Annotated in this window: 108 protein-coding genes and 3 tRNA genes (1 of these 111 running past the window's edge); 55 read left to right on the plus strand and 56 right to left on the minus strand. The window is 67.1% G+C overall.

Annotated features, from left to right (window positions below; translation table 11 throughout):
• From NUV79_RS06460 to NUV79_RS06480, 5 genes are all read left to right on the plus strand, one after another.
• Window positions 1-135, plus strand: the end of a protein-coding gene (locus tag NUV79_RS06460) for a hypothetical protein (RefSeq protein ID WP_257732242.1). It extends 180 nt beyond the left edge of the window; 135 of the gene's 315 nt are visible here — the last part of the coding sequence; its start codon lies off the left edge, out of view; it ends in the stop codon at window positions 133-135.
• Window positions 132-1,592, plus strand: a complete 1,461-nt coding sequence (locus NUV79_RS06465) for a methyl-accepting chemotaxis protein (protein ID WP_257732243.1) — start codon at window positions 132-134, stop codon at window positions 1,590-1,592. Before NUV79_RS06460 ends, NUV79_RS06465 begins: the two co-directional genes overlap by 4 nt.
• A gap of 43 nt (window positions 1,593-1,635) precedes the next feature.
• A complete protein-coding gene (locus tag NUV79_RS06470) occupies window positions 1,636-2,424 on the plus strand; it encodes an ATP12 family chaperone protein (RefSeq protein WP_257732244.1) in 789 nt (262 codons plus the stop codon).
• Window positions 2,425-2,429: 5 nt separating this feature from the next.
• The gene (locus NUV79_RS06475) at window positions 2,430-2,816 is read left to right on the plus strand and encodes a DUF1801 domain-containing protein (RefSeq protein ID WP_257732245.1); all 387 of its coding nucleotides are present in this window, start codon (window positions 2,430-2,432) and stop codon (window positions 2,814-2,816) included.
• Between the two features lie 98 nt (window positions 2,817-2,914).
• Window positions 2,915-4,444 carry an acyl-CoA carboxylase subunit beta gene (locus NUV79_RS06480; protein WP_257732246.1) on the plus strand — a complete coding sequence of 510 codons (1,530 nt, stop codon included), beginning with the start codon at window positions 2,915-2,917 and terminating at the stop codon, window positions 4,442-4,444.
• Between the two features lie 9 nt (window positions 4,445-4,453).
• On the opposite strand, the gene fabF is transcribed toward NUV79_RS06480, so the two are convergent.
• From fabF to NUV79_RS06510, 6 genes are all read right to left on the minus strand, one after another.
• The gene (gene fabF / locus NUV79_RS06485; RefSeq protein ID WP_257732248.1) at window positions 4,454-5,719 is read right to left on the minus strand and encodes a beta-ketoacyl-ACP synthase II; all 1,266 of its coding nucleotides are present in this window, start codon (window positions 5,717-5,719) and stop codon (window positions 4,454-4,456) included.
• Window positions 5,720-5,728: 9 nt separating this feature from the next.
• A complete protein-coding gene (locus tag NUV79_RS06490) occupies window positions 5,729-6,244 on the minus strand; it encodes a winged helix-turn-helix transcriptional regulator (protein WP_257732249.1) in 516 nt (171 codons plus the stop codon).
• 73 nt (window positions 6,245-6,317) lie between these two features.
• Complete coding sequence (locus NUV79_RS06495; protein ID WP_257732250.1) at window positions 6,318-7,460, minus strand: ABC transporter permease; 1,143 nt, start codon at window positions 7,458-7,460, stop codon at window positions 6,318-6,320.
• Entirely contained in the window at window positions 7,457-8,350 is an 894-nt protein-coding gene (locus NUV79_RS06500) for an ABC transporter ATP-binding protein (protein ID WP_257732347.1), read from the minus strand. Before NUV79_RS06500 ends, NUV79_RS06495 begins: the two co-directional genes overlap by 4 nt.
• 29 nt (window positions 8,351-8,379) lie before the next feature.
• On the minus strand, window positions 8,380-9,339 hold the full coding sequence (locus tag NUV79_RS06505; protein WP_257732251.1) for an HlyD family secretion protein: 960 nt from the start codon (window positions 9,337-9,339) through the stop codon (window positions 8,380-8,382).
• Window positions 9,336-9,998 carry a CerR family C-terminal domain-containing protein gene (locus NUV79_RS06510; protein WP_257732252.1) on the minus strand — a complete coding sequence of 221 codons (663 nt, stop codon included), beginning with the start codon at window positions 9,996-9,998 and terminating at the stop codon, window positions 9,336-9,338. The genes NUV79_RS06505 and NUV79_RS06510 overlap by 4 nt, the downstream gene beginning before the upstream one ends.
• 172 nt (window positions 9,999-10,170) lie before the next feature.
• Between NUV79_RS06510 and NUV79_RS06515 the strand changes: the two genes are divergently transcribed.
• The 4 genes from NUV79_RS06515 to NUV79_RS06530 all read left to right on the plus strand — a co-directional run bounded on the left by NUV79_RS06515 (window position 10,171) and on the right by NUV79_RS06530 (window position 13,666).
• Complete coding sequence (locus tag NUV79_RS06515; RefSeq protein ID WP_257732348.1) at window positions 10,171-11,544, plus strand: MBOAT family O-acyltransferase; 1,374 nt, start codon at window positions 10,171-10,173, stop codon at window positions 11,542-11,544.
• Window positions 11,519-12,541 (plus strand): hypothetical protein, encoded by a 1,023-nt coding sequence (locus tag NUV79_RS06520; protein ID WP_257732253.1) that lies wholly within the window; start codon window positions 11,519-11,521, stop codon window positions 12,539-12,541. Before NUV79_RS06515 ends, NUV79_RS06520 begins: the two co-directional genes overlap by 26 nt.
• A gap of 180 nt (window positions 12,542-12,721) precedes the next feature.
• A complete protein-coding gene (gene dksA / locus NUV79_RS06525) occupies window positions 12,722-13,144 on the plus strand; it encodes an RNA polymerase-binding protein DksA (RefSeq protein ID WP_257732254.1) in 423 nt (140 codons plus the stop codon).
• Window positions 13,145-13,273: 129 nt separating this feature from the next.
• Entirely contained in the window at window positions 13,274-13,666 is a 393-nt protein-coding gene (locus NUV79_RS06530) for a GFA family protein (protein ID WP_257732255.1), read from the plus strand.
• A gap of 18 nt (window positions 13,667-13,684) precedes the next feature.
• Here NUV79_RS06530 and NUV79_RS06535 read toward each other — a convergent pair whose 3' ends face one another.
• The 6 genes from NUV79_RS06535 to flgF all read right to left on the minus strand — a co-directional run bounded on the left by NUV79_RS06535 (window position 13,685) and on the right by flgF (window position 19,128).
• Window positions 13,685-14,917 (minus strand): HlyD family secretion protein, encoded by a 1,233-nt coding sequence (locus NUV79_RS06535; protein ID WP_257732256.1) that lies wholly within the window; start codon window positions 14,915-14,917, stop codon window positions 13,685-13,687.
• Entirely contained in the window at window positions 14,910-15,362 is a 453-nt protein-coding gene (locus NUV79_RS06540) for a hypothetical protein (protein ID WP_257732257.1), read from the minus strand. The genes NUV79_RS06535 and NUV79_RS06540 overlap by 8 nt, the downstream gene beginning before the upstream one ends.
• Before the next feature lie 377 nt (window positions 15,363-15,739).
• The gene (gene flgH, locus NUV79_RS06545) at window positions 15,740-16,492 is read right to left on the minus strand and encodes a flagellar basal body L-ring protein FlgH (RefSeq protein ID WP_257732258.1); all 753 of its coding nucleotides are present in this window, start codon (window positions 16,490-16,492) and stop codon (window positions 15,740-15,742) included.
• Between the two features lie 18 nt (window positions 16,493-16,510).
• Window positions 16,511-17,557 carry a flagellar basal body P-ring formation chaperone FlgA gene (gene flgA / locus NUV79_RS06550; protein ID WP_257732259.1) on the minus strand — a complete coding sequence of 349 codons (1,047 nt, stop codon included), beginning with the start codon at window positions 17,555-17,557 and terminating at the stop codon, window positions 16,511-16,513.
• A gap of 14 nt (window positions 17,558-17,571) precedes the next feature.
• Complete coding sequence (flgG, locus tag NUV79_RS06555) at window positions 17,572-18,363, minus strand: flagellar basal-body rod protein FlgG (protein WP_257732260.1); 792 nt, start codon at window positions 18,361-18,363, stop codon at window positions 17,572-17,574.
• A 21-nt stretch (window positions 18,364-18,384) separates the two neighbouring features.
• The gene (flgF, locus tag NUV79_RS06560; RefSeq protein ID WP_257732261.1) at window positions 18,385-19,128 is read right to left on the minus strand and encodes a flagellar basal-body rod protein FlgF; all 744 of its coding nucleotides are present in this window, start codon (window positions 19,126-19,128) and stop codon (window positions 18,385-18,387) included.
• Between the two features lie 286 nt (window positions 19,129-19,414).
• Here flgF and fliL point away from each other — a divergent pair, with 286 nt between their 5' ends.
• From fliL to NUV79_RS06580, 4 genes are read left to right on the plus strand one after another with little or no spacing between them, the layout of a single operon-like run.
• Entirely contained in the window at window positions 19,415-19,918 is a 504-nt protein-coding gene (gene fliL / locus NUV79_RS06565; protein ID WP_257732262.1) for a flagellar basal body-associated protein FliL, read from the plus strand.
• A gap of 42 nt (window positions 19,919-19,960) precedes the next feature.
• Complete coding sequence (fliM, locus tag NUV79_RS06570) at window positions 19,961-21,088, plus strand: flagellar motor switch protein FliM (RefSeq protein WP_374678913.1); 1,128 nt, start codon at window positions 19,961-19,963, stop codon at window positions 21,086-21,088.
• 9 nt (window positions 21,089-21,097) lie between these two features.
• Complete coding sequence (locus tag NUV79_RS06575) at window positions 21,098-21,553, plus strand: DUF6468 domain-containing protein (RefSeq protein ID WP_257732263.1); 456 nt, start codon at window positions 21,098-21,100, stop codon at window positions 21,551-21,553.
• Entirely contained in the window at window positions 21,550-22,335 is a 786-nt protein-coding gene (locus tag NUV79_RS06580) for a MotE family protein (RefSeq protein WP_257732264.1), read from the plus strand. Before NUV79_RS06575 ends, NUV79_RS06580 begins: the two co-directional genes overlap by 4 nt.
• Before the next feature lie 12 nt (window positions 22,336-22,347).
• Here NUV79_RS06580 and NUV79_RS06585 read toward each other — a convergent pair whose 3' ends face one another.
• Entirely contained in the window at window positions 22,348-22,887 is a 540-nt protein-coding gene (locus tag NUV79_RS06585; RefSeq protein ID WP_257732265.1) for a hypothetical protein, read from the minus strand.
• Between the two features lie 202 nt (window positions 22,888-23,089).
• On the opposite strand from NUV79_RS06585, the gene NUV79_RS06590 reads away from it, so the two are divergent.
• The gene (locus NUV79_RS06590) at window positions 23,090-26,536 is read left to right on the plus strand and encodes a hypothetical protein (protein WP_257732266.1); all 3,447 of its coding nucleotides are present in this window, start codon (window positions 23,090-23,092) and stop codon (window positions 26,534-26,536) included.
• Window positions 26,537-26,641: 105 nt separating this feature from the next.
• On the opposite strand, the gene NUV79_RS06595 is transcribed toward NUV79_RS06590, so the two are convergent.
• The 4 genes from NUV79_RS06595 to NUV79_RS06610 all read right to left on the minus strand — a co-directional run bounded on the left by NUV79_RS06595 (window position 26,642) and on the right by NUV79_RS06610 (window position 29,996).
• Window positions 26,642-26,986: a lipid-A-disaccharide synthase N-terminal domain-containing protein gene (locus tag NUV79_RS06595; RefSeq protein ID WP_257732267.1), complete on the minus strand. Its 345-nt coding sequence runs from the start codon at window positions 26,984-26,986 to the stop codon at window positions 26,642-26,644.
• Window positions 26,986-27,729 (minus strand): glycosyltransferase family 2 protein, encoded by a 744-nt coding sequence (locus NUV79_RS06600; RefSeq protein ID WP_257732268.1) that lies wholly within the window; start codon window positions 27,727-27,729, stop codon window positions 26,986-26,988. Before NUV79_RS06600 ends, NUV79_RS06595 begins: the two co-directional genes overlap by 1 nt.
• A gap of 93 nt (window positions 27,730-27,822) precedes the next feature.
• The gene (locus NUV79_RS06605; protein WP_257732269.1) at window positions 27,823-29,520 is read right to left on the minus strand and encodes an ArnT family glycosyltransferase; all 1,698 of its coding nucleotides are present in this window, start codon (window positions 29,518-29,520) and stop codon (window positions 27,823-27,825) included.
• Window positions 29,521-29,738: 218 nt separating this feature from the next.
• Window positions 29,739-29,996 (minus strand): hypothetical protein, encoded by a 258-nt coding sequence (locus NUV79_RS06610; protein WP_257732270.1) that lies wholly within the window; start codon window positions 29,994-29,996, stop codon window positions 29,739-29,741.
• Window positions 29,997-30,099: 103 nt separating this feature from the next.
• Between NUV79_RS06610 and NUV79_RS06615 the strand changes: the two genes are divergently transcribed.
• The gene (locus NUV79_RS06615; protein ID WP_257732271.1) at window positions 30,100-30,390 is read left to right on the plus strand and encodes a hypothetical protein; all 291 of its coding nucleotides are present in this window, start codon (window positions 30,100-30,102) and stop codon (window positions 30,388-30,390) included.
• Between the two features lie 2 nt (window positions 30,391-30,392).
• Here the strand turns inward: NUV79_RS06615 and NUV79_RS06620 are convergent, their stop codons facing one another.
• Both NUV79_RS06620 and NUV79_RS06625 read right to left on the minus strand, forming a co-directional pair.
• Window positions 30,393-31,403, minus strand: coding sequence for a hypothetical protein (locus NUV79_RS06620; protein ID WP_257732272.1), 1,011 nt, complete (start codon window positions 31,401-31,403; stop codon window positions 30,393-30,395).
• A gap of 43 nt (window positions 31,404-31,446) precedes the next feature.
• Window positions 31,447-32,433, minus strand: coding sequence for an extracellular solute-binding protein (locus NUV79_RS06625; protein ID WP_257732273.1), 987 nt, complete (start codon window positions 32,431-32,433; stop codon window positions 31,447-31,449).
• Window positions 32,434-32,544: 111 nt separating this feature from the next.
• Here NUV79_RS06625 and NUV79_RS06630 point away from each other — a divergent pair, with 111 nt between their 5' ends.
• The gene (locus NUV79_RS06630) at window positions 32,545-33,588 is read left to right on the plus strand and encodes an ABC transporter ATP-binding protein (protein ID WP_257732274.1); all 1,044 of its coding nucleotides are present in this window, start codon (window positions 32,545-32,547) and stop codon (window positions 33,586-33,588) included.
• Window positions 33,585-35,258 (plus strand): ABC transporter permease, encoded by a 1,674-nt coding sequence (locus tag NUV79_RS06635; RefSeq protein ID WP_257732275.1) that lies wholly within the window; start codon window positions 33,585-33,587, stop codon window positions 35,256-35,258. The genes NUV79_RS06630 and NUV79_RS06635 overlap by 4 nt, the downstream gene beginning before the upstream one ends.
• A gap of 414 nt (window positions 35,259-35,672) precedes the next feature.
• Here the strand turns inward: NUV79_RS06635 and NUV79_RS06640 are convergent.
• The 4 genes from NUV79_RS06640 to NUV79_RS06655 form a co-directional block, all read right to left on the minus strand.
• Window positions 35,673-35,749 (minus strand) — tRNA-Arg (locus tag NUV79_RS06640).
• Window positions 35,750-35,780: 31 nt separating this feature from the next.
• Window positions 35,781-36,086 carry an ETC complex I subunit gene (locus NUV79_RS06645; protein WP_257732276.1) on the minus strand — a complete coding sequence of 102 codons (306 nt, stop codon included), beginning with the start codon at window positions 36,084-36,086 and terminating at the stop codon, window positions 35,781-35,783.
• 72 nt (window positions 36,087-36,158) lie between these two features.
• Window positions 36,159-36,235 (minus strand) — tRNA-Pro (locus NUV79_RS06650).
• A 112-nt stretch (window positions 36,236-36,347) separates the two neighbouring features.
• A complete protein-coding gene (locus NUV79_RS06655; protein WP_374678917.1) occupies window positions 36,348-36,830 on the minus strand; it encodes a DUF192 domain-containing protein in 483 nt (160 codons plus the stop codon).
• A 203-nt stretch (window positions 36,831-37,033) separates the two neighbouring features.
• On the opposite strand from NUV79_RS06655, the gene NUV79_RS06660 reads away from it, so the two are divergent.
• Together NUV79_RS06660 and NUV79_RS06665 are read left to right on the plus strand one after the other, a co-directional pair.
• The gene (locus tag NUV79_RS06660; RefSeq protein WP_257732277.1) at window positions 37,034-38,863 is read left to right on the plus strand and encodes a hypothetical protein; all 1,830 of its coding nucleotides are present in this window, start codon (window positions 37,034-37,036) and stop codon (window positions 38,861-38,863) included.
• Window positions 38,853-39,566 (plus strand): CatB-related O-acetyltransferase, encoded by a 714-nt coding sequence (locus tag NUV79_RS06665; protein WP_257732278.1) that lies wholly within the window; start codon window positions 38,853-38,855, stop codon window positions 39,564-39,566. Before NUV79_RS06660 ends, NUV79_RS06665 begins: the two co-directional genes overlap by 11 nt.
• Here NUV79_RS06665 and NUV79_RS06670 read toward each other — a convergent pair.
• Genes NUV79_RS06670 through aspS form a run of 5 tightly spaced genes read right to left on the minus strand, consistent with a single transcriptional unit; the run spans window position 39,538 to window position 43,977 of the window.
• Window positions 39,538-40,590, minus strand: a complete 1,053-nt coding sequence (locus NUV79_RS06670) for an acyltransferase family protein (RefSeq protein ID WP_257732279.1) — start codon at window positions 40,588-40,590, stop codon at window positions 39,538-39,540. The genes NUV79_RS06665 and NUV79_RS06670 overlap by 29 nt on opposite strands.
• Window positions 40,587-41,468 carry a glycosyltransferase family 2 protein gene (locus NUV79_RS06675; RefSeq protein WP_257732280.1) on the minus strand — a complete coding sequence of 294 codons (882 nt, stop codon included), beginning with the start codon at window positions 41,466-41,468 and terminating at the stop codon, window positions 40,587-40,589. The genes NUV79_RS06670 and NUV79_RS06675 overlap by 4 nt, the downstream gene beginning before the upstream one ends.
• Window positions 41,469-41,510: 42 nt before the next feature.
• A complete protein-coding gene (locus NUV79_RS06680; RefSeq protein WP_257732281.1) occupies window positions 41,511-41,819 on the minus strand; it encodes a hypothetical protein in 309 nt (102 codons plus the stop codon).
• A gap of 8 nt (window positions 41,820-41,827) precedes the next feature.
• Window positions 41,828-42,193: a hypothetical protein gene (locus NUV79_RS06685; protein WP_257732282.1), complete on the minus strand. Its 366-nt coding sequence runs from the start codon at window positions 42,191-42,193 to the stop codon at window positions 41,828-41,830.
• Window positions 42,194-42,198: 5 nt separating this feature from the next.
• The gene (gene aspS, locus NUV79_RS06690) at window positions 42,199-43,977 is read right to left on the minus strand and encodes an aspartate--tRNA ligase (RefSeq protein ID WP_257732351.1); all 1,779 of its coding nucleotides are present in this window, start codon (window positions 43,975-43,977) and stop codon (window positions 42,199-42,201) included.
• Window positions 43,978-44,119: 142 nt separating this feature from the next.
• Between aspS and rnd the strand changes: the two genes are divergently transcribed.
• Entirely contained in the window at window positions 44,120-45,259 is a 1,140-nt protein-coding gene (gene rnd, locus NUV79_RS06695) for a ribonuclease D (RefSeq protein ID WP_257732283.1), read from the plus strand.
• Window positions 45,260-45,328: 69 nt separating this feature from the next.
• Here rnd and fliP read toward each other — a convergent pair whose 3' ends face one another.
• Complete coding sequence (gene fliP / locus NUV79_RS06700) at window positions 45,329-46,096, minus strand: flagellar type III secretion system pore protein FliP (RefSeq protein WP_374678919.1); 768 nt, start codon at window positions 46,094-46,096, stop codon at window positions 45,329-45,331.
• A gap of 154 nt (window positions 46,097-46,250) precedes the next feature.
• Complete coding sequence (locus NUV79_RS06705) at window positions 46,251-47,567, minus strand: flagellar biosynthetic protein FliO (RefSeq protein WP_257732284.1); 1,317 nt, start codon at window positions 47,565-47,567, stop codon at window positions 46,251-46,253.
• Window positions 47,568-47,790: 223 nt separating this feature from the next.
• Here NUV79_RS06705 and flgB point away from each other — a divergent pair, with 223 nt between their 5' ends.
• The 12 genes from flgB to NUV79_RS06765 all read left to right on the plus strand — a co-directional run bounded on the left by flgB (window position 47,791) and on the right by NUV79_RS06765 (window position 60,503).
• Window positions 47,791-48,192 carry a flagellar basal body rod protein FlgB gene (gene flgB, locus NUV79_RS06710; protein WP_257732285.1) on the plus strand — a complete coding sequence of 134 codons (402 nt, stop codon included), beginning with the start codon at window positions 47,791-47,793 and terminating at the stop codon, window positions 48,190-48,192.
• Window positions 48,193-48,194: 2 nt separating this feature from the next.
• Window positions 48,195-48,605: a flagellar basal body rod protein FlgC gene (gene flgC / locus NUV79_RS06715; protein ID WP_257732286.1), complete on the plus strand. Its 411-nt coding sequence runs from the start codon at window positions 48,195-48,197 to the stop codon at window positions 48,603-48,605.
• A gap of 32 nt (window positions 48,606-48,637) precedes the next feature.
• Window positions 48,638-48,961 carry a flagellar hook-basal body complex protein FliE gene (gene fliE / locus NUV79_RS06720; protein ID WP_257732287.1) on the plus strand — a complete coding sequence of 108 codons (324 nt, stop codon included), beginning with the start codon at window positions 48,638-48,640 and terminating at the stop codon, window positions 48,959-48,961.
• A gap of 24 nt (window positions 48,962-48,985) precedes the next feature.
• Window positions 48,986-49,252, plus strand: a complete 267-nt coding sequence (fliQ, locus tag NUV79_RS06725; RefSeq protein ID WP_257732288.1) for a flagellar biosynthesis protein FliQ — start codon at window positions 48,986-48,988, stop codon at window positions 49,250-49,252.
• 77 nt (window positions 49,253-49,329) lie between these two features.
• On the plus strand, window positions 49,330-50,085 hold the full coding sequence (gene fliR, locus NUV79_RS06730) for a flagellar biosynthetic protein FliR (RefSeq protein ID WP_257732353.1): 756 nt from the start codon (window positions 49,330-49,332) through the stop codon (window positions 50,083-50,085).
• A 7-nt stretch (window positions 50,086-50,092) separates the two neighbouring features.
• The gene (gene flhB, locus NUV79_RS06735) at window positions 50,093-51,160 is read left to right on the plus strand and encodes a flagellar biosynthesis protein FlhB (RefSeq protein WP_257732289.1); all 1,068 of its coding nucleotides are present in this window, start codon (window positions 50,093-50,095) and stop codon (window positions 51,158-51,160) included.
• Between the two features lie 71 nt (window positions 51,161-51,231).
• Window positions 51,232-53,736 (plus strand): cell cycle histidine kinase CckA, encoded by a 2,505-nt coding sequence (cckA, locus tag NUV79_RS06740; RefSeq protein ID WP_257732290.1) that lies wholly within the window; start codon window positions 51,232-51,234, stop codon window positions 53,734-53,736.
• 371 nt (window positions 53,737-54,107) lie between these two features.
• On the plus strand, window positions 54,108-55,154 hold the full coding sequence (gene recA, locus NUV79_RS06745) for a recombinase RecA (RefSeq protein ID WP_257732354.1): 1,047 nt from the start codon (window positions 54,108-54,110) through the stop codon (window positions 55,152-55,154).
• A 191-nt stretch (window positions 55,155-55,345) separates the two neighbouring features.
• Entirely contained in the window at window positions 55,346-57,988 is a 2,643-nt protein-coding gene (gene alaS / locus NUV79_RS06750) for an alanine--tRNA ligase (RefSeq protein ID WP_257732291.1), read from the plus strand.
• A 7-nt stretch (window positions 57,989-57,995) separates the two neighbouring features.
• Complete coding sequence (locus tag NUV79_RS06755) at window positions 57,996-59,159, plus strand: cyclic nucleotide-gated ion channel (RefSeq protein ID WP_257732292.1); 1,164 nt, start codon at window positions 57,996-57,998, stop codon at window positions 59,157-59,159.
• Between the two features lie 2 nt (window positions 59,160-59,161).
• Window positions 59,162-59,785 (plus strand): hypothetical protein, encoded by a 624-nt coding sequence (locus tag NUV79_RS06760; RefSeq protein WP_257732293.1) that lies wholly within the window; start codon window positions 59,162-59,164, stop codon window positions 59,783-59,785.
• 82 nt (window positions 59,786-59,867) lie between these two features.
• Entirely contained in the window at window positions 59,868-60,503 is a 636-nt protein-coding gene (locus NUV79_RS06765; protein ID WP_257732294.1) for a class I SAM-dependent methyltransferase, read from the plus strand.
• Between the two features lie 80 nt (window positions 60,504-60,583).
• Here NUV79_RS06765 and NUV79_RS06770 read toward each other — a convergent pair whose 3' ends face one another.
• On the minus strand, window positions 60,584-61,798 hold the full coding sequence (locus NUV79_RS06770; RefSeq protein WP_257732295.1) for an NADP-dependent isocitrate dehydrogenase: 1,215 nt from the start codon (window positions 61,796-61,798) through the stop codon (window positions 60,584-60,586).
• A gap of 215 nt (window positions 61,799-62,013) precedes the next feature.
• Between NUV79_RS06770 and NUV79_RS06775 the strand changes: the two genes are divergently transcribed.
• The 3 genes from NUV79_RS06775 to NUV79_RS06785 all read left to right on the plus strand — a co-directional run bounded on the left by NUV79_RS06775 (window position 62,014) and on the right by NUV79_RS06785 (window position 64,279).
• A complete protein-coding gene (locus tag NUV79_RS06775) occupies window positions 62,014-62,829 on the plus strand; it encodes a hypothetical protein (RefSeq protein WP_257732296.1) in 816 nt (271 codons plus the stop codon).
• A 77-nt stretch (window positions 62,830-62,906) separates the two neighbouring features.
• Window positions 62,907-63,644, plus strand: coding sequence for an SDR family NAD(P)-dependent oxidoreductase (locus tag NUV79_RS06780; protein ID WP_257732297.1), 738 nt, complete (start codon window positions 62,907-62,909; stop codon window positions 63,642-63,644).
• Window positions 63,645-63,733: 89 nt separating this feature from the next.
• Window positions 63,734-64,279, plus strand: coding sequence for a 2,4'-dihydroxyacetophenone dioxygenase family protein (locus NUV79_RS06785; RefSeq protein WP_257732298.1), 546 nt, complete (start codon window positions 63,734-63,736; stop codon window positions 64,277-64,279).
• A gap of 19 nt (window positions 64,280-64,298) precedes the next feature.
• Here NUV79_RS06785 and NUV79_RS06790 read toward each other — a convergent pair whose 3' ends face one another.
• The gene (locus NUV79_RS06790; protein ID WP_257732299.1) at window positions 64,299-64,706 is read right to left on the minus strand and encodes a flagellar assembly protein FliX; all 408 of its coding nucleotides are present in this window, start codon (window positions 64,704-64,706) and stop codon (window positions 64,299-64,301) included.
• 276 nt (window positions 64,707-64,982) lie between these two features.
• Between NUV79_RS06790 and NUV79_RS06795 the strand changes: the two genes are divergently transcribed.
• The 8 genes from NUV79_RS06795 to flaF all read left to right on the plus strand — a co-directional run bounded on the left by NUV79_RS06795 (window position 64,983) and on the right by flaF (window position 71,483).
• Window positions 64,983-66,068, plus strand: a complete 1,086-nt coding sequence (locus NUV79_RS06795; protein WP_257732355.1) for a flagellar basal body P-ring protein FlgI — start codon at window positions 64,983-64,985, stop codon at window positions 66,066-66,068.
• A complete protein-coding gene (locus NUV79_RS06800) occupies window positions 66,068-66,424 on the plus strand; it encodes a rod-binding protein (protein WP_257732300.1) in 357 nt (118 codons plus the stop codon). Before NUV79_RS06795 ends, NUV79_RS06800 begins: the two co-directional genes overlap by 1 nt.
• On the plus strand, window positions 66,411-66,899 hold the full coding sequence (locus NUV79_RS06805) for a hypothetical protein (protein ID WP_257732301.1): 489 nt from the start codon (window positions 66,411-66,413) through the stop codon (window positions 66,897-66,899). Before NUV79_RS06800 ends, NUV79_RS06805 begins: the two co-directional genes overlap by 14 nt.
• Before the next feature lie 226 nt (window positions 66,900-67,125).
• Window positions 67,126-67,581: a hypothetical protein gene (locus tag NUV79_RS06810; protein ID WP_257732302.1), complete on the plus strand. Its 456-nt coding sequence runs from the start codon at window positions 67,126-67,128 to the stop codon at window positions 67,579-67,581.
• Window positions 67,582-67,824: 243 nt separating this feature from the next.
• Window positions 67,825-69,162 (plus strand): flagellin N-terminal helical domain-containing protein, encoded by a 1,338-nt coding sequence (locus NUV79_RS06815; RefSeq protein ID WP_257732303.1) that lies wholly within the window; start codon window positions 67,825-67,827, stop codon window positions 69,160-69,162.
• 201 nt (window positions 69,163-69,363) lie between these two features.
• A complete protein-coding gene (locus NUV79_RS06820) occupies window positions 69,364-70,686 on the plus strand; it encodes a flagellin N-terminal helical domain-containing protein (protein ID WP_257732304.1) in 1,323 nt (440 codons plus the stop codon).
• A 49-nt stretch (window positions 70,687-70,735) separates the two neighbouring features.
• Entirely contained in the window at window positions 70,736-71,128 is a 393-nt protein-coding gene (gene flbT, locus NUV79_RS06825) for a flagellar biosynthesis repressor FlbT (protein ID WP_257732305.1), read from the plus strand.
• Window positions 71,112-71,483, plus strand: a complete 372-nt coding sequence (gene flaF / locus NUV79_RS06830) for a flagellar biosynthesis regulator FlaF (protein WP_257732306.1) — start codon at window positions 71,112-71,114, stop codon at window positions 71,481-71,483. The genes flbT and flaF overlap by 17 nt, the downstream gene beginning before the upstream one ends.
• A gap of 90 nt (window positions 71,484-71,573) precedes the next feature.
• Here flaF and NUV79_RS06835 read toward each other — a convergent pair whose 3' ends face one another.
• The 7 genes from NUV79_RS06835 to NUV79_RS06865 form a co-directional block, all read right to left on the minus strand.
• Window positions 71,574-73,091 (minus strand): flagellin, encoded by a 1,518-nt coding sequence (locus NUV79_RS06835; protein WP_257732307.1) that lies wholly within the window; start codon window positions 73,089-73,091, stop codon window positions 71,574-71,576.
• 7 nt (window positions 73,092-73,098) lie between these two features.
• Window positions 73,099-74,970 carry a flagellar hook-associated protein FlgK gene (flgK, locus tag NUV79_RS06840; protein WP_257732308.1) on the minus strand — a complete coding sequence of 624 codons (1,872 nt, stop codon included), beginning with the start codon at window positions 74,968-74,970 and terminating at the stop codon, window positions 73,099-73,101.
• A 59-nt stretch (window positions 74,971-75,029) separates the two neighbouring features.
• Entirely contained in the window at window positions 75,030-76,430 is a 1,401-nt protein-coding gene (locus NUV79_RS06845) for a flagellar hook protein FlgE (protein WP_257732309.1), read from the minus strand.
• A gap of 176 nt (window positions 76,431-76,606) precedes the next feature.
• Window positions 76,607-77,620: a YcjF family protein gene (locus NUV79_RS06850; protein WP_257732310.1), complete on the minus strand. Its 1,014-nt coding sequence runs from the start codon at window positions 77,618-77,620 to the stop codon at window positions 76,607-76,609.
• Between the two features lie 13 nt (window positions 77,621-77,633).
• Window positions 77,634-79,079: a YcjX family GTP-binding protein gene (locus NUV79_RS06855; protein WP_374678925.1), complete on the minus strand. Its 1,446-nt coding sequence runs from the start codon at window positions 79,077-79,079 to the stop codon at window positions 77,634-77,636.
• Between the two features lie 13 nt (window positions 79,080-79,092).
• Window positions 79,093-79,620 (minus strand): SixA phosphatase family protein, encoded by a 528-nt coding sequence (locus NUV79_RS06860; protein WP_257732311.1) that lies wholly within the window; start codon window positions 79,618-79,620, stop codon window positions 79,093-79,095.
• Between the two features lie 9 nt (window positions 79,621-79,629).
• Complete coding sequence (locus NUV79_RS06865) at window positions 79,630-80,328, minus strand: TetR/AcrR family transcriptional regulator (RefSeq protein ID WP_257732312.1); 699 nt, start codon at window positions 80,326-80,328, stop codon at window positions 79,630-79,632.
• 103 nt (window positions 80,329-80,431) lie between these two features.
• Between NUV79_RS06865 and NUV79_RS06870 the strand changes: the two genes are divergently transcribed.
• The gene (locus NUV79_RS06870) at window positions 80,432-81,685 is read left to right on the plus strand and encodes an ABA4-like family protein (RefSeq protein ID WP_257732313.1); all 1,254 of its coding nucleotides are present in this window, start codon (window positions 80,432-80,434) and stop codon (window positions 81,683-81,685) included.
• A 4-nt stretch (window positions 81,686-81,689) separates the two neighbouring features.
• Here NUV79_RS06870 and NUV79_RS06875 read toward each other — a convergent pair whose 3' ends face one another.
• Complete coding sequence (locus tag NUV79_RS06875; protein ID WP_257732314.1) at window positions 81,690-82,535, minus strand: AAA family ATPase; 846 nt, start codon at window positions 82,533-82,535, stop codon at window positions 81,690-81,692.
• Window positions 82,536-82,753: 218 nt separating this feature from the next.
• Between NUV79_RS06875 and NUV79_RS06880 the strand changes: the two genes are divergently transcribed.
• On the plus strand, window positions 82,754-84,547 hold the full coding sequence (locus NUV79_RS06880) for a cation:proton antiporter domain-containing protein (protein WP_257732315.1): 1,794 nt from the start codon (window positions 82,754-82,756) through the stop codon (window positions 84,545-84,547).
• Here NUV79_RS06880 and NUV79_RS06885 read toward each other — a convergent pair.
• Window positions 84,483-85,595 (minus strand): glycosyltransferase family 4 protein, encoded by a 1,113-nt coding sequence (locus tag NUV79_RS06885; RefSeq protein WP_308218168.1) that lies wholly within the window; start codon window positions 85,593-85,595, stop codon window positions 84,483-84,485. The genes NUV79_RS06880 and NUV79_RS06885 overlap by 65 nt on opposite strands.
• The gene (locus tag NUV79_RS06890; RefSeq protein ID WP_257732317.1) at window positions 85,595-86,425 is read right to left on the minus strand and encodes a UDP-2,3-diacylglucosamine diphosphatase; all 831 of its coding nucleotides are present in this window, start codon (window positions 86,423-86,425) and stop codon (window positions 85,595-85,597) included. The genes NUV79_RS06885 and NUV79_RS06890 overlap by 1 nt, the downstream gene beginning before the upstream one ends.
• Before the next feature lie 129 nt (window positions 86,426-86,554).
• On the opposite strand from NUV79_RS06890, the gene NUV79_RS06895 reads away from it, so the two are divergent.
• From NUV79_RS06895 to NUV79_RS06905, 3 genes are all read left to right on the plus strand, one after another.
• Window positions 86,555-87,334, plus strand: coding sequence for an SDR family oxidoreductase (locus NUV79_RS06895; RefSeq protein ID WP_257732318.1), 780 nt, complete (start codon window positions 86,555-86,557; stop codon window positions 87,332-87,334).
• 121 nt (window positions 87,335-87,455) lie between these two features.
• Window positions 87,456-88,379, plus strand: a complete 924-nt coding sequence (locus NUV79_RS06900; RefSeq protein WP_257732319.1) for a DMT family transporter — start codon at window positions 87,456-87,458, stop codon at window positions 88,377-88,379.
• A 99-nt stretch (window positions 88,380-88,478) separates the two neighbouring features.
• On the plus strand, window positions 88,479-89,099 hold the full coding sequence (locus NUV79_RS06905; RefSeq protein WP_257732320.1) for a helix-turn-helix domain-containing protein: 621 nt from the start codon (window positions 88,479-88,481) through the stop codon (window positions 89,097-89,099).
• Here the strand turns inward: NUV79_RS06905 and NUV79_RS06910 are convergent.
• Window positions 89,077-89,691, minus strand: coding sequence for an HAD-IA family hydrolase (locus NUV79_RS06910; RefSeq protein WP_257732321.1), 615 nt, complete (start codon window positions 89,689-89,691; stop codon window positions 89,077-89,079). The genes NUV79_RS06905 and NUV79_RS06910 overlap by 23 nt on opposite strands.
• A 61-nt stretch (window positions 89,692-89,752) precedes the next feature.
• Window positions 89,753-90,658 carry an AraC family transcriptional regulator gene (locus tag NUV79_RS06915; protein ID WP_257732322.1) on the minus strand — a complete coding sequence of 302 codons (906 nt, stop codon included), beginning with the start codon at window positions 90,656-90,658 and terminating at the stop codon, window positions 89,753-89,755.
• Between the two features lie 102 nt (window positions 90,659-90,760).
• Here NUV79_RS06915 and NUV79_RS06920 point away from each other — a divergent pair, with 102 nt between their 5' ends.
• Window positions 90,761-91,504, plus strand: a complete 744-nt coding sequence (locus NUV79_RS06920; protein ID WP_257732323.1) for an SDR family oxidoreductase — start codon at window positions 90,761-90,763, stop codon at window positions 91,502-91,504.
• A 7-nt stretch (window positions 91,505-91,511) separates the two neighbouring features.
• Here NUV79_RS06920 and NUV79_RS06925 read toward each other — a convergent pair whose 3' ends face one another.
• From NUV79_RS06925 to lysM, 6 genes are all read right to left on the minus strand, one after another.
• Window positions 91,512-92,447, minus strand: a complete 936-nt coding sequence (locus NUV79_RS06925) for a c-type cytochrome (RefSeq protein WP_374678940.1) — start codon at window positions 92,445-92,447, stop codon at window positions 91,512-91,514.
• A 189-nt stretch (window positions 92,448-92,636) separates the two neighbouring features.
• Entirely contained in the window at window positions 92,637-93,068 is a 432-nt protein-coding gene (locus NUV79_RS06930; RefSeq protein ID WP_257732325.1) for a c-type cytochrome, read from the minus strand.
• Window positions 93,069-93,199: 131 nt separating this feature from the next.
• Complete coding sequence (locus NUV79_RS06935; protein ID WP_257732326.1) at window positions 93,200-95,509, minus strand: xanthine dehydrogenase family protein molybdopterin-binding subunit; 2,310 nt, start codon at window positions 95,507-95,509, stop codon at window positions 93,200-93,202.
• A gap of 103 nt (window positions 95,510-95,612) precedes the next feature.
• Complete coding sequence (locus tag NUV79_RS06940; protein ID WP_257732327.1) at window positions 95,613-96,572, minus strand: YiiG family protein; 960 nt, start codon at window positions 96,570-96,572, stop codon at window positions 95,613-95,615.
• A 55-nt stretch (window positions 96,573-96,627) separates the two neighbouring features.
• Entirely contained in the window at window positions 96,628-96,945 is a 318-nt protein-coding gene (locus tag NUV79_RS06945) for a rhodanese-like domain-containing protein (RefSeq protein ID WP_257732328.1), read from the minus strand.
• A gap of 146 nt (window positions 96,946-97,091) precedes the next feature.
• Window positions 97,092-97,532, minus strand: a complete 441-nt coding sequence (gene lysM / locus NUV79_RS06950) for a peptidoglycan-binding protein LysM (protein ID WP_257732329.1) — start codon at window positions 97,530-97,532, stop codon at window positions 97,092-97,094.
• A 198-nt stretch (window positions 97,533-97,730) separates the two neighbouring features.
• Here lysM and NUV79_RS06955 point away from each other — a divergent pair, with 198 nt between their 5' ends.
• Together NUV79_RS06955 and NUV79_RS06960 are read left to right on the plus strand one after the other, a co-directional pair.
• The gene (locus NUV79_RS06955; protein ID WP_257732330.1) at window positions 97,731-98,159 is read left to right on the plus strand and encodes a GlcG/HbpS family heme-binding protein; all 429 of its coding nucleotides are present in this window, start codon (window positions 97,731-97,733) and stop codon (window positions 98,157-98,159) included.
• Between the two features lie 157 nt (window positions 98,160-98,316).
• Entirely contained in the window at window positions 98,317-99,378 is a 1,062-nt protein-coding gene (locus NUV79_RS06960; protein ID WP_257732331.1) for an NAD(P)/FAD-dependent oxidoreductase, read from the plus strand.
• 213 nt (window positions 99,379-99,591) lie between these two features.
• On the opposite strand, the gene NUV79_RS06965 is transcribed toward NUV79_RS06960, so the two are convergent.
• Together NUV79_RS06965 and NUV79_RS06970 are read right to left on the minus strand one after the other, a co-directional pair.
• On the minus strand, window positions 99,592-102,087 hold the full coding sequence (locus tag NUV79_RS06965) for a YfhO family protein (protein ID WP_257732332.1): 2,496 nt from the start codon (window positions 102,085-102,087) through the stop codon (window positions 99,592-99,594).
• Between the two features lie 305 nt (window positions 102,088-102,392).
• Complete coding sequence (locus NUV79_RS06970; RefSeq protein WP_257732333.1) at window positions 102,393-103,628, minus strand: urate hydroxylase PuuD; 1,236 nt, start codon at window positions 103,626-103,628, stop codon at window positions 102,393-102,395.
• 217 nt (window positions 103,629-103,845) lie between these two features.
• On the opposite strand from NUV79_RS06970, the gene uraH reads away from it, so the two are divergent.
• The 3 genes from uraH to NUV79_RS06985 all read left to right on the plus strand — a co-directional run bounded on the left by uraH (window position 103,846) and on the right by NUV79_RS06985 (window position 105,859).
• On the plus strand, window positions 103,846-104,199 hold the full coding sequence (uraH, locus tag NUV79_RS06975) for a hydroxyisourate hydrolase (protein ID WP_257732334.1): 354 nt from the start codon (window positions 103,846-103,848) through the stop codon (window positions 104,197-104,199).
• A gap of 6 nt (window positions 104,200-104,205) precedes the next feature.
• Complete coding sequence (puuE, locus tag NUV79_RS06980) at window positions 104,206-105,630, plus strand: allantoinase PuuE (RefSeq protein WP_257732335.1); 1,425 nt, start codon at window positions 104,206-104,208, stop codon at window positions 105,628-105,630.
• Between the two features lie 70 nt (window positions 105,631-105,700).
• Window positions 105,701-105,859 carry a hypothetical protein gene (locus NUV79_RS06985; RefSeq protein WP_257732336.1) on the plus strand — a complete coding sequence of 53 codons (159 nt, stop codon included), beginning with the start codon at window positions 105,701-105,703 and terminating at the stop codon, window positions 105,857-105,859.
• 3 nt (window positions 105,860-105,862) lie between these two features.
• On the opposite strand, the gene NUV79_RS06990 is transcribed toward NUV79_RS06985, so the two are convergent.
• A complete protein-coding gene (locus tag NUV79_RS06990) occupies window positions 105,863-107,266 on the minus strand; it encodes an SNF2-related protein (RefSeq protein WP_257732337.1) in 1,404 nt (467 codons plus the stop codon).
• A gap of 138 nt (window positions 107,267-107,404) precedes the next feature.
• Here NUV79_RS06990 and NUV79_RS06995 point away from each other — a divergent pair, with 138 nt between their 5' ends.
• Window positions 107,405-108,793 carry a M20 family metallopeptidase gene (locus tag NUV79_RS06995; RefSeq protein ID WP_257732338.1) on the plus strand — a complete coding sequence of 463 codons (1,389 nt, stop codon included), beginning with the start codon at window positions 107,405-107,407 and terminating at the stop codon, window positions 108,791-108,793.
• Between the two features lie 6 nt (window positions 108,794-108,799).
• Here the strand turns inward: NUV79_RS06995 and NUV79_RS07000 are convergent, their stop codons facing one another.
• The 3 genes from NUV79_RS07000 to NUV79_RS07010 all read right to left on the minus strand — a co-directional run bounded on the left by NUV79_RS07000 (window position 108,800) and on the right by NUV79_RS07010 (window position 110,820).
• Window positions 108,800-109,057, minus strand: coding sequence for a hypothetical protein (locus NUV79_RS07000; protein WP_257732339.1), 258 nt, complete (start codon window positions 109,055-109,057; stop codon window positions 108,800-108,802).
• A gap of 270 nt (window positions 109,058-109,327) precedes the next feature.
• Window positions 109,328-109,403, minus strand: a tRNA-Lys gene (locus NUV79_RS07005).
• A 139-nt stretch (window positions 109,404-109,542) separates the two neighbouring features.
• Window positions 109,543-110,820, minus strand: a complete 1,278-nt coding sequence (locus tag NUV79_RS07010) for a solute carrier family 23 protein (RefSeq protein WP_374678935.1) — start codon at window positions 110,818-110,820, stop codon at window positions 109,543-109,545.
• Between the last annotated feature and the right edge of the window lie 274 nt (window positions 110,821-111,094).

Consider the following 111,094-nt stretch of genomic DNA (forward strand, 5'->3'; position numbering starts at 1 on the left):
GGCTCCTCGGTCGCCTTCACGATGGGAGCGCGCGACGGCTTCGTCTTGGCGCTCTATGGCGCGGGAGCATGGCTCGTCATAGACGCGGCCTTCGCCAAGCTTTGCACCGGGAGCGCTCCAGGGAGCAGCCGATGAACGACGTCCTGCGCTTTCGCGAGCGCTTTTCCCGCTTCCTGATCGCGATCCTCTGGGCGAACGCCGCCTTTCTGGCGCTCGGGACGCCATCGGGCTCGCCGCTAAGCAGCCCCGCCCTCGTACTCGCAGGCGTCGCGCTGGCCGTACTCGGGACGATGGTCTGGCGCATCGAGCGCACCGGCTGGATCACGCGCCAGATCACGAGCATCGTGACCATGGGCCAGGTCATGATGCTGGTCTATGCCTTCGCCGGGCATCCCTACCAGTCCGACATGCACATGTATTTCTTCGCCATGCTGGCAGTACTCGCCGGTTGGCTGGACTGGCGCATCTTCATTCCCGCGACGCTCGCCATCGTCGTGCATCACCTCGCTCTGAGCCTTTTGTTTCCTGGCGCCGTCTTCCTGAATGGCAATCAGATCGACCGCGTGCTTCTGCATGGCCTGATCGTGGCCGTGCAGTCGGTCGCGCTCAGTTGGGTGGTTTGGTCGCTGCGTCAGTCTCTCGAGGTTTCGGAAGGCGAGCGCTATGCGGCCGACGCCGCCCGCGCCGCGGCGGATGAGGCGCGACAGGATCTGGCCGAGACCATGGAGCGGGGCGCCCTCGTCCGCCGCCAGGTCCTGCACAGCGTCGCCGATGATTTCGAGCGCGAGATCGCCGGTATCGCCCGCGACGTCATCGCCTCCGTGCAATCCCTCCGCACCGCCTCGCAGCAGATGAAGACCGGGGCGCTGGAAGTATCCGAGCGATCCAGCGCGGCATCGCAATCCTCGCGCCAGACCTCCTCAAACGTCGTCGCGGTCACGCAAGGCACGGCGGAGCTGGCGCATTCCTTCGCCGAGGTCGACCGTCAGGTCGCGGAAACCACCCGTGTCGTCGGCGAGACCACCCGGCAGGCTCAGGCCGTGCTCGACACGGTCGGCGAATTGTCGCGCAAGGCCGGCCAGATCGGCGACATCACCGACGCGATCTCGACCATCGCCAAGCACACCAACCTGCTCGCGCTCAACGCCTCGATCGAAGCCGCCCGCCTCGGTCGCTCCGGCGGCGGCTTCACTATCGTCGCGCAGGAGATCAAGTCGCTCGCCAACCAGACCTGGCGCGCGACCGAGGAGATCCAGAGCCAGATCGGCGCTATCCGCGACTCCAGCTCCGACGCGATCGGCGCGATCGATGCCATGAACGCCACCGTCGGCTCGCTCAACCAGATCTCGGGCAATGTCGCGACCGTGGTCGAGCAGCAGAATGCAGCCGCCGCCAATATCGCCCAGATCATCCGGCGCGCCGCCGACGAGACCGTATTCGCCGCCGGCCATATCGACATCGTCAGCCGCATCGCCGCGGAAACCGACGAGGCCGCCAGCCATGTCGCCGAATCCGCCGACAAGCTCTCGCGCCAGTCCGTGCACCTCGATTCGGAGGTCGCCCAGTTCCTCGGCCGGATTCGCGCCGCCTGAACGCAGGTTTCCCTGCCGGGCGCGAATGCGCTATGGCAGCGCCATGTCCACCGACGATTTCCTCGCCCGTTTCGGCTCGCCCGGCGCCAGCCAGCCCGACCCCGTCGCCGCCGCCCAGCAGGCGATGCGCAATCCCCTGCCCGCCCGCTTCTACAAGGAGGCCGGCGTTCTGGAGCGGGACGGCCGCTTCCATGTCGCCCTCGACGGCAAGACGGCACGGACCCCGGCCCGCAAACCGCTCGCGGTGACCTCCCGCCCCGTCGCGGAAGCTCTCGCCGTCGAATGGCAGGCGCAGGCCGAACGCATCGACCCCGCCCGGATGCCGCTGACCCGGCTCGTCAATTCGGCGCTCGACGGCGTCGAGGACCAGCAGGAGGCCGTGCGCGCCGAGATCGTCCGCTATGCTGGCTCCGACGCGCTCTGCTACCGGGCCGGTGAGCCCGAGGCACTTGTCAAGCGGCAGAACCAGGTCTGGCAGCCGATCCTCGGCGCGATCGAGGCGCTGATCGGCGCCCGCTTCCTGCTGGCGGAAGGCATCGTCTTCGCGCAGCAGCCGGAAGAGACGCTCTCGGCCGTCGCCCGCCACGTCGGGAAAATCCCGGCTCCGCTCGCGCTCGCCGGTGCCCATAACGTCATGACGTTGACCGGCTCGGCCATCCTGACGCTGGCGCTGGCGAACGGACGGATCGAGCCCGACGCTGCCTGGGACGCCGCCCATCTCGACGAAGATTACCAGATCGGCATCTGGGGTCAGGACGAAGAAGCGGCCGAGCGGCGCATCATCCGCCGCCGCGAGTTCGACGCGGCCGTGCTGTTGCTGCTGAAAGGCTAGGCGCGATGAAAATGGGACCGGCGGCGACATCTCCCGATGCTTACGTCGAAGCCCTCTCCGGCTGGCAGCGCGCCCTCGTCGAGCAGCTGCGGCGGGATGTCCGCGCCGCCGCCCCGCTCGACGAGCGGATCAAATGGACCCATCTCGTCTATTTCTCGAACGGCCCGCTGCTGTTGATCCGCGCCGAGGAAAAGCGTGTCCTGTTCGGCTTCTGGCGCGGCAAGCGCCTGCGCGAGATCGCGCCACGCCTCAAGGCCGGCGGCAAATACGAACTGGCGACCTGGGAACTGCGCGAGGGCGACAGCATCGACCCCGCGCTGGTGACGAAGCTGGTGCAGGAAGCCGTCCGGTTGAATACCGAGCTCGGCAATCCGGCCGCGCCTTCCGCATGATTGCGGTTCCGGCTTCAGCAAACGTCGCAATGGACTCATGCGCGATGGCCGCTTAAGCCGGCTTTCGAGACGCGATTTCCGGCCGGGAGCCTGCCGCCATGAAGGACATCCTCGAACAGCTCGAAACCCGCCGCGAGGGCGCCCGCAAGGGCGGCGGCGAGCGGCGCATCGAGGCGCAGCACAAGCGCGGCAAGCTCACCGCCCGCGAGCGCATCGAGCTCCTGCTCGACAAGGACTCCTTCGAGGAGTTCGACATGTTCGTGCAGCACCGCGCCGTCGATTTCGGCATGGACAAGGCCGAGAAGATCCCCGGCGACGGCGTCGTCACCGGCTGGGGCACGGTCAATGGCCGCACCGTCTTCGTCTTCTCCAAGGACTTCACCGTCTTCGGCGGCTCGCTCTCCGAGACCCACGCCCAGAAGATCGTCAAGATCCAGGACATGGCGCTGAAGATGCGCGCCCCGATCGTCGGCCTGTTCGATGCCGGCGGCGCCCGCATTCAGGAGGGTGTCGCGGCGCTCGGCGGCTATGGCGAGGTCTTCAAGCGGAATGTTCAGGCTTCGGGCGTCATCCCGCAGATCTCCGTGATCATGGGCCCCTGCGCCGGCGGCGACGTCTATTCGCCGGCGATGACCGATTTCATCTTCATGGTCCGCGACACCTCCTACATGTTCGTGACCGGCCCGGAGGTGGTGAAGACCGTCACCAACGAGACCGTGACCTCCGAGGAGCTCGGCGGCGCCAAGGTCCACACCTCTAAGTCCTCCGTTGCCGACGGCTCCTTCGAGAACGATGTCGAGGCGCTCCTGCAGGTGCGCCGCCTGCTCGACTTCCTGCCGGCGAACAACACGGCCGGCGTGCCGGAATGGCCGAGTTTCGACGTGCCCGACCGCGTCGACATGAGCCTCGACACGCTCGTGCCCGACAACCCGAACAAGCCCTACGACATCAAGGAGCTGATCCTGAAGACGGTCGACGAGGGCGACTTCTTCGAGATCCAGGCGGCCTATGCCGGCAACATCGTCACCGGCTTCGGCCGCATCGAGGGCCGCACCGTCGGCATCGTCGCCAACCAGCCGATGGTGCTGGCCGGCGTGCTCGACTCCGATGCCTCGCGCAAGGCCGCCCGCTTCGTGCGCTATTGCGACGCCTTCGAGATCCCGATCGTCTCGCTGGTCGACGTTCCCGGCTTCCTGCCCGGCACGGCACAGGAATATGGCGGCCTGATCAAGCACGGCGCCAAGCTGCTCTTCGCCTACTCGGAATGCACCGTGCCGCTGGTCACGATCATCACGCGCAAGGCCTTCGGCGGCGCCTATGACGTGATGGCCTCCAAGCATATCGGCGCCGACGTCAACTATGCCTGGCCGACGGCGCAGATCGCGGTGATGGGCGCCAAGGGCGCGGTCGAGATCATCTTCCGCGGCGGCGACGCCGAGACGATCGCGCGCCAGACCAAGGAATACGAGGACCGCTTCATGTCGCCCTTCGTCGCGGCCGAGCGCGGCTATATCGACGAAGTCATCATGCCGCACTCGACGCGCCGCCGCATCGCCCGGGCGCTCGCCATGCTCCGCACCAAGAGCGTCGAACGCCCCTGGCGCAAGCACGACAACATTCCGCTCTGAGCGCGTTGCTTACGACCAGCGCCTGAATACGGCGCTGGCATTCACGCCGCCGAAGCCGAAGCCGTTCGAGATGGCATGCTCCATCGCGAGCGGCCGCGCCGCCTTCGCCACGAGATCGAGCCCGACCGCCGCCTCGTCCGGGTTTTCGAGGTTTAGCGTCGGCGGGGCGATCTGGTCGCGCAGCGCCAGGATCGTGAAGATCGCCTCCAGCCCGCCGGCCGCGCCGAGCAGATGGCCGGTGGCCGATTTCGTCGCGCTGATCGCGATGCCGCCTTCGCTGCCAAACACCGCCTTGATCGCAGCAAGCTCGCCACGGTCGCCGACCGGGGTCGAGGTGGAATGGGCGTTGAGATGCGCGACATCGGCCGGTCGCAACCCCGCCTGCTTCAGCGCAATCTCCATGGCGCGCCGCGCGCCGGAGCCGTCTTCGGGCCCCGACGTGATGTGATAGGCATCGGCGCTGGTGCCGTAGCCGGTGAGTTCCGCCAGGATCGTGGCGCCACGCGCCTGCGCATGTTCCAGCGCCTCGATTACCAGCAGCCCGGCGCCCTCGCCCATGACGAAGCCGTCGCGATCCCGGTCGAAGGGCCGCGAGGCCTTCTCAGGCTCCTCGTTGAAGCCGGTCGAGAGCGCACGCGCCGCAGCGAAGCCGCCAAGCGCGACAAGATCGACGCAGGCCTCGGTGCCGCCGCAGAGCGCGATATCGACCTCGCCCGCCCGGATCATTCGCGCCGCGTCGCCGATCGCCTGCACGCCGGCGGCACAGGCTGTGACCGGCGCGCCGATCGGCCCCTTGAAGCCATGCTCGATCGAGACATGGCCAGCGGCGAGGTTGACGAGGAAGGACGGGATCGTGAAGGGCGAGAGCCGCCGCGCCCCGCGCTGGTCGGTGATCCGCACGGCCTCGGCAATCGCCGGGAAGCCGCCGATGCCCGAAGCGATCACCGTCGCGGTGCGCTCGCGCTCAGCCTCGCTCTGCGGCTGCCAGCCAGCCTGCGCCAGCGCCTCCTTGGCGGCGACCAGCGCGAACTGGATGAAGCGGTCCATCTTGCGCTGGTCCTTCGGCGCAATCACCGCGTCGGGATCGAAGCCGCCCTCGGCATCCTCGGCCTTGGACGGCACGATGCCGGCGACCTTGGCCGGCAAGGCCTCGACGACCGCATCCGGGAGACGGCGCAGGCCAGAGCGCCCCGCAAGCAGGCGTTGCCAGGCGATCTCGGTTCCACAGCCAAGCGGCGAGACCACGCCCATCCCGGTAACGACGATACGGCGCATGGAATACTCCTATGTGCGAGAAGCCGGCGCAGCCGCATCCCGCGCCGCCACGATGGCGAGGCGTTGCAGCATGCCGGGACTGGCCTGCGGGCCAGCGATGACGGTGACGTTATCGGGATTCACGGGCTGCAAGCTCTGCGCATCGGCATAGGCCGGCACGACGGCCCGCCCGCTCTCGCGATCGGCGAGCAGCAGAGCCTGCCCTTCCGGCGCGAGATGGCGGTTACCGAAGGCGACCAGCGCCGCCACCACCGGAAAGAAGTCCCTGCCCCGCTCGGTCAGCACGTACTCGTAGCGCTTGGGCCGCTCGCTATAGAGCCGCCGTTCGAACAGGCCGGCCTCCGTGAGATGCTTCAGCCGCCGCGCCAGCATGTTCGGCGCGATGCCGAGGCTGCGCTGGAACTCGTCGAAGCGGGTGAAGCCCTGCAGCGCATCGCGCAGGATCAGGATGCTCCACCACTCGCCGACGGCCTCGACGGCGCGGGCGCAGGGACATTCGGCGAGCGGGATGAGCCGGGGTTGCATGCGCCCCAGCTAATGCAGTGACTATCATTTTGCAAGTCACTGTAGTGACCCGCATGCCGCGCGGCGGCTCTCCTCAGTCCAGCGTGCTCCGGAACCGCATCAGCGCGAGCCCCGCATAAACCGGCACGAACAGGCTGAGATAGAACACCTCGTCGCCGATATCGCTCAAGCCCGCGCCCTTCAGCATGATCGCGCGGATGATCCGCAGGAAATGCGTCAGCGGAAAGAGTTCGCCCAGGGTCTGCGCCCAGCCCGGCATGCCGGCGAACGGGAACATGAAGCCCGACAACATCAGCGAAGGCAGGAAGAAGAAGAAGGTCAGCTGCATCGCCTGGAGCTGCGTGCGCGCCACCGTCGAGATCGTATAGCCGAGCAGCACCAGCGCCAGCACGAAGATTAAGACACAGGTCAGGAGCAGCCCGAGCCCACCGAGAAAGGGCACGGCGAAGAGCAGCTTCGCCGCCCCCAGCACGATCACCACCTGCACGCCGCCGACCGCGAGATAGGGCAAGACCTTGCCAAGCATGATTTCGCCGGCCGTCGCCGGCATGGCGAGCAGGTTCTCCATCGTGCCGCGCTCGATCTCGCGGGTCAGCGCCATCGCCGTCATCATCACCATGGTCATCTGCAGGATGACGCCGAGCAGGCCGGGCACGATGTTGTACTGGGTGATGTTCTCCGGGTTGTAGCGCCGGTGCACGACGAAGGAGAGGCTGTCGCCGCCGGCACCGGCCGGGTCGGTGACCGGCTCGCGCCCCTGCGCTCGCTGCAAGGCCCGGCTCGCGATCGTACCGAGCGCCGAGACGGCCCCGCTCGCCGCCGCCGGATCGGTCGCATCGGCCTCGACCAGGATGCGCGGCTTGTCAGCCCGCTCGACGCGGGCGCCGAAATCGCTGGGAATCGTGACGAGGAAGGAGATTTCCCCCTTCGCCATCAGGCTTTCCGCCTCGGCCGCGCTCTGCGGCCGTTCGCCGAAGCGATAATAGTTCGAGACCTCCAGTGCCGAGACCACGGCGCGGGTATAGCGATCCTGCCCGAGCGCCAGGATCGCCGCCGGCAGGCCGCGCGGATCGTTGTTGATCGCATAGCCGAAGAGCAGGAGCTGGAGGATCGGCACCGCCAGCATCATCGCGAAGGTGATGCGGTCGCGCCGCATCTGGACGAATTCCTTGGCCAGCATCGCGCCGAGCCGGCGGGGCGAGAACAGGCCGGTCATGCCGCCCGCTCCTGCGCACCGGTCATGAACTTGATGAAGACGTCCTCGAGGCTGGTCTCGCCGGGCTCGACCTTGATCCCGGCCTCGCGCTTGAGCGGTTCAAGCGCCGCCTCAAGCTTGCCCCGGTCGGTGCCGACGACGTGCAGCGTCGCGCCGAAGGGCGCCACCTGCTCAACGCCATCAGCCGCCGAGAGCGCCCGCATCTGCTCGGGCTTCAGCGCGCCATGCACGACATAGGTCACGAGCCCGGAGCCCCGCACGACCTCCTCGACGGTCCCCGTCGCCAGCATCCGGCCATAGGCGATATAGCCGATGCGGTGGCAGCGTTCGGCCTCGTCCATGTAATGGGTCGAGACCAGCACGGTCAGCCCGTCGCCGGCGAGGCGATGGATCTCGTCCCAGAACTCGCGCCGCGCCTTGGGATCGACACCGGCGGTCGGCTCGTCGAGCAGCAGGAGCTTCGGCTGGTGCATGATGCAGGCGGCGAGCGCCAATCGCTGCTTCCAGCCGCCCGAGAGCGTGCCGGCAAGCTGGTCTTTGCGCGAGGTCAGCCCCAGCCCGTCCAGCGTCCGGGCCACCGCCTCCTCGACCGGGGCAAGTTCGTAGAGCCGCGCCACGAAGGTCAGGTTCTCGGCGATGGTCAGGTCTTCGTAGAAGGAGAAGCGCTGGGTCATGTAGCCGACCTGGCGCTTGATCGCCGCGCTCTGGCTGCGGACATCGAGCCCGAGCACCGTCCCCTCCCCGGCATCGGGCTTGAGCAAGCCGCAGATCATCCGGATCGTCGTCGTCTTGCCGGAGCCATTGGGACCGAGGAAGCCGACGATCTCGCCGGTCGCGACCGCGAGATCGACATCGTCGACCACCGTGCGCTTGCCGAAGCGCTTGGTCATGCCCCGCACATCGATGGCGAGCGGCGCGTTCACCGCTGCCCCCGAAGCGTCACATCGACGATCTGGCCGGGCTGCAGGGCCGATTGCGGGCCGCCATCCGGCCGCGCTTCGACCAGATAGACCAGCTTCTGGCGCGTCTGCGCCGAATAGATCACCGGCGGCGTGAATTCCGGCTCCGGCGAGACATAGGTCACCGTCGCGGTCAGCCCAGGCGCGCAGCCGTCGCAGCGGACATCGAGCTTCATCCCGGTGGTTACACCCGAGATCCTCACCTCCGGCACATAGAGCATCAGCTTGGCGGCGCCGTCCGGCAGCATCAGCAGCACCGGTGCGCTCGGCCCCGCGAGTTCGCCGACCCGGCGCAGCACATCGCTGATCCGCCCGGCCGAGGGCGCGACGAGCTGGCGCTGCGACAGCCGCCAGCGCGCCTGCGCCAGGGCGGCCTTGGCCTGCTCGACCGCGTTTTCGCTCGCCTTGATCTCGTCCGGACGCGCTGGCAGGCGCGCAACATCGAGATTGGCGGCGTTCTGCCGGACGCTCGCGGCGGCGACATCGCGCGCCGTTTCCGCCTGGTCGAAATCGGCCTGGGTCGAGACGCCACGCCGCAGCAGATCCTGCCGGCGCTCCAGGGCCCGCTCGGCCTCGCGCTGCTGCGCTTTGGCCGAGGCGAGATTGGCCTCGATCACCGCGATCTCTTCCGGCCGCCTGCCGATGCGCAGATTGTCGAGCTGCGCCTGCGCCTGCACTAAACGCGCCTCGCTTTCCCGAACCGCGTTCTCGGCATCGGTCGTCTCCAGCCCGGCAACGACCTTGCCGGCCTCGACGCGATCGCCCCGACGGATATCGATGTGCTCGATCCGGGCCGTATCGATCGGGCCAAGCCGGACATATTCGCCCTCGACATAGCCGGCGATCCGGACCGCATCGCCGCCGCAGGAGGAGAAGCTTCCGGCGATCAGCCCGAAGGAACAGAGGAAGCCGAGGATCATGACCTGTTCTCCCGCATGGCGGCGATGCTGGCGCGGACATTGGCGCGGATGACGCCGGTGATCGCCTCGCTCTCGGCCGTATCGATCGTGCTCCAGCCCATGCGCCGCATCACGGCCGGCCGGGCGAGCCGGAAGTAGAGCACCTGTCCGATCGTCGCGAAGACCGCGAGCTTCGTCTCCTGAGCCTTCGGCTCCATGCCGGTCGCCGCGGCCCAGAGCCGGCAGAGCTGGCCATGGACCGGGCCGACCAGCCCCTCGTAAAGCGTCTCGAAGGCCGAAGTCGGCTCCATCATCTCGCGCAGGACGAAGCGGGCGATCGTCTCGCTTTCCTGCGCCTGCGTCGCGAAAGCGGTCACACGCCCGACGATGCCGAGCAGCAGCTCGACCGCCATCTCAGGCGCGAGCCCCTCGAGCGGCGGCATGGCGGCAGCGGCACCGAAGACCCGCCGCTTCATCGTCGCGACCACAGCCTCGGCGCAGGCCTGGCGCAGGCCGTCCTTGCCGCCGAAATGATAGGCGATGCCGGCGCTGTTGACGCCTGCGGCCTGCGCGATCTCGCGGATCGAACTCGCCTCGAATCCGTGCCGCCCGAACAGGTCGAGCCCGGCCCGGATCAGCGCCTCGCGCGTTCCGGCATCGTTGTCTGAAATGGCTTTCATGCCATCTCGATAGCATCGACGGCAAATTTAATCAATCGATTGATTGAAATCATGAATCGAGGAGCTCGCCGCCTGCCCTTCCCGTTCCTCTCCCACACCATGCCAGCCGCGACATGACTCGCCGCCGATAATGGTCTAAGGCGGCAGCCATCCTTTGATCCGCCCCCGCCCGATGCTCTTCAACTCCTTCGCCTTCCTGCTCGCCTTCCTGCCGCTCGCGCTCGCCCTTCACTGGGGCGCGGAGCGCTTTGCGCCGAGCCTGCGGCTGCCGGTGCTGGTGGTGCTGTCCTTCGCCTTCTACGGCTATTGGGACTGGCGCTTCCTGCCGCTGCTGGCGCTCTCGATCGGGCTGAACTGGCTGATCGCCGAAGCCTTCCAGAAGACCAAGTCGAGCGCGCTGATCACGCTCGCGATCGTCCTGAATCTCGCCGTGCTCGCGGTGTTCAAGTACTTCAACTTCTTCGCCGATCTCGCTGGAATGATTCCCGGATTGCCAGCGCCGAAATTCGATATCGCGCTGCCGCTCGGCATCTCCTTCTTCACCTTCCACCACATCATGTACCTGACGGATCTCCGGCGCGGGCAGGCGCCGCGCTACGATCTCGTCCGCTACGCGCTCTACATCGCCTTCTTCCCGCAGGTGCTCGCCGGCCCGCTGGTGCGCTGGCGCGAGATCATGCACCAGCTCGACGAGCGGCCCTATCAGCGCCCGGACGCGGCCGAGCGGATCGCGCGCGGCCTGATGCTGTTGACCTTCGGCCTCGCCAAGAAGGTCCTGATCGGCGATCCGCTCGCCGAATATGCCAACCCGGTCTTCGCGGCGGCGGCGGCCGGCAAGGTCATCAGCTTCATGGAAGCCTGGCAGGCGACGCTCGCCTTCACCTTCCAGATCTATTTCGACTTCTCCGGCTATACCGACATGGCGCTGGGCCTTGCCCTGCTCTTCGGCGTCGTGCTGCCGCAGAATTTCGAGGCGCCCTATCGCTCGCTCTCGATCCAGGATTTCTGGCGGCGCTGGCACATGACGCTGTCGCGCTTCCTGCGCGACTACCTCTACATCCCGCTCGGCGGCTCCCGATCCGGCCTGCCGACGCAGGTCTGGGCACTCTTCGCCACCATGGCACTGGGCGGGCTCTGGCACGGCGCCGGCCTCACCTTCGTCGCCTGGGGCGTGGCGCATGGGCTCGCGCTGATCGTCGCCCTGTTCTGGCGCCGCGCCAACCTGCCGATGCCGGCGGCGCTCGGCTGGCTGCTGACCTTCCTGTTCGTCGCTCTGTGCTGGGTGCTGTTCCGGGCCACGAATTTCCAGGCCGCGCTCGCGATCTACAAGGGCCTGTTCGGCTTCGCGCCGATCGGCACCGGCTTCAAATGGCGCGCCCTGCTGCCGGCCGCCGCCTTCGCCATCATCGGCCCCACCGCCTGGAACCTCGTCCACAAATTGCCGCCGGCGCGCTGGCTGGCGATCCTGTGCGGGCTCCTGTTCGTCATCATCCTGCTGAAGATCGGCGAAGACGCCAATTATGAGTTCATCTACTTCCAGTTCTGAGCAGGCCGCTCGGGCGGCGAAGTGGACGGGCTTCACCGGCGCCTTCCTCGGCGCGGCGGTGCTGATCGCGGCCGCCTTCCTCTCCGCCGCCTTCCTGATCGACCCCTACGATTCCGGCCGCTCGCCCCTGAAGCTCAAGGAAGGCGTGCGTCCGCAGGGACCACGCACGGCGCTGGCCAGCCGCGGCCGCGACCAAAGCTTCACCGGCGCCATCTTCGGTAATTCGCATATCCAGCTGATCTCGCCGGAGGAATTGCGCACGAGGACCGGCATCCCCTTCGTCTCGCTGATCGCGCCGGCGACCATGCCGAAGGAGACCTTCGCGACGATCGACTGGTTCCTGCGCCACCACCGCAAGACGCCGCCGAAGGCCATCGTCGTCGGCATCGACAATTACTGGTGCACGGCGAATCCTGCACTGCCCAACGAGAAGCCCTTCCCCTTCTGGCTCATGAGCCGCAGCCTGCCCGATTATGTCGGTGGGCTGATGCGCTTCGACCTGCTGGAGGAGCTGCCCCGCCGCGTCTCCTACCTGACCTCGCACAAGGCCGAGCGCGCCCGCCCGGACGGCTACTGGGACTACGAATCGGGCTACGCCGTGCAGGGTTACGGCACCAATCCCGAGATCATCGCCCGGCTGCAGAAGCCGCTCGAGGCCGGCGGCGGCAATGTCGACGGCCCCTTCCCCGCTGCCACCGGGCTAGAGGAGCTGATGCAGGCCGCTCCGGCCGAAACAGCGCTGATTCTCCTGCGCCCGCCGGTCTATGTCACGGCCCTGCCAAAACCCGGCACCCGCGATGCCGCAGCCGACGCCGCCTGCCGCAAGGCTTTCGCCGATCTGGCGGCCCGGCGCCCCCGCACGGCGCTGATCGACTGGCGGCTCGACAGGCCCGAATTGCGCGATCCCAACCTCTTCTTCGACCATAGTCACTATCGCCAACCGATCGCCCGACTGGTCGAAGCCGACATCGCCGAGGCCATCCGCAAGCTGAATTGACGCGAAGCAGGCCGATTTCATCGAAAATCGACCTGAAATCGCGTGTTTTCACGAAGCCGTTGAAGCCGTGTCGGAAGCGATTGTTCCGCTTGAGACTGATCGCTATAAGGGCGCCAAATCGGCTCCCCTCCCGCGGCACAGCCGATGGGTGCGTGAACCGACAAACTAGAGAGCGCGCCCATGTCGAAGCAGATCATCCTCGAGGCGGACTACAAACCGAGCGATGACGAGCCGTTCATGAACGATCGTCAACGCGAATATTTCCGCGGCAAGCTCCTCGCCTGGAAGGACGAGATCCTGCGGGAAGCCAAGGAAACCCTGGTCACCCTGCAGAGCGAGAGCGAGAATCATCCGGACATCGCCGACCGGGCCTCCTCCGAAACCGATCGCGCCATCGAATTGCGCGCCCGTGACCGGCAGCGCAAGCTGATCGCCAAGATCGACGCCGCCATCGCCCGGATCGACGACGGCTCCTACGGCTATTGCGAGGAGACCGGCGAACCGATCTCGCTCAAGCGCCTTGAAGCCCGCCCGATCGCGACCCTGTCGCTGGAAGCGCAGGAGCGCCACGAGCGCAACGAGCGCGTCTTCCGCGACGATTGAGCGGCGGCTGGCTCTACCGGCTTTTCGAAAGGCCCCGCGTCGACAGGCGCGGGGCCTTTCGCGTCAAGGAACCGCCGCTTCGGCCGCACGTTTCGCTGACAATGGCGGCCGAGCTGGAGGAGACGCGGCATGGACCGTTTCACAGGCGGCTGCCGGTGCGGCGATATCCATGTCGTGGCGTCGGGGCGCCCTTACCGGGTCGGCATCTGCCATTGCCTCGACTGCCGCAAACATCACGGCGCCCTCTTCCACGCCTCGGCGATCTTTCCGCAGGACGCAGTGACGATCGAGGGCGAAGCTCGCGACTATGACGGGCGCTTCTTCTGCCCCCGCTGCGGCTCCACGGTCTTCGGGCGCAGCGGTGACGAGGTCGAGATCAATCTCGGCTCGCTGGACGCGCCGGACCAGCTCGTGCCGACCTACGAGCTCTGGACCATCCGCCGCGAATCCTGGCTACCGCCCTTCCCGCTGAGGAAGCGCTACGAGCGCGACCGCGACTCTACCGGTCGCTCCGAGGACTAGCGTCGGCCCCGCCTGCCGTCAGTGACCACTGAAGACGAGGGTCTTGACCGGCAGGACAAGCGCCTGGATGCGCAGCAGCATGGCATGGACCAGCCCGGTCGCATCGACGGCGTGCAGCGCGATACGGCGCAGCGTGCTGGTTTCCTTCGCGGCGATGATGTCGTGGTTGTTGCTATAGGCGTTGGCGATGCAGCTGCTGCCCGGCGTCACGCCGTCGAGCCCGCCCTGGTAGAGCGGTTCGAGATAGGTGAGGATCGTTCCCGGCCGGATCACCTGCTGGGCGTCGACCAGTTGCTCTCCGCTGCGGATCTGGCCCGCGGCGATGAAATCCTGCACGCCCGTCACCACCATCGGAATGACTTCCCAGGGCTTCGAGATGCAAGTCACCTCGGCCACCATGCCGACCTTGATAACCTGCGCCTCGATCTGGCCGAAGCCGGCCTGCATCCTGCCCCGTCCCGCCTCTTCGGGAATGATGATGCCTGCCGGGCGCATGAAGGGGTTGACGACGTCTCCAGCCCGCAGCGAGAACTGCTCGACATGCCCGGTGAAGCCGGCCCGCACCACGGTCTTGCTCAACTCCACCTCGGCCTGAACCAAAGCTGCCTCGGCGCTCGCACGCTCGGCTGGCAGCAGAGTCACGATCTTCGTCTGGGCGGCTGCCTGCGAGGCCGTTGCCGACGCGACAGCGGCCTCGCGACCAGCGACGATGTTCTCGAGCCGCTCGATCTCACGGGTGGCGACGACGTTCTCATTGCGCTGCCTGAGCTCGCGCTTGGTCTGCAATTCGTCGAGGGCTTGCTGCAGCGCGCTCTTCGCCTCCTGAATCTTGCCGTCAAAAGCGAGGATATCGGCCTTCGCGACAGCCAGCGCCGCGTCAACCTCGGCGATCTTGCGCCTTGCGGCCTCGACGGCAGCTTCCTGGCTCTTGCTGTCGAGGGTGAAGATCGGCGCGCCCTTTTCGATCTTCGCGCTGTAAGCAACATGGACCTGCGCGACGCGGCCATTGATCTCCGGCACGATCGGCACCGTCCGGAAGAAGACCGTGGCGCTGGTCGTGGACGGGTGATTGTAGAAGATCACGGTGATCAGGCCGACCGTCAGCATCACGCAGGTGACGAGCCCCCAGCGCAGCTCGAACCAGACCGAATAGAGCGTGAGCTCGCGGCCGAACCGCTTGCCCTGGCCGTAGCGGCGATAAAGATAATCGGGAAGGAGGGTGAAGAGCGCGCAGACGAGAAGCTCAAGCATGGTTCTTCTCCTCGACGCTGGCGCCCGCATACGGCGCATTCCCGTCCGGCGTGGGGACAGCAGTCTCCGCGTCCGATGCCGCATCCCCGCCCCGGCCCGGCTCGATGCCCGCCATTTTTTCCAGCGAGCCGGCCATCCGGCCGAACATTCCTGGAACGTCAGGCAGGTCGATCAGGGCGAGCAGCAGCCCGGCGACCCAGAAGGCGTGGACATGCGTGAACAGCGCGAGCAACCCGAGAACGGCGACGATCTCGAACTGGATCTTGTGCGTCTTGTGCGCCATCCGCTCGGGCAAGGTGTGCAGGCGCAGGAAAAGCAGCCCGATGCCCAGAACCGCGCCGATGAGGATGATTGCCGCGACCACCATCAGGTAGTCCGTTCCCCCCGGCGCGGTGATGAAGGATGGGAGCGCATGCGGAGCGGCGGGGTGAACGGCTGCCGTCATGACGGTACTCCTGTCGCCGGAGGCATAGTCAGTGCTGCGGCGCCACACCGATCGAATGTCGGCGCGGTAGCAGGTGAGAGCTATGACAGCGGAAGGATCTCCCTAGGTCAACATGTCCAACGTCAATTCCATCTGGAACAGGCGTTGCCGAGGGGCAATCCGCCGTCTGGAGCCCATATCTCAGAGTAAGACGTGCTTTGAGGAACCATGGAAAGCCCCGCGTCGGGAGAACGCGGGGCTTTTTGGCCGCCAGCCTAAAAAGCTTGGGGAGCGTGGCGGGCGGCCGGGATGGTGGCGGCTCGGGAGAGGCCGCCGTCCGTCCGGCGCGGAGACAAGGGGGAGCGTTCCGCGCCGTCCGGGATTCCGGTGAAGGGAGATCAGAAGGGCAGCAGGATATCCATCACCTGCTGGCCGTAGCGCGGCTGCTGGACATCGGTGATCTGGCCGCGGCCGCCATAGGCGATGCGGGCCTGGGCGATCTTGGTCGAATCGATGGTGTTGTCGGACTCGATGTCCTCAGGCCGGATCACGCCGGCGACGATCAGCTCGCGGATCTCGAAATTGACGCGGATCTCCTGCTTGCCCTCGATCACGAGATTGCCGTTAGGCAGGTTCTGGGTGACGACCGCCGCGACATTGGTGGCCAGCGTCTCGGAACGGTTGACCGAGCCCGCGCCCTCGCTGGACGCATCGGAATCCAGCTTCAGGAGCGACGAGGCCTTGGCGCCGTTGGGCAGGTAGGCGTCGAGCTTGTTCTCGAAGCCGAAGGTATTCTCGGCGCCGAAATCCTCGCCGTTCTTGCGGCTGCGCTTGGTCGTGTTGTTCAGCTGGGCCTTGTCGGTGACCTTGACCTTGACGGTGACGAGGTCGCCGACATTGCGGGCGCGCTGGTCCTTGAAGAAGGCGCGCGAGCCGGTGCGCCAGAGCGAATTCGGCGCGTAGGAAGCATGCGCTACCTCCGGCATCGGCATCTGCACCGGCTTGTAGCCCTTGGCGGCGGTCGGGTCCTCGACCGGCGACAACGTCGGCGCCTGACCGACATTGGCGAGGCGGTCACCGATGCCGCAGGCGCCGAGAGAGGCGGTCAGCAGCAGAAGCCCGGAGAGCTTGGCGAAACGGTTGGCGTACATGGCTTTTCCCATGGAACTTTACTGGGCGCTGGCGACGCGGCCGGCGGTCGACGGCTGGACGGAAACCCGTCCGGCACCGGTGACCTTGCCCTGCAGCACGCGCTTGGACTGGGGATTGGTGACGGAGACGACATCGCCCATCGCGCCGGCCTCGTTGGCCCGGCCGCGCAGCGTGATCAGGAGACCCGGCGCCTCGTAGACGATCGTGACGAGATCGCCCTTGCCGACGATCTCCTCGCGCTGGACGTCGCTGCCGCGCAGCGGCACGCCGGCGAGCAGGGCACGGCGCGCGACCTTGTCGATGGCGGCGCGGGCATCGCCGATGATCTCGGAGCCCTGCCCGTCGCGCGGGCGGCGCTCGACGGTGACGTCGTCCTTGCCGAGCGTCTCGCCGCGGGCGATAAGGCGCTTGGGCACCACGACCTCCATGGTCTCGACGAGCTGGCCGGAGATGCGCAGCGGCTTCAGCCGCATCGCCGTGCTGCCGGGCACCGCGAGCCGGGCCTGCAGGCGCCGGGAGCGGGCATCGAAGGAGAGATCGACCACCGCGACGTCGCCGTTGAGCTCGGGCTCGACGGCGACGCTCGGCGCCCCGCCATCGATCGCCAGAGCGAAGATGCGGGCATCGACGCCGAAGCGCTCCTGCAACCCGGCCTTCACCGCGGCTTCGAGGTCCATCGCCGTGACGCGGCGCGCGGCCCGCGTCACCACGACCTGCGCGAAACCCTGGCTCTGGATCTCGCTGGCATCGCGGACGATACCGGCCGAGCGGGCAGCCTCGACGATGCGGGCAACCTGGATGGTACCGGTCTCGCCAAGTGCGGGCGCCCGGAAGGCGGCGGTCGCGGCTGCCTCGCCGGCAAGGCCGGGGATGAGATCGCCGAAGGTGACGAGATCGCGGGCGAGATTGATCTCGGGGCGCAGCTGCAGCTTGGACGGCAGCGCTGCCGCAGTCGGAGCCGTGACGGCCGAGGCCATCCCGACCGGCGCGGGCTGGGCCTGCTGTGGCGAGGCGAAAGCGGCGGTGCCGGAGAGCAGCAGGGCAATCAGGGAGAGGCGGATCATGATGCTCACCCCCCTTAGCCGCGGAACATCTGGGTCGTCGCCGACATCATCTGGTCGGCGGCGGTGATGACCTTGGAGTTCATCTCGTAGGCGCGCTGCGCGGCGATCAGGGAGGAGAGCTCCGTCACCGCCTGGACGTTGCCCTCTTCGAGATAGTTCTGCTGCAGCGTGCCGAAGCCTTCGCCGCCGCCGAAGCCGTCGATCGGCTGACCCGAGGCGGCCGTCTCGACATAGAGGTTGTCGCCGATCGACTCGAGGCCGACCTTGTTGACGAAGCGCACGAGCTGGATCTGGCCGAGCTGCTGCGGCGCGGTCTGCCCGGGCACCATCGCCTCGACGATGCCCTGCGCGTTGATGCTGACGCTGGAGGCATTGTTCGGCACGGTGATGCCGGGCTCGACCTGATAACCGTCGCGGGTGACGATCTGGCCCTGAGAGTCGAGGTCGAAGGAGCCGTCACGGCTATAGGTGGTGCGGCCATCCGGCATGCGAACCCGGAAGAAGCCTTCGCCGCGGATCGCGAGGTCGTAGGGCTTCTCGGTCGGGGTGATGTTGCCCTGGGTCATGACGCGGCCGGTCGAGACCGTCTTGACGCCGGAGCCGATGAAGGTGCCGGCAGGCGCCTGCGTGTTCTGGTCGGAGGTGGCCGAGCCGGCGCGCCGGAAATGTTCGTAGAGCAGATCCTGGAAGTGGATCTGCTGGCGCTTGTAGCCGGTGGTCCGGACGTTCGCGATGTTGTTGGAGATGACCTGGACGTTCATCTCCTGGGCCATCATGCCGGTCGCGGCTGTCTGCATGGCGCGCATGGTGCGTGCTCCCTTCCGCTATCAGGCTTGCTGGTCGGCCAGGCGCGAGATCGCCCGGCTGCGCAGTTCATCGGATTTGTTGATCATGTTGGCGATGCTCTGGTAGGTGCGCTGCACCTCCATCAGGCGGGTCAGTTCGACCACGGCCTTGACGTTGGAGCGCTCGATCGCAGCGGGTTCCAGCCGCGCTTCCGGGCCGGCCGGCTGGGCAGCGACCGTGGACGAGAACAGGTTCGTGCCTTCGTTTGCCAGCGTCGCCGGATCGGCGAAGCGGACCTGGCGCAGCTTGCCGCGCGTGCCCTGGTCGCTGCTCACGGTGCCGTCGGCGGCGATGCGCATGGAATGTTCGCTGGAACCGAAGGCGATCGGCCCGGCCTCGCCCATCACCGGCAGGCCAGTCTGGGTCACGAGCCGGCCCTGCCGGTCGATATTGAGGGAGCCGGCGCGGGTATAGCGCTCGCCGTTCGGTGTCTGCACGACGAGGTAGTTGTCGCCCTTCAGCGCCACGTCGAGCGGGTTGCCCGTCATCTCGATCGTGCCCTGCGACAGGTCGAGCGGCGTGCCCTTGTCGATGACATAGGACAGCGGCCGGTCTGCCGGCTTGAAGGCATCGGCCTTCGCGCCAGGCATGAGGAACTCGTTGAAGCGCGCGCTGCGCGCCTTGAATCCATTGGTGCCGACATTCGCCATGTTGTTGGCGATGACGTCCAGCTCGCGCGCCAGAGCCACCTGACGCGACAGGCCGATGAGAAGCGCGTTCTCCACGGCTAAGGCTCCCGATCATGTCCCGCGGCAACCTCGACGCTCCCCAGCGCAGTCGCCACGGCCCAGTACCGGCAAGCGTCGTGCCAGCATGGTTAATCCAGACAAGATATTGATATTGTTCAATATACATATGAAGGCGCCCCCTGCCGCACCCCGGCACAAGCTGCTGGAGCGGCAAGAAACGCCCGGCAAATTCTGCCGCCCTTAACGACGCGTTAACCGTAATTGGGGAAGGTGGCTCAAGGGGCGGCAGAACGCGGCCCGACGGCCCGGGGCGCGTGACGACATGGCGAAGAAAGCCAAGAAGGAAGAGGAAGGCGCTGCCGGCGAAGAGGCGCCGAAGAGCAAGAAGAAGCTCTTCATCATCATCGGCGGCGTCGTGCTGCTGGCGGCGGCCGGCGGTGGCGGCTGGTTCTTCCTGAAGAAGCCCTCGCCCGAGCAGGTCGCGGCCGCCGAAGCCGCGGCCAAGGCCAAGAACCCCATCGCCTTCCTCGACATGAAGGACATGATGATCAGCATGTCCAGCAGCGGCCAGCAGGACCGCCAGCCGGTCATGAAGATCAAGGTGGTGCTGGAAATCGCCGATGCGAAGGCGGCCGATCAGGTCAAGCCGCTGCTGCCGCGCATCGAGGATGCCTTCCAGGTCTTCATGCGCGAACTGCGCCCCTCCGATCTCGAAGGCTCGGCCGGCATGTACCGTCTGAAGGAAGAGCTGCTGCGCCGCGTCAACCTGACCGTCTATCCGGCCAAGGTTGACGCCGTGCTGTTCAAGGAACTGCTGGTGCAGTGAGCCGGATTCCGGCCCTGACCGCACCGAGATGATGGCGGAACGATGAGCACCGAGCGCGACAAGAACACGCCGAGCGACGAGCCGCTGACCCCGGAAGGGATGGCGGCCGGCTGGGCTACGATGCCCGACATCATCGAGGAGGATGGCGAACAGGAAGGCGGCACCGACCGCCTGATGTCGCAGGAAGAAATCGACACGATGCTCGGTTTCTCCAGCGGCGACGACAGCGCGTCCCGCAACGGCATCCAGGCGATCGTCGATTCCGGCTCGGTCGCCTACGAGCGTCTGCCGATGCTCGAGATCATCTTCGAGCGTCTGGTGCGCCTACTGTCGACGAGCCTGCGCAACTTCTTCACGGACAATGTCGAGGTCACGCTGGAGAGCATCCGCTCGGTCCGCTTCGGCGATTACATCAACTCGATCTCGCAGCCGGCCTTGCTCTCGGTCTTCAAGGCCGAGGAATGGGACAATTTCGGCCTCATCACCATCGAGTCCGCGCTGATCTACTCCGTCCTCGACGCCATGTTCGGCGGCAAGCGCGGCCAGCCGGCGCCACGCATCGACGGCCGCCCCTTTACCTCCATCGAGATCCGGATGGTCCGGCGCGTCATCGAGCTCGTGCTGAGCGATGCCGAGGCCGCCTTCAAGCCGCTCTCGCCGGTGCGCTTCAATGTCGACCGCGTCGAATCCAATCCGCGCTTCGTCTCGATTTCCCGCCCCGCCAATGCCGCGATCCGCGTCGAGCTCAAGTTCGACATGGAAGGCCGCGGCGGCGCGCTGCACCTGCTGCTGCCCTACGCCACGATCGAGCCGATCCGTGAATTGCTGCTCGAAAGCTTCATGGGTGAGAAGCTCGGCCGCGATCCGACCTGGGAGAACCATCTCGCGACAGAGGTCTGGCAGGCCGATGTCGACGTCACCTGCGTGCTGCACGAGACACAACTGCCGCTGAAGCGCGTCATGAAGCTGGAGATCGGCGACACCCTGATGTTCGACGCTCGCCCGGACTCCACCGTCTCGCTGCGTTGCGGCGACTTCATCGTCACCGAGGGCCGGATCGGCCGGGTCGACGACAAGATCGCCGTGCAGGTCGTCAGCCCCTTGCGTCGCTCCAAAACCACCATCGCTGCCTTCGACAGCCTCGCCAGCCATCTCGGCGCCACCGCCTGAAGAGGACATATGACGATCAACCTCATCGCCGACGTGCTTGTTGCCTCGCTTCTCGTCGCCACCATCATCACCTGCTTCATCCTGACCAAGCGCATCGAGCGCCTGAAGGCGGACGAGGCCGGCATGCGCCAGACCGTCGGCGCGCTGATCACCGCGACCGATAACGCCGAGCGCGCCATTGCCGGCCTCAAGTCGACGCTGGGCGATTGCGACCGCACCCTGGAGGAGCGCCTGCGCACCGCCGAGCGTTACGCCGCCGATCTCGCCGCCCAGGTCGAGGCCGGCCAGGCGGTGATGGAGCGTATCGGTCAGATCGTCAGCGCCGCGACCCTGGTCGGCGCCAAGGAAGCCCCGGTCGAGGCCCCTGCCATGCCAGCCCCCGTCTCGCGCCTTGAGAGCGCGGCTCAATCGGCCGCCGCCATCCGCGCGCGCGCCGCCCGTCGCCTCGAGGAACAGGCTGCGTGATCGAACGGCCCCGCCTCCTGCCGGCAGTGATTCTCGGCGCCATGGGTCTCCTGGCGCTGAAGCTGCTTGCCTGGACGGCGGAGCCGATCCCCGGCCACATCCCGGCCTCCCTGCCGCTGATGGCGCAGGCGCCTGCCGGCAAGAACATCGCGCGCGCCGTCTTCGATCCGGAAACGACCGGCTCCGTGCCTGCTCCTGATCCGAAGAAGGAACAGGAGAAGAAGGAGGCCGAGGCCAAGGCCGAAGCCGCCCGCGCCGCCAATCCCAACAACAAGGCCGGCATCATCAACGGCACGGCCCAGCCGGTCTCCCCCGCCGAGAAGGCGATCCTGGAACGCCTCGGCGAGCGGCGCGAGGAGCTGGAAGGCCGGATGCGCGAGCTGGAAATGCGCGAGCGCCTGCTGAACTCCGCCGAGAAGAAGCTCGACGGTCGCGTCGGCGATCTCAAGGCGCTTGAGGAGAAGGCCGGCGGCCAGGGCGCCGCCAAGGTTGCCGTCGAGGAAGCCAAGGCGATCAAGAACCTTGTCATCATGTACGAAGCGATGAAGCCGAAGGACGCTGCGCGCGTCTTCGACCGCCTCGGCCTCGACGTGCTGGTGCCGGTCGTCCAGCAGATGAACCCGCGCAAGATGTCGGAAGTTCTGGCGGCGATGGCGCCCGACCGCGCCGAGAAGCTCACCGTCGCTCTGGCGACCAGTGGACGCGGTGCAACCATCGAGCGCGTGACGAACGAAGCCCCCCTGCCCGGCAACGAACTCCCGGCGATCGCGCCGCAGCGCTGAGCCGGCCGCGCCTCAGCGCGCCTTGATCCGGGCGATTGCGAATTCCAGCTTCGGCACCGTTTCGGCTGGCGGTGCATCGTCAGGGAGATGGCGCGCGACCTTCGCCATGAGCTGGTCGAAGCCGTTGTCATAGGGCGAGAACCGGATGCGGGGGCCGCCGAAGCCGGAAATCCAGTAGTAGCCCGACAGCTCCACTCCAAGATACGACAGCTCGTTCCATGACAGGCGCCGCTCCTGCAGGAACATCGTCCGGCGCTCGACCCGCTCGCCGTTCCAGCGCACGCGCTCGATGATGATGTGAAGCGCCAGTACCAGCGTTACCAGCACGAATAAGGCAGCGATCGGAGCAGGCACCTTGCCTGCCGCTGCGACGAGGGTCCCGACGGCAGACACAACCACACCGCAGACCATGCCCAGCCAGGAAAAGGGTCCCGGCGTCAGATAGCTCCAGTCGCCGCTATGCTGGGCGCGTCGCCGCTGGAAACAAGTGCAGAGCGCGACCATCATCATGAAGGCCGGAACGAAGAGCGCGATCTGGCTCAAGGTCGACATGCGGCCTCATCGGCAACGGATGCAGCCGGAGAAGCCTAGCCGATGCCGCGGATACCGACAAAAGCGACCCGGAATGATGGCAAACAAACCCTGTTCTCCGTCCGCCGGTGCTGGCCTCGGAAGCGTCGCGTTAACACCGCATTATGGTTGACGCGCTAGCGTGCCGAAGGGCCGCTGCGATCTCCGGACGCGGCGAGGTCCAGTGTCGCGTTGGGTCGAGTATCACGGTTTGCGTCTGTCGCGCTCCCTCGCCTTCGGTATCGGGCTGGCCGCTCTTGCGCTCGCCGCCGGCCTGGAGACGCCTGCCCTGGCGGCCGGCGCGAGCCTGCGCGGCGAAGCCATGCCGGCCGGCTTCGGCCGCCTGTCCCTGACCTTCGACGAGCCGATCCAGACCCGCGTCCGCGTCGCCAACGGCGTGCTGATCGTCGCCTTCGGCGGCCAGGTCCAGGTCGATGTCGCGCGCATCGCCCGCGAGTTGCCGAACTACGTCTCCGTCGCCCGCGTCGATCCCGACGGGCGCGGCATGCGCTTCGCGCTGACCCAATCCTACAAGGCCAACCTGATCGAGGCCGGCGACAAGGCCTTCATCGACCTGCTGCCTCAGAACTGGTCCGGCATGATGCCTGGCCCGCCACCGGAAGCCATCGCCGAGCTCACCGAGCGCCTGCGTCTCGCCGAGGCCCGCGCCAAGGAGGCCGCGCGCCAGTCTCCCGCCCCTCCGGCCACGCTCACGATGAACTCGGCCAGCCTGCCGACGCTGGATCGTTTGACCTTCAAGGCGCCTGCCGAGACGAAGCTGACCAGCAACCTGTCGGATGGCACGCTGAAGCTGGTCTTCGACCGGCCGATGAATGTCGAGGCCGGCGCGATCCGCAGCGCCCTGCCGACCGATATCGACCTCACCGGCCTCGATGCCGGCAAGGAAGCGCTGAGCCTGACCCTGTCCCTGCCCAAGGACTGGCAGGTCCGCAGCTTCGACGACGAGACCGGGCTGGTCGTCGACCTGCTGCGCCCGGTGAAGCAGGAAGCGCCATCGCTGGTCGAGCTTACGAAGCCGCCCGCGCCGACGCCCCCTGCCCCGGCCGCCGCACCGCCGGCCGAGCCTGCCGCAAAGCCCGCGGCTGCCGCGTCGCTGGCGCAGCCGGCCACACCGCCGGTCCAGGCCGTGGCTGCCGCGCCAGCCGCTCCCGAAGTACCGCCTGGCCCGGTCGCGATCACCGCGGATGGCAAGCGCCTCGACTTCCGCTTTACCCGTGCCACGGGCGCCGCCGCCTTCCTCGATGGCGGCGTGATGACGCTGGTCTTCGACACCCGCGACACCATCGATCCCGCGAAGCTCGCCGGGGTGATGCCCAAGCTGATCGAGGACAGCTCGGTGACCCGCGAGGGCAAGGTCACCCTCGTGAAACTCAAGCTGGCCGGCCAGCCGCTGGCACGCCTCTTCGACAATGGCCCGGCCTGGTCGCTCGATCTCGGCGAGGATGCGGGGCGTCCCGTCGTCCCGGTCGAGCCTCAGCGCAGCATGGACGAGCGCGGCCAGACCATCGTCGCCGTGCCGCTTCCCGGCCTCACCGGCATCCACTGGCTCGAATCCGGTCCCGCCGGCCTGCCCGTCGCCGTCGCGACCGCGACAGGTCCAACCCGGCTCACGCCCAAGCCCTACCAGTTCGTCGAATTCGGCCTGCTCCCGACCGCGCAGGGCCTGGCCGTCCAGGCGCATGCCGACGACGTCGCCGTGCGGGCCGGCACCGAACAGGTCCGTATCGGCCGCAGCGGCGGGCTCAACGTCTCGCTCGACATCGGCGAACCCGCCCGTAAGGCCGAGGACAAGGCCGAGAAGCAGAAAGTCGCACCGCTGCTCGATGGCGAGGCCTGGGCGGAGCTGCGCGTCGGCAACCCGGGCGAGCGCGCCCGTGCCCTTCTGCTCGATGTCACCGACGCCTCGCGCGGCCGCAAGTCGGAAGCCCGGCTCGCGCTCGCCCGCTTCTATGCCGCCAACGGCCTGATGCCCGAGGCGGCCGGCCCGCTGAACGTGCTGCTCGCCGACGACAGGTCGATGCGCGGCAACCGCGAGGCGCTCTTCCTCAAGGGCGTCATCGCCACCGGGATGCATCGCGACCAGCAGGCGCTGGCGGCCTTCGATGCCGGCCCGATCAAGGACGACGTCGAGACCGGGCTGTGGCGCGCCTTGGTCGAGCAGCGCCTGAACCGCAATGCGCAGGCGCTCGTCGGCTTTCGCCGCGCCGAGGCCGTCATCGACCGGTACCCGGCAGACCTCCAGGGCCTGTTCCGCGAGGCAACGGCGCGCGCCGCACTGGCCCAGCAGGATATCGCCGTGGCCGAACGCCAGATTCAGGCGCTGGCGGACATGCCGCGTGGCAGCTTCGACCAGGAGCATCTCGCCCTGCTGCAGGCCCGGCTCGACGATATCGGCGGGCGTCCGGAAGCAGCGATGAACGGCTACAAGGCGCTCTTCGAGGCCAAGAGCCGTCCGATCGCCGCCGAGGCACAGTTGCGCGCCGTCAAGCTTGCCGATGCCGAGAAGCGCACCGACATCAAGGTCGACGAGGCGATCGCCCGGCTGGAGACGGTCTCCGTCATCTGGCGCGGCGGCCGGCTGGAGATAGAGGCGCTGGCCGAGCTCAGCCGGCTCTATGCCGACCAGCAGCGCTGGCGGGATGCCTTCATGGTCGCGCGCCGGGCCAACGAGAACTTCACCGAGGACCCGCTGACCCACCGCATGCATGACGAGACGGCGCAGCGCTTCGCCGAATTGTTCAGCGGCTCCGGCCTCGGCAAGCTGCCGCGCATCGAGACGCTGGCACTGTTCTACGATTTCAAGGAATTCCTGCCGATCGGCCGGCGCGGCGACGAGATCACCCGCCTGCTCGCCGACCGGTTGGTGGAGCTCGACCTGCTCGACCAGGCGGCCGAGATCCTGAAATACCAGATGGACCGGCGCCTCAGCGGCGCGGCGCGCTCCACGGTCGCGGCGCGGCTTGCCATGATCAACCTGATGAGCGGCAAGCCCGCCGATGCAGTGCGCGCGCTCCACACGACGCGCCTCGTCGAACTGCCGGCCGACGTCAAGCGCGCCCGCCTGTTGCTCGAAGCCAAGGCGCTCTCGGACCTCTCGCGTACCGATCAGGCGCTCGAGATGCTGGAGGCCGAGCGCGGCCCCGAGATCGACCGGCTGCGTGCCGACATCTACTGGACCGGGCGCCGCTGGCGCGAGGCGGGTGAGGCCTATGAACGCCTGCTCGGCGAGAGCTGGCGCGGCGACGGCACGCTCGGCGACAGCGAGCGCGCCGATGTGATGCGCGCCGGCGTCTCCTATGTGATGGGGAGCGAGAACCTGTCGCTCGACCGGCTGCGCAGCAAGTTCGCGCCGAAGATGGCCCGCGGCGCCGATGCCCGCACCTTCGCCTTCATCACCGGGGCGGACCGGACGCGCGCCGCCGACATCCGCGAGATGGCGCGCGCCACCGCGAATGCCGACACGCTCTCGGAGTTCCTGAAGGCCTATCGCGAGCGCTACCCGGCTTATGCGGCGCCGATGCGCAAGCCGCAGGCACCTGCCGCCGACAAGCTGCCTTCGCCCGCCGACGGCGCAGCAGCAGAGCCTGCGGCGCCGCCCTCGCGGAGCTAGAGCATCGGCCCGAAAAACGGAGTGCGGTTTTCGGGCAAAGCCGATGCAAGATCAAAGAGCTAGAGGATCGGACTGAATACGACATTCAGTCCGATCCTCTAGCGCCTAGCCCGGCCCGGAATTCGTGTCCTCTCCGCGCGCCCTGGCGCGCAGGACGAATTGCAGGTTGCGGATATAGACGAAGACGCCGAAGCCCTGGCCGAGGATGAACACCGGATCGCGCCGGTAGAGCGCATACATCAGCAGCAGGGCGCCGCCGCCGATCGAGAACCACCAGAAGGTCATCGGCACGACCGAGCGCCCGGCCTTCTCGCTCGCCAGCCACTGCACCACGAAGCGCATGGTGAAGAGCCCCTGCGCGACGACGCCGAGCAGGACCCACCAATCGATATTGTTGACGAAGACGTCGTGGAAATAATTGCCGATGGTCTGCTGCAGGTCGATGAGCATCACATCGTCTCCGAGACGATCTGGGGCACGCGCTTGCGCCGCCGGATCAGCCACCACACGCCGGCGAGGTCGAGGATACCCACCCAGACCCGGTCGAAGAAGCCGTAATTCGAGACGCCGGTCAGCCGCGGCCGGTCGCGCACGTCGACATGCAGCACCTTGTGGCCCTCGCGCGCCATCAGCGCCGGCATGAAGCGATGCAACGCATCGAAATACGGCAGGGCGAGATAGGCCTCGCGGCGGAAGCATTTCAGCCCGCAGCCGGTATCGCGCGTGTCGTCCTTCAGCACGCGCACGCGGACGCCGTTGGCGATCTTGGACTGCCAGCGCTTGAAGCCGGTATCCTTGCGCCCGACACGCTGCCCCTGCACCATCCCGGCCTGGAGCCCGGCCTTCTGCAGGGCCTCGACCATCTCCGGCAGGAACGCCGGATCGTTCTGGCCGTCGCCATCGAGCGTCGCGACGATCGCCGAGCGGGCATGGCGCACGCCGCTGCGCACCGCCGCGCTCTGGCCGCAGGACTGGACATGGGTGACGACGCGCAGCCACGGCCGCGTCGCGGCGAGTTCGGCCAGCGCGGCGGCCGTGCCGTCGGTCGAGCCGTCATTGACATAGACGACCTCGAACGCGCCGATCGCGGCGCAGGCCTTCTCGATATCGGCGACGAGCGGCGCGATGTTGCCGACCTCGTTGCGCACGGGCACGACGACGCTGAGCAGCGGATGGGAAGAGGTTTCGGTCAAAGGGACATCATCCGGAAAAACGGCCCGCAAACTGCGTCAGCTTAGCCGAGAGGGCAAGGGTTTCGCGCAGAAGGGTTTCAAGCGCAATGGATCTCAGCCGGGCGAGTTGGCGAAGACGGCGATCTCCAGCCTGCGCCCGCCATTCAGGTTGAAGCCGTTGATTGTGGTCACGAGCCGCGGCTTGACGCTCTGGCTCGCCAGCGCGCCCTTGAAATCATCGGCGAAGCGACGCTCGACGAAGGCGACGCGGCAGCCGGGCTGGTTGAGGAAGGCTGCCGCGTCGGCACCGCTCGCTGCCATCGCGAGCTTCGTACCGGTCAGGAAGACCAGGCTAGGCTCGCGATAGCCCAGCGTCAGCACGGCCGGATCGGCGCAGCCGACGGCCCTGACCGTCTCGGCCAGCCGCGGCGACAGCTTCAGCGAGCGCAGGCTCTCGATGGCGAGGGGGTAGACCGCGATGGTCAGGAGCAGGCTCGCCGGCACGCAGCGCCAGAGCGCGCCCTCGAAATCCTGCCTCCGGAAAGCCGCGATGACGCTGATGCCCATGAGCAGGACCAGCGCGAAGAACGGCAGCGCGATCCAGGGCACGGCCCGGTCGAGCGTCCAGTTGCCGAACAGGATCGCGCCCATCAGCGCCAGCGGTACGATCACGACGAGGCAGGCAGTCAGCACCGCGCCGCGCCGGTAGCGGTTGATCCCGCCATTCAGCACGGCGAGCAGCAAGAGCGCAGTGATCGCAGGATAGAGCGGCAGCACGTAATGCGGCAGCTTGGTCGGCACCGCCTCGAACACCAGCCAGGACGGCACGATCCAGGCGATCAGGAACAGGATCTGCGGCTCCTTGCGACGCACCCAGGCGAAGGGCACCGCCATCGCCGCGAAGGCCGCCGCAGGCCAGTAGGTCGCGAAGAAGACGACGAGATAGAGCCCGGGCGGTCCCCAATGCTTCTCCTGCCCCTCGGCGACCTTGCCCAGCATGTCCTGGCCGACGCTGTCGGCGAAGAAGCTGCCGCCGGTCTTGATCATGATCGCCGCGAACCAGGGCAGCGCGACCACGAGGCAGAGCAGGATGCCGGCGCCGAAGCGCAGCGGCTTCAGCCAGCGGAAGGAGCGCTGGCTCGCGCTCAGCACGAGGATGGCAAGGCCCCAGACCATCGGCACGATCGGGCCCTTGATCAGCAGGCCGAGCGCGGTCGCGCCCCAGAACACCAGCCAGTTGCGCCGGTCCGGCACGAAGGCGAGCGAGCGCGTCCAGTCGAGCCAGGTGCGCGCCAGCGCGCCCATGGTCGCAACGGCGCAGGCAGCCAGCAACGCATCGGTCTTGGCGATGCGCGCCTCGACGCCGAGCAACACAGCGGCCGCCATCAACGCGCCGCCAAGCAGGGCGAGCGGCGGAGACAGGAAGGCGAGCAGCGCCCAATAGGTCAGTAGCACGGTCGCGGTCGCGCCGATGAGCGAGGGAATGCGATAGAGCCAGATCTGCGTGCGCGCCTCAGGAACGCCGAGCGCTTCTCCGGCCTTCACCGCCGCGCTCTGCAGCCAGTAGATGCCGACCGGCTTCTTGTGGCGCGCCTCATCCTGAAAGCGGATATCGACGAAATCGCCGGTCTCCAGCATCTGCTTGCTCGCCTGCGCGAAGCGCGGCTCGTCGCGATCGAGCGGCTGGAGCGTGCTGTATCCGGGCAGGAAGGCGGCGAACGACAACAGCAGCAGGAAGATGCAAGCCCGCAGATGGCTGGCCGAGGCCGCTTCCTTGAGGCGGTCGATCGCTGGCGTGAGCGCAAACATCATTCATCCCCGCGGCTGCCGGCCGCAACTATCCGGAATGCCGGCTGCCGCCCGATGGCGGGCCATTCAGGCACGATCAAGGCGGTGCCGCGCGGGGTTTACGCTGCCGGGCGGAGGTCGGCAAGCACCGAAGAGCCATGCAGCCGATGCGGAGAGCTTGGCTACGGTCATGGATTGCGATGTAGCCGAGCGCCCTCAGCTGCCACGAAGTCCGGGCTTCGTCAGTCAATCGACGCCTTGTTGTCGATACGGATCGCCTGGACCATACGCGGCGACAGGGTCATGGCACGCTCTGGCGTCGAGGCCACAGGCTCCGCCGGAACCAACAAGCTGATCGGCAATTCACAGGCCGCCCTGGGACTGATCATGTAGGCGGACCCCAGCACCGGAAGGCTGGCCGTCTTGACGAAACCGGGCTCGGCCAAGGCCGGGGACGAAAGAGCCGCCGCGAGGGCGGCGATGGCAACGAACCGCGACATGGTTGCTCTCCGCGTTTCCCCCGCTCTCACAACGTGGCAAGCCGGCGCCTGTTCCGTCGGGCGAAAGCCAGGCTATGCTCAGCGCGGATGGGGGAAGGCTCGGATGGGGCGCCTGCTGACCAAGGCATTGCTGGCAGGCCTTATCGGCCTCGCCGTCGGCCCGCTTCTGGGCCTGATCTGGGTCTTTGCGCTGATGCTGTTCGACCCGAAATGCGGCAGCCCCGGCGATTCCGGCGGCTGCGCGATGGGCCTGCTGACGGTGCCGGTCGTCCTCGCCCTGCCGAGCTTCGTGCTGTTTGCGCTCGTCAGCCTGAGCAGGAATCTTTGGAGGCTGCGCCCGCGCGACCCCGCCGCCACGATCCGCAAATTGCGGAACTGGGGCCGCGAAGACTGATCTCAGCGATCAAAGGCGATTCCGAGATAGGTCCGGTCGTCGGTCCAGCTGTCGACCCCGGAGCCCTTCACGCTGGCATAGGGACCGATCTTGTCGGGGTCGATCCGCTCGACCTCGGCGAAGCTCGCTTCCCATGCGGCGACACCGAAGGCGTCGGGCTCGGCGAAATACCCGTCGCTGAATAATTCGAACGTCGCGACCTCGGCCGCTGGATAGTCGGCCGTGAAGACATGCCGATCGGCGATGGCGAAACCGTCGAGCACGCCATAGCCGAGATCGCTCGTCGGGTGATTGGAGAAGGCGCGCTGGCCGCTGATGCCGCTATCGACCAGCCGCTCGATCTCGGCCCGGTCGATCCTCGGCATCTCCTCCTCGCAGAGCCACAGCACATGCGCCCTGATCGTGGCGCAGGCCTCGGCGCCCAGCCCGGCCGGCGGTTCGCGCAAGCCGTTCCAGACCGCATCGTCCGAGATCGCACGCTGCGGCAGCGGATCGGCCCGTACCCTGCCTAGATGCGCCCAGCATTCACGCCGGATCAGCGCCGTCACCCGGTCGAGCGGCTTCTCTTCGACATGGCGAATCGTCCCCAGCGCCTTCCCGCCGAGCCGAATGCCGGAATCGCCGATCGAGACCAGTTGCAACACCGGGCCGTCATGATAGCCCAGCGCCAGCGTGCAGCCGATCCGGAAAGCGGGATCGGCGGAAGCTTTGTCCAGCAGGCCGTGCGCTGCGTAGCCCCCGCGCAGCGCATCGCCTAAGGCCTGGACCAGTCTGCTCACGCGCTCCGGCCCGCCGCGAACGCTCAGGTCCTCGTCGAGCAGGAAGCGGGTGACCGCCGTCGCCACGAGGACGGAGGCGAAGCGCCCGGCCCGCATGGCGCCGAAGCGGCGCCCGCTGCGGTCGGTCACTCCGTCGATCACGGCATAGCCGCGGCCGGGCAGGATGACGACGCTGTCCTCGTTCTCCTCGGGGCTGGCGAAGCGCTTGCCGAGGCTGAAGCATTCGATCTGCATGGTCGTCGTCGTGTCCGGCTGTCAGCGTAGCCCGTCGTCCCTGTCAGTTGCCGGTCACCTGGCGCCACTTCTCGATCAAGGTCTTGGTACCGCCGAGCTCCTCGACGGACTTGAGCTTGACCAGGGTCAGTTCGGAGAGCGGCTTCACATCGCCCGGCGCGGCGACGTCCTTGCGCACCGAGCGGCGGCCGGCTTCCTTGACCAGCGCCTCCTGCGTCTTCTTCGACAGGGCCCAGTCGATGAAGCGCTTCGCCGGCTCCGGATTGGGCGCGCCCTTCAGCATCGCCACGCCGTCGGGCGAGGTCGTCGTGCCGTCCTCGATATAGGAGATCTTCACCGGCGCGCCGCCGGCGACATATTCGAGCGCGTTGTCCTCGAGCGTCAGGCCGAGCGGCGCCTCGCCATCTGCGACGAAGCGCGGCACGGCGCCGGAGCTGTCGGAGAAGACGAAATTCTTGGCGAGCTTGCCATAATTCTCCCAGCCCTTGTCGCCGCCGGCGGTCAGAACCGTCGTCATCTGCTGGAAGGCGGAGCCGGAATTGTCGACGCGGGCCGAGGCGACCTTGCCCTTCCATTTCGGGTCGGAGAGCGCAGCCCAGGTCTTCGGGATATCGGCTTCCTTGACCATGCGGTTATTGACCATCAGCACGTAGATGACGGTCGTGTAGGGCGTCCAGGCCGGGTTGCTGACGAAGCGCTCGTCGATGGCGCCCTGGTCCTTCGGCGCGTAGGGCGCGAGCAGGTCGGCGTTCTCGCCCAGCAGCGAGCCGGTGACGCTCCAGATCACGTCGGCTTTCGGCGCGGCGGCCTCGGCACGGGCACGGCGGAAGACATCGCCGGAACCGAGCTGCACGACCTCGGCCTTGATTCCGGTCTCCGCCTCGAAAAGCGGAATCATCTTCTGCACGATCGAGGATTTGTGGGCGGTGTAGAGCACGACCTTGTTGTCGGCAGCGTGGGCCGCTCCGGCGACACCCAGAAGCCCCGCGGCCAGCAGGATGCGCCCGACCCAGATGTTACGTGACGTCATGATGTTCAAGGTCCTCTCCCAGGGCGTCGATCTGTGCCGACGGTAATGAGCCATCTTGCCGTCCAATCGCGGCCATGCGCAACTAGAGGAAAGGGGAGATTCTTTGCCGGCATGGCTTATTTGAACGTCGAAGGCGCGATCAAGCGCTACGGGGCTACGACGGCATTGAACGGCGTGTCCTTTTCCGTCGCCCAAGGGGAGTTCTTCACGCTGCTCGGCCCGTCCGGCTGCGGCAAGACGACCTTGCTGCGATCGATCGCGGGCTTCTCGCAATTGTCGGAGGGCAAGGTCTCGCTCGACGGCACCGATCTGCTGGCTGTGCCGCCGCACAGGCGCGATATCGGCATGGTCTTCCAGGATTACGCGATCTTCCCGCATCTGACCGTCGCCGAGAATGTCGCCTTCGGCCTCAAGGCGCGCAAGGTCGCCGCCTCCGAGATCCGCGACCGCGTCGCCGAGGCGCTGGCGACCGTCCGCCTCTCCGCACTGTCCGAGCGCTTGCCGGCTGCGCTCTCGGGTGGCCAGCAGCAGCGCATCGGCATCGCCCGGGCGATGGTGGTGAAGCCGCGCCTGCTGCTGATGGACGAGCCGCTCTCCAATCTCGACGCCAAGCTCCGGCTCGACCTGCGCGACGAGATCCGCGACATCCAGCGGACGATCGGCATCGCCGCGATCTACGTCACCCATGATCAGGAGGAGGCGCTCGCCATTTCCGACCGGATCTGCGTGATGGATGGCGGCTCGATCGAGCAGATCGGTACGCCGCAGCAGATTTACGGCCAGCCGGCGACGCGCTTCGTCGCCTCCTTCGTCGGAACCATGAACTTGCTCAAGCCCGCCACTTTCGGGCTGCCGGATGTGCCGGGCGTAGCGCAATGGGCCCTGCGGCCGGAGCGCCTGCGCCTCGCCGAGGCAGGAGATGCCGAGCACGGCGCCTCCGCCATCACCGGCCTCGTCGAGCATTTCACCTATCTCGGCCGCGAGGCCCATCTCACGGTGAAGGCGCTGGGGCACCGGCTCGTCGCGCAGATCGCCGCCCCTCCCCCGGATCTCGTCATCGAGGCAGGACGTGAGATCAGGCTCGGCTTCGACCGGGCTGATCTGCACGCTTTCGACGCCGCAGGCCGGCGTCTCCAGACGGAGCTTGCGGCATGAGCGCGGTCGCCGCCCCGGCAAGGCGCATCGGCTGGCGCCCGGATTTCTGGACGCTCGTCGCGGTCGGAGCCTGGGCGATCCTGATCGTGCTGCTGCTCATCCCGCTCGGCCTCGTGCTGGTCTCCAGCTTCCGCGACGAGAGCGGTGCGCTGACCCTGGCAAACTGGCAGCGGCTGTTCACCAGCACGCGCTACTTCAACGCGCTCATCAACACGCTGATCGTCGGCTTCGGCGGGCTGGCCGGCGCGCTGCTGCTCGGCTCGGTCATGGCGTTCTGTATGGCGCGCCTCCGGATCAAGGGCGGCCGCTTCGTCTCGATGATGGCGATCCTCGCGTTGGTCTCGCCGCCCTTCATCGGCGCCTATTCCTGGATCGTGCTGTTCGGCTCGGGCGGTATCGTCCGGCAGACCCTGATGAGCTGGGGCATCTTCATGCCGCCGATCTACGGCGTCTGGGGCATCCTCATCGTCTTCGCCTTCAAGTTCTACCCTTATGTCTACCTGCTGACCTCGGGCGCGCTTGCCAACATCAACCGCTCGCTGGAGGAAGCAGCGGAGAATCTCGGGCTGACGCCGTTCCAGCGCGTGCTGAAGATCTCGTTCCCGCTGGTCCTGCCGGCGCTCTCGGCCGGTGGCCTGCTGGCGCTGATCCATGCGATCGCCGATTTCGGCACGCCGCGCCTGCTCGGACGCGGCTTCAACGTGCTCGCGACCGAAGCCTACACCGCCTATTCCGCCGAGATCGGCTCCAATCTCGGCATGGCGACGACGCTGAGCCTCGTGCTGATCCTGATGTCGATGATCTTCGTCTTCATCCAGCGCTACATGTCGCGGCGCAACGTCTATCACAGCAACCTGATCAACCGGCCGGAGAAGATCCAGCTCAGTGGCTTCGCCAATGTCGCCGCCCATGCTGCCGTCTATTTCATCGCTCTGGGCGGCGCGATGCCGGCGATCATCGCCGCGATCTACTCGGTCAGGAAGACGAACGGCCCGGTGTTCCAGCCCGGCTTCGGCCTCGAAAGCTACAGCCGCATCATCGCCACGCTGGGCGATGTCGTGCGCAACTCGCTCGTCTTCTCCGGCGTCTCGGTGCTGCTGATCGTCGTCATCGGCACGCTGATCGGCTGCCTCGTCGCCAGGCGCAACACCGCGCAGAGCTCGCTGCTCGATGCGACCCTGATGGTGCCCTATGTCATGCCGGGCATCGTCGTCGGCGTCGCCTTCATCGCGGCCTTCAACACGCCTCCGCTGGTGATGACCGGCACGGCCGCGATCATCATCCTCTCCGTCTTCATCCGCCGCCTGCCTTATGCGGTGCGATCCTCGGCGGCGGCGCTGCGGCAGGTCGGGCCGAGCATGGAGGAAGCGGCGATCTCGCTCGGCTACAGCCCGGTCCAGGCCTTCATGAAGGTCACGATCCCGCTGATCCTGCCGGGCATCGTCGCCGGCGCGATGCTGTCCTTCGTGACCGCGGTCAACGAGCTCTCGTCGTCGCTCGTGCTCTATGTCGGCGGGACGATCACGATGCCGGTCAAGATCTACATCGCGATCAACGACGGCGATTACGGCACGGCCGCGTCGCTCTCGACGATCCTGCTCGTGCTCAGCGGCACCGCGATCTACCTGGCCTTCCGCCTGCTGGGCCGCGACGAACGCGCGTTGCTCTAGGCGCGATCTGCAACGCGGCCCGTCGCATCCTCGAGGGAATGATCAGAGGAGCCGCTTGCTATTCCGGGTAGATCGCTCCGCCGGAGCGTTCCACCCGTCTGTCCTGATCCCGTTTCCAGTCGCGGTCTGCCGTCATCAGGCAGTTCGCGTAGCCATCCGTTCCGCGGACGAAGCCATAGCTGTCGCAATTGGCTTCGTCTTGCGAGCGACGATCGCTCTGGCCGGCGCAGCCGGCAGAGAGCAATGCAAGTGTGAGAGCGATTGTTTTCCGCATGCCGGGGAGGCTGGTCCGTCAGGCTGGCGAAAACGTGACCGCCTCTGGTCTGGAGGGAGGCAAGCCCGGGTAGCTGCTTGCTTGGCAGTTTCGGAACAGCCAAGGCGGATGCTGTTCCAGCTTCATTACAGGAGGAAAAATGGCGAGCCCGGCAGGATTCGAACCTGCGACCAGCAGCTTAGAAGGCTGCTGCTCTATCCATCTGAGCTACGGGCCCGAAAGCGAGGGAGCGCCCCCGCCTGTCGGCTTCAATGCGTCCACTGACCGACGCGCGTGAACTTGAAATTGTCGGAATAGGAAACCGTGCGGCGCTTGGCCTCGTTGGGCTGCTCGACGCGATAGGCGATGCCGTTGCGCGTGGCATAGGCGACGGCGTCGGCCTCGCTGTCGAACCAGAGCTTGAGCTGGCTCTTCATGTCCGAGGACGAGGTCCAGCCCATCAGCGGCTCGATCTGGCGCGGCGCCTCCGGCTCGTATTCGAGCAGCCAGCGCTCGGTCTTGGCCGTGCCGGACTGCATGGCCGTGCGGGCCGGGCGATAGATGCGTGCGGTCATGAAAGCGCTCTGCCGTCACCAAACCTGTGCAGTCCGCGACGCGAACCGCTTCATGTACACCGCTTGAGATGATGGTCGGGGCACCAGGATTCGAACCTGGGACCCTCTGCTCCCAAAGCAGATGCGCTACCGGGCTGCGCTATACCCCGACGAGGCATCTCAAACGTTGCGGTTCGCTATCATGCCACAGGCTGAAACCGCAAGCGAAAGCCAATCGCGCGAAACCAAGTCTGTGTAGCGATATGGTGGCTGCCGCCTTCGTCAGCGCTTGAACAGGGCGTGCTCCACCTTGTCGCCCGCCTTGATGCCGAGCTGCTTGCTGACGCCACCATTGATCTCCAGCACGGAGAGCACCGGCTCGCCCGAGGGAATCGTGCGCGTCGAAAGCGGCTCGGTGCGCTCGGCGATGCGCGCGATCGTGCCGTCCGCCCGGATGAACAGCATGTCGAGAGAGATGTAGGTGTTCTGCATCCACATCGCCACCGGCTCGGTGGCGGCGAAATCGAACAACATGCCGCGATCGGCTGGCATGTAGTTGCGGAACATCAGGCCCTTGGCCCGCTGGTCCGGCGTGCGCATCACCTCGACCTGGAAGGCATGGCGCGTGCCGCCGCTGACGATGACGAGCGTTTCGAGGCCCGCCGCTGCGGCCGCGGCCGGCTGGCCCTGCGCCTGCAATCCGGCCGGGGCGAGTGCGATCAGCGCCAGCATGACAGCGGCGAGAGCGGTTCTGACGGCATGCATCGCTTTGGACTCCGTGGCGGCCATGGCTTTCGTCCTCTAGGAGCGGCCGATGGCAAATCTTCGGCAGATGGCCGCGTTCGCCGCCTTTCGGTCAAGCCTTTCGTCATCATATGAATGCGGGATGCTACGCAGCCTAGCTTGGCGGCTTTCTTTCGTCAGCTGCTTGCGGCAGTTTCGCCGGATTAGAGAACCAGGAGATATCCATGATCGCTGCGCGCCCTCGTCGGACGACGCATCTCGCCGGCACGGCTCTGGCCGCCGTCTTCCTGACCTTCGCGTCCTCGGCCTGGGCCGCCGATTTCCAGCTCGACAACGTCAAGATCGACCTCGGCAAGCTGGTGATCAACGCGCCGAAGATCGCGGTCAAGGGCTCGACCCTGGAGAAGGATGCCTTCCTGGCCCTGTTCACCGGCACCGGCGAGTCGGCTGCCGGCCGGGCGGCCAAGCTGAACGCGGCCGAGATCAGCGCGCCGGAACTCTCGCTGGTGCAGACGGTCGGTGACCAGAAGCAGACCACGACCTATCGCGACATCCGCCTCACCGATATCCGCGAGGGCAAGGTCGCCCGCGGCGAATCGACCAGCGCCAGCATCACGGCCGACGGCGCCGCCACCGGCCCGATGAAGGGCGAACTGAAGCGCACCGCCTTCGACGCGTTCGACCTGCGCCAGATCACCCGCGTGCTGACCGAGAAGGCCGCGCCCGGCACCACCGAGGCAATGCTGCCGATCATCGGGAATTTCGAGCAGGACGGCTACAACCTGGACATGGGCAAGGCCGGCAAGATGTCGCTCGGCCGCACCACCGCGCGCGGCTTTGCCGCCAAGGTCGGCCCCGAGCCGCTGCTCGACGTGATGTCCCGCCTTGCCGCGGCCAGCGAGGAGGTCGAGCGCAAGCAGGGCGATAAGAAGGCCGATGCCGACAAGTCCCCTGCCAAGACCGAGGCCGAACGGCAGCTCGGCCTCTCCGTGCTCGCGCTGTTCGACATGTTCGAATACGGCAGCGGCGAGGCGCGCGACCTCGTCATGACCGTGAACCCGCCGCCGAAGAGCACTGCAAAGGGTGACGCCGTCGACATGCGGATCGCCCGCATGGCCTTCGGCGAGAACACCCCGGCGAAATCCGGCTTCGTCATGGAAGGCTTCCAGTTCCGCTCCGGCGAGGCCAAGGGCGGCATCGATTCGATCGGCTATTCCGGCTTCGCCTTCGGCTCCGTCATCCGCGAATTACGGGCCGCGCTGGCCGAGCCCGACAAGCCGATCGACGAGGTCGATTTCCGCCGCTTCATCCCGACCCTCGGCACCATCCGGCTTGCCGGCATCTCGATCGACGCGCCCGCGCTCATCACCGGCAAGGAGCCCGTCAAGATTTCGCTCGGCTCCTTCGAGATCAAGGCAGGCGAGCAGCTCAACGGCATCCCGACCAGTCTGGCGCTGACGATCAACAACCTCGTCACCCCGGTTTCCGAGGCCACCGGCAACCCGGCCGCCAAGGACATGATCGCGATGGGCATCCGCACGCTCGACCTCTCGGCCAAGCTCGACCTCGCCTGGGAAGCGGCGAAGAACGAGATCGCGATCCGCACGCTCTCCTTCGGCAGCGCCGGCCTCGCCCAGATCGAAGCCTCCGGCACGCTCGGCAACGTCACCAAGGACCTGTTCGCCAGCGATCTCGCCCTCGCGCAGGTCGCCGCGCTCGGCGCGACCGCCCGCAACCTGCAGGTCAAGCTGCAGAATTTCGGCCTGGTCGAGAAGCTGATCGAGAACGAGGCGCGCAAGTCCAAGCGCAAGGTCGAGGACGTCCGTCAGCAGTTCACGATGGTCGCGAGCCTCGGCCTCGCCGCGATCCTGGGCCCGTCCGACGGCGCCAAGAGCGTGGCGGCCGCCGCCTCCCGCTTCGTCGCCAAGCCGGGCACGCTCACCGTCGCCGCCAGCGCCCGGTCGGCGACGGGCCTCGGCCTCGCCGACATCATCACCATGACCGAGCCGACCGAGATCTTCGAGAAGATCGACCTCAAGGCCGATGCGCAGTGACGATCAGGGCGCGTTAGCGCCCGAGGACCGCGACTGGCGCCCATCAGGCCTCGAGGCCTGGTGGGCGGGCCTGCCGCAAGTGCCCCGCGGCTGGCTGCGCAAGCGCGTGAACCCCGACAACCAGACCCGGCTGCACCTTGCGAAGCTCGTCGCAAGGCGGCCGGGGCAATTCACGATCAGCCCCTACACCTATGGCCGCCCGAAGGTGCGCTTCCCCGAGAGCGGCGCGCGGCTCGTCATCGGGCGCTATGGTTCGATCGCGGACGGGGTCGAGATCCTGCTCGGCGGCAATCATCGCCTCGACTGGGCGACGACCTATCCTTTCCCCGCCCTGCCCCGGCTCTGGCCGCAGGCCGCCGGGATGACCGGCCATGACACGACCCGCGGCGATGTCGTCATCGGCCACGATGTCTGGCTCGGCTCACAATGCATGATCATGTCCGGCGTCACCATCGGGCACGGCGCCGTGGTCGCGGCGCGCTCCGTCGTCACGCGCGACGTGCCGCCCTATGCAATCGTCGCCGGCAATCCGGCCCGCGTAGTGAGGCATCGCTTCGACGAGGCGCGGATCGCATCCCTGCTCGAAACAACCTGGTGGAACCGGCCTCGCACCGAGATCGAACGTCTGATCCCGCTTCTGCTCTCCGAGCGGATCGACGACCTGCTGGAAGCGCTCAGGAAGCGCCCATCAGCCGGCGCTTGAGCCCCAGCGCCGGCTTCTCGATCAGGTACCAGGACAGCGCCGCCACGACGATGGTCACGGCGAGCGAAGGCCAGAGCAGCACCACCGCCCCGAGCGACGGAAACAGCGCATGCAGCGCCTGCTGCACCGGCCAGCCATAGAGGTAGACGCCGTAGGAGAGGTCAGCAGGCGGCTCGATCGAGCGCCGTGTCAGGGCCGGCGCCAGCGCCAGCACGAGAACGCCCCAAGCTGTGACGAGGTAAAGCGCCGCCTTGTATAGCGGCGTGAAGGACAAGGGCACCAGCGCGAGCAGCGCAACGACCAGCAACGGCAGCGAAAGCGGAATCGTCTCGCGGTAGAGATAGATCACGCCCCCGGCAAGGAAGATCAGCGGCAGGCGCAGCGCCGTCTCCGTGCCCTTCGCACCATGCGGCGCCATGACCTCGCGCAGGACGACGGCCAGCGTCAGCGCCAGCAGGGCCGCCAGCGCAAGACGCGGCCGCGCCAGTATCCCCGCGAGGCCCGCGACGAGCACACCGAGATAGCAGAGCGTCTCGTATTTCAGCGTCCACACCGTCCCCAGCGGGAAGGGCAACGGGTTGGTCTCGAAGACGCCCGGCAAGGCCGCCGCGCTCTTGAAGGTGGTGAGCGTCCCCGAAATGAAGCGCCACAGCCGCGGATCGCTGAAATAGGCGGATCGGTCGAGCGTCGTCATCGCTGCGCCCAGCCCGAGCGCGACGATCAGCGTCGCCGCGATCAGCCCCGGCGCGATCCTGAGCAGGCGCGCCACGACATAGTCGCGCCAGCCGCGCCTGACGAAGCTCATCGTCACCAGAAAGCCGGAGACGGCGAAGAAGCCGTTGACCGCGTGCTCCCCCAGCGTGAAGCCGGTGGTCTGGAACCAGGGCTCCTGCTCCACCCGGCCGTCGGTGACGCTGAAGGCATGCGAGACGACCACGGCGAGCGCCATCACGAGCCGGAGCAGGCCGAAATTATTGTGCGGATTGGCGAGCGCCTCCGCGACCGTGGATCGCAGCCCGCTCATGGCATCTCCCCCAACCCCTCATAAGCGAGCGCCGTCTCGCCACGCCGCCAGGCACGCGCGCCGGCGGCCGAGCCAGCATGCGCGAACATCTTTTCGCGCTTCAGCAAAAGCCCGTAGCCCGCCGCCTTGCCGGCATTCTCCAGCATCCGCATCGGCCCCGGCCCGGCGAGCCCGTATTTCCGGGCGATGTAGTGCTCGGACCAGGCGAGATGCCAGCGCGCCTTGAAACGCCGTTGCGGGGACGGCGCCGTCGAGCGGCCACGGCCATGGCGCGCCTCGGCCTCATGGACATGGACCAGCGCATGGCCGGCATCGCGCATGCGCCGGCACAGGTCGTCATCCTCGTAGAACAGGAAGATCGCGGGGTCGAAGCCGCCGAGCGCGACGAAAATCTCGCGCCGGATCAGCAGGCAGGCCCCCGACAGGAAGGGAAGGCAGGCATCGCCTTCCGGGATCGTCATGGCGCCGGAGCGATTGAGATGCGGAGGCGAAAGCAGCGAGCGCGGCTGCAGGAAGATGCGGCCGGACGGCTCGACGATGCGCGGCGCCAGCATCCCGGCATCGGGATAACGTTCCGCCGCTTCCAGCAGCGCAGCGGCAGCACCCTTCGTCAGCTCCAGATCGGGGTTGACGATCAGCACATAGGGCGTGTCGGCCGCCGCGACGCCGATATTGTTGGCGCGGCCATAGCCCTCGTTGCGGGCATTCGCGATCACCCGCGCGCCCTGCGCCGCCGCGATCGCGCGGCTGGCGTCGCCGCTGGCATTGTCGACGACAATGGCGGGCACGCCCTCCCCGGCCAGCGCATCGAGGCAAGCGGGCAGGACCTCGGCGCTGTCAAAGCTGACGACGATGGCGGTAATGGCGGCGGCAGGCATTGCCGCCTTGTGGCCATGTCGAGAGGCCGGAAGCAAGCGATTTCAGCGCCGTGCAAGCGCGCCGATCTCGCCCTTGATCCGCTCGCGCTCGCTCGCCTCGCAGCGATGCGGCGCCTTGTAGGACTTCACGGCATAGCCGGCATTGGCGGCGACGAAGCGCTGCCGCTCCTGTCGATCGAGCCGGGCGATGATCCGGCCGCGATCGACCTGCAGCCCGCAATCATAGGCCCGCGAGACGGTGGCCGCGGCGTATTCCACCGTGCCGGGCATCGGCCCTGCGACGGTGCAGGCGCCGAGCGCCGCGCACAGAGCCGTTGCAGCGGCGAGCTTGGGAGGCAAAGGCATCGGCACGGCGCGGCTCAGAGCTTGTCGAACTCTCCGGCGCGGATGCGGCCCATCCGTGCCTTCAGCTCCGCCCGCTCTTCCGCCGTGCAGGGCTGCGGCCGCACACCCTGATTGACCATCTCGGCCTCGGAGACGCCGACATAGGCCGCACGCGCCGCCGCGATCTGCTGCTCGTCGGCGCCACGCGCCTTCTCGGCCGCGAGGAAACGGTCGAGCGTCGAGCGCTGCGGCGAGCCCGCCTTGCAGGTTGTGGCGCGCGAGACCGTTGTCGCCAGCGCAGAGGCACGGCCGGCGCTGCTGTCGCCGGCGGCGACGCAGGCGCCCAGCGGCGCAAGAAGGCAGGCGAGCGGCAGCGCCCGCCCGATCGGCAGCAGGGCCATGGAGGTCAGCCGTTCTTCTCGGGAGCGTTGATCCGCAGATGCGCCTCGCGCAGCTGCTTCGGCGTCGCCTCGGCCGGTGCCCCCATCAACAGGTCGACGGCCTGCTGGTTCATCGGGAACAGCGCGACCTCGCGCAGGTTCGTCGCCCGCGCCAGCAGCATGATGATGCGGTCCACGCCAGCCGCCATGCCGCCATGCGGCGGGGCGCCGTACTGGAACGCGCGATACATGCCGCCGAAGCGCTCGATCACCGTCTCCTCGCCATAGCCGGCGATCTCGAAGGCCTTCACCATCGCTTCCGGCTTGTGGTTGCGGATACCGCCCGAGGCCAGCTCGAAGCCGTTGCAGGCGATGTCGTACTGGAACGCCTTGAGCGAGAGCGGGTCTTCCTCGGTCAGCGCCTTCAGGCCGCCCTGCGGCATCGAGAAGGGGTTATGCGAGAAATCGACCTTCTTCTCGTCCTCGTTGTACTCGAACATCGGGAAGTCGACGATCCAGGCGAAGGCGAAGGCGTTCTCGTCGATCAGGCTGAGCTCCTGGCCGACCTTGTTCCGGGCGCTGCCGGCGAACTTGTAGAACTTGTCCGGGTCGCCCGCGACGAAGAAGCAGGCGTCGCCGCCCTTCAGCCCCATCTGCTTGATGATCGCGGCGACGCGCTCCGGCCCGATGTTGTTGGCGATCGGCCCCTGGCCCTCGCCGTCTTCCTTGACCATCAGGTAGCCGAGACCGGGCTGCCCCTCGCCCTGCGCCCAGGAGTTCATCCGGTCGCAGAAGGCGCGCGAGCCGCCGCCCGGCGCAGGAATTGCCCAGACGCGGTTCTTCTCGCCTTCGAGGATGCGGGCGAAGACCTTGAAGCCCGAGCCGCGAAAATGCTCGGAAACGTCCTGCATGACGAGCGGGTTGCGCAGGTCCGGCTTGTCGGAGCCGTATTTGGCGATCGCCTCGGCATAGGGAATGCGGGGCCAGTTCTTCTGGACGCTCCGGCCCTCGGCGAATTCCTCGAACACGCCGGTGATCACCGGCTCCATCGTCGCGAACACGTCCTCCTGCTCGACGAAGCTCATCTCGACGTCGAGCTGGTAGAACTCGCCCGGCAGGCGGTCGGCGCGCGGGTCCTCGTCGCGGAAGCAGGGCGCGATCTGGAAGTAGCGGTCGAAGCCCGCCATCATCAGCAGCTGCTTGTACTGCTGCGGCGCCTGCGGCAGCGCGTAGAACTTGCCGGCATGCAGGCGGCTCGGCACCAGGAAGTCACGCGCGCCTTCCGGCGAGGACGCGGTCAGAATCGGCGTCTGGAACTCGGAGAAGCCGGAATCCTTCATGCGGCGGCGCATCGAGTCGATGACCTTGGTGCGCAGCATGATGTTGTTATGCAGCTTCTCGCGACGCAGATCGAGGAAGCGGTACTTGAGGCGCGTGTCCTCGGGATATTCGAGATCGCCGAAGACGGGCAGCGGCAGTTCGGCCGAAGGACCGAGCACCTCGATCGCGGTCGCGAAAACCTCGACCGCGCCGGTCGGCAGGTTGGCGTTCTCGGTGCCGGCAAGACGGGCCTTGACCTTGCCGTCGATGCGCACGACCCATTCCGAGCGCAGCGTTTCGGCATCGGCAAAGGCCGGCGAATCAGGATCGATCACCACCTGGGTCATGCCGTAATGGTCGCGCAGGTCGATGAAGAGCACGCCGCCATGGTCGCGGATGCGGTGGCACCAGCCGGAGAGGCGCACATTCTGGCCGATGTCGCTGTCGCGGAGCGCGCCGCAGGTGTGGGAACGGTAGCGATGCAGGGTCACGGGCGTGTCTTTCGGAAATGCGTCGGAGGCCGGCGCAACGCGCCAGCCGCAGCTTGCGGCTAACCACACGCGCGCGCCCGAAATGTCAAGAACGCCCGCGACATCCCGCTTCTGTCTCTGCTAAGACGGCCTCACCATGCATCTCATTTCCGATACCGCCGCGCTCTCCGCCGCCTGTGACCGCCTCGCGAGCCACCCTTTCGTCACGGTCGACACCGAGTTCCTGCGCGAGACCACCTATTACCCCAAGCTGTGCCTGATCCAGCTCGCCTCGCCGGATGAGGCCGTGCTAGTCGATCCGCTCGCGCCGGAGCTCGACCTCGCGCCCTTCTTCGCGCTGATGGTCAACGAGGCCGTGGTGAAGGTCTTTCACGCCGCGCGGCAGGACCTCGAAATCGTCTGGCTGCTCGGACGCGTGCTGCCGACGCCGCTCTTCGACACGCAGGTCGCCGCCATGGTCTGCGGCTATGGCGACTCGGTCGGCTACGAGCAGCTCGCCAACGACCTCGCCAAGGCGCGCATCGACAAGTCCTCGCGCTTCACCGACTGGTCGCGCCGCCCGCTGACCGAGGCGCAGCTCTCCTATGCCGAGTCGGACGTCACCCATCTGCGCGACATCTACCTCGCCCTGAAGGCCGATCTCGATGCCAGCGGCCGCGAAAGCTGGGTCGCCGAGGAGATGTCCGTGCTGACCTCGCCGGCGACCTACGAGGTCAAGCCTGAGAATGCCTGGCAGCGCCTCAAGGGCCGCATCCGCAAGCCGCGCGAACTGCCGAACCTGATGGAGATCGCCGCCTGGCGCGAGCGTGAGGCGCAGACCCGCGACGTGCCGCGCCAGCGCGTGCTCAAGGACGACGCCATGATGGATATCGTCCAGCGCGGCCCGCGCTCGGTCGAGGCGTTGGCCGAACTGCGCTCGGTCCCCAACGGCTTCGAGCGCTCGCGCAGCGGCGCCGAGGTCCTGGCCGCGATCGAGCGCGCCGCCGCCATCGATCCCAAGACCCTGCCCCGGCTGGAGCGCGAGCGCGGCCGGCCGACCAATGCCGCCGTTCTCGACCTGCTCAAGGTGCTGCTCAAGGCCGTAGCCGATGCCGAGCGCGTCGCGCCCAAGATCATCGCCTCCAGCGACGATCTCGACGCGATCGCCTCCGACGACCTCGCCGAGGTGCCCGCCCTTCAGGGCTGGCGCCGCGGCGTCTTCGGCGAGAAGGCGCTGGCGTTGAAGAACGGCTCGCTCAGCCTGCGCATCCAGCGCGGCCGGGTGGTCGTGGGCTGAAGCCCGACTGAATCAAGCCCTGAAGAACCGCGCTCAGGCAGCTGATCCGATTCGCGATTTCGCGGCGGATCAACTGCTGCCGTAGCTCTTCACCAGCGAGCCCGCGACCAGACCCCAGCCATCGACCAGCACGAAGAAGATCAGTTTGAACGGCAGCGCCACCGTCACGGGCGGCAGCATCATCATGCCCACCGACATCAGGATCGAGGCCACGACGAGGTCGATAATCAGGAAGGGCACGAACAGCAGGAAGCCGATCTCGAAGGCACGGCGCAGCTCCGAGATCATGAAGGCCGGAATCAGCACCTCGACCCCGATATCCTGCGGCGTTTGCGGACGCGGCCCCTGCGACATGTCGAGGAACAGCGCCAGGTCCTTCTCGCGGACATGCCTGAGCATGAAGGTCTTGAAGGGCACGACGCCGCGATTATAGGCCTCCTGCGGCTGGATCTGCCCGGCGACCAGCGGCTGGACGGCCGTCGTGTAGGCCTCGCGCAAGGTCGGCGCCATCACGAAGCCGGTCAGGAACAGCGAGAGCCCGAGGATCACGGCGTTCGGCGGCGCGGTCTGCGTGCCGAGCGCCGAGCGCAGCAGCGACAGCACCACCACGATCCGGGTGAACGAGGTCACCATGATCAGGATCGACGGCGCCAGCGACAGAACCGTGATGACGGCGATGAGCTGGAGTGCCCGCTCCGCCACGCCACCGCCCTGCCCGAGATCGAGCGACAGGGTCTGCGGCAGCGCCGGCACGCTCTGGAGCACGAGCACCAGCGCGGCCGCCGCCAGGGCGCGCCCGCCTCGAAACCGTCTCGCTCGTCCGCCGATGAATGTCACGCGCGCCGCCACAGCCCGACTCAACCGACCGGGCGCCGACGAGGCTAGCCACGCGAAAACGCCGCGCAACCGATGCGCGGCGTCATAAGGCCGGATGGCCGACAATCCTGTTGATGGCCTGCCGCCCGAAGGCGCTCAGGCGTGCGCTACGGCCTCAGGGCTTGGCCTTCGGGTCGCGGCCAAGCAGCCGGGCGAACTCGGCTTCGATCGCGTCCACCGAGAACGGATCGATCTCCTTGGTCGCGGGCTCGGCCGGCTTTTCAGGCTCGGGCTGCGGCTTCGGAGCTTCGACCGGAGCCGGCTCCTCGACCATCACGACAGCCTCTTCTGCCTCGATGACCAGCTCGTCCTCGACGGCCGGCTCATCCTCGAGCACCGGGGCCGGCTCCGGAAGATGCACCTCGGCGGGCGCCGGCTCGAACGGCTTGGGTTCCGGCGCCTTCTGGATCGGGCGATCCAGCGCCAGCCCCAGCGCTGCGGCGAGCTCCGCCTCGACATCGCTCGGGATCGGCTTCTGCCGCGGCGGCGCGACCGGAGCCGGCGCGACGACGATCTCCGGCACGATCTCAGGCTCGGGCGCCGGCGGCTCGACGATCGGTGCGGCAGCCTTCACCGGCGGCGCCTTCTCCTCGACGACAGGAGCGGGAGAGAGCTTTTCGGTGACGAGAGGCGGCTCCACGGCCGGCGCAGCGACCTCCGGAGCCTCATCGGCGGGAAGATTCGCCGGGCGGACGGCGGAGAACGGCCGCTTCAGCGCCTCCTCCAGCTGGCGCGTCATGTCGTCGAGCTCGCCGGCACTGACGGCGGGCTGCGGCGCATGTTCACGCGCGAAGCTCGGCGCCGGCCCGGTGGTGACGGGCGGTACCGGCATTGCCGGCGCGGCGGGCTTGGCGGCCGCGGCGACCGCCTCTGAAGCGGCGACACCGAGCGCGGCGGCGACGCCAGCGGTCGCAACGGTAGCGGCAGAGCTGCTCACAAGCGGCTCCGCCGGAGCCGGAGCTGCACGGCTTGGCAGCGGCGGCAGCAGCTCCGGCCCTTCGGGCGCATAGCCGGCACGGCGGGCTTCATCCCCGGCCCGCATCGCCGGCTCGCTTGGCGGAACCAGCGACTCGAACGGCGGCAACGGCCGGTCAGCGGCGGTCTCGGCATAGGTCGGCGGCGCGGCACGGCTGCCGCTGCGCATGATATTGGTCTCGACGACGACGTCCGAGGCGCCGCCGATCATCAGCAGGTGCTCGATGTTGTCGCGGCGGATCAGCACGAGCTGGCGCTGGCGATCGAGGTCGTAGGTGTCGACCACGCCGAGCCGTGGCTGGCGCTGCCGCCCACCGGCCTGACCGCGCAGGCGCAGGCGGCCGCCCTGGATTTGCCGCACGAACAATCCGAGCAGCGCGAGAAGCACGAGAATGACCACAGAGGCGACGATCACCTTCTGCGCGGTCGAGAGTTCCAATCCGAACAAGCTCTGCAAGGTATGCCTCTTAACGCGACGGCGGCCCGGACGGCCGTTGAATCCCGTCCATGGTTCAACACCTTGGCTATAGCATAACGCTTTTCCTATCGGGAAATATGGTGAACGCGTGGTTAATCACACCCGCGAAAACCCGCCCCTTTAACCGGATATTAACCATGCACCCGGCAGGATTTGCCGGGTAGACCGATCGCGCCGGCTACGCAAACGGGGAGCTGGAGCCATGGCGAACGACGGATTCAGCGTCGGCGGCGGCCTGATGCAGGCGCTGAAGACGCGCATGCACTACCAGCAGTCGCGTCAGAAGGTGCTCGCCGAGAACGTCGCCAATGCCGACAGCCCCGGCTTCCGCCCGGTCGACCTGAAGCCGCCGAGCGCCGATCCGGCCCGCGCCGGCGTGGCGGTCGCCCGCACCAGCGCCGGGCACATGAGCCTGAACACCGCCAATGGCGGCTTCGACGGCACCGGCGCCCCGCGCTTCGAGACCACGCCCAACGGCAACGCGGTCAATCTCGAGGACGAGATGCTCAAGGTCGCGCAGAACCAGTCCGACTATCAGCTCGCCGCCTCGCTCTACAGCAAGGGCCTCGGCCTGATGAAGATCGCGATCGGGAAAGGCCGCTGATCATGGACCTGATCAAGAGCATCGCCGTCGCCGCCTCCGGCCTGCGCAGCCAGTCCGGGCGCATGCGTATCATCTCCGAGAACATCGCCAATGCCGATTCGGGTCCGGAACGTGCCGGCGCCGAGCCCTATCGCCGCAAGGTCCCGACCTTCCAGCGCCATATGGACCGCACGCTCGACGCCCAGCTCGTCGCGCTCGGCAAGGTCCAGCGCGATCCGAGCGCCTTCAAGACCAAGCACGAGCCGGGCAACCCGGCCGCCGATGCCAATGGCAACGTTCAGATGCCGAACGTGAATTCACTGGTCGAGATGGTCGACATGCGCGAGGCCCAGCGCAGCTACGAAGCCAATCTCAACCTGATCTCTTCGACGCGCCGGATGATCCAGCGCACCATCGACATCCTGCGCGCTTGAAGCACGCGGCTCCAGAAGGGGATTAGATAATCATGGCCACTCCGGGTTTCGCCGCGGGCGCCTATGCCTCCATCCAGGGGATGGGTGCCGGCAATCTGATGCGCAAGCCGCTCGCCACGGGCGGCGCAGAGGCGGGCGGGCCGGATTTCTCCGCCCTGCTCGGCAAGGCGCTCGATGCGACGGCCGATGCCGGGCGCAAGGCCGATGCCCAGACGGCGAGCGTCGCCGGCGGCCGGGCCGATATCGTCAATGTCGTGACGGCGGTGGCCGAGAGCGAAGCCGCGATCGAGACGCTGGTCGCAGTGCGCGACCGTGTCATCGCGGCTTACGAAGAAATCATGCGGATGCCGGTCTGACGGCCGCGAGATCGGACGAATACAATGACTTCCGGAGCCATTCTCGACATCGCCCGCGACGGCATCGTCGTCTTTCTCAAGGTCGGCGGCCCGCTGATGGTGATCGCGCTTGTCGTCGGTCTCATCGTCTCGCTGGTCCAGGCCCTGACCCAGATCCAGGAACAGACGCTGGTCTTCGTGCCGAAGATCGTCGCCGTCTTCGCCGCGCTGCTGCTGTTTCTCCCGTTCATGGGAGACGCGCTGGCGGGTTATATGGGGCGAGTCGCCGCCCGAATCGCCACGGGCGGATGAGCCCGTCGCGCCTGCTGCCGGCCTTGGCCGGCGCGGCGCCGCGGCCCACACCTTGGCGTGAAGGTGCCCGCGGCACGATGCAGATCGCGATCCTGCCAGAGATCAGCGCCCTTTTCGTGCTCGTCTTCGCGCGGGTCGGCACGCTCGTCATGCTCATGCCCGGCATCGGCGAGCGCTTCATCTTCTCGCGGGCGCGGCTGTCGCTCGCCTTCTTCATCGCCCTGATGATCGTGCCGATCGCCCGGCCCTCCCTGCGCGTGCCCGGCGACGTCTCCGGGGTCGTCGCGCTGCTCGTCGGCGAGTTGCTGATCGGCCTCGTCATCGGGCTTTGCGCCCGGCTGGTCATGGCCTGCCTGCAGACCGCCGGCACGCTCGTCGCCCAGACCATGGGGCTGGGCTTCGCCATGACGGTCGATCCGACCGGCGGCATGCAGAACCCCTCGATCGGCAACTTCCTGACGATGCTCGGCATCACGCTGATCCTGACCACGGACCTGCACCACATCGCCATCGCCGCGATTCATGAAAGCTACCGCCTGCTGCCTCCCGGCGGCGCCGTCGACATGACCGACACGATGGCGCTGGCGATCCGCTCGACAGCGCGCGGCTTCGCGCTCGCCATCCAGATTTCCGCGCCCTTCCTCATCTTCGGCCTGCTCTTCAATCTCGGCCTCGGCGTGCTCGCGCGGATGATGCCGCAATTGCAGGTCTTCTTCCTTGCCGTTCCCGCTTCGATCATGGGCGGCATGCTCGTCCTGCTCGTCGTGCTCGGTGTGATGATGAGCGTCTTCATCGCCGATCTCGGCGCCTTCCTCCGCCAGTTCACGGGCTGAGGCTGCGATGTCCGAGGAAGCCGAAAACGAAGACAGAACAGAAGACCCGACCCAGCGAAAGCTGGACGAAGCCACCGAGAAAGGCGACGTCCCCAAATCGCAGGAGATCGGGACCTTCTTCGTGCTCTGCGGCTTCACGCTCGCCCTGATGGTCGCGGCCGGCTGGTCGGCCCGCGAGGCGATGCTGTCCTTGCGCTCCTTCCTGATGAACGCGCATCAGGTCCCCGCCGACGGCGCCTCCTTCATGCAGGTCACGCAGCGCGGGGTGCTCACCGGCTTCATGGCGCTGGGCCTGCCCTTCGCCTTCATCCTCTGCGCCGGTCTTGCCGGCGCCCTGCTCCAGCACAAGCCGCTCTGGACCTTCGAGCCGTTGATGCCGAAGTTCAACCGTATCTCGCCGATGGCCGGCGCCAAGCGGCTCTTCGGCAAGGAGGCCTGGGTCAATTTCGCCAAGGGCCTCGCCAAGACCATGCTGATCGGCATCGTCGTCTGGTACGTGCTATGGGAGCAGCACGACCGGCTCGAAGGCTTCGCCCAGATGGGCATCGAGGCACTGATGCCGGCGACGCTCTCGCTCGCCATCCAGTTGATGGGCGCGGTGCTCGCCCTCTTCGCCATCATCGCCATCGGCGATTTCGGCTGGCAGCGCTTCTCCTGGTATCAGCGCCAGAAGATGACCAAGCAGGAGATGAAGGACGAATTCAAGAACTCGGAAGGCAATCCCGAGGTCAAGGCGAAGCTGCGCCAGATCCGCGCCAGCCGCGTCCGCAAGCGCATGATGGCGGCGGTGCCCAAGGCGACCGTGATCATCACCAACCCGACCCACTTCGCCGTCGCCCTGCAATACGAGCCCGGCATGCCGGCCCCGCTCTGCCTCGCCAAGGGCGTCGATGCGATGGCCCTGAAGATCCGCGAGGTCGCCGGCGAGCACCGCGTGCCGATCGTCGAGAACCCGCCGCTCGCGCGCGCGCTCTACGCCACGGTCGACATCGACGAAGAAATTCCTGTCGAACACTATCAGGCTGTCGCCGAAGTCATCGGATACGTCTTGCGCCTGAAGGGTCGCCGCGCCTAACTCGGAGCGGATGCGAAGGAAGCTTGGCCGCCCGGTTTCCGCGCGGCCGCAAGGGAACGGACTCCACCGCAATGAGCGGCACCACGGCGACCAATACGATCGATCGCTCGGACAAGCCCGGCCATATCGGGATCATCCTGTTCGTCGCGGCCCTGCTCGTCGGCGCGGCGATCGCGCTCGGCTTCCTCGCCAATGAATGGGCACAGCCGCTGATCCTCGGCCTGCTCGCCCTGCTCTCGGTCGTCGGCGTCTTCGGCCTCTTCGCCTTCGCCATCGGTCTCGTCCAGTTTTCCGGTCGCGCCGCTCGCAACGATCTGACCAAGGCGATCGTCGATCGTGCCGATGACGGCATCGTGGTGACCGAAAGCGAGAACGAGGTCGTCTATGCCAACGAGGCCTATCTCGCGCTCGCCGGCGCGACCGGCGCCAACGACCTGAAGCCGGTCGGGCGCCTGCTGACCGGCCGCGCCGACGTCTCCGAGGCGATCTACCGGCTCGCCACCGCCGCCCGCGAGCACCGCCGCTTGGTCGAGGAAGTCCGGCTGGAACCCGCACTGAACGGGCGCGGCGAGGTCGGCTGGTACCGCGTCCGCGTCTCGCCGGTGCGCCGCGAGGCCACGACCGCGACGATCTGGTCGGTCGCGGATATCACGCCCGAGCGCGAGCGGCAGGAAAACGCCTTCCAGGAGCTCCAGCACGCGATCGACTATCTCGATCATGCCCCGGCCGGCTTCATCTCGATCGATGCCGATGGCGAGATCTCCTATCTCAACGCCACCCTTTCCGGCTGGCTGGATTTCGACCTCGCCCGCTTCGGCTCCGGCGGCCTGCATCTCGACGATGTCTGCACGCCCTCAGCTGCCGCCCTGATCCAGGCGATCCGCGGCCAGCCCGGCGATGTCCGCGTCGAGGTGCTCGATGTCGACCTGAAGCGCCGCAACGGCGCCCCCCTGCCCGTGCGCCTGCACCATCAGGTCGCCTTCGGCCAGGACGGCCGCGCCGGCCCCTCGCGCACCCTCGTCCTCAACCGCACGGCCGGCGAGGCCGGCGCCGATGGCGGCAGCGATGCCGAGGTCCGCTTCGCCCGCTTCTTCCATTCGACGCCGATGGCGATCGCCACCGTCGACGAGGCCGGCGCGATCCTGCATTCCAACGCCGCCTTCGCCCGCCTGATCCCGGTCGGCCTGCGCCCCCGCACCATCCATGACCTCGTCGCTTCCGGCGGCGGTCTCAACGAGGCGCTGGCCGAGGTCGTTGCCGGCCGCTCGGGCGGCAACCCGCTCGACCTCGCCCTCGTGGGCGAGGACGGCCGCTCGGCCAAGCTCTACCTCACCCCGGTCGCCGGCACCGAGGGCGGCGACGGCGAGCGCGCCATCGTCTATGCGCTGGAGACCACGGCCGAGCGCAAACTGCGCGACAACATGGACCAGGCCGGCAAGATGCAGGCGGTCGGCCAGCTCGCCGGCGGCATCGCGCACGACTTCAACAACGTGCTGCAGGTCATCATCAACGCCTCCGAGTTCCTGCTGGCGAGCCACCGGCCGACCGATCCGTCCTTCCCGGACATCATGCAGATCAAGCAGAACGCCTACCGCGCCGCGGCGCTGGTGCGGCAGCTGCTCGCCTTCTCGCGCCGCCAGACGCTGCGCCCGCAGGTGCTGGAGCTCGGCGAGGTGCTCTCCGATCTCTCGCTGATGCTCAAGCGCGTCGTCGCCGACAAGGTCACGCTCGACGTCCGCCAGGGTCGCGACCTCTGGCCGGTCAAGGCCGATCTCGGCCAGCTCGAGCAGGTCATCGTCAACCTCGCCGTCAACGCCCGCGACGCCATGCCGGACGGCGGCAAGCTCGCGGTCCGCACCCGCAACGTCACCCGCGAGGACTGCGCCTCCTTCGGCCATGAGGCCCTGCCGACCGACGACTATGTGCTGCTGGAGGTCGAGGATACCGGCACCGGCATCCCGCAGGAGCATCTCGACAAGATCTTCGAGCCCTTCTTCACCACGAAGGAAGTCGGCAAGGGCACGGGCCTCGGCCTCTCCATGGTCTATGGCATCGTCAAGCAGACCGGTGGCTATGTCTTCGTCGACTCGACCATCGGCAAGGGCACGGCCTTCCAGATCTTCCTGCCGCGCCATGTCCCGAGCCAGGAGGAAATCGCCGCCGAGGCTGCCGCCAAGGAAGCGCCGAAGAAACTCGCCGCCGACCATACAGGGGCCGGCGTCATCCTCTTGGTCGAGGACGAGGATGCGGTCCGCGCGCTCAACGCCCGCATGCTGGTCTCGCGCGGCTACACCGTCCACGAGGCGGCGTCGGGCGTCGAGGCGCTCGACCTCTTCCTGCAGAACGACGGCCGGATCGATCTCGTCGTCTCCGACGTGGTGATGCCCGAGATGGACGGCCCGACGCTGCTCGGCGAGTTGCGCAAGCGCAATCCGAACACCAAGGTCGTCTTCGTCTCCGGCTATGCCGAGGAAGCCTTCCGCAAGAACCTGCCCGAGGGCGAGGAATTCCACTTCCTGCCCAAGCCCTTCACGATGAAGCAGCTCGTCGAGACGGTGAAGGCGGCGATGGGCTGAAGGCCCGTTCCAGCCTCTCTCAGCCCTCATCCTGAGGAGCCGCGCAGCGGCGTCTCGAAGGATGTTTCAGGAGGCTCCGGAGATATCTGGAGCATCCTTCGAGACGCAAGCCTTCGGCTTGCTCCTCAGGATGAGGGCTGAAGCTGCCGCCCCCGACCGGGCGCCAGATACGACCGGCGCCCATGCCTCCCGTGACAGCTCCTGACACCCCTCCTGACAGAAACTGACACTGAGAACAAAAAAAGAACTTGATAGCAGGAACAAAGCGTGACCATTCTCATGTCAAGACGCATTGAGATGTCCCCCTCGCCCTGCCATAAGGAGCCCGAAACGTGAATCAGGCGAATCTCAAACTCGTGGAAGGCTCCTCGATGGATAAGGCCAAGGCGCTGGATGCGGCGCTCTCCCAGATCGAACGTGCCTTCGGCAAGGGCTCGATCATGCGGCTGGGCAAGAACCCGCAGGCGATCGAGATCGAGACGATTTCGACCGGTTCGCTCGGCCTCGACATTGCGCTCGGCGTAGGCGGCCTGCCCAAGGGCCGCGTCATCGAGATCTACGGGCCGGAATCCTCCGGCAAAACCACGCTGGCGCTGCACACCATCGCCGAAGCCCAGAAGAAGGGCGGCGTCTGCGCCTTCGTCGATGCCGAGCATGCGCTCGACCCGGTCTATGCCCGCAAGCTCGGCGTCAATCTCGACGACCTCCTGATCTCGCAGCCCGATACCGGCGAGCAGGCGCTCGAGATCACCGACACGCTCGTCCGCTCCGGCGCGATCGACGTGCTCGTGGTCGACTCCGTCGCGGCGCTGACGCCCCGTGCCGAGATCGAGGGCGAGATGGGCGACGTGCAGCCCGGCCTCCAGGCCCGCCTGATGAGCCAGGCCCTGCGCAAGCTCACCGCCTCGATCTCGCGCTCGAACTGCATGGTCATCTTCATCAACCAGATCCGCATGAAGATCGGCGTGATGTACGGCTCGCCGGAGACCACGACCGGCGGCAACGCGCTCAAGTTCTACGCTTCCGTGCGCCTCGACATTCGCCGCGTCTCGACGCTGAAGGAGCGCGACGAGGCGACCGGCAACCAGGTCCGCGTCAAGGTCGTCAAGAACAAGGTCGCGCCGCCCTTCAAGCAGGTCGAGTTCGACATCATGTTCGGCGAGGGCATCTCGAAGGTCGGCGAACTGATCGATCTCGGCGTCAAGGCCGGCATGGTCGAGAAAGCCGGTGCCTGGTTCTCCTTCGACAGCCAGCGCCTCGGCCAGGGCCGCGAGAACGCCAAGACCTTCCTCAAGACCAATCCGGACGTCGCCGCCAAGATCGAAGCCACGATCCGCCAGAATTCCGGCCTCGTCGCCGACCGCATCCTCGATCAGGCCGACCCGACCGCGGACGACCTCGACGAAGGCGAGGCCTGAGACGGCCTTCCCGATCAGGGACAGATAACGCGGGCGGCCTTCGGGTCGCCCGTTTTCGTTTGCCGATAAGGCCTTGCGGCTGGTGCGCTGCATCAAGCTTTCTGGACAGGCGCCAACCGCCTGACTAGAACCGGTTCTTCCCGCCGAGCGCGAGCCCGGCCCCTGCCCGAGTTGAGAAGCGCAAAAGAGCGATGAGCGGCGTCAACGATATCCGGTCGACCTTCCTCGACTACTTCCAGTCCCAGGGCCACGAGATCGTGCCGTCGAGCCCGCTCGTGCCGCGCAACGACCCGACGCTGATGTTCGCCAATTCGGGCATGGTGCAGTTCAAGAACGTCTTCACCGGCCAGGAGAAGCGCCCCTATTCGCGCGCCACCACCGCCCAGAAATGCGTGCGCGCCGGCGGCAAGCACAACGACCTCGACAATGTCGGCTACACCGCCCGCCATCACACCTTTTTCGAGATGCTGGGGAACTTCTCCTTTGGCGACTATTTCAAGGAACAGGCGATCCACCATGCCTGGACCCTGGTCACGCGCGAATTCGGCCTGCCCAAGGACAAGCTGACGGTCACCGTCTACTCCGAAGACGACGAGGCGCATGCGCTCTGGAAGAAGATCGCCGGCCTGACCGACGACAAGATCATCCGCATCCCGACCTCGGACAATTTCTGGCGCATGGGCGATACCGGCCCCTGCGGCCCCTGCTCCGAGATATTCTACGACCATGGCGACCATATCTGGGGCGGCCCGCCGGGCTCGGCCGAGCAGGACGGTGATCGCTTCATCGAGATCTGGAACCTCGTGTTCATGCAATACGAGGAAGCGGCCGGCGGCGTCCGCACCAACCTGCCCCGCCCCTCGATCGATACCGGCATGGGGCTGGAGCGTATCGCGGCGGTGCTCCAGGGCACGCATGACAATTACAATATCGACCTGTTCCGCGCGCTGATCACGGCCATCGCCGACCTGACCTCGGTCGATCCGGACGGGCCGATGAAGGCGAGCCATCGCGTCATCGCCGATCATCTGCGCTGCTCCGCCTTCCTGATCGCCGATGGCGTGCTGCCCTCGAACGAGGGCCGCGGCTATGTGCTGCGACGGATCATGCGCCGCGGCATGCGCCATGCGCAGCTGCTCGGCGCCAAGGAGCCGCTGCTCTACAAGCTCGTGCCGGCGCTGACCCGCGAGATGGGCCGCGCCTATCCCGAGCTGTTGCGCGCCGAGGCCCTGATCACCGAGACGCTGAAGCTGGAGGAAACCCGCTTCCGCACCACGCTGGCGCGCGGCCTCACCCTGCTCGACGACGCCTCGAAGGACCTGACCGCCGGCCAGAGCCTCAAGGGCGATGTCGCCTTCACGCTCTACGACACCTATGGCTTCCCGCTCGACCTGACGCAGGACGCGCTGCGCGCCCGCGAGATCACCGTCGATACCGAGGGCTTCGATGCCGCCATGCAGCAGCAGAAGGCCAAGGCGCGCGCCGCCTGGTCCGGCTCCGGCGAGGCCGCGACCGAGACGCTCTGGTTCCCGCTGCGCGACAAGGTCGGCGCGACCGAGTTCCTCGGCTACGACACCGAGACCGCCGAGGGCGTCGTCACCGCGCTGATCCGCGACAATGCCGAGATCCCGTCCCTGAAGGCCGGCGAGAGCGGCTTCATGCTGGTCAACCAGACGCCGTTCTACGGCGAGTCCGGTGGTCAGGTCGGCGATGCCGGCGTGGTCAAGGCGCCGGGCACGCTGGTCGAAGTCACCGACGTCCAGAAGAAGCTCGGCGACGTCTTCGCCCATAGCGTCACGGTCAAGGAAGGCGAATTGAAGCTCGGCGCCGCCGTCGAGCTCGTCGTCGACCATGAGCGCCGCACCGCGATCCGCGCCAACCACTCGGCGACGCATCTGCTGCACGAGGCGCTGCGCCTCGTCCTCGGCGACCATGTCGCGCAGAAGGGCTCGCTGGTCTCGGCCGATCGCCTGCGCTTCGACTTCTCGCATCCCAAGCCCATCAGCGCCGAGGAGCTGCGCGAGGTCGAGGAGATCGCCAACGCGATCGTCCTGCAGAATGAGCCGGTCACCACCCGCCTGATGAGCGTCGATGAGGCGATCGCCTCCGGCGCGCGCGCGCTGTTCGGCGAGAAGTATGGTGACGAGGTCCGCGTCGTCGCGATGGGCACGAACCCGGCCGGCCGCGCCTATTCGGTCGAGCTCTGCGGCGGCACCCATGCCTCGCGCACCGGCGATATCGGCCTCGTCAGCATCGTCGGCGAAGGCGCTGTCGCGGCCGGCGTGCGCCGCCTCGAAGCCATGACCGGCAATGGCGCGCGCCTGCGCCTCAACGAGGAATCGCGCCTGCTCGACGGGCTCGCGAGCCTGCTCAAGGTTCCCGCGGCCGAAGCCGGCAACCGCCTCGCCGCGCTGATCGAGGAACGCCGCAAGCTCGACCGCGAATTGACCGAGGCCCGCAAGAAGCTCGCCATGGGCGGCGGCGGCGCGGCCGAGGACCCCGTACAGGAGATCGCCGGTGCCAAGCTTCTGGCCCGCGCCGTCACCGGCATCGAGATGAAGGACCTGAAGAGCCTCGCCGACGAGGCCAAGGCCCGCGTCGGCTCCGGCGTCGTCGCCATCGTCGGCGTCGCCGATGACGGCAAGGCCGGCGTCGTCGTCGGCGTCACGCCCGACCTGACCGAACGCTTCGATGCGGTCGCTCTCGTCCGCGTCGCCTCCGAGCAACTCGGCGGCAAGGGCGGCGGCGGCCGCCGCGACATGGCCCAGGCCGGCGGGCCGGACGGCAGCAAGGCGCAAGCCGCGCTCGACGCCGTCGCGGCCGCGATGGGCTGACGGAGAGATGGCCGCCGCCACGCCTCGACGGGGCTGGCGGTGGCAGGTTCACCTGTGGTTCGATCACGGTGCCGGCGACGACCTCGTCGCCACCGTGATCCACCGGGCGCTGGTCGTGCTGATCTGCGCCAATGTGCTGGCGATCGTGTTGGAATCGGTTCCCACGCTCGCCGCCCGCTTCGGCCCCGGTTTCGAGCTGCTGGAGCGCATCTCGCTCGCGGTCTTCACGGTCGAATACGTCATCCGCATCTGGATCGCGCCCGAACATGCCCGCTATCGCGGCCTCAGCGCGACGCGGGCTCGCATCGCCTATCTCCGCTCCTTCCCGGCCATCATCGACCTGCTGGCGATCCTGCCGCTCGCGGCCGCGCTGCTGGGCTTCGGCGAGATCCGGTTTCTTCTTCTGCTACGCCTGCTGCGCTTCTTCAAACTCGGCCGCTATTCGCCGGGCATGGCCTCGCTCGCCGCGGCGTTGGCGGCCGAGCGCAAGGCGCTGGTCGCCTGTTTCGTCATCCTGATGGGCGTGATGCTGGTGGCCGCCTGCGCCATGCATCTCGTCGAGCATGAGGCCCAGCCCGACAAGTTCGGCACGATCCCCGATGCGATGTGGTGGGCGATCATCACCTTGACCACGGTCGGCTATGGCGACGTCTTTCCGATCACCGCGGCCGGCAAGGCGGTCGCGGCCGTCACCGCCGTGCTCGGCCTCGTCATGCTCGCCTTGCCGGTCGGCATCGTCGCCACGGCCTTCGCGCAGGAGATCCACCGGCGCGAATTCGTCGTCACCTGGAGCATGATCGCACGCGTGCCGCTGTTCGGCGGGCTCGATGCCAGCGAGATCGCCGCCGTGATGCAGTTCCTGCGCGCCCAGTCGGTACGCTCAGGCGCCGTCATCATGCATCAGGGCGAGCCCGGCCGGGCGCTCTATTTCATCGCCAGCGGCGAGGTCGAGGTCTCTCTCGCCAATAGCCGCGACCGGCTCGACGAAGGCCATTTTTTCGGCGAACTCCAGCTCGATGATATCGCCATCGCCAGCCATTCGCCCTGCCCGCAAGCGGCGGTGGCGACGGTTCCTTCCAAGCTCCTGGTGCTCGACCCCATCGATTTCCGGGCGCTGACCACGCGCCATCCCCGGCTTGCCGAGCGCATCCGGGCGCTGGCGAGAGGATGAACGTGAAACGCCGCCTCCTGATCGCGCTCGCCGCCCTGCTCCTGCCGGCGCTCGCCGTTGCGCAGACGAAACCCGCTCAACGCCGCCACGACGCCCCCGCCCTCTCCGCTGCCCGGACCATCATCGCTGGCGCGCCGCTCAGCGTCTTCCTGAGCAACGCACCGCAGGGCGCCCGCCTCGCCATCGCCCGCCCGGACGATCCGGCGAGCAAGGCGATCGTCGTCATTGAGGCCAGGAACACGGTGCCCGCCCTGCCCACCCCCGGCGCGGTCGGCAGCTATGAACTGCGCCTGACCGTGGAGAAGGACGGTATCCCCGTCATCCTGCAGCGCCAGCCGCTCGCCACGACCGAGCCGAGCGCGACGCTGGCCGCGCCCGAGCGCGTCGGCCGTGGCCAGGGCTTGCCGGTGCGCGGCATCGGCCCCAATGGCGAGCAGGACCGCGTCTTGCTGGTGAAGCCCGACGCGCCGGCCGATGCCGATGGCCCGCGCTTCTTCCCAGCCGAAAATGTCGAGGCGACGTTGGAAGCGCCGGACCAGCCGGGCCTCTATGAACTGCGCTACGTGCTGCATGCGCCGCTGGCGGAGCATCGCATCCTGGCGCGACGAGCGGTCAAGGTGGAATGAACCGCCTCCAGCGGGCGGTTTCGCGTAAAACTCCCGTAATCTTCGCCGCTTATACCGGCCTTGCTTTGGGGAGTGCCGAGAGATGAGCAGCGCGAACGATGCCCGCTTCTGGGATCGGACATCCGGCCGATATGCGCGCAGCACCATCTCGGACATCGCCGGCTATGAACGCACGCTGGAGCGGACTCGCGCGCTGCTGAAATCGCAAGACCGGGTGCTGGAACTCGGCTGCGGCACCGGATCGACAGCACTCAGGCTGGCCGGCTGCGTGCAAAGCTATCTGGCCACCGACATCTCCACCGGCATGATCGCGATTGCCGAGCAGAAACTGGCGACCGAAGCGATCCCGGGATTGAGCTTCCGCGCGGCCACGGCGGAAGCGCTCGCACCCGAAGCCGGTTTCGATGCCGTTCTGGGCTTCAGCTACCTGCATCTGGTTCGTGATCTGCCCGGCACGCTGAGGCATATCCGCGGCTTGCTCGCCGAGGACGGGCTGTTCATCTCGAAGACCCCCTGTATCGGGGACATGAACCCGCTCGTCGGATACGCCGCCCTGCCCGTGATGCGCGCGCTCCGGCTGGCGCCCTATGCCGCCGTCTTCAGCGCGGCAGAGCTGAAAGAGCGCGTGTCTGCGGCAGGCTTTCAGATACTGACGACCGAGGGCCATGCGACCAAGGGCAAGGATTGGCGCCCCTACATCGTGGCCCGGAAGACCTGATCGCCGCAGACGAGCGCAACGCATGAAAAAGCCCGGCCTTCCGGCCGGGCTTTTTAGTCCACGCAACGATGCGCCTGAGATCAGGCGGCCATCGCCTTGCGCATGTTCTCGCTGACCTTCTCGAGGAAGCCGGTGGTCGAGAGCCACTTCTGCTCGGCGCCGACCAGCAGGGCGAGGTCCTTGGTCATGTCGCCGGCCTCGACCGTATCGACCGTGACCTTCTCCAGCAGCGCCGCGAACTTGGCGAGCTCGGCATTGTTGTCGAGCTTGGCGCGATGGCTGAGGCCACGGGTCCAGGCGAAGATCGAGGCGATCGAGTTCGTCGAGGTCTCCTTGCCCTTCTGGTGCTCGCGATAGTGGCGGGTCACCGTGCCGTGCGCGGCCTCTGCCTCGACGGTCTTGCCGTCCGGCGTCATCAGCACCGAGGTCATCAGGCCGAGCGAGCCGAAGCCCTGCGCCACGGTATCCGACTGCACGTCGCCATCGTAGTTCTTGCAGGCCCAGACATAGCCGCCCGACCACTTCATCGCCGAAGCGACCATGTCGTCGATCAGGCGGTGCTCGTAGGTGATGCCGAGCTCGTCGAACTTGGCCTTGAACTCGGTCTGGTAAATCTCCTCGAAGATATCCTTGAAGCGGCCGTCATAGGTCTTGAGGATGGTGTTCTTGGTCGAGAGATAGACCGGATACTTGCGCATCAGGCCGTAGTTCAGCGACGCCCGAGCGAAGTCCTTGATCGACTCGTCGAGATTGTACATCGCCATGGCGACGCCGGCCTCGGGGGCCTTGAAGACCTCCTTCTCGATGACCTTGCCGTCCTCGCCGACGAACTTGATCGAGAGCGTACCCTTGCCCGGGAACTTGAAGTCCGTCGCGCGGTACTGGTCGCCGAAGGCATGGCGGCCGATGACGATCGGCTGGGTCCAGCCCGGGACGAGGCGCGGCACGTTCTTGCAGATGATCGGCTCGCGGAAGATCACGCCGCCGAGGATGTTGCGGATCGTGCCGTTCGGCGACTTCCACATTTCCTTGAGGTTGAACTCCTTCACGCGGCCCTCGTCCGGCGTGATGGTGGCGCACTTGACCGCGACGCCATGCTTCTTGGTGGCGTTGGCGGCGTCGATCGTGACCTGATCGTTGGTCGCGTCGCGGTTCTCGACCGAGAGATCGTAATAGTCGAGCTCGAGATCCAGATACGGGAAGATCAGGGTGTCCTTGATCTTCTGCCAGATGATCCGGGTCATCTCGTCGCCGTCCATGTCGACGACCGGGTTGGCGACCTTGATCTTGCTCATGCGATGACCCCTGTTCTCTCCAGATAGAACGATCCGAAATCGCAGCTTTCGGCCACGGTTCCCGGCTGGGTCGCTTCCTAGCGGGTTACGCGCGGCGGGGGAAGCGCGGCTTTCGGGCAATCTCACGCAACAATCATTATGCTGCACCGCCGCAAAATCGGCACCTTCCCCGCCTAGCCTGTCCTGCCGCTCGTCATAGCGACAGGACGGACGACGTGTTCCGTTTCATTTTCGATTGCCGGTCCGGCCTCGCGCCGGCCACGCTCCTTATCGCGGCGACGCTCAGTCCCGCCCTCGCCTCCACGCCGCTTACGGCGGAGGAGACGCCTGTCATGCCGCTGCCGATCCCGCGCGGCGCGCTGATCGATCCCGACGCGGACGAGATGCCGGCGCTGGCCGCGGGCGAGCCCGATGCGATCGTCTTCGATCCCGGCCTCGCCGCGCTCGGCCGCGCCGCGGCGTCATCCGGTGCGCATCTGCGGGCGCGGGCGCCGATCCCGGTCGATATCATCCGCAAGGGTTTTGCTGCCCGCCAGCATACGATGAGCGCAGCACAGGACCGTTCGGTCGGCTTCAAGCTCGGCCAGGACATCTTCTCGCTCTCGACGACGCTCTCCGATCCGGCGAGCACCGGCGCAACCCGGAACGCGGAACTGCGCTGGCGCCTCGCCCAGCCCGTGGGAGCGGGCAAAGGCTTCATCTGGGGCCTCGCCACCGGCGGCGGCAGTGCGCTCTACGGCAATCCCGAGCAGATCGGCGAAGCCTTGATCGGCTATCGGCAGGAGCTGATCCCGCACCTGACCCTGACCTCGCAGCTCACGATGGGCGGGACTTACGTCTTCGCGCCGGGCGACGGCATCCATACCGCGATGACGCCGGAAATGAAGCTCTCGGTCGATCTCGCCAGGCTCGCCGACCTGCCCTGGCAGACCTCCTTCGATGTCACGCTGGCGCGCAAGGTCCCGCTCGTCGCCAGCGATTTCGAGACGCGCGGCCGGGCGATGCTGTCCCTGAAGTACAAGTGGGATTGACCGGCACGGCCGCCATCGCATGGCGGCCTGCATCATCCTGCCTTCCCCCTCGGCGCGGGCCGCTCTAGCCTCGCCTGATGACACACTCGACCTCGACCAAATTCGCTCTCGTCACCGGCGGCACGCGCGGCATCGGCGCCGGCGCTGCCCTCGCCCTGGCCCAGGCTGGCTATGATGTCCTCGCCACCGGCTTGACCGAGGAGGAGGTCGCGGCGGCGCCGGCCCACCCCGCCATCCGCCATGCCCGTCTCGACGTGACTCGCGACGCCGAGGTCGCCGCCATCGTCGCGACCTGCCCGCGCCTCGACGCGCTGGTGAACTGCGCCGGCATGATCCAGCGCGGCGGCAAGGAATTCGAGATCGACGCCTTCCGCCTGGCCATCGAGGTCAATCTCACCGGCACGATGCGGATGTGCCTCGCGACGAAGGACAAGCTCGCCGCAAAGGGAGCGGACAAGGCGGGCGGTGCCATCGTCAACATCGCCTCGATGCTGACCTTCCACGGCTCGCCCTTCGCGCCGGGCTATGCCGCCTCGAAGGGTGGCATCGGCCAGCTCACCAAGTCGCTAGGCGCCGCCTGGGCGCAGGACGGCATCCGCGTGAATGCCGTAGCGCCGGGCTGGATCGAGACAGAGCTGACCCGGCCGCTGGTCGAGGATGCCGAGCGTTCGGCGCCGATCCTTGCCCGCACGCCGATGGGCCGCTGGGGCAAGCCCGGCGATGTCGGCGGTGCCATCGCCTTCCTGCTCTCGGACGCGGCACAGTTCGTCACCGGCGCGATCCTGCCGGTGGATGGCGGCTATCTCGCCGTCTAGGAAAGCGATTCCGCCCCAAAGGCTTGGGCCGGAAACTTGAATCAGATTGCGCGCGGATTGAATCAGAACATCAGCACGGGAGAGACGCCATGAACACGACGAGCCCGATGCCCGTCGCCGCCACGCAGGACGAGCGCTGGACGCCTTATCGCCATCCCCAGCCGAAGGAATCGCCGCCGGAGCTGATCGTCCCGAACGTGATCCCGACCGATGAGCGCGTCTGGGTCCCCGTCGATGACAATGTCTGGTTCCGCCCGCTCCTCCTCTGCACCTCGCGCGGCTACTGGATGAACCTGCTCAAGGTCCGCCGCGCCGGCGTGCTCTCGCGCCACCGCCACCCGCTGCCGGTCCATGGCTATGTGCTCAAGGGCCAATGGCGCTACCTGGAGCATGACTGGGTCGCGACCGAGGGCTCCTATGTCTACGAGGCGCCGGGCGAGACGCATACGCTGGTGGTCGATCCCGATGTCGAGGAGATGATCACCATGTTCCAGGTCAATGGCGCGATGATCTATGTCGACCCGGACGGCAAATGCCTCGGTTATGACGACGTCTTCACCCGCATCGACAAATGCCGCGCGCATTACGCCCAGAACGGGCTCGGCGCCGAGTATGTCGATCAGTTCATTCGGTAATGCAGCAGGCTGAGGCGCCTCAGCGCTTCAGCTTCGCCAGCTCAACGGCCGCGCGCAGTTCGATATGCGCCAGCACCTCATCGAGGCGCGGATCGTCCGTCGCCTCGCGGCGAAGCGATAGCGTCGTGCGTAGCCGCTCCAGCTCGGAGGGCAGCACGCGGCCTGCGAGCAGCGCCGCCTTCAGCCGGTCCAGCCCGTCGAGCAGGTCATGCCCGCGCCTTGCCTGCCGGCGCTTGCGATCCTGCGAATCCTCCTGCGCCTGGACGGCAAGCAGGGTGTCGAGCGGGCCTGCCGCGCTGACGCCGCTGCTGCGGGTCGCGGTCGCGCTATCCTGCGTCGGAAGCGTGAAGGCCGCGCCGCTCGAGCGCCTCGCGGAACTGGCCGGGCCGGCATTCGAGACGGGCGCGCGCTGGTCGATCCTAATCATCGGCGGCCTCGTTAAGGGTTAATGAAACCTTGTCGGAAGACGGTTAACAGCCGGTAAACTGCCCGGCAGAAACTGCCGCCCCGGCAGGAAGCGCAGGCTCAGCAAGAGCCTTCCGACCATGACGCTGAACTGCAAAGGACTGACAAACAAGGCTTTTCAAATTCGAGCGGTTTGGCACGCCGCTCGCAGGGGCTCTGGCGAGTTCAACCACCCTTTGGTGCCAGACGCATGTTCCGCAACCCCGCCCTGAAGACGCTGCTGAAGCCGCTGGCCGCCATGCTGGCCGTGGTCGTCGGCCTGACGTCGCAGCCGGTGTTCGCGCTCTCGCGCATCAAGGACCTCGCCTCGGTCGAGGGTGTCCGCACCAACCAGCTGCTCGGCTACGGCATCGTCGTCGGCCTCAACGGCACGGGCGACACCCTCAACAACACACCTTTCACCAAGCAGTCGCTGCAGGCGATGCTGGAGCGCCTCGGCGTCAACACCCGCGGCGCCAACATGCGCACCGCCAACGTCGCCGCCGTGATGGTGACCGCCAACCTGCCGCCCTTCGCCACCCAGGGCACACGCGTTGACGTCACCGTCTCGGCCATGGGCGACGCCAAGTCGCTGCAGGGCGGCACGCTGCTGGTCACGCCACTGCTCGGCGCCGATGGCGAAGTCTATGCGGTGTCGCAGGGCCCGGTCGCGATCTCCGGCTTCTCGGCCGAGGGCGAGGCCAGCAAGATCACCCGCGGCGTGCCGACCGTCGGCCGCATCGCCAATGGCGGCGTCGTCGAGCGCGAGATCGACTTCGCGCTGAACAAGCTCTCGACCCTGCGCCTGTCGCTGCGCAACCCGGACCTGACCACGGCCCGCCGCATGGCCGCGGCGATCAACGATTTCGTCGGTGGCGACTCGGCCGAACCGACCGACCCCTCGACCGTGGTCCTGCAGATTCCGCCCCGCTTCAAGGGCAACATGATCCGGCTGCTGACCGATATCGAGCAGCTGCGCGTCGAGCCCGACCAGCTCGCCCGCATCGTCATCGACGAGCGCTCCGGCATCATCGTCATGGGCAAGGACGTCCGCGTCTCCACGGTCGCCGTGGCGCAGGGCAACCTCACCGTCACGATCAGCGAGCAGCCGCAGGTCTCGCAGCCAGAGCCCTTCGGGCGCGGCCAGACCGTCGTGACGCCCCGGACCAACGTCAAGGTCGATACCGGCGGCGGCAACAAGCTCGCCCTCGTCAAGGAAAGCGTGACGCTGGCCGAGCTCGTTGACGGGCTCAACGCGCTCGGCATCGGCCCGCGCGACCTGATCTCCATTCTCCAGGCCATCAAGTCGGCAGGCGCGCTGCAGGCTGAAATCGAGGTGATGTGATGACTGTTGCCCTCGCGCTTCCCGCCGCGAACCTCGCCCTCGGCGTCGCCGGCAAGGTCGCCAGCGGCATTGCCGATGCGCTCGACCCGGCCAAGGCCAAGGCCAAGAAACAGGCCGACGAGTTCGAGACCATGTTCCTCGAGCAGATGACCGAGAAGCTCTTCGCCGGCGAAACCGGCGAAGGCCCTCTCGGCGAGAACGGCACCGGCGGCGGCATCTGGCGCTCGCAGCTCACCCAGCAATACGCCCAGCAGATCCAGAAGGCCGGCGGCATCGGCCTGTCCAACCAGATCATGCGCGACCTGATCAACCTGCAGGAGCAGGCCGCGGCCGGAGTGCAGAATGCTGGCCGCTAAGCCGATCCTCGACGAGCGTCCGCGCATCGCCGATGCGCTGAGTGCCCGCGCCCTGGTCGAAGCTGTCCTGGAAGCGCTCGGCGCCCTCTCCCATCTCGTCGGCGAGGAAACCGAGCTCGTTCGCGCCGGCCGCCTGCCGGAAGCGATGACCCGCGAGCCGCGCAAGACCGAACTCGCCGGCATCTACATGCGCGGCGTCGAGCAGGTGAAGCTGAACGCGGTGGCGCTGGCCCGCTTCGTGCCGGACCAGGTCAAGCGGCTGAAGGACGCCCATCTCGCCTTCCAGAGCCTGATCGAGACCAACCAGATCGTGCTGGCGACCGCCCGCGCCGTCTCGGAATCGATCGTTCGCGACCTCGCCGCCGATGCCAACAAACCGATGCGCGCCAATGGCTACGGCCCGGCGGCTACGGTCGGGGCCGGCGTCTTCGCCCGTCCGAATTCCGGACCGCTGGTCGTCTCGCGTCGGCTTTGAGGCACCGCGGCAGGCCGCTCCCGCGCCAAGGCAGGAGCGCCAGCCCCTTGGTTTAAAAAGGGTTTACGCCGCGGCTGCGCCGGAAACCCTAAAGATTTACCTAATTTCTTGACGCCGGATTCAATCTTTTCTGCCAATCTCCGCAATGTCGGGTAGCCACGTCCTGCTCCCGGCACCGGACGAGAGCGGCGCGACGGCGCCGTGAACGACTCCAGAAGGAGTGGTCATGGATTTTGGCAACGCCCCCAAGCTCGCGGCCGTGATCGGCCCGCCGCCTGTCAGCCGTTCAGATGTCACGGCCCATGCCGGCAGCGTCGCGGTCGATCTTCCCCCTGAAAAGACCGTGCAATCGGCCTCCGCCGGCTCCGCCGTCAATGTCGAGGTCCGCGCCGAGTCGCGCGACGCCCAGAGCCGTGCCGATGGCGAGCGCCGGGCCCGCGACAACGCCCAGAACAATCGCGAGGCCGCCCGCGTTACCGACAAGACCGTCGAACGCAAGCTGGTCATCGATCCGCAGACTCGCGCGATCGTCCTGCAGAAGAAGGATCCGCAGACCGGCGAGACGATCTCGCAGCTGCCGGACGAGACGCTGCTCAAGCTGCGCGCCTATTCACGCGAACTCAGCGAGCGGGCCCGCGAGGCCAGCGAGCCGCAACACCACCAGGTCGAGCGGACGGCCTGAGCGCCTCCTCCCCTTCCAATGCCTTCTGGAACCGCCCGCCTCCGCGCGGGCGGTTTGCGTTTGGGCGCCTGCTCAGAGCGTCGCCGTTAGAGGCTGCTTAACCATGCCCCGACAAGCCACCGATCCCGCTCAATTCGCCAGCTGAAATTTACCTGTTGTTACGGGCTGGCGCAGCAGGGTCGCCCTGTCCTGGCCAGAACGGCCTGGACGCCAGAAGGCTCCATACCAGAAGGTAAAAAACAAATGGCCGTCTCTCTCTCCTCCGGCGTGCGCAACAACCTGGCGTCGCTGCAGTCGACCACGTCGCAGGCTCTGGCGATCCAGAACCGTCTCGCGACCGGCAAGCGGGTCAACACCGCCGTCGACAACCCGGTCAACTACTTCACCGCCGCTTCGCTGAATGAGCGTTCGAGCCAGCTCACTGGCCTGCTCGACGGCATGTCGAACGGCATCCAGACCATCCAGACCGCGTCCAAGGGCATCGACGGCATCACCAAGCTGGTGAACTCCCTGCAGTCGACCATCAAGCAGGCTCAGGCCGACGCGGCTCAGAACCGCCCGACCGTTGTCGGCACTGGCACGACGCTGGCCACGGCGGCAGAAGCCGCCCTGACTTCGAAGAGCCTGAAGGACATCGCCCTCGACAAGCGCCTCGGCAGCGCTGGCGACACCACGGTGGCGACCGCGACCGCGAGCACCGCGGGCGATCTCGGTATCGACCTCACGGCGACGCCGGAACTCAACATCCAGATCGTCACCAACCCGGCCGCGCCGACCTCGACGACCGATATCAGCATCACCATGACCGCCAACACGACCGTCCGTGACGTCGTGAACGCGATCAACGGCTCGGGTGTCGCTACCGCCTTCGTCGACGAGAAGGGTGTCCTCAACGTCAAGGGTACGGGTTCGGAGCAGCTCGGTGTCGGTATCGGCGCCGGTGCCAACGCCGGCGCTGCGGTCACCGACTCGGCGACCGGCCTGCAGAACACCAAGTTTGGCCTGGCTGCCGCCGACCGGACGACGGGTGCCGCCTCTTCCGGCATCACCTCGTCGGTGCGCTCGAACCTGATCGACCAGTACAACGATCTGCGCAGCAAGATCGACGATCTGGCCAAGGACTCGGGCTATAACGGCATCAACCTGCTCGGTGGTGACCGCCTGTCGATCGTCTTCAACGAGAAGACCGGCAAGAACCAGACCAAGCTCGACGTTCAGGGCACCACCCTGACCTCGGACAACCTGGGTATCGCCAAGGCTGGCAACACCCAGCTCGCCGGCACCACCAACTTCCAGAACGACGCCGATCTGGAAACCGCGACGAAGTCGCTTACCGGTGCGCTGACTTCGCTGAAGTCGCTCGCTTCGACCTTCGGCGCCAACCTCTCGGTCGCCCAGACCCGCCAGGACTTCACCAAGGACATGGCGAGCGCCCTGACGACCGGTGCCGACAACCTGACCAACGCCGACGTCAACGCCGAGGCCGCCTCCCTGCTCGCGCTGCAGACCCGTCAGCAGCTCGCCCAGACGGCGCTCTCGCTGGCGAACCAGTCCGACCAGGGCGTCCTGCGTCTGTTCTGATCTTCGGTCCGCAGAAAGCGGATCAGCCCGCAGGACGCGGGACGAAGTCAAAGAGCGGCGGAGCTTCGGCGCCGCCGCTTTTCGTTTGGGCGCGGTAACGAGATTGCCGGCGCAATTAACTTTTTATTATCCTTAACGAGTGATGATCACCCCTGAAATCAGGTTGCATCGCGCCGGAATCGCGCGTTCAGGGGACCGAAGATGGCCAGCACGATCCTTTCCAGCGGCGTTCGCAACAACCTGCTGACGCTTCAGCAGACCACGGCGCAGCAGAGCGTGATCCAGAACCGCCTCGCCACCGGCAAGAAGGTCAATTCCGCCATCGACAACCCGGTGAACTACTTCACCGCGCTTTCGCTGAACGACCGCTCCAGCCAGCTCACTGGCCTTCTCGACGGCATCTCGAACGGCATCCAGACCATCCAGACCGCGTCCAAGGGCATCGACGGCATCACCAAGCTGGTCCAGTCGCTGCAGTCGACGGTGAAGCAGGCCCAGGCCGACGCCGCGCAGAACCGCCCGACCAAGGCCGGCACGGCTCTCGCGACCGCGACCGAAGCCGCCGTCACCTCGAAGAGCCTGAAGGACATCGCCCTCGACAAGAAGCTGGTCGATGACAACGCCGGCGTCGCCAACGATGCGACCGCTACCTATTCCGGCAACGTCGGCATGACGGCCGGCTCTACCGATGTCGGCATCTCGATCGTCGCCGGTTCGACGACCTACGAAATCTCCTTCTCCGCCGCGAACGCGACGATGCGTGACCTCGTCAACGAGATCAACAAGTCCGGCATCGCCACCGCCTTCGTCGACGAGAAGGGCCAGCTCAACGTCAAGGGCGCGGGTTCCGAGCCTCTGCAGGTCGGTATCGGCGTCGGCGCCGGTGGCGCCGCTGCCATCACCGCAGCCCAGGGCGGCACCAGCAACACTGCCGTTGGTTTCGCTGCGGCTGACCGCACCGGCGCGGGCATCGCCGGCACGAACATCACCTCGGCTGTCCGTTCGAACCTGATCGATCAGTTCAACGACCTGCGCAACAAGATCGACGATCTCGCCAAGGACTCGAGCTACAACGGCATCAACCTGTTGACGGGCGACCGGCTGTCGATCCAGTTCAACGAGAAGACCGGCAAGAACCAGACCAAGCTCGACATCCAGGGCTCGAACATCACCTCCGACAACCTGGGTATTCCGCGCGCCATCAACACGCAGCTTGCCGGCTTCATCAACTTCCAGAACGACGGTGACCTCGACAAGGCGACCGCCGCCCTCACCGGCGCGCTGACCTCGCTGAAGTCGCTGGCCTCGACGCTGGGCTCCAATCTCTCGGTCGCCCAGACCCGCCAGGACTTCACCAAGGAACTGGCCAACGTCCTGACCACCGGCGCCGGCAACCTCGTGCTGGCCGATCCGAACGAGGAAGGCGCCAGCCTGCTGGCCCTCAACACCCGCCAGCAGCTGTCCCAGACGGCGCTGTCGCTGGCGAACCAGGCCGACCAGGGCGTGCTCCGGCTCTTCGGCTGACGCCGAAGACGCCGCCCGCCCTCCCCTCCAGCCAGAAGGCAGGACCGACATGGCTCTCAAGGTCGAGCTCAAGCCGCGCGAACGCATCATCATCGGCCAGGTGGTGATCCGCAACGACGAGCAACGCACCCGCTTCTTCATCGAGGGCGACGCGCCCATCCTGCGCGAGAAGGACATCCTGACCGCAGCGACGGCCGATACCCCGGCCAAGAAGATCTATCTCGCGATCCAGCTCATGTATCTGGCGCAGGACCCAACGCATGAGCACGAGACCTATTTCCAGCTCGTGCGCGACTTCATCAATGCGGCGCCGAGCGCTCTGCCGCATGTTCACGAGATCAATAACCGCATCTTAAGCGACGACCTCTATAAAGCTCTCAAGGCGGCCAGAAAGCTGATCGCCTATGAAGCGGAACTGTTCGAGAATGCAAAACGGGTTTAACGCCTACGCCGCCGCTGCCAAGACCGCTCAATCCGTCGTTTCACCTCGCGAACTCGAGGCCTCCCTTCTGATCAAGGCCGCCACGCGGCTCCAGGCCGTCGCGGACGACTGGAACCTGCGCGAGCGCGAACTGGACGAGGCGCTGACCTATAATCGCCGCCTGTGGACCCTGCTGGTCTCCGCCGTCATCGCCGAGGACAATCCGCTCCCGGTCGGCATCAAGACCAACATCCTCAGCCTAGCCAATTTCATCTTCAACCAGACCTTCAAGATCTCGGCCGATCCGCAGCCGCAATCTCTGGGCGTCCTGGTCAACATCAACCGCGACATCGCCGCCGGCCTGCGCGGGCGCTGAGCCCGCCTCAACCCGACCGCTGGACAAACGAAAACGCCGCCCTTTCGGGGCGGCGTTTTCGTTTGGGATGAGCAACGCTCCGGAGAGCGCTCAGAGATAGTTGGTCAGCGACAGCTTCGAGAGCATCGAGGTCACCTGATAGCTCGCCTGCAACTGCGTCTGCAGAGCGAGGATCTGCGTCGCGACCTCCTCGGTCGTGACGTTCTCGACCCCTGCCAGCGTCGTGGTCAGGTAGTCCTTGGTGCTCTGGTGGCGCGCCTTGGCGTTCGACAGCGCCGACTGGGCCGAGCCCAATTCGGTGATGATCTCGGCCGGCTTCTGGGTACTGCCGCCGAAGCCGAGCTTCTCGCTGACCCGCGAGGTCATGGCCTCGTAGCGTGCCTGCGAATTCGTGTCGCCGGCCGGGAAATTCTCGACAGCCATGATCGCGAACTGGGCGAGGCCGACGCGGAAGGCTTCTTCGTTCGCCCGTGCGCCGGTACCGACCGTCTGGCCCTGATCGACCTGGACCGTCGCGGTGTTGCGCGCCGGGTCCGCGCCATCGTCGCCGCGATACCAGATCACGGTGGTCGCGGCCGCGCCGGCATTGGTCGGCGGCAGGGTCGCGCTGGCGAAGGGCGGGCCCGGAACCCGCTTAGGCGGATTGTTCAGGCTGCCGGCGAAGAAATCCTGCGCCGCGACCTGCGAGGAGGCCGCCGAGAGCGTTGTATTCGCTTCCTTGCCGAGCGCGGCACCGATCGCGGTGCGCAGATTGGCGGCCGTCGCATTGGCGTCGACGCCGATCTCGAAGCTGTTGGTGTCCGAGCCAGTGGTGCCGGCGGCGCGCGCGGTCAGCACCACCTCTTCCTGCGTCCCGTCCGGCAGGTTGAGCATGAGGCGAACGGTGTCGCCGGCCGCGGGCTGCGTCGCGACGTTCACCGAAACATCGGCCGGCGGGCCGGGATTGAAGGTCGTCCCGAGCGCGGCCGAGCTACCGGTGATGCCCGCGATCTTGAAGCCGTAAGGATGGACCGTCGCCTCCTCGGCGATCGTCGCGGTGGTGCCGGCGCCGCCGACGGTCAATCGGCCCTGGCCGGAGCCGAGATCGGCCTGCCGGCGTTCGTCGATCAACTGCTTCAGGCCAGCCTTGCCGGCGCCGTCGCCATTGACGATTTCGCTGAAGCCGGCGGTCGGCTGCGTGTCGGAGGTCTTGCCGGAGAACAGGTATCGCCCGTTCACCGCGATGTTCAGCAGGTCGAGCGTCTGCTTGAACTTTTCCTCCGCCAGCACCTGCGGCGAGGAACGGCCGCCGGCGCTCGGCACATAGCTGTTGGAGCGCGTATCGTTGCGCGTCTCGTTGGTGAGCTTGGTGAAGTTCTCGACCGAGGCCGTCTGCAGCTTGAGATTCACATTGCTCAGTTCGATGCCGCTCAGCCAGGAATCGAGCTGCGAGACCTTGCCGTTCAGATCGAGGCTGACGCGCCGGTCGATACCGAGATCGCCATAGCTGGTGCTGCGCTGCTTGGTGTCGAGCTGCCGCTGCAGGTCGTCGAACTGCGCCCGGGTGGAAACGTATTCATTGGGCTTGGCGGTGCGATAGGCGCCGGTGCCGTAGCTGGTGATGGTCATCGCGGCCTCACACTCTCATCAACACGTCCATCATCTCCTTCATCGTGGAGATGACGCGGGCATTGGCGGCATAGGCGGTCTGGAGTTCGATCAGCATCGACATTTCCTGGTCGACATTGACCTGCGCCATCTGCTGGAAACGGCTCTGGACGGAGGCGAGTGCCACCTGCTGGCCCTCGTCGAGCCGCTTGGCCGCCTCGACGGCCTGCCCCTGCGAGGAGACGACGCGCTGGACGAAGTTCGAGATCGTCGTGCTCGAGCTCGCCGTGTTGCCGTCGAGCCCGGACGCATTGGTGAAAGCGCGCTGGCTCTGCGTCAGCCGCTCGAGCATGAGCTTGGGCCGGGTCGCGTCGCCCTGCGCCGTTGCCGGCGAGGTATTGTAGGCGACCAGCAGCGAGCGGTCGGCGATCAGAGCCGGGTTGACGGTGATCCGGGCGGCAAACCCCGTGGTCTGGGATCCTCCGTCGAAGGAGCCGGTGAAGGCGTTGCCGGACGGGCCATCGACGAAGAACGGCAATTCGACCGCCCCGCCCGCCGAAGCAAGGACCGAGTTGGTCGGCCGGGACGTCAGCCCGATGACATCGCGCGTGCCGGCTGCGCCGTCATCGACGATGCGCAGGGTCGAGCCGGTGTTCGACACCGTGAAGCCCGTGCCGACGGCGGCCTGGATCTGCGCTGCGACGGATGCGGGACCACCCGAGAAGTCGATGCCGATGACGCGATTATTGGCATCCCCGCTGGCCGAGGCCGGCAAAGGCAGCGATGCTGCGGAATCGACGCGCACGAAGGTGAAGCGCTGGGTCTGCCCGCCGGGCGTGACCTTGTAGTCGAGCGTGACGGAATTGCCGGACTGCAGGCCGGCGAGATCGACATCGAAGCCGGTGGCGGCACCGACCGTCGCCGGCGTGCCGGCAATCTCACGATCCGAGAGCGCCTTCGACATCTGCGCGGCGATTTCGTCGAGCTGCGCCTGCGCCTGGACCAGCGTCTTGTCACGCAGTTCGATATTGGCCGCGATCTCGCCGGAGCGGAAGATGCGGTTGGCGATGGCGTCCGAGGCATTGCCGGAGGCATCGACGATCTTGATCGTGCCGACGCCGCGCTTGGCGGGGTCGATATTCCACTGGTTGTCAGGCCCCAGGCCCGCATGCTCGTCGAACTGGAAGGTGACGGCCGCGGTCCCGTCGAAGAGCTGCGTCCCCGAGCCGGTCACGATCGAGACCGAGCCGCGGGCATCCTCCATCGTCTTGATGTCGACATATTGCGACAGCTCGGACAGGATCAGGTCGCGCTGGTCCTTCAGGCCCGCCGTCGCGCTGTCGTTCGGGCTGCCGACGATCCGCGTATTGACCTTGGCAAGCGCGCCGAGCAGGTCGTTGACCTTGGTCACCGCAGTCGCGAGCCCGCTCTCCGCCTGGCTGCGCAGCGCCTGCACGCCGTTCGACAACGTGTTGAGCTGGCGCGCAAGCTGCGTCGCATTGTCCAGCACCTGCGAGCGCAGGCTGTATGACGACGGATCGTTCTGGAGCGACTGCAACGCTCCGGTGAACTTGTTGAAGATCGTGTCCAGCGCCGTGGCGCTGCCGGGCGCGCCATAGAGCTTGTCGAGGTTCGACAGCGATTCCGCCCGCGTCGACGTATAGGCGGCGCCGGAGGATTCCTGCCAGAGCTGGTGCTGGACGATCTTGTCGAGCAGGCGCTGGACCTGCGTGTTCTGCACACCAATGGTCAGCCCGCTCAGGCTGTCGGCGGTCGAGACCGTGCGGCGGACATAGCCTGTCGTCCCCGCATTGGCGACGTTCTGCGAGACGACGCCGATGCCGACCTGGGCGGCGTTGAGGCCGCCGATCGCCGTATTGAGGGAGGTGCTCAGGCCCATCGTCAACTCCTGTTGCGAGACGCGGCCCTCCTGGGCCGCGGCTTAGGCAGCTATGTCGTTCAGCGGATGATGTTGAACACCGCGCTCAGCATCTCCTGCGCGGTGGTGATGACCTTGGTATTGGCCGAATAGGCCTGCTGGGTGACGATCATCTTCGAGAATTCGTCGGCGATGTCGGTATTCGATTGTTCGACGCTGCCACCGACCATCTGCGAGGTGCCGAGGCCGATGATCGGCGGGCCGGATTCGATCGTCTCCTCGAAGGCGCCGCCATCGAGGCGCTTCAGCGAGTTGTCGGCGTTGAAGCGGGCGACCGAGACCTGGGCGAGCGCCACGACCTGGCCGTTGCTGAAGGTGCCGATCACCTGCCCTTCGGCCGAGACCGTGACGCGGTCGAGCGTGCCGGCGGTGTAGCCGTCCTGGCGGATGCTGCGCGCATCGATCTGGCCGCTGACGTCGCCGTTCTGGGTGACGCCATTGCCGCCGGTCGTCAGGTTGATGCCGGTGATCGTGGTGCCGTTGATCGTCATGGTCGGCAGTGTGATGTCGCCGCTTGCCGGGCTCACCATCTGGCCGGTCGTGCCGAAGGTGACGTTCTGGCCTGTCTGGACATAGGCGACCTGGCCGGCGCCGGTCGCGCTGGTGTCCTGCGCTATGAACAGGCCCCAGGTGCCCGTCGTCGGCGGCACCGCGGCCGGGTTGCCGTTGTCGATCTTGGCCCAGCGCATCTCGACGCTGGTCGCCTTGCCGAGCGTGTCATACACGGTCACCGAGCCACCGGGGATCGAGGTCGCCAGGAAGCTGCTGATATTGTTGCCCATCACGGCGGCGTTGCCGGCATAGGGGTTCGGCGCCGCGCCGGCAGCCGTGACCGCGGCGGGATTGAGGAACTCGCTGCCGCCTTGGGTCTTCTGGGTCGTGGCCGGCACGGCCGGGATATTGGCGCGATACTCGATCGAGGTGGTCGCCTTGGCCGGGAATTGCTCCTTGGTGATGCGCAGCACTTCCGGCTGCGTGCCGATCAGCTGCCCGGTCACCTGGTCGATCTTCAGGCCCTTGAGGTAGTAGCCCGCACCGTTGACCAGATAGCCGTTGGCGTCGAAGTCGAAATCGCCGCGGCGGGTGTAGAGGTTCGAATTGGCGAACTGGGTGTTGGCGCCGACGCCGCTCGCGCGCTGGTCGACGACGAAGAAGCCGTCGCCGTTGATCGCGATATTGGTGTCGATGCGGGTCGGGTTGAGGTCGCCCTGGATCGAGTTCGTCGCCTGGCTGAAAGCCTGGACCGAGCCGGCGACCTGCCGCCGCAGCGCCGCGTCCGGCACGAGATCGGCAAAGGCGGTATCGACCCGCTTGTAGCCCGCCGTCCGCGAGTTGGCGATGTTTCCGGAGATGTTCTCAAGCGCATAGGACTGCGCCGTCATTCCCGAAACCGCCGTGGTCAGCGCACTGAAAACACCCATGGAACCCTCACCTCGACCGGCAGCCCCCCAAGGGCGGCCCACAACTCGAGGCAAGGTTCTGCACGGCGCGTGCCATGTGCGGTTTCACGCGATTTCAAGGAGTTGGATCGTTTACGAAAGGTTTAGCGGCAGTCCGAGCCGGGCAGAATCGCCCTTCCCGGCAGATTCTGCCGGGTTCAGGCCTCGTCATCCTTGCCGCTTCGCCATCCGCCGAGATCGCCCGCGACATCCGACAATGTCGGCGCCGGCGCCGCCACGAAGGGCAGCGGCCGGCAGACTGCGAGCGCGGCAAGCCCGATCCTGGCCGTCAGCATGCCGTTGATCACACCCTCGCCAAGCTTGGCCGAAAGCCGGGCGGCAAGCCCCTGCCCCACCACCTGCTGGATCACGGCATCGCCGGCCGCGATGCCACCGGTCAGCACGAGATGGTTCATGACCTGCCGTGCCAGCCGGAGCAGGCCGAGCGTGCCGGGCCGCCCGGCATAGATGCCGGCGATCGAGCGCAGCAATCGCGCGCAGGCGACCAGCACGAAGACGACATCGACCAATGCGCGCGGGCTGACTGCCGTCACCAGCGAGACGCGCCGCGCCGCCTGCGCGATCTGGGCGGTGGCCTGCGCATCGAGCGGCGCGAGCAGGCTGCGCTCCGCCACCGTCAGCATATCGCGCGCCGCGAAGAGCTGCGGCAGCGCCTCCTGCAGCGCGGCGCGGCCCTGCGCCGTCGGCGCCCGCCCCTTGTAGAGCGCGACGAGTTCGCCCGCGATCGCCCGGCCCTCGTCGGGCGTGCCGCCAACCAGCGCCGCGGCAGCGCGCTCGCGCAAAGCCTCGACCTTGCGCTCGCGCAGGATGTCGCGCAGCACCCGCGCCAGCATGACCAGCAGCGCCAGCGTCGCGACCGCCGCACAGGCCAGCGCGGCATAGCCCAGCGCCGGGTTCTGGCTCATCAGCGAGCGAATGGTGTTCTCGACCCAGACGCCGGCCGCCAGCGCCAGAAAGCCGGACAGCCCCGCCACGAACAGCGAGCCCCAGGAGAAACCACGCCTGGCCTTTGCCGGAACGGCGGGAACCACGGCATCGATCGGCTCGCTCTCGGGCAGGATCGCGAGATCTCCCTGCCGGATCGGGACCTCGCCGGCTGGCTCGCCCGCCTGCGGGCTGTCGAGGCGGATGGCGCGCGGTGCCTTGCTCATCGCGAAACCCCGTTCATGCCAGCTTGTCGCCGATCAGGAATTCCAGCGCACGGTCGAGGCGGATCTGCGGCGGCGGCTTCAGGCGCCCGCCCGCGTCCGGCCCGACCAGCGGCGGCCGGAAGCGCGGCGCCCTGACCTGCCAATGCGCCCTCGGGTCGAAGATCGCCTCGGGCCGCTCAGGCAACTCGCCGGGGAAGATGGCGGCTTCCGCGATGCCGTCGAAGACCTGCCCGTCGATCGTCTCGCCCGCCTCCGGTACGCCGGCGATGGCCGGCAGTTCCTCGCGGCCTTCCTTGATCCGGACCTCATGCGTCGCCCTGACGGCGGCCAGCGCCATCGCCTCGACCGTCGCGCCCGCCCCATGCGCCCGCGACAGCGCCCGCCCGACCAGATGCGACATCACCGCCGCCAGCCGGTCATGGCTCGAATGGTGGATATGGTCGGCCTTGGTCGCGGCGAAGAGCACGCGCTCGATCCGCGGCGCGAACAAGCTCGTCAGCCAGGAATTGCGTCCGACCGAGAAGGCCGCGAGCGCCTGCCCCAAGGCGGTTTCGAGATCGGCCAAAGCCGGCGCCCCGGCATCGAGCGCCGCCAGCACATCGACCAGCACGATCTGCCGGTCGAGCCTGGCGAAGTGGTCGCGAAAGAACGGCGTTACCACGACGCGCTTATAGGCCTCGAAACGCTCCGCCATCAGCGCCGCAAGCGTGCCCGGCCGCACGTCCCGGTCATGGCCGAGATCGAGCGGCGCGAAGGTCAGTGCCGGCGAGCCTTCGAGATCGCCCGGCATCAGGAAACGCCCCGGCGGCGTCACCGCGACCGCCTCGGGATCGGCCCGCAAGCGCGCGAGATAGCCCTTGAACAGGTCGCTCGCCGCTTCCGCCGCGAGCTCGTCCGGCGCCCCGTCCGGGTCGCGCCCCGGCAGGTCGGCCAGCCATTGCGCGGCGGCCTCGCGCCGATGCGCCTTGCGCGCATCCGCCACAGCCTGCGCCGACCAGGCCTTGTAGTCCTGTCCGATCAGCGCGAGGTCGAGCAGCCACTCGCCGGGATAATCGACGATGTCGAGCGTCAGGGTCGCCGGCCCCTTGAACCAGCCAGCCGCGCGCTCGTAATCGATCTCGATCCTGAGCTCGGAGATGCGCCGCGTCGATTCTGGCCAGCTTCGCCCCTCGCCGTTCATCGCGGCGCGATGCGCCTCATAGGGAAAGCGCGGCACATCCGGATCGGGCTGCGGCACCAGTCGCACGCGGGCGATCCGCCCCTCGGACGAAGCCTTCAGCACGGGCAGCTTCGCGCCTTCGATCAGGTTCTGGATCAGGGCGGTGGTGAAGACCGTCTTGCCCGAGCGGGATAGTCCGGTGACGCCGATCCGCAGGCGCGGACGGGCAAGCCCCAGCAAGCTGTCGCCGAAAGCGAGAGCCGCGTTGCGGGCACTGTCGAGATATGAGGTGTCGCTCACGGCGCCGCGGCGCTCACTCGTCCGGACCTTCGCCGAGCGACCCTGGCGTCACGAAGCGGTCGAGCCGGCCTTCTCGCGCCGCGATCGCGTACCAGTGCTCGACGGCGAAATCGATCACGGCGAGCCCGCAGGTCGGGTATTTCTGGCTCATCCGCGCCGAGGCGTAGCGGTCGCCATGCCCGGTCAGCAGATGCGCCAATTCCTCGAAACCAGGATTGTGGCCGATCAGGAGCAGCGTGCGGACATCGCCCTCGACCTCCTGCACGACATCGAGCAGGCGCTCGACCTTGGCCTCGTAGATGCGCGGCTCGTACAGCGTCGCCGGCTTCTCGGGCAGCATCGGCGCGACCATCTCCCAGGTCTCGGCCGTGCGCTTGGCCGGCGAGATCAGCACAAGATCGGGCAGGAGCAATTCATCGGCGAGATAGCGCCCCATCACGGGAGCGGCCTCGCGCCCGCGTGCCGCGAGGGGTCGGTCGCGGTCGGCCACACCCGTGGGCCAGTGGGACTTGGCGTGGCGCAGTAGCATGAGGCGTCGCATGAGCAGAACCTAATCGCGGGCGTCGGCTTTTGCGAGCCCCTGCGTCGCGCCAAGTGCCGAAGCCAGCAGAGCGAACAACCGGGTCGCATACTCGTCGACAAAGACCTCGCGGCTGCCCTTGTCGTTCAGGAAATCCAGCGCCCCGTCGATCAGCAGGGTCGAGAAGCCGTGAACGGCCGCCCAGGCCAGCAAGACCTCCGGCAGGTCGGGATCGAGCACATCCGCCGGCGGCTTCTGGCCCGAGGCAGGCAGAGACGGCCTGCCGGAGGCCAATCGCACCTCTCGCAGCAGGATGCCGAAGGCGCGGCCCGAGGCGATCTGACAGCCGACATCCTCCCGGTCGATGCCGCGCTGTCCGAAGACCACGCGGAAGCGGCCGGGATTGGCCAACGCCGTCTCGACATAGGCGCGGGCGATGGCGGCGAGCCGGCTGCGCCCCTGCTCCTGCGCGGCAGCGACGGCCGCTTCCATGGCTGTCCCGAGATCGATGAACCCGAGTGTCGCAATCGCCGTGAGCAGCCCGGTCAGGTTGCCGAAGTGATGAGCGGGCGCCGCTGGCGAGACCCCCGCCCGCCGGGCACATTCGCGCAAGGTGAAGCCGCCGAGCCCACGTTCCGCCAGCACCTCTTCGGCCGCGGCGATCATCGCCTCCCGCAAGGCGCCGTGGTGATAGTGCCCGCGCACGGCCGGCGCCGGAGCCTCGGCCATCGCGGCCTCCTCGATCTTAACAGCGTCAAAATTATCTTGACGCCGTCAAGATAACGCGCCAGAACCAACCCGCAACTGAACACTGTCAAGATTGGAGGATATCATGCCGCCTTCGACATGGGATGCTGCGTTTTCGATTGCCGGACAAATCGCGATCGGCGGCTGGCTCCTCCTGATCTGTGCCCCGCATTGGCGCATCGGCAGGGCCGTTGCCGGCCTCGCCATCCCAACGCTCCTCTCGCTCGGCTACTTCGTCCTGATCGCGGCGTTCTGGCATGGGGCGAGCGGCGGCTTCTCCTCGCTCGACGCCGTCGCGGCGCTTTTCGCGTCACGGCCGCTGTTGCTGGCAGGCTGGATCCATTACCTCGCCTTCGACCTGCTGATCGGCGGCTGGCTGCTCGGCCAATCCCAGCGCGACGGCCTGCCGCATTGGGCGATGATCCCGGTTCTCGCCCTCACTTTCCTGTTCGGCCCGGCCGGCTACCTGCTCTATCGCCTGATCGCCGTCAGCCGCACCATCGCGTCGGAGGACCGTATCCCGCGCTTCCTGGCGCGGCTGCCGGCGCCGTTCCGGGCGCTGGAATGGGAGCCGCGGCTGACGGCAGCAGGAATCGCCACATTGCTGCTCGTCATTCCGACGCTGCTCGCCCATGCCGTCGATCCGCGCTTGTTCAACGGCGACAATGTCTGGCTCAAGCCGCTGAAATTCGAGATCTCGATCGCGGTCTATCTCCTGTCCTTCGCGGTGCTGCTGCCGTTGACCAGCGAGACCTTCCAGCGCTCTCGGCTCGGCCGCTTCACGGTCTGGCCGGTGATTGGGCTGCTGTTCTTCGAGCTCGTCTACATCGCCTGGCGCGCCTCGCGCGGCGAAGCCTCCCACTACAACCAGGACGGCCTGACGGCGACGTTTCTCTATGCTGTGATGGGCGTGGCCGCCGTGCTTTTTACGGCCGCGAGCGGTGTCCTGGCCTATGGCCTCGCCCGCAGCGACGCCGTGCCGATGCCGCCGGTGCTGCGCCGCTCGCTGGTGCTCGGCCTCGCCTTGACCTGCGGCCTCGGCCTCCTCTCCGGCGCCATCATCAGCTCCGCCAGCGGACACACGGTCGGCACGCCGATGCCGGGCGCAGCGGTCATCCCCTTCTTCGGCTGGTCATTGACCGCGGGCGACCTGCGCCTCGCCCATTTCCTGGCGCTGCATGCGATGCATATCGTTCCGGCCTTCGCGCTGCTCGCCTCGTTCCTTGGAAAGGCAGTGGCGCCGCGCGCGGTCGATGCCTTCGCGCTGGCCTATGCCGGCATCACCGCAACGGCGCTGGTCGCGGCGCTCAATGCCCGGCCGCTGCTTGGGATGGGCTGAAGCTTCAGCGGCTCTCGCGCCGGGCCATGAAGGCGAGCTTCTCGAACAGCGAGACATCCTGCTCGTTCTTCAGCAGCGCCCCGTGCAGCGGCGGGATCAGCTTGCGCGGGTCGCGCTCGCGCAGCACCTCCGGCCCGATATCCTCGGCGACGAGGAGCTTCAGCCAGTCGAGCAGTTCCGAGGTCGAGGGCTTCTTCTTGATGCCCGGCACCTCGCGTACCTCGAAGAACAGGCGCAGCGCCTCTTCCATCAGGCGCTTCTTGATACCGGGGAAATGCACCTCGACGATCGCCTGCATCGTCTCGGCGTCGGGGAAGCGGATATAGTGGAAGAAGCAGCGGCGCAGGAAGGCGTCCGGCAGCTCTTTCTCGTTGTTGGAGGTGATGATCATCACCGGCCGCTGCGCCGCCTTGATCGTCTCGCCGGTCTCGTAGACATGGAATTCCATGCGGTCGAGTTCGAGCAGCAGGTCGTTGGGGAACTCGATATCGGCCTTGTCGATCTCGTCGATCAGCAGCACCGGGCGGACCGGCGCGACGAAGGCTTCCCAGAGCTTGCCGCGCTTGATGTAGTTGCCGATCTCGGAGACGCGGGGATCGCCGAGCTGGCTGTCGCGCAGGCGGCTCACCGCATCGTATTCGTAAAGACCCTGCTGCGCCTTGGTCGTCGACTTGATGTGCCAGGTGATCAAAGGCGCACCCAGCGCCGCCGCGATCTCCTCGGCCAGCACCGTCTTGCCCGTGCCGGGCTCGCCCTTCACCAGCAGCGGACGCTCCAGCCGGATCGCGGCATTGACGGCAACGGTAAGATCCTCGGTCGCGACATAGTTTTCAGTGCCGGCAAAGCGCATGGACAGTCCTTCTGAACGGATGGCCGGACGCTATCCTATTCGCATCGCACGCGGAAACCGGATTTTTCGCCCGAGGCACCTGAGCGCCGGCGCCTAAAGGCTCGCGCGGCAAGGCGAATTTCTGCCCGCCAGGACGATTCCAAGGTTGTGCTGCGCCGCCGCAAACCGCAAAGTTCGCAGGCCCATCCCTTCAACACGCGAATCGCAAGGTCTGCCTTTTGGCCGGTACAGTCGACCCTTCCGCCTATCGAGACGTCGTCGTCGTGCTCGCCACGGCAGGCATCGTCGTGCCGATCGCCAAGACCCTGAAGATCAACTCGATCATCGCCTTCGTCGGCTGTGGCGCCCTGCTCGGTCCCTTCGGCCTGGGCGGGCTGGTTTCCACGATTCCGCTGCTCAGCACGATCACCGTCTCGAATGCGGAGGCGCTTGCCGGCCCTGCCGAGCTCGGCGTCGCCTTCCTGCTCTTCGTCATCGGGCTGGAACTCTCCTTCGAGCGCCTGATGACGATGAAGCGCCTCGTCTTCGGCCTCGGCCTCGGCCAGGTCGGTCTCTGCGCCGCTGCGATCGGCCTTTTCGCCTATGCGCTCGGCCAGCCGGCGGCGGCGGCCCTCATCATCGGCTTCGGCCTCGCCCTGTCCTCGACCGCGATGGTCGTCGAACTGCTGGCGGCGAAGAAGCGGATGACCACCTCCGCCGGCCGCTCCAGTTTCGCGATCCTGCTCTGCCAGGACCTTGCCGTCATCCCGCTGCTGTTCCTGATCAGCGTGCTCGACGCGCAGAACGGCTCGGGCTCGCTGCTCGCCGGCCTGGCGGAGGCCTTCATCAAGGCCTTCGTCGCCATCGCGATCATCGTCGTCATCGGCCGGCTGGCCCTGCGCCCGCTGTTCCGGCTGGTCGCCTCGACCGATTCAACCGAGAGCTTCATGGCCGCGACGCTGCTGACGGCTCTCGGCACCGGCCTGATCGCGGCGGCGGCCGGCCTGTCGATGGGGCTGGGAGCGTTCATTGCCGGGCTCCTGCTCGCCGAGACCGAGTTCCGCCGCGCGATCGAGGTCACGATCGACCCGTTCAAGTCGCTGCTGATCGGCGTCTTCTTCCTCACCGTCGGCATGGGCGTGAACCCGGCCGACATCGCGGCCCACCCCTTCGCGATCCTCGGCGGCGCCATCGGTCTCGTGCTCGTCAAGGGCGCCATCATCTTCGTGCTCGCCCGCCGCTTCAGGCTCGCGACCGCGACGGCGCTCGAAACCGCGATCCTGGTCGCACCGGGCGGCGAATTCGCCTTCGTGCTGCTCAATGCCGCGACCGGCGCCAAGCTGATCGATCCCGGTGCCACCAGCATCGTGCTGGCCGCCGTCTCGCTCACCATGGTTGCCCTGCCATTGCTGGCCCGTATCGCCCGCAACCTCGCGCAGAAGCTGGCGACACCCGTCATATTGCCCGACGAAGCCGCCATCTTGCCGCCGGACGACCACACGCCGCGCGCCATCGTGGTCGGCGGCGGGCGCGTCGGCCGCCTCGTCGGCTCGATGCTGGACGAACACGGCAAGTCCCATATCGTCATCGACGCGGATGCCTCGCTGATCACTGCGCAGCGCCGCGCCGGCCGCCCGGCCTATTACGGCGACGCGACCAAGCCGGAATTCCTGCGCCTCTGCGGCCTGGAGGAAGCGACGGCGCTGATCGTGACGATCGACAATCCTCGCGCCGTCGATGCCATCGTCCTCGCGGCCCGCTCGCTCAGGCCCGACATCGTTATCGTCGCCCGCGCCCGCGACGCGACCCATGCCCGCCATCTCTACGAGATCGGCGTGAACGACGCGGTGCCCGAAACCATCGAGGCCAGCCTGCAATTGTCGGAAGCCGCGCTGGTCGGGCTCGGCGTGCCGATGGGCCTCGTCATCGCCTCGGTCCACGAACGGCGCGACGGCTTCCGCGCCCAGCTCAAGCCGGCAGGCGCTGCGGCAGCCCGCGCCCTTCCCCGCCACGCCCGCTCGCGAAGGCTGTGAGCGTCGTGGTCGTGGCAGGCTCCGGCTCGCGCGGAAAATAGCCGGCCTCGCGCGCCACGCGCCGGATATGGCCGTAGAACTGCGCGGCGCTTGCCGCCCAGCTATGGCGCGCCGCCAGCTCCAGGCAGGCTTCGCGCGGCACCCTGAGCGCCTGCATCGCGGCGCTACGCAGGTCCTCGTCCAGCACGGCGGCCGCGCTGCCGGCAAAGACGTCGCGCGGCCCCTGCACCGGGAAGGCCGCGACGGGCAAGCCGCTCGCCGCCGCTTCCAGCAGGACGATGCCGAAGGTGTCGGTCAGGCTCGGAAAGACGAAGACATCCGAGGAGGCATAGATCCCCGCCAGTTCCTCGCCTTCCTTCAGGCCGAGGAAGCGGGCCTCGGGAAAGGCGCGTTCGAGATCGGCGCGCGCCGGCCCGTCTCCAACCACGACCTTGCTGCCCGGCAGCTTGAGTGACAGGAAGGCCTCGACATTCTTCTCGACCGCGACGCGGCCGACATAGAGGAAGATCGGCCGCGGCAGGTCGAGCAGGCTCTGCGGGCGCGGGTGGAACAGCGAGAGATCGACGCCGCGCCCCCAGCGCACCAGCTTCTCGAAGCCGTGCTGGCGCAACTCCTCCTCGACCGTCGCCGTCGAGACCATCACGGCGGCGGCAGGGCCGTGGAAGCGGCGCAGCAGCCGGTAGCTCCAGCTCTCGGGGATCGGCCAGCGTGCCGCGATATATTGCGGGAAGCGGGTGTGATAGCTCGTCGTGAACGGCCGCTTCTGGGCGAGGCAGACCGCCCGTGTCAGCCAGCCGATCGGCCCTTCGGTCGCGATATGGATATGGTCGGGCGCGAAATCGGAGATGCGCGCCGCGAGCATCCGCCGCGTCGCGAGCGCCAGGCGGATATCCGGATAGCTCGGCAGGCCGACCTGATGAAAGCCTTCCGGGGTCAGCGCCTGCGCGGTGATGCCCAGCACCGGAGCCGCCTGGATCATCTGCTCCAGCGAGCGCACCACGCCGTTGACCTGGGGCCGCCAGGCATCGGTCGCGACCAGAACGCGCATCACGCGGCCTCGATCAGGTCCCGGACCGGAGCCGATCGCGTCGGCATCGAGACCGGTGCTGCAGGCGCGTTGTTCACCCGGCCCTGCGGCCAGCGGATCAGTTCGAAGCGGCCATCCTCATGCTCGACGAAGGCGGTGCAGCTTTCGACCCAGTCGCCGGTATTGATATAGGTCAGCCCCTCGATCTCGCGATGGGCGGCATGGTGGATATGGCCGCAGATCACGCCGTCGGCCTTGTGGCGGCGCGCCTCGGCGGCAAGGCAGGTCTCGAACTCGCCGATATAATTCACGGCATTCTTGACCTTGGCCTTGGCCCAGGCCGAAAGCGACCAGTGCGGCAAACGCAGCACGCGGCGCACCCGGTTGATCGCCATGTTGAGCGCCAGCGCGACCGTGTAGGCCCAGTCGCCGAGCAGCGCGAGCCATTTGGCGTTGCGCACGACAAGGTCGAACAGGTCGCCATGGATGACGAGCATGCGCTTGCCGTCGGCGGTCTCATGGATGATCTCGTCGACCAGCGTGATGCCGCCGAACTGCAGGCCGGTGAAGTCGCGCAGGAAATCGTCGTGATTGCCGGTGACGTAGATCAGCTTAGAGCCCTTGCGCACCTTGCGCAGCAGCTTCTGGATCACGTCGTTATGCGCCTGCGGGAAGTACCAGCCGCTCTTCAGGCGCCAACCGTCGATGATATCGCCGACGAGATAGATCTGCGGCGCATCATAGGCGCGCAGGAACTCCAGCACGAGATCGGCCTGGGCCCCACGGGTGCCCAGATGCAGATCCGAGATGAAGATACTGCGGACCCGCTTGCTGTTATCCTCGTCGCTCATGCCGGTCAGCCCCTGCTGCTGCGATGCGAGGGCCGTGTGTCTGATTTGCGTTGCGCTTTGATGACGGCGCGGCCGATCCATGCTCAGGGTATGGACATCGAAATACCTCCCTGCTGATCGGAGAACACCATGGATCTGGGAATTGCCGGCCGCACGGCCATCGTCTGCGCCTCCAGCAAGGGGCTGGGCCGCGGCTGTGCCGAAGCGCTGGCGCAGGCCGGCTGCACGGTCGTGATCAACGGCCGCGACGCCACCACGCTGGAAGCGACCGCGGCCGCGATCCGCGCCTCGACCGGCGCGACCGTCGTCGCCGTCGTCGCCGACGTCTCGACCAAGGCCGGCCAGGATGCCCTGCTCGCGGCGGCGCCGAATCCCGATATCCTCGTCAACAACAATGGCGGCCCGCCGCCCAAGCCCTTCCGGCAGGTGACGCGTGACGGCTTGCTCGAAGGCGTGGTCCAGAACATGGCGACCCCGCTGGAACTGGTGCAGCGCGTCATCGACGGCATGATCGAGCGCAGGTTCGGCCGCATCATCAACATCACCTCGGCGAGCGTCGTGACCCCATTGACCGGGCTCGACGTCTCCTCGGCTGCGCGCGCGGGCCTCACCGCCTTCCTCTCGGGCGTCGCCCGCGAGGTCGCCCATGCCAACGTCACCATCAACAACATCCTGCCCGGCGTCTTCGACACCGACCGGATCAAGACCGCCACCAACAAGGTCGCCGAGATGCAGGGCATCAGCATCGAGCAGGCCACGAAGAACCGGCTAGCGGCGGTGCCCGCCGGCCGCCTCGGCACGCCCGACGAGTTCGGCAAGCTCTGTGGCTTCATCGCCAGCGCCCATGCCGGCTACATCACCGGCCAGAACTTCCTGATTGACGGCGGCGCCTTCCGCGGCACGTTCTGACGCCGGCCCCACACCAATGACCTAGCCGGGTTGCAGAGTTCACGCTTCGCTTCCCGGCCTGGACATGGTCTAAGCAGGGACGGTTTCGTTCGAAACCGTCCCCCTGTTTCGGCCGCGCGCTTTGTCCCCTCTTCTCGGCATCACCCTCAAGCTGGTCTCGGCGCTGGCCTTCACGCTGATGTCGGCGGCGATCAAGTCGATCTCGACGCGCTATCCGACGGGCGAGATCGTCTTCGTCCGCTCCTTCTTCGCGATGATTCCGCTGCTGATCTGGCTCGCCTGGCGCTCCGAGCTGCCCGATGCCCTGAAGACCAGCAACATGCGCGGCCATCTCAAGCGCGGCATCATGGGCTCCACCGGCATGTTCTGCGGCTTCGCGGCCCTCCAGATGCTGCCGCTCTCCGAGGCCGTCGCCATCGGCTATGCCGCGCCGCTTGCCGTCGTGGTGCTCGCCGCGCTGATCCTGAAGGAGCGCGTCCGCATCTATCGCTGGAGCGCGGTGACCATCGGCTTCGTCGGCGTGCTCATCATGCTCTCGCCGCATCTCGGCGCCGGCACCCATCCGGTCGGCGGCAACGCCGCGCTCGGGGCCATGCTTGGGCTCGCCGGCGCCTTCTGTTCCGCCTTCGCATCCGTGGAGGTCCGGCTTCTGACGCAGACCGAGCGCACGGGCGCGATCGTCTTCTATTTCATGCTCCTCACCAGCCTGCTGGGCCTGACCACCATCCTGCTGGGTTGGAACATGCCGAACTGGCAGGATGCGCTACTGATGGTGCTGATCGGCATTCTCGGCGGGCTCGGCCAGATCCTGCTCGTCCAGGCCTATCGCTATGGCGACGCCTCGCTGATCGCGCCCTTCGAGTATTCGACCATGCTCTGGGCCCTGTTGATCGGCTGGTTCTGGTTCGGCGAATGGCCAGCCCTGACGATCGTGATCGGCGGCATCATCGTCATCGCCTCAGGCATCTACGTGATCCTGCGCGAGCGCCAGCTCGGCCTCGCCCGCCGCGAGCAGCGCGAGGTCGGCTCCAGCCGCATGACCTGACGACCGAAGAACCGAAAGCCCTGCGTCCGGCACAGTTCGCTTGTTCAAACGATCGTCCGCCGTTACAAACGACGTCACACGCGAACAGGGGCTGGACGGATGGGAATCGAGACCAAGGAGCGCGGCGGGCGGGAGCTTGAATCCGGGGCTCAGGTCATCTCCGGCCAGCTCGGCAAGACCATCCAGCGCCTGCGCAAGGCCTATAATTTCTCGCTCTCCGACCTCGCCGAGCAGTCCGGCGTCGCCAAGTCGATCATCAGCCAGATCGAGCGCAACGAGACCAACCCGACGCTGGCGACGATCTGGCGGCTCTCGCAGGCGCTCGACATCTCGATCGAGCGCGTGCTCTCCAGCGGCGAGGAAGAGCCCTTCATCGAGAAGACCAGCCGCGCCGACACGCCGATCCTCGTCTCCGAGGACGGCAAGCTGCGCCTCGCCATCGTCGGCTGGATCAAGACGGTCGAATGGCTGCAATGGTACGAGGTCAGCGCCGAGCCCGGCGGCGAGCTCGATTCCGAAGGTCACCAGCGCGGCTCGATCGAATCACTCTCGGTGACCTCAGGCGAATTCGAGGTCGAGGTCGGCGACATCGTCCAGCGCGCCAAGGCCGGCGAGACCCTGCGCTATCGCTGCGACCGCCGCCACGTCGTCCGCTGCGTCGGCAACGAACCCGGCACCGCCCTGATGGTCTGCATCCTCAAGGCCGCGGTGATGGAATAGGCGGCAGCGCCGCCTGCTCGGCCATCAAGACGGCCAGCGACCGGCTGCCATCCCAGAGCGCCGCGCCCCAGCCTTCCCTGCGCGCCGCCTCCACATTCGCCTGCTTGTCGTCGATGAAGAAAATCTCGTCGGGCGAGAGGCCGGACCGTTCGGCAGCGGCACGAAAGAACCGCGCTTCCGGCTTCGCAAAGCCCAGTTCCGCCGCATAGTGCATGCCGTCGAAATGCCGCTTCAGCGCAAGCTCACCCCAGATGTAGCGGGCTCGCTCGTGCTCCTGCACGGTCGCGAGATACAGCTTCACGCCGCCGGCCCGGATCGGCTCAAGCTGAGCCAGCAGACCGTGGTCGAGATGCGCATCATTCTCGAACCAGTATCGGATCAGCCTGTCTGCATCGAGTTCCGGCGCAATCTTGGCCAGCGCCGGCGCAAGACGCTCCCGCAAGCTCGCGCGGCCCAGGATGATGTCCGGCCAATGCGGCGCGAAGAACGCCGACTGTAAGAGCGATGGCGACACACCCAGATCGCGCTCAAGATGCGCAGCCCAGCCCTGCGGGTCGGGATGCACGATCACGACGCCATCGACGTCGACCATCAGGGCTTTGAATCTCATGTGACGAGGATAGGGCCGCCTGAAGGCTTTGCCGAGCGGCTTGTCACGCCCGCGAGCCATCGCGTGCATAGCGTCGCGGCGGCTGCCCGACATGGCGGCTGAAGGCCGTGCTGAAGGTGCTGGCCGAGCCGTAGCCGACCTGCCGCGCGACCTCGTCGAGCGCGAGGTCCCCACCGGCGAGCAAGGTCTTTGCCAGCGCCATCCGCCAGGCCAGCAGATATTCCATCGGTCGCAAGCCGACCTTGCGCATGAAGCGCTCGAAGAACGCCGTGCGCGACATGCCGGCGGAGCGCGCCAGCTCGACCACCGTCCAGGGCCGGTCCGGCCGGCCATGGATTAGCCTGAGCGCATCGGCCACCCGCTGGTCGGCGAGTCCCAGCAGCAGGCCGGGCGGCGCTTCATGGCTGCGTGCCGCCCGCAGGGCCTCGATCAGCAGGATCTCGACGAGCCGGGCCAGCACGAGATCGCGCCCGGCGCTGTCCGCCCCCGCCTCCTCCGCCACCAGCCGGACCAGCGTCGTGAGGCGCGGCACGCCGCGGATATGGATCATCCGCGGCAGCAGCGAGAGCAGCAGCGCGGCATCGGGCGTGTCGAACAGGAAGTAACCGCCGAGCAGGCGGGCATCGGCGGGGCCGTCCTGCGTGCCATGGCGCACCTCCTCGGTCAGGGTGGCCGCGACCTGCGGATCGATCGCCCTGGGCGTCACCGGCTCGAAGCCCGAGAGCGTGAAGGCCGGCGTCGCCGGAAGCAGCACGAAATCGCCGGCCTCCAGCGCCACCGGCGCCTCGCCGTCGACAGCAAGCCGACAGCTGCCTTCCAGCACGACGCAGAAGCTCGGCTGTCCGAAGGCGGAATAGCGCACGCCCCAGCGCCCAGCGCCGCTGATGCCCTTGGCGAACACGGCCTGCGGGCGCAGCAAGGCGATGACCTGGGACAGCGGGTCGGTCACTCCGAACTCTCACAAATGAAATTTGGATTTATCATCGCTGATAGTTCAGTCGATCACAGCTATCTCTCCGGCGTCAACCCCAAGCGCAAGAGAGCCCCCGCCATGAAGACCGTCCTGATCACCGGCTGCTCCTCCGGCTATGGCCTGGAGACCGCCCGCCACTTCCACGCCCAAGGCTGGAACGTCATCGCCACGATGCGCAGGCCCCGCGCCGATCTCCTGCCGGTATCCGAGCGGATGCGCATCCTTGCGCTCGACGTCACCGATCCCGACAGTATCGCGGCTGCCCTTGCCGAAAGCGGCCCGATCGACGCGCTCGTCAACAATGCCGGCGTTGGTGTCGTCGGCGCCTTCGAGGCGACGTCCATGGCGCATATCCGCAAGGTCTTCGAGACCAACACCTTCGGCGTGATGGCGATGACCCAGGCGGTGATCCCGCAGTTCCGCGAGCGCCGGGCCGGCGTCATCGTCAACGTGACCTCCAGCGTGACGCTCGCCGCCATGCCGCTGGCCGCGGCCTATACCGCCAGCAAGACCGCGATCACCGGCTTCACCGGCTCGCTCGCTCATGAACTCGGCGCCTTCGGCGTGCATGTGAAGCTGGTCGAGCCCGGCTATGCCCCGACGACGCGCTTCGCCCACAACACCGAGGTCCGCGTCCAGGACCTGATCCCGCCGGCCTATGCGGGTTTCGCCGAGCCGATCTTCGCCGGCTTCGCCAACCCGCCTCTCGTCACCCGCGAGAGCGATGTCGCGGAGACGGTCTGGCAGGCCGTGAACGATACCTCCGGCCAGCTCCGTTTTCCGGCCGGAGCGGATGCCGTCGCGCTGGCGAAGGCGAGCTGACGCTCGCTCAGGGCACCTTGGCCTGCGGTCGTGCCGGCCCCTCGATGGCCGGCAGCGATTTGAGGTATTCCGCCATCGCCATCCGGTCGGCCTCGGGCAATTGCGCGATGTTGCGCACGACCGAGGCCATCGAGCCGCCGACACTGTCGAAGCTCGGCGTGAAGCCGGTCTTCAGCAGTTCGGCGATCTCCTCCTTCGACCATTTGCCCAGCCCCTTCTCGGACTGGGTGATGTTCGGCACCCAGCCCTTGCCTTCCGGGTCTGGCCCACCGGCGAAGCGGGTTGCCGGGACGATGGCGCCAAGCGCATTGCGAGCCGAGTGGCACTCGGCGCAATGACCGGGTCCATTGACCAGATAGGCGCCGCGGTTCCAGGTCTCGCTCTTCGTCGGGTCCGCCCTGAAGGACGCGCCCTCGAAGAACAGCAGCTTCCAGCCGCCGACCATGCGCCTGATATTGAACGGGAACGGCAGGTCATGCGGCGCGGCCTTGCCCTCGACCGGCGGCAGCGTGCGGATATAGGCGAAGAGATCGGCCAGCGCCTTCGGCGGCATCAGCCGGTAGGAGGTGTAGGGGAAGGACGGGTAGAGATGCTGGCCGCGCGGCGAGACGCCCGCCGCCATCGCATCGACGAAATCCTGAACGCCCCAGTTGCCGATACCGTCACGCGTATGCGGCGAGATGTTCGGCGCGTGGAAAGTCCCGAAGGGAGATTCCAGCGCCAGCCCGCCGCCGAGCCTGAGCTTGTCGTCCTGTCCGGGCGTGGCATGGCAGGAAGCGCAGCCGCCCGCGTTGAAAAGCACCCGGCCATTCTCGATATCCGCCGCCGGCAGCGCTCCGATCTCCGGCGAAGGCGAAACCACGCGCGGGTCGGTCAGCACGTAGAAGCCCGCAAAACCCACGACCGCCAGCAAGACGAGGGTCACGAAAAGGCGGCGCAGCAACAGCATCGAGGTCTCCCGTCAGCACGTCAGACAGATTGGACGGGCCGGCGCTTCATCGGCAACCCTCAAAACGCAGCAATTCCAAACTGGCTCGTTTTCAATTCCTGCAGGCGGCGAAGGCTCCGGCCGCGACAAAAAAAGCGGGCGGCCATCGCTGGCGCCCGCTTCTCGAACCAGCCGCGAGGCCGGTCACTTCTTGATGCGATAGACCTCGTGGCAGGTGCCGCAATTCTTCGTCGCCGCGCCGAAGGCGGTACGGAAGCCATCGAGATTCGCGACGGTCGCGCCGGCCGCCGCATCGGCCTCGAACTTGACGAAGGCGGCCTTGAACCCGGCCTGATCCTCCCAGATCTTCGGATTGGCCGTTGTCTCGCCGCCGGTCTTGGATGAATCCGGGAACAGGGTGGGCATCTTCTTGGCCGCGTCGGCATAGGTCTTGAAGACTGCCTGCGCCTTGGCGGCATCGAAGGCAACTTCGCCCTTCGCCATCGCCGCACCGTCGCGCGTCGCTGCGCCGACCGCCTTCATCGCGTCCTTGCGCTCCGCGATCGGGTTCGACTGCGCCATCACGGCAGTGAGGCCGAGCCCGAGGCCGGCAAGAACGAGAGCGGTGCGGATCATTCGGTTCCCCTCTGAGACCAGTTCACGCCGAGTGGCGCTCTTTTGAACTTGTCCAGATCAAACGATGATCGCGCAACCGCCAAGTCGCTTTTGCGTGAGCGGGCTTGCAGAGCCGCAAGACTGCCCTTGCGTCAAAGCCGATAACCGGCCTCCTTCAGCGCCGTGAAGACCTTGAGCGGCGTCGCCGGCATGTCCATGGCCTTGATGCCGGCAGCCCGGTCGAGCGCATCGACCACCGCGTTCATCACCGCCGGGCAGGCGCCGATCGCTCCCGCCTCGCCCGCGCCCTTCACGCCGATGGCATTGGTCAGGCAGCGGACATTGCGCGTCTCGAAATGGAAGTTCGGGATGTCGATCGCGCGCGGCAGGGCATAGTCCATGAAGGTCGCGGTCAGCATCTGCCCGTCCGGATCGAAGCGGATCTCCTCCATCAGCGCCTGGCCGATTCCCTGCGCCGAACCACCATGCACCTGCCCCTGCAGCATCAGCGGGTTCAGCGTCACGCCGAAATCGTCGACCACGACATAGTTGAGGATTTCGGTGCCACCGGTGCCGGGATCGATCTCCAGCTCGCAGACATGGGTGCCGTTCGGATAGGTCGCCTCCGGCGGCTGCCAGCTCTGATGGACCTTGAGCAGAGCCGGGGTCGCCCCCGGCAGCGCGGCGATGGCGGCCAGGTCGAGCGCCTTGTCGGTGCCGACGATGCGGACCGCGCCGTCGACGATCTCGAGATCGCCCAAAGCCGCCTCGAGCTTCTCGGAAGCGAGCTGCTTCAGGTTGTCGGTCAGGATGCCCGTCGCCTTGTCGAGCGCCGCACCACCCACAGGGATAGAGCGCGAGCCGCCGGTGCCGGAGCCGGTCTCGACCCGATCGGTATCGCCCTGCACGACGCGGATGCGGTCCATGGGGATATCGAGATGCTGCGAGACGAGCTGCGAATAAGCCGTCTCGTGCCCCTGCCCGTTCGACTGCGTGCCGATCAGCACGGTGACGGTGCCGTCCTTTTCAAGAATGACCGTGGAGCTCTCCGGGCCGCCGCCGCCGCAGGCCTCGATATAGCTGGCCAGGCCGATGCCGCGAATCTTGCCGGCCTTGGCCGAGGCCTTCTGGCGGGCCTTGAAGCCCTTCCAGTCGGCGACATCCATGGCGCGGCGCATATGGCCCTCGAACTCGCCGGAATCGTAGACCGGGCCGGTCTGCGTCTTGTGCGGCATCTCCGTCGGCTTGACGAAATTCTGCGCGCGCACCGCGTCCGGCGTCTTGCCGGTCTCGCGCGCGATCGCATCGACCAGCCGCTCGATCAGATAGGCCGCCTCCGGCCTGCCCGCGCCGCGATAGGCATCCACCGGCGTGGTGTGGGTCAGCACGCCCCGGAACACGACATGCACGGCCGGGATATTGTAGCAGCCCGGCGTCATCGTGGTGCCGACCCAGGGGATGAAGGGCCCATATTGCGAGAGATAGGCGCCCATCTCGGCCGAGAGATCGACCTTGAGGCCGATGAACCGGCCCTTGGCGTCGAGCGCCATCGTCGCCGTCGCGAGATTGGCCCGGCCATGGGTATCGGCGAGGAAGTGCTCGTTGCGGTCGGCGACCCAGCGCACAGGGCGCTTCAGCTTCTCCGCCGCGATCATCGCCAGCGGATATTCCCGGTAGAGGAAGATCTTGGTGCCGAAGCCGCCGCCGACATCCGGCGTCACCACGCGGATGCGCTTGGGATCGACCTTGAGCACATAGGTCGCGATCAGGTCGCGCATGCCATGGCTGCCCTGGCTGCCGAGCGTCAGGGTCCAGCGCTTGTCGGCCTTGTCGTATTCGGCGATGCAGGCGCGTGTCTCCATGTAATTGGAGGCAAGCCGGTTGTTGACGACGGTGAGCGAGACGGTGCGCGCCGCCTTGGCAAAGGCCTTCTCGGTCCGCTCGCGGTCCCCCTGCTCGGCTTCGAAAGCGACATTACCCTTGCGATCAGGCCAGACCTGCGGCGCATCCGCTTCCAACGCTTCGGCGATTCCGGTCACCGCCGGCAGCGGGTCCCAATCGATGGCGATGGCTTCGGCCGCGTCGCGCGCCTGCGCCAGCGTCTCCGCGACGATGAAGGCGACGGCCTCGCCGACATGGCGGACGGTGTCGGTCGGCAGCACCGGAACCGGCAGCGACTTCGACATCTCGCCGGAGGTCGTCTTCACATGCCCCTTGCAGGGCAGGTCGCCGTACTGGGAGACATCGGCCCCGGTCAGGATGAGCTTCACGCCCTTCATCTTGCGGGCGGTCTCGACATCCGCGACGGCGAAGCGGGCATGGGCGTAAGGCGAGCGCAGCACGAAGGCGTGGAGAGCACCGTCAGCGGCGATGTCGTCCGTGTAGCGGCCGGTGCCGGTGGTCAGGCGCTGATCCTCGACCCGCCGCACCGGCTGGCCGAAACCGAATTTCATGGGACGCATGAGGCATATCCTCAGTTAGGTCTAATGAAAGTCTGAAACAGAAATCATGCCACGTCAGCCCCCGGCGCGTGGCGCGCCGGGGTGCGTCTGGTGCATTGCGCCGTCAACGCGACATGCGGACAGCCGTCTCCGAGAGCGAAACCATGGTGTTGTAGTTGTTGACGATCCAGTTGGCGTCGTTGGCCGCGCCGCGCCGGACATCGCCCTTGCTTTTGGCAAGCTTGTCGCTGAAATCGCGCAGCTTGCCGAGCCAGGAGCTCGCCTGGCTCTCGATGAAGGGCACGCCCTTGGGATCCTTGTCCTTGAAGGCGTCCATCTCGCGGACCGCGGCGGCATAATCGGCGACCGCGGCGTTGAAGGACTTGAGATCGACGATCGGGCTCTCGTTGCTCGGCATCAGGTCCATGACGGCGCGCGCATTGATCATGATGTTGCGCACCTGCCAGCGGGCCGACTTGCCCTCGCGCTGCTCGACCGAGGCGAGCTCGCGCTGGTCGAGACCGCGCTTGTAGACGCGCATCAGCGCATCGAGCTTGGAGCGCTCCTCCAGGAAGGTCTTCGCCGCCGGCACCATCAGCGCATGCAGCTTCTGGCCCTCGGCGAGATTGTCGTCGCGATAGTCCTTGCGGTCGTAATAGCGCTCGGCCTTGGTGATCAGCGGCGCCAGCTCCTGATAGGCCTTGATATAGCGGCCCATGGTCTCGTCGATCGCCGGCAGCTTCGGCTCGCGGGCCATCGCCTCCTCGGCCTTCTTGATCTCGCCCGCAACGTCATAGAGGCTGTAGAGCCCGTAGGTAATGTAGCGCTCCTTGCCGGTCGGGCCCTTCTTCATATCGACCCAGCTGCCATAGCGCTCCCAGGACTGGATCGCCCGCAGCGTGCGGTTCATCAGCCCGGTATAGGCGTTCGACTTGGTGATCGCGGCCTGGAGGTCGTCATCGCCGGCCTTGCTGGCGCTGCCGGCCGGCATCGTCGCGACACCTTGCGCCCAGCCTGCTCCGGGAGCGGCCAGAAGGATCGCAGTGGCACAAACGGCACCGTAGAAGAATGCACGGGTCAGCATGGTCTCTATCCTTAGTCTTGCAGACGGCGCGGAACGCGGATCGGGCTTCAGGCCCTCAATCCTGCGTCACCGGCTCGCCATGCATCAGCCAGTCCTTGAAGCCGCCGGCATAGTGGCTGTCGATGTCGAGCCCGGCCGATTGCGCGAATTCGAGCGCGCGCCGCGAGCGCACGCCCGCCGCACAGGAGAGCACGATGCGCTTGCCCGGCTCGTTCGGCAGGTCGGCGGGATCGAATTGCGACAGGGGCCGCGATACCGAGCCCGGAATATGTCCGGCGGCGAATTCATGGGGCTCGCGCACATCGACCAGCAGGATGGAGCCATCGCCCAGGCCCGCCTTCACGGCGTCGATATCGAGGTCGTTCACGATCATGGGCGGGCCACTCCAGCTCGGTCAGGCGAGCCGTTGAGATAGGGCGGCGGTCCCGCAAGCGCCACCATCTGTCGGCGCTGCGGAATGCCTGAAACGAAAAGCAGCCGCGGGCGCAAGGCACGCGGCTGCCCTGGAACCAAACGGCCTCAGGCCTTCGGCGGAATGCGCAGGACCCAGCCCGGCTGGATCAGGTCGGGATTCTTGACCGGCGGCGTGTTGGCCTTGACGATCTCGGTGTATTTCGCGCCCTGGCCCTTGCCGTAATGCTCCTCGGCAATCTTCCAGAGCGTGTCGCCCTTCTTCACTGTATAGAACACCGCAGCCGCGGCTTCCTTGGTCACGGCGAGATCGGATTCGACCTGGGCCACGCCGGTGGTGTTGCCGAGCGCGAGAATGATCTTCTCGGCTTCTTCCGTCGAAACGGCCTTGCCGGACACCTTCACCTTGTCGCCGTCGATCTGGATATTGACGTCGGAAGGCAGGCCGTGCCCCGCAAGTTCCTTCTGCAGATCGTCGGCGGTCGCCGCCTTGGCCGAGCCGCCGAAAATCTTGGCGCCGGCATCCTTGATGAAACTGAACAGACCCATGAGTAAACCTCCGCGTGTCGCGGCGCTATCAAGCCCTGTCGGACGGCCCTATGCAAGTCGGCAGGGAAAAGGTGTTTTGCTTGCCGGCTAGCGCCGATTGCGCAAAAGCGGGCCCGCACGGCCTTTTCCGCGCGGCCTGCGGCTGGCAAGAACGTCGCTGACGAGAAAGAACGTCGCTGACGAAAGCGGAGTTTCCCCATGCTGACCCTCGCCCAGGCCCAGACCATCCTCCAGACCGCGCTCGGCCATGCCGAATCGAACGGCTTCAAGCCGCTCGCCATCGCCGTGCTCGATGCACGCGGCGCCCAGAAGGCCTTCGCCGCGCAGGACGGCACCAGCCTGAAGCGCGGCGAGATCGCGCTCGGCAAGGCCCATGGCGCTGTCGCGCTCGGCGTCGGCTCGCGCGCGCTGCACAAGATGGCGCTGGACCGGCCCTATTTCGTCGAGGCGGCGACCCATGCCGTCGGCGGCTCGCTGGTGCCGGTCCCCGGCGGCGTGCTGATCCGCTCGCCCGAGGGCGCGCTGCTCGGCGCTGTCGGCATTTCCGGCGACACCTCCGACAATGACGAGGCCGCAGCCTGCGCCGGCATCGCCGCCGCCGGGCTCAAGGCCGATACGGGAGCCTGAATCCACTCCGGCGACCGGGAAAAAGAGAAGGGTCTTTCCCCTCCCCGGTCGCCTCCGCGATTTCTCACTTTGCACTTGCCAACCGGCCTTCGAAGCCTCATGTCCTCCGCGCGGGTTCGTTAAATCGGACAGTTTGGACCGGCTCGAAGGTAGAATCATGAGCGAAGCGGCTGCCGCCAACGAAAACGAAGTCATCACCACCGACGTTGTCATCGTCGGTGCCGGCCCCTGTGGCCTCTTCACCGTCTTCGAGCTCGGCCTGCTCGATATCCGCGCGCATCTCGTCGACATCCTGCCGAAGGTCGGCGGGCAATGCGCCGAGCTCTACCCGGAGAAGCCGATCTACGACATCCCGGGCTTCCCGATGGTCACCGGCCAGGCGCTTGTCGACAACCTGCTGGAGCAGATCAAGCCGTTCGGGCCGACCTTCCATCTCAACCAGATGATCGAGGCGGTGGAGCCGACCGGAACGGCCGAGGCGCCGCGCTTCCGCGTCACCACCGATGCCGGCACCGTCTTCGACACCAAGACCCTGATCATCGCGGCCGGCGGCGGCTCCTTCCAGCCGAAGAAGCCGCCGATCCCGGGCATCGAAGCCTATGAGGCCGGCTCGGTCTTCTATGCCGTGCGCAAGATGGAGGCCTTCCGCGGCCGCAACATCCTGATCGTCGGCGGCGGCGATTCCGCGCTCGACTGGACGCTGAACCTCCAGCCCATCGCCAGCCGCGTCACGCTGATGCACCGCCGCGACGATTTCCGCGCCGCGCCGCATTCGGTCGAGCAGATGCGCAGCCTCGTCGCTGACGGCAAGATGGACATGAAGCTCGGCCAGGTCACCGGCCTGAAGGGCGAGAACGGCAAGCTCGAGGCGGTCGTCTGCCGTGGCACCGACAACGAGCCCTTCGAGGTCGCCTGCGATACGCTGCTACCCTTCTTCGGCCTGACGATGAAGCTCGGCCCGATCGCCGACTGGGGCCTGAACCTCAACGAGAACCTGGTTCCGGTCGATACCGAGAAGTTCGAGACCAGCGTGCCGGGCATCTTTGCCGTCGGCGACATCAACACCTATCCGGGCAAGCTCAAGCTCATCCTCTCGGGCTTCCACGAGGCGGCGCTCTGCGCCCAGAAGGTCCACCGCTACGTCTATCCGGAGAAGCGGCTGACCTTCCAGTACACGACCTCCTCGACGAGCCTGCAGAAGAAGCTCGGCGTCGCCTGAGCGAGGGGTCCCGTCATCCCGTGCGCGCCGCAGCGTAAAGCGCTGCTGCGCAGACACGGGACCGCGTGCCGCTTGAGGCTCCCTTCCTCATGGGTTCCGCAAAGGCGCCTTTTCCGGGAAACGGTCCCGTGTCGGCGCAGCGGCCTTCGCATGCCGCAGCGCGCACGGGATGACAGCGCTTCCTTGAAAGCCGCGGCACCCGCCGCGGCTTTTTCAATGGGCGACGGCGTCGCCGGGGATATGCGCGGCGGCGGTGCCGTTGCGCGCCGCCGGACCCTGGGCGGTGCCTAGACCCAGCGAATTGCGTACGCTCTCGGACGGGCCGGCAAGCTTCGGCATCTCGCCCGGCGCGGTGACGATCTGTGGCGCGTCATGGCGCGGTGCCGGCGGCAGCATGTCGTCCGGCTCCTGCGGCTCGATGCGCGCCCGGAGCTCGGCGATCGCCCCCCAGAGCGGCTGGAAGCTGAAGCGCACCTTATGCGTGCCGGCCGGCACCTGCACGGCGCGGAACAGCACATTGGCCCGCAGGATCTCGGCCTCGACGCCGTCGACCTCGGCCTTCCACCAGGGGTGCCAGATATCGTTGAGCACGACGAAGCCGGCGACCGGGGTGGTGACCTCGATCTCGACCTGGGCATTGAGATAGCGCGTCAACTTGACCTCGGCCTGTGCCGCGACCGGCCCTTCCGGCGTCGCGACCGGCGGCTCGGTATCGAGGAGAACGGCCTGGGTCGGATCGGTCTCCGGCCAGCGGCCGGACAGCTTCATGCTCTCGAAATCGGCGAATTGCCAACCGCCGACGAACTGCACGCGCGGCAGCGCCCGCGGATTCTCGTAGACATAGCCCTGCTTCGTCCGGGCGATCAGGGTGAGGTCATTGCCGCCCAGCGCGCGGTCGACCTGCTCGATCGGCACCGGCGAGGCGATGTAGCGCAGGCCCAACAGGTTCGCGAGCCGGCAGCGATAGGACGGGAAGAGCGGCGTGAACTTGCGGTCCGCCGGCTTGGCGATGCCGTCGCCGGTGCCCACCGCCTCGGAGAAATCCTCCAGCCGCAGCGGGTTGTAGCCCAGCGTATGATCGAAGCCATGGACCATGCCGGCATTCGGCCATTCGAAGCCCATGCCGAGCAGCTCCACCCGGTCGCGGCGCGGCGAGCCGTCCGGCTGGGAGGTCAACTGCTTCAGCAGCGCGATCGTGTCGTTCTTCGTGCGGGAATCCAGCACGTCATACATCTGCGGCGAGAGAGCGGTCGATTCGTTCGGGCCGTTGTTGACGCCGAGATCGGCCGCAACGACGCCCGTGACCAGAACCGCCGCAGCCGCCGAGCCGAGCGCGCCGCGCCAGCGCTGCAGGATGAAGAACGCCCCGCCCGCCAGCGCGAACCAGCCGAGCGCCATCGCGACCGGCTTCCAGGCGTCAGCGAGATGGCCCCAGCCACGCGACACGCCGAGCGCGAGCACGAGTGTGCCGAGAACCAGCGCCGCCCCGATCAGCATGTCGCGGCGGAACGAGGTGCCCGCCTCCGCCGTCAGGATGCGATGCAGCACATAGCCCGAGAGGATCGCCGCGATGCCGCCGATCAGGAAGGTCGCGTCGGCCGGGCGGCGGAACTGCTTCACGCCGGGCAGGTACTCATAGGTCAGGTGGAACAGCGGCGTGTAGCGGCCAAGCGCGAACAGCACCATGAAGACCAGCATCAGCGTCAGCGGGCGCACCGACCTGTCCCAGAGCCAGCCGCGCGTCAGGCCGGGCGCCAGCAAAAGCAGCAGCGGCAGCGCGCCGAAATAGACCTGCGCCATGTTCTGCGAGAGATAGAGCACCCGCGCATCGCCATAGGGGCCCCAGAACTCGACGGCCGGGTCCTTGGCGCCGAACAGGTCGCCGACGAAGGCGGAGAGCAGCGACATCGGATGCAGCGAGCCGCGCGCCGCGATGCCGAAATCGATCTCCGGCCGGGTCGTCGCCTCGGCGAAGAGCCAGGTCCAGATCAAGGGCATGGCGATGACCGCGAGGCCGACGACGCTGGCAGCGGTGATCGGCAACAGGCTCGCCTTGAAAGCCGACCAGCCGCCGGAAATCCAGTGCGCCACGACCATCGCGACCAGCACATAGCCGGCAAGCAGCGCGACCTGGTCCGGCTCCAGCACCATCATGCCGGCCGCGAGGCCGGCGAAGACGCCCGACAGGATCGAGGAGCGCTGCAGCATGCGCGCCGTCAGCCAGAAGGCGATGGCGAAGAAGGCATAGCTCGCGATCTGCCCGACATGCTGGACGCGCCAGGCCGCCGAAGCGCCGAAGGCGAAGACCAGCGCCGCCATCAGGCCGCCGGCCGGGTGCCAGCCGCGATCGCGGAAGAACATCAGGAGCGCGAGCCCGCCGGCGAGCAGATGCGCCAGCACATAGGCATCGACCTCGCGGAAACTCGGCTCCGGCGAGATCAGCGCGAGCAGGATCGCAGGCGAGAAGATCAGCGATTGGGGGTCGGCGATCTGCGGCGAGCCGGCGAAGACGTTGTGGTTCCAGAAGGGGGACTGGCCGGTATGGATCGCGTTGGCGAGGAACTGCACCTGCGCCTGGAAATGCGCCTTGGCGTCGAACGGAATCGTCACCGCCCCCGAAAGCCAGGGCCAGCACAGGATGCCCCATGCCACGACGAAACCGATGGCCGCCAGCAGGTAGCCGGCGCCCCTTGCATCAACGCGTCTCAACTGGACCCCCACGGTCCTCGGCACGAACGGTCCCGTTCTGGGATCCTGTCTCCAGCCCTGTCAGTGGCTGGACCATGGCGCTGCGTACCTGAACCGAATCTGAACGTGATCACGCCTCCGTGAACGAGGCTGATGACAGTCTGAAGAATGCAGAAATGGGATGTGTAAGCGGCGGAAGTTGCAGCGCCCCGAACGCCCTCTGCGTCATGGTCGGGCTTGTCCCGACCATCCACGTCTTCGCTGGTCGAAGGCTGTGTTCAAGACGTGGATGCTCGCCACAAAGGCGAGCATGACGGCGCAGAGCCTCAGCGCGCCGCAGCTAGCCAGCCCGCCAGCGCCTTCCGCTCGGCCGGAGTCATGCCGGAGAGGTTGTTCGGCGGCATCGCATGGGTCATCACCGCCTGCGTCCGGATGGCGCGGGCATGCATGGCGATCTGCTCGGGCTCGTGCAGCATCACCCCCTTCGGCGCGATCTGGATGCCGGGCCAGGACGGTTCCGGCGCATGGCACATGGCGCAGCGCCCGGTCACGATGTTCGAGACCTCCGTCGGCGGCAGGCTCATGCCGGCGAGCAGCACGGGCTTGCCCGCATCGCGCGCCTTGAGGCCGAGCTGCTCGCGCCCGCCGGGCGAGGACGACATCGCCACCCAGAAGGCGAGCCAGAGCGCCAGGATCGCCACCGCCCAGCACCACCAGGGCGACTTGGCGTGGTCGCCGTGCCGGATATTGAAGAAATGCCGGATCAGAGCGCCGGCCACGATCACCAGCGCCACCAGCAACGGGATCGCGCTCGAATTGGCGTAGGTCACCGGATAGTGGTTCGACAGCATCAGGAACAGCACCGGCAGGGTGATGTAGTTGTTATGCGTCGAGCGCTGCTTGGCGGCCTTGCCGTATTTCGGATCGGGCTTCTCGCCTGCGGTCAGCGCGGCGATCACCTTCCGCTGGCCCGGCATGATGTTGAAGAAGACGTTGGCGGTCATGATCGTCGCCATCAGCGCGCCGGTATGGATCAGCGCGCCGCGCCCCGAGAACACGTTGGCGAAGGCCCAGCTCGCCGCGACGACATAGCCGAAGCCGACGAGGCCGAGCAGCACGTCATGCTTGCCGAGAGGCGACTTGCACAAGAGGTCGTAGATCAGCCAGCCGACCACCAGCGCCGCAATGCCGATCGCGCCCGCCGCGAAGGGCGAGAGCTGCATCACCGCCGGATCGATCAGGTAGAGCTCCGACTGGGCGTAATAGACCCAGACCAGCAGGAAGAAGCCGGAGATCCAGGTCCAGTAGCTCTGCCATTTGTGCCAGGTCAGCTCGGCCGGCATCACGCCCGGCGCGACCATGTATTTCCGCATCTCGTAGAAGCCGCCGCCATGGACCTGCCAGGCGCGCCCGCCGGTCCCGGGCGGAATGTCCTCGGCCGGCTTCAGCGAGGCGTCGAGATGGATGAAGAAGAAGGAAGCTCCGATCCAGGCGATCGCCGTGATGACATGGAGCCAGCGCAGCATCATGCCGCCCCATTCCATCAGATAGGCTTCGAGCATCGCGCTGCGCTCCGGGAGTGCTGGAGGAAAACCGGGCCGGGAGCTCCGGCCGGATCAAAATAACCTGCTTTCGCTGTCTCCGAAATCGCCGGAACAGCCTTGCGGATTGACATCCGGGAACATGATCTTATCGCAAAAGCCAATATTCACCGCCGCGAGCGGCGCCGTACACTCCCCGGAAACCGGCAAGGCCCCACCCCGGACTTCAGGAGACCGCATGGGACATCTCTCGACGCATGTGCTCGACACGGTGAACGGCCGCCCCGGCGCCGGCATCGCGGTGACGCTCGACCGGATCAAGGCCGACGGTTCGCGCGAGCGACTGGTAGAGGCTGTGACCAACAGCGATGGCCGTACCGACGCCGCCCTGCTCTCGGGAACGCTTACCCCCGGCAGCTATGAGCTGACCTTCGCCATCGGCGCCTATTTCCGTGGCCTCGGCACCGCCTTGCCCGAGCCCGCATTCCTCGATCTCGTCCCTGTCCGCTTCGGCATCGCCGAGCCGGAGGGCCGTTATCACGTCCCGCTCCTGGCCTCGCCCTGGAGCTATTCCACCTATCGCGGCAGCTAGACCATCATGAGCCAGACCACCTATCCGCGCGACATGAAGGGCTATGGCCGCGCGGCGCCGCATCCGCATTGGCCGGGCGAGGCGCGCATCGCCGTCCAGTTCGTGATCAATTACGAGGAGGGCGGCGAGAACTGCATCCTCCATGGCGACGCGGCCTCCGAGGCCTTTCTCTCCGAGATCGTCGGCGCCGCGCCCTGGCCGGGCCAGCGCCACATGAACATGGAATCGATCTACGAATACGGCTCCCGCGCCGGCTACTGGCGGCTCTGGCGGATGTTCACCGAACGGAACATGCCGGTCACCGTCTTCGCCGTCGCCAGCGCGCTCGCCCGCTATCCCGAGATCGTCGGCTCGATGCAGGAAGCCGGCTGGGAGATCGCGACCCACGGCCTGAAATGGATCGACTATCGCGATACGCCCAAGGAGCGCGAGCGCGCCGATATCCTGGAAGCGATCCGCATCCAGACCGAGCTGGCCGGCGAGCGCCCGCTCGGCTGCTACCAGGGCCGCACCTCCGAAAACACCATTCCCCTGACGATGGAGGAAGGCGGCTTCCTCTACACCGCCGACGTCTATGCCGACGAACTGCCCTATTGGCTCGCAGGACCGAAGGGGCCGCAGCTCGCCGTGCCCTATACGCTCGATGCCAACGACATGCGCTTCGCCACGCCGCAGGGCTTCAACACCGGCGAGCAATTCTTCACCTATCTCAAGGACTCGTTCGACACGCTCTATGCCGAGGGCGAGACCGCGCCGAAGATGATGTCGATCGGCCTGCATTGCCGCCTCGTCGGCCGCCCCGGCCGCGCCGCCGCGCTCGCCCGCTTCCTCGACTATGTGCAAAGCCACGACCGGGTCTGGGTCGCGACCCGGCTCGACATCGCCCGGCACTGGGTCAGGACGCAGCCGCCCCAGGGTGGCTATGTCCCTTCGAGGCTGCCGATGGCACTCTTCACCGAGGTCTTCGGCCGCGTCTGGGAGCACTCGCCCTGGATCGCCGAAGCCGCCTACGATGCCGGCATCAACGCGAGCCACGATACGGCGGAAAGTCTGCATGCGGCGATGGTTGCGGCCATGCGCAAGGGCTCGCCCGAACAGCAGAAATCCCTGCTCACCGCCCATCCCGACCTCGCCGGCAAGCTCGCTGCCGCAGGCGAGCTCACGCCGGAATCGACGCAGGAGCAGGCCGGCGCCGGGCTCGACCGCCTCACCAGCGACGAGCGCGTCCGCTTCACCGCGCTGAACGAGGCCTACAAGGCCCGCTTCGGCATCCCGTTCATCATGGCGGTGAAGGGCGCGACCAAGGCCCAGATCCTCGCCGCCTTCGATGCGCGCTTGAAGAATACGCCCGAGCAGGAAACCGCGACGGCGCTGGCCGAGGTCGAGAAGATCGCCCTGTTCCGGCTGAAGGAATTGCTGCCGGCGGCCTAAGACCGTACCAGACCGGAACCCTCCTTCGATCGCGGCGTTGATGCGTCGCTATCGAGGAGGGTTTTCGTTCGTGTTCCGCCTGCTTCTGATCATCATCGTGCTCGTCATCGGCTATGACGCTGTCGTCCATCAGGGCGCCTATACGCGCGACGCCTGGAACAGCGTTGCAAGGCTGACCAACTCGTCGGTCGAGGGTGCCAGGGAACTCGGCGAGCGCGCCCGCAATTAGGCGCTACGCGGCCGCGCGCGCCTCGACGATTCCCGCGATCGCCTCCAGCATCCGCGTGTCGTCACCGGCGAGACCTTCCATCGCCGCCATGCGCTGGATCACCGTGCCGGCGATCGCCTCCTCCACCGTATCCTCGGCATAGGCGTAGAAGATCGTCGCGTGCTGGCCGTCGCGATGGCAGCGCCCCTCGATCTGCTGGAGCTGGATCGCGCTATGGCGCATGTCGTGGATGACCAGCGCCCGCTCGCGCTCGCCGCCTGGCATCTCGCCCCGATGCAATGAGATCGACTCGGTCACGGTGAAGATCACCGCATCGAGCTGCCCCGTCTGGAAGGCGATGCGGGTCTCCTCGTTCTGCACGCCCGAGCGCTGGCCATTGATCTCGGCCGTGCGCCAGCCGCGCCCCCTGAGCGTCTCGGCGAGCATCGCGCTGGTCTCGAGAAAGGCGACCGAGATCGCGACCTGCTCGTCATTCCCCAGCAGGTCCTCGCAGAAATCGGCCGTGCCGGGGATGCGCAGCAAACTGGCCTTCTGCCGAAACCGCAGATCGGCGGCCCAGCCCTGCGGCTTGCGCGTCGAGCCGCCGGCCAGTCCCAACTCCTTGCGGAACTCGCGCCAGGTCGCGTCATAGAGCTTGCGCGCCGCCGTATCGAGCGCGACCGGCGCCAGCTCCCGCTGCACCTCCGGCCAGCCGGCGATCTCCTCCGGCCGGCGGCGCAGGCCGATGGCGTTGGCGCCGCGATAGAGCAGATCGGCCATCACCTTGCGGTCGGCCTCGTTCGGCTCCCAGCTCCAGTTCTTCCAGCGTCCCTTGGCGCGTCCGATCTTCAACCGCTTCATCAGCCCGCGAAATCCGTCGAGATCGGCCGAGGGCATGCCGGCAGCCTTCGCCAGCAGGCCCGCGAGATAGGACAGTTCATGCGGCGACTGCCCGGCCGTCGCGCTCATATAGATCGTGAAATCGGCCGCTTCCGCCATCTGCCGGCAGACCAGCCCTTGCTGCGAGTTGGGATTGCGGATGCGATGCGCCTCGTCGATCACCACGAGCGGCCAGACGCGCTTCGGCCGGCCATGCTTGGCGATCTCGTTGTTCTTCGCCCGCGTCGAACGCTTCTTGCTATCGGCGACGGGCGCGAGCAGCGATTTCGTCTTCTCGAAATTCATCAGCGTCACGCGCTTGGCCGGCAGGCCGGACAGCGCCATGGTCCGCCGCCATTGCGGGATCGCGCCCTTCGGGCAGATCACCAGCACCTCCTCCTCCGGCATCGCCGAGAGCGCCAGCCAGGCCGAAAGCGTCTTGCCGAGGCCGGTGAGGTCGCCGAGCAGGAAGCCGGCCGCACCCTTCCCCCGCGCCGCCAGGATGGCGTCGCGGGCGACGAGCTGGTGCGGATGCGGGATCATCGTCATGCGGCTGGAAGTGCCCTGTCGGTCAGCGAGGCGCCCCGCCCTGTCCGGCGGGCATGGCGTGCCCGGCTCTCTTGGCACTGGCGTTCGCTCCCGTCCACCGGCACTGTGCCGGCCACCTATTGGGGAGACGACAAGACCATGACCCGCGCGCAGGCGATCGCGAAAGCCCAGGATTATTTCGACTCAGGCCGGATGAAGACCGATCTCGGCCGGCTCGTCGCGATCCCCACCGAAAGCCAGAATCCCGACCGTGCTCCCGTGCTGAGCGAGTATCTCGACAAGGAGATGCAGCCCCTGCTCGAATCATTCGGCTTCACCTGCCGCATCCTGACCCATGCCAAGGCGCGCGGCCCCTTCCTCTATGCCGAGCGCATCGAGGACCCCGCTTTGCCGACCATCCTCGGATACGGCCATGGCGACGTCATCCGCGGCCTCGACGCGCAATGGAGCGAGGGCCTCTCGCCCTGGAAGCTCGTCGAGCGGGACGGACGTTGGTACGGCCGCGGCGTCGTCGACAACAAGGGCCAGCATCTCATCAACATCAACGGCCTGCGCGCCGTGCTGGAGACGCGCGGCAAGCTCGGCTTCAACGCCAAGTATCTGATCGAGATGGGCGAGGAATCCGGTTCTCCCGGCCTGCGCGAGCTCTGCGAGGACGAGGCTGAACTGCTCAAGGCCGATATCCTGATCGCCTCGGACGGCCCGCGCCTCAATGCCGAGCGCCCGACGGTCTTCCTGGGCGCGCGCGGCGTCATCACTTTCGACCTGCAGATCACCGCACGCGACGGCGGCCACCATTCCGGCAACTGGGGAGGCATTCTCTCGGACCCTGCGATCCAGCTCGCCCATGCGATCGCCTCGATTACCTCGCCCACCGGCCAGATCCGCATCCATGAATGGGTGCCGAAGGAACTGCCCGACGGCGTGCGCCGCGCGCTGGCCGATTGCGAGATCGACGGCGGCCCGGACGGCCCCACCATCGATCCGAACTGGGGCGAGCCCGGCCTCTCCCCGGCCGAACAGGTCTTCGGCTGGTGCTCCTTCGACGTGCTGGCGATGAAGTCCGGCGTGCCGGAGACGCCGGTCAACGCCGTGCCACCCAGCGCCTGGGCGCGCGTGGCGCTGCGCTTCGTCGTCGGCATCGATCCGCGCGACGTCGCCCCGGCGCTCCGCCGTCATCTCGACCGCCACGGCTTCGACATGGTCGAGATCGTCATGCCCGGCACCGAGCGCTTCGGCGCGACGCGGCTCGACCCCGACGATGCCTGGGTGCGCTTCACGATCGATTCGATCGCCGAGAGCACCGGCAAGAAGCCGGCTTTGCTGCCCAATCTCGGCGGCTCGCTGCCGAACGACATCTTCGCCGAGATCCTGAAGCTGCGCACGATCTGGGTGCCGCATTCCTATCCGGGCTGCTCACAGCACGCGCCGGATGAGCACCTGCCGGCGGCGATCGCCCGCGAAGGGCTCGTCGCCATGGCCGGGCTCTACTGGGATATCGGCGCCGGCAACGCGCCCAAGCTCTGAGCGAGACTATTCCTGCGGCTGGCGCGGATCGCGCGCCGGCGGCAGATCGATCGGCGTCGCCGGGGGAGCCTCCGGCGGCGCATTGGGTGGCAATTCCGGCGGCGGCTCGGTCGGAATGCCCTGCGGCTCGGCATCCGGCGGCGATTCGACCGGCGGGGCCGGCGGAACCTCGCTCGGCGTCAACGGCGGCGCCTCGGGCGGCGGATTCGGGATGGCCGGCGTGTTGCCGGGCGCGGCCGCAAGGCCTTGATCCAATAGCGTCATATGAACCTGTCCTTTCGGACAGGAACGCCCGAGCCGCCGAAAGGCTCCCTCCTGTCAGGGAATTGCAGTCGCCCTATCCGGCACGCATGATCGCCTAAAGCGCTCCTAGAGAAGCCTGAGCATCGCCAGCCGCGAAGAGCAGCTGACTCTTAATCAGTGGGTCGAGTCCGTGCGAATCCAGGAACGCGAAAAGGGCGCGATACCCGCGCCCTGCTCCGGCGGCCAAGATCGGCCACCGCATTCAACTATCTGATTTTAAAAGAAAGGTCGTGGTGGGTGATGTAGGGCTCGAACCTACGACCCGCTGATTAAGAGTCAGCTGCTCTACCAACTGAGCTAATCACCCATACGCCACGAAGCGTCGCCGGTCAGCGGCGTCGGCCGCGTCAGGCAGGGGGCGTGTAGCAAAGGCCCCGCCCCCTGTCCACCCATCTGTGACAGTTTTTTCAAACGCGGCGGAAAAGGCCCCGCCGCGCTGTGGATTGTCAGGCCGTACGGCGGTTCAGCAGGTGATAAAGGATGATCGCGCCGAAGGTCGCGGTGCCGATTCCGCCAAGCTCGAACCCGAAGATCGGCAGCTTCAGGTCGCCGGCGCCGAGAATCAGCGCGGTCGCGACCGTGATCAGGTTCTTCGGCTCGGAGAAGTCGACCTTGTTCTCGACCCAGATCCGGCCGGCAGTCGCGGCGATGAGGCCGAAGACCACGACGGCGAGGCCGCCGAGCACCGCGACAGGGATCGTGCCGATCACCGCGCCGAACTTGGGCGAGAAGCCGAGCACGAGCGCGATGACGCCGGCCGCGACGAAGACCAGCGTCGAATAGACCCGCGTCACCGCCATCACGCCCATGTTCTCGGCATAGGTGGTGACGCCCGTGCCGCCGCCCGAGCCGGCGATCATGGTTCCAAGACCGTCGGCGATGAAGCCGCGGCCGATCAGATGGTCGAAATTGCGGCCGGTCATCACCGCGATGCCTTTGATGTGGCCGAGATTCTCCGCGACCAGGATGATCGCGACCGGCACGATCAGCGTCATCGCCTTTATGTCGAAGACCGGCGCTACGAATTTCGGCATGCCGAACCAGGCGGCTGCACCGATCTTGCCGAAATCGATCGTCGGCGCGCCAAAGCTCGACGCGGTCACGGCATAAAGGATATAGGCGGCAAGCCCGCCGATCAGCACCGGCAGGCGCTGCGGCAGCCCGCGCCCATAGACGGCGATCAGCGCGACCGCCACGACCGTGAACAGCGCGATCCATTTGGTATAGGCGCTGGCCGAGATCATGCCGATCGCGACGGCCGTGAGATTGAGGCCGATCGCGGCCACCACGGCACCGGTCACGACCGGGGGCAGCAGCTTCTCGATCCAGGCCGTGCCGACGCCCTGCACGATCAGGCCGATCAGGGCATAGACCGCGCCGCAGGCGATGATGCCGCCGAGCGCCACGCCGATATTTGCATTGGGGCCCGAGCCGGCATAGCCGGTCGCCGCGATGACGACGCCGATGAAGGCGAAGGAGGAGCCGAGATAGCTCGGCAACTGCCCGCGCGTGATCACGAAGAACAGCAGGGTCGCTATCCCTGAGAAGAAGATCGCGACATTGGGATCGAAGCCCATCAGCACCGGCGCCAGCACCGTCGCGCCGAACATGGCGACGACGTGCTGCAGTCCGGCGATCAGCGTCTGCCCGGTCGGCAGCCGCTCGTCCGGCATCACGACGCCGGAAGTCTTCAAGGTCCAGTTCGGAAAATAGCCCATCGGCATCGCGCTCCCCAGGGTCGCCGGGGGAGCGACCGCACCGGACGTGCAGATGAAAGCAAAAAGCGAGCCGGCGCCAGATCGCGCCGGCGTCATCCACCGGAATCGAAGAGCACGGGTCATCCCGTGCGCGCTGCGGCACGCAGTGCCGCAGCGCAGACACGGGACCGTTCTCAGGAAAAGACGCGCTTGTGGAGTGCTTTAGGAGGGGCGCCTCACACGGCGCGCGGTCCCGTGTCTGCGCCGCAGCGTTTCACGCTGCAGCGCAGACACGGGATGA

The organism is Allobosea sp. 47.2.35, from assembly GCF_024655635.1.
Classification (GTDB): domain Bacteria; phylum Pseudomonadota; class Alphaproteobacteria; order Rhizobiales; family Beijerinckiaceae; genus Allobosea.

Bases quoted from the DNA above. Each gene is read 5' to 3' on its own strand.
- NUV79_RS06845 (WP_257732309.1), bottom strand. From the start codon at position 76,430: ATGGGTGTTTTCAGTGCGCTGACCACGGCGGTTTCGGGAATGACGGCG.
- NUV79_RS06930 (WP_257732325.1), bottom strand. From the start codon at position 93,068: ATGATCCGCACCGCTCTCGTTCTTGCCGGCCTCGGGCTCGGCCTCACT.
- NUV79_RS06625 (WP_257732273.1), bottom strand. From the start codon at position 32,433: ATGACGTCACGTAACATCTGGGTCGGGCGCATCCTGCTGGCCGCGGGG.
- NUV79_RS06940 (WP_257732327.1), bottom strand. From the start codon at position 96,572: ATGCTGACCCGTGCATTCTTCTACGGTGCCGTTTGTGCCACTGCGATC.
- NUV79_RS06885 (WP_308218168.1), bottom strand. From the start codon at position 85,595: ATGCGCGTTCTGGTCGCGACCGATGCCTGGCGGCCCCAGGTCAACGGC.
- NUV79_RS06920 (WP_257732323.1), top strand. From the start codon at position 90,761: ATGAAGACCGTCCTGATCACCGGCTGCTCCTCCGGCTATGGCCTGGAG.
- puuE (WP_257732335.1), top strand. From the start codon at position 104,206: ATGAGCCAGACCACCTATCCGCGCGACATGAAGGGCTATGGCCGCGCG.
- lysM (WP_257732329.1), bottom strand. From the start codon at position 97,532: ATGGGTCTGTTCAGTTTCATCAAGGATGCCGGCGCCAAGATTTTCGGC.
- NUV79_RS06785 (WP_257732298.1), top strand. From the start codon at position 63,734: ATGAACACGACGAGCCCGATGCCCGTCGCCGCCACGCAGGACGAGCGC.
- NUV79_RS06895 (WP_257732318.1), top strand. From the start codon at position 86,555: ATGGATCTGGGAATTGCCGGCCGCACGGCCATCGTCTGCGCCTCCAGC.
- fliR (WP_257732353.1), top strand. From the start codon at position 49,330: ATGCAGATCGCGATCCTGCCAGAGATCAGCGCCCTTTTCGTGCTCGTC.
- NUV79_RS06520 (WP_257732253.1), top strand. From the start codon at position 11,519: ATGAGTTCATCTACTTCCAGTTCTGAGCAGGCCGCTCGGGCGGCGAAG.
- NUV79_RS06875 (WP_257732314.1), bottom strand. From the start codon at position 82,535: ATGCGCTTTGCCGGCACTGAAAACTATGTCGCGACCGAGGATCTTACC.
- NUV79_RS06610 (WP_257732270.1), bottom strand. From the start codon at position 29,996: ATGTCGCGGTTCGTTGCCATCGCCGCCCTCGCGGCGGCTCTTTCGTCC.
- fliM (WP_374678913.1), top strand. From the start codon at position 19,961: ATGAGCACCGAGCGCGACAAGAACACGCCGAGCGACGAGCCGCTGACC.
- NUV79_RS06515 (WP_257732348.1), top strand. From the start codon at position 10,171: ATGCTCTTCAACTCCTTCGCCTTCCTGCTCGCCTTCCTGCCGCTCGCG.
- NUV79_RS06685 (WP_257732282.1), bottom strand. From the start codon at position 42,193: ATGGCCCTGCTGCCGATCGGGCGGGCGCTGCCGCTCGCCTGCCTTCTT.
- NUV79_RS06860 (WP_257732311.1), bottom strand. From the start codon at position 79,620: ATGCGACGCCTCATGCTACTGCGCCACGCCAAGTCCCACTGGCCCACG.
- NUV79_RS06645 (WP_257732276.1), bottom strand. From the start codon at position 36,086: ATGACCGCACGCATCTATCGCCCGGCCCGCACGGCCATGCAGTCCGGC.
- flgG (WP_257732260.1), bottom strand. From the start codon at position 18,363: ATGCGCGCCATGCAGACAGCCGCGACCGGCATGATGGCCCAGGAGATG.
- NUV79_RS06960 (WP_257732331.1), top strand. From the start codon at position 98,317: ATGAGCGAAGCGGCTGCCGCCAACGAAAACGAAGTCATCACCACCGAC.
- NUV79_RS06800 (WP_257732300.1), top strand. From the start codon at position 66,068: ATGACTGTTGCCCTCGCGCTTCCCGCCGCGAACCTCGCCCTCGGCGTC.
- NUV79_RS06490 (WP_257732249.1), bottom strand. From the start codon at position 6,244: ATGCAACCCCGGCTCATCCCGCTCGCCGAATGTCCCTGCGCCCGCGCC.
- NUV79_RS07000 (WP_257732339.1), bottom strand. From the start codon at position 109,057: ATGACGCTATTGGATCAAGGCCTTGCGGCCGCGCCCGGCAACACGCCG.
- dksA (WP_257732254.1), top strand. From the start codon at position 12,722: ATGTCGAAGCAGATCATCCTCGAGGCGGACTACAAACCGAGCGATGAC.
- NUV79_RS06765 (WP_257732294.1), top strand. From the start codon at position 59,868: ATGAGCAGCGCGAACGATGCCCGCTTCTGGGATCGGACATCCGGCCGA.
- NUV79_RS06595 (WP_257732267.1), bottom strand. From the start codon at position 26,986: ATGCTCATCGACCTGCAGCAGACCATCGGCAATTATTTCCACGACGTC.
- flbT (WP_257732305.1), top strand. From the start codon at position 70,736: ATGGCTCTCAAGGTCGAGCTCAAGCCGCGCGAACGCATCATCATCGGC.
- rnd (WP_257732283.1), top strand. From the start codon at position 44,120: ATGCATCTCATTTCCGATACCGCCGCGCTCTCCGCCGCCTGTGACCGC.
- NUV79_RS06945 (WP_257732328.1), bottom strand. From the start codon at position 96,945: ATGATCGTGAACGACCTCGATATCGACGCCGTGAAGGCGGGCCTGGGC.
- NUV79_RS06790 (WP_257732299.1), bottom strand. From the start codon at position 64,706: ATGATTAGGATCGACCAGCGCGCGCCCGTCTCGAATGCCGGCCCGGCC.
- uraH (WP_257732334.1), top strand. From the start codon at position 103,846: ATGGGACATCTCTCGACGCATGTGCTCGACACGGTGAACGGCCGCCCC.
- fabF (WP_257732248.1), bottom strand. From the start codon at position 5,719: ATGCGCCGTATCGTCGTTACCGGGATGGGCGTGGTCTCGCCGCTTGGC.
- NUV79_RS06480 (WP_257732246.1), top strand. From the start codon at position 2,915: ATGAAGGACATCCTCGAACAGCTCGAAACCCGCCGCGAGGGCGCCCGC.
- NUV79_RS06655 (WP_374678917.1), bottom strand. From the start codon at position 36,830: ATGCATGCCGTCAGAACCGCTCTCGCCGCTGTCATGCTGGCGCTGATC.
- NUV79_RS06635 (WP_257732275.1), top strand. From the start codon at position 33,585: ATGAGCGCGGTCGCCGCCCCGGCAAGGCGCATCGGCTGGCGCCCGGAT.
- NUV79_RS06815 (WP_257732303.1), top strand. From the start codon at position 67,825: ATGGCCGTCTCTCTCTCCTCCGGCGTGCGCAACAACCTGGCGTCGCTG.
- NUV79_RS06990 (WP_257732337.1), bottom strand. From the start codon at position 107,266: ATGACGATGATCCCGCATCCGCACCAGCTCGTCGCCCGCGACGCCATC.
- NUV79_RS06850 (WP_257732310.1), bottom strand. From the start codon at position 77,620: ATGAGCAAGGCACCGCGCGCCATCCGCCTCGACAGCCCGCAGGCGGGC.
- NUV79_RS06495 (WP_257732250.1), bottom strand. From the start codon at position 7,460: ATGACCGGCCTGTTCTCGCCCCGCCGGCTCGGCGCGATGCTGGCCAAG.
- NUV79_RS06755 (WP_257732292.1), top strand. From the start codon at position 57,996: ATGGCCGCCGCCACGCCTCGACGGGGCTGGCGGTGGCAGGTTCACCTG.
- NUV79_RS06575 (WP_257732263.1), top strand. From the start codon at position 21,098: ATGACGATCAACCTCATCGCCGACGTGCTTGTTGCCTCGCTTCTCGTC.
- NUV79_RS06955 (WP_257732330.1), top strand. From the start codon at position 97,731: ATGCTGACCCTCGCCCAGGCCCAGACCATCCTCCAGACCGCGCTCGGC.
- NUV79_RS06470 (WP_257732244.1), top strand. From the start codon at position 1,636: ATGTCCACCGACGATTTCCTCGCCCGTTTCGGCTCGCCCGGCGCCAGC.
- NUV79_RS06510 (WP_257732252.1), bottom strand. From the start codon at position 9,998: ATGAAAGCCATTTCAGACAACGATGCCGGAACGCGCGAGGCGCTGATC.
- NUV79_RS06795 (WP_257732355.1), top strand. From the start codon at position 64,983: ATGCTGGCCGTGGTCGTCGGCCTGACGTCGCAGCCGGTGTTCGCGCTC.
- flgA (WP_257732259.1), bottom strand. From the start codon at position 17,557: ATGATCCGCCTCTCCCTGATTGCCCTGCTGCTCTCCGGCACCGCCGCT.
- flgB (WP_257732285.1), top strand. From the start codon at position 47,791: ATGGCGAACGACGGATTCAGCGTCGGCGGCGGCCTGATGCAGGCGCTG.
- NUV79_RS06540 (WP_257732257.1), bottom strand. From the start codon at position 15,362: ATGACGGCAGCCGTTCACCCCGCCGCTCCGCATGCGCTCCCATCCTTC.
- NUV79_RS06535 (WP_257732256.1), bottom strand. From the start codon at position 14,917: ATGCTTGAGCTTCTCGTCTGCGCGCTCTTCACCCTCCTTCCCGATTAT.
- NUV79_RS06935 (WP_257732326.1), bottom strand. From the start codon at position 95,509: ATGCGTCCCATGAAATTCGGTTTCGGCCAGCCGGTGCGGCGGGTCGAG.
- NUV79_RS06780 (WP_257732297.1), top strand. From the start codon at position 62,907: ATGACACACTCGACCTCGACCAAATTCGCTCTCGTCACCGGCGGCACG.
- NUV79_RS06675 (WP_257732280.1), bottom strand. From the start codon at position 41,468: ATGCCTGCCGCCGCCATTACCGCCATCGTCGTCAGCTTTGACAGCGCC.
- NUV79_RS06805 (WP_257732301.1), top strand. From the start codon at position 66,411: ATGCTGGCCGCTAAGCCGATCCTCGACGAGCGTCCGCGCATCGCCGAT.
- NUV79_RS06905 (WP_257732320.1), top strand. From the start codon at position 88,479: ATGGGAATCGAGACCAAGGAGCGCGGCGGGCGGGAGCTTGAATCCGGG.
- flaF (WP_257732306.1), top strand. From the start codon at position 71,112: ATGCAAAACGGGTTTAACGCCTACGCCGCCGCTGCCAAGACCGCTCAA.
- NUV79_RS06465 (WP_257732243.1), top strand. From the start codon at position 132: ATGAACGACGTCCTGCGCTTTCGCGAGCGCTTTTCCCGCTTCCTGATC.
- NUV79_RS06475 (WP_257732245.1), top strand. From the start codon at position 2,430: ATGAAAATGGGACCGGCGGCGACATCTCCCGATGCTTACGTCGAAGCC.
- NUV79_RS06995 (WP_257732338.1), top strand. From the start codon at position 107,405: ATGACCCGCGCGCAGGCGATCGCGAAAGCCCAGGATTATTTCGACTCA.
- NUV79_RS06835 (WP_257732307.1), bottom strand. From the start codon at position 73,091: ATGACCATCACCAGCTACGGCACCGGCGCCTATCGCACCGCCAAGCCC.
- NUV79_RS06660 (WP_257732277.1), top strand. From the start codon at position 37,034: ATGATCGCTGCGCGCCCTCGTCGGACGACGCATCTCGCCGGCACGGCT.
- fliQ (WP_257732288.1), top strand. From the start codon at position 48,986: ATGACTTCCGGAGCCATTCTCGACATCGCCCGCGACGGCATCGTCGTC.
- NUV79_RS06505 (WP_257732251.1), bottom strand. From the start codon at position 9,339: ATGATCCTCGGCTTCCTCTGTTCCTTCGGGCTGATCGCCGGAAGCTTC.
- fliE (WP_257732287.1), top strand. From the start codon at position 48,638: ATGGCCACTCCGGGTTTCGCCGCGGGCGCCTATGCCTCCATCCAGGGG.
- NUV79_RS06665 (WP_257732278.1), top strand. From the start codon at position 38,853: ATGCGCAGTGACGATCAGGGCGCGTTAGCGCCCGAGGACCGCGACTGG.
- NUV79_RS06820 (WP_257732304.1), top strand. From the start codon at position 69,364: ATGGCCAGCACGATCCTTTCCAGCGGCGTTCGCAACAACCTGCTGACG.
- NUV79_RS06810 (WP_257732302.1), top strand. From the start codon at position 67,126: ATGGATTTTGGCAACGCCCCCAAGCTCGCGGCCGTGATCGGCCCGCCG.
- NUV79_RS06670 (WP_257732279.1), bottom strand. From the start codon at position 40,590: ATGAGCGGGCTGCGATCCACGGTCGCGGAGGCGCTCGCCAATCCGCAC.
- NUV79_RS06970 (WP_257732333.1), bottom strand. From the start codon at position 103,628: ATGCTCGAAGCCTATCTGATGGAATGGGGCGGCATGATGCTGCGCTGG.
- NUV79_RS06605 (WP_257732269.1), bottom strand. From the start codon at position 29,520: ATGATGTTTGCGCTCACGCCAGCGATCGACCGCCTCAAGGAAGCGGCC.
- NUV79_RS07010 (WP_374678935.1), bottom strand. From the start codon at position 110,820: ATGCCGATGGGCTATTTTCCGAACTGGACCTTGAAGACTTCCGGCGTC.
- flgK (WP_257732308.1), bottom strand. From the start codon at position 74,970: ATGGGCCTGAGCACCTCCCTCAATACGGCGATCGGCGGCCTCAACGCC.
- flhB (WP_257732289.1), top strand. From the start codon at position 50,093: ATGTCCGAGGAAGCCGAAAACGAAGACAGAACAGAAGACCCGACCCAG.
- NUV79_RS06890 (WP_257732317.1), bottom strand. From the start codon at position 86,425: ATGAGCGACGAGGATAACAGCAAGCGGGTCCGCAGTATCTTCATCTCG.
- NUV79_RS06910 (WP_257732321.1), bottom strand. From the start codon at position 89,691: ATGGTCGACGTCGATGGCGTCGTGATCGTGCATCCCGACCCGCAGGGC.
- flgH (WP_257732258.1), bottom strand. From the start codon at position 16,492: ATGTACGCCAACCGTTTCGCCAAGCTCTCCGGGCTTCTGCTGCTGACC.
- NUV79_RS06530 (WP_257732255.1), top strand. From the start codon at position 13,274: ATGGACCGTTTCACAGGCGGCTGCCGGTGCGGCGATATCCATGTCGTG.
- NUV79_RS06770 (WP_257732295.1), bottom strand. From the start codon at position 61,798: ATGAGCAAGATCAAGGTCGCCAACCCGGTCGTCGACATGGACGGCGAC.
- alaS (WP_257732291.1), top strand. From the start codon at position 55,346: ATGAGCGGCGTCAACGATATCCGGTCGACCTTCCTCGACTACTTCCAG.
- recA (WP_257732354.1), top strand. From the start codon at position 54,108: ATGGATAAGGCCAAGGCGCTGGATGCGGCGCTCTCCCAGATCGAACGT.
- NUV79_RS06585 (WP_257732265.1), bottom strand. From the start codon at position 22,887: ATGTCGACCTTGAGCCAGATCGCGCTCTTCGTTCCGGCCTTCATGATG.
- flgC (WP_257732286.1), top strand. From the start codon at position 48,195: ATGGACCTGATCAAGAGCATCGCCGTCGCCGCCTCCGGCCTGCGCAGC.
- fliL (WP_257732262.1), top strand. From the start codon at position 19,415: ATGGCGAAGAAAGCCAAGAAGGAAGAGGAAGGCGCTGCCGGCGAAGAG.
- cckA (WP_257732290.1), top strand. From the start codon at position 51,232: ATGAGCGGCACCACGGCGACCAATACGATCGATCGCTCGGACAAGCCC.
- NUV79_RS06870 (WP_257732313.1), top strand. From the start codon at position 80,432: ATGCCGCCTTCGACATGGGATGCTGCGTTTTCGATTGCCGGACAAATC.
- NUV79_RS06615 (WP_257732271.1), top strand. From the start codon at position 30,100: ATGGGGCGCCTGCTGACCAAGGCATTGCTGGCAGGCCTTATCGGCCTC.
- NUV79_RS06865 (WP_257732312.1), bottom strand. From the start codon at position 80,328: ATGGCCGAGGCTCCGGCGCCGGCCGTGCGCGGGCACTATCACCACGGC.
- NUV79_RS06620 (WP_257732272.1), bottom strand. From the start codon at position 31,403: ATGCAGATCGAATGCTTCAGCCTCGGCAAGCGCTTCGCCAGCCCCGAG.
- NUV79_RS06500 (WP_257732347.1), bottom strand. From the start codon at position 8,350: ATGACCAAGCGCTTCGGCAAGCGCACGGTGGTCGACGATGTCGATCTC.
- NUV79_RS06630 (WP_257732274.1), top strand. From the start codon at position 32,545: ATGGCTTATTTGAACGTCGAAGGCGCGATCAAGCGCTACGGGGCTACG.